The sequence below is a fragment of the Martelella limonii genome (genome assembly GCF_013344475.1).
Lineage (GTDB): Bacteria > Pseudomonadota > Alphaproteobacteria > Rhizobiales > Rhizobiaceae > Martelella > Martelella limonii.
This window is the reverse complement of record NZ_JABUOU010000008.1, coordinates 1-115343: the sequence shown is the minus strand read 5'-3', so window position 1 is coordinate 115343 and position 115343 is coordinate 1. Positions and strand designations below refer to the sequence as shown.

Here is a 115343-nt window from a genome sequence, read left to right as displayed (position 1 = left end):
ACGCTTCGCGATCCTGGATGCGGTGCAGCCTGACGCCATTCTGGCCGATCACGTCCCAGACATAGATGACCGAGACCACGCCGTCCTGATCGACAGCCGAGAAATAGCCCTTGAGGCTGAGGTCGGCCGCGGCATCATCCATGGCGACGATCGAGAGCCCCGCCGCCCGTGCGGTGTCGCCAAGACGGGCCGAAAGCGGCTGCAGCTTGTCTGACGGCGCTCCGATGATCGGCAGGAAGCGGATCGTGTCTGCGGCTGCGATCGATGCCGCCGGTGCCGCAGCGGGCGCCGTTGCCGCCTGCTGCGGGGGTGAAGCCGGAGCCTGGGGCGCCTGAACGGGCGGGGGAAGGGCGGCGGAGGGGGCGACCACGGCCGGTTGCGGCGGCTCGTAGGCCGGAGCGGCGGGCTGAAGGCCTGCAGCCTGCGCGCCGAATGTGCTCGGCGGACGACCGACGCCGGGCGTCGCGTCATAGGTGGTGCCGCTTGCCTGTGCTACCTGGTAGGACGCACCGCTGGCCTGGGCGACCTCATAGGTCTGGGCCGGTGCCGCCGCATAGGTCGGCTGGGCGATCCCTGACGGTGCTGCGAGTGACTGTCTGGAAACGGTCTCGGCAGGCGCGGCCGCAATCGGTGCCGGCGAAGCTGCAGGCGGCAGGGTGCCGACAGGCTCCGGAGGCCCGCTGTCGCCCATCATCGCGTCGAAACGTGTGCAGGCTGAAAGCAGTCCGGCCACGAGTAGAATGCTTGCTGCGCGCACCATTTCCCTCGCCCTTCCGTTGAAAATCCGGTCAATTTTCGGGAGAGGGCGAGGCAATGTCAAACGCCGACCGTGATCGTGCTTTATTTTGTGTAAAGCTCGAGACCAAGACGCGACAGCGGGCGCGGATCATCCTCGCCGGTCAGGTAGGTGCGCCCGAGCGTCATGGCGGTGCCGCTGTCGGAATCCATGATGATGATATGCACGAACAGCGACATCGAGGGCAGGATCGGATGCGGATTGCCGGTGTGGAACATCTGGTGCTCCATCCACGACGGCGCGAATCGGGCGCCGAGCGAATAGCCGCAGGCATTCAGCCGATGGCGCGACAGGCCGCGCGCATCCATGATCTCGGCATGCTTGTCGAACACCTCGCCGAAGGTGTGACCCGGCCTGAGGATTTCCTCGATCGCAGACAGCGTCGCGGTTGCCGCGCGAAACAGTGACTGGTGGCGGTCGCTTGGTTCGCCGACCAGAACCGTGCGCATGGCGGCCACGTGATAATGCGACCATACGCCCGCCCATTCGAGGGTCAGCTGGTCATTGGCATCGAGCTTGCGGCGGCCGGATTTCGAACGGCAAAGAAGTGCGCTCTCGCCCGAGCCGACGATGAAGTTGTTGGCCGGATAGTCGCCGCCGCCTGAAAGGACCGCGCCCTGCATGGTGGCAAGGATCTCGGCTTCGTCGGCGCCGGGGCGGATCAACGGCAATGCGGCCTCGAAGGCATCGTCGCAAAGCGTCGCCGCCTTTTCGATGCAGGCGATTTCCGCCGGCGACTTGATCAGCCGGAGATTGCTGACAAGGTAGGAGGCATCCTCGAGCTGGCCGAAAGAGCTCAGCTGGCTGTCGAGGAAGTGGGTCGACCGTCCGGTAATGCCGTGGGTGTCGTATTCGACGCCGATGCGGCAGCCGAGCAGGTCCATGTCGGAGAGCATGTCCTTCAGGTCGCGCGAGGGGTCGGTCTGGCCGCGATCCACCCAGATGCGGATTTCGGAGATATTGGATGTCTGGCGGGCCTGGCGGACATCGGCGGAGCGCGTCAACAGCGCCGTGCGCCCATCGGCGGTCACGACCAGGCATTGGAAGAACACGAAGCCGAACGTGTCATAGCCCGTCAGCCAGTACATGCTTTCCTGCGCGAACAGGAGCACGGCATCGAGCTTCTTCTCCGCCATCGCGGCCTTCAGCCGCGTCAATCGTTCCGCATATTCTTCAGCTTCAAAAGCGAGCGCCATGTCAGTCTCCCCCGGCGTGATCCCACGCCATGAAATGCTCAGATGATGGAAATGGCCGAAATCTGCCGGCCATAATCTGCGGCGCCGCGATGGGTGCCGCGACGATAGGAATAAAAACCTTCCTCGTCCTGATAGGTGCAGTGACGGATGATGTCGTGCTCTATCCCCGCCCGTTCAAGTCTCAGGCCGATGAATGACGGCAGGTCGAAAAAGGCATGGCCATCGGTCGGCGAGGGGCGAAAAAGCGCCCTGAATGTCGGATCGGCCGTGGTGAAGCGCTCGACGAATTCGGGGCCGACCTCATAGGCTTCCGGCCCGATCGTGGGGCCGAGCGCGGCGATGATCGCGCGCCTTTTCGCGCCGAGCGATACCATTTTCTCGACGGTCGCCTCGATCACGCCGCTGAAGGCGCCGCGCCAGCCGGCATGGGCTGCCGCGATGATCTCGTTTTCCGGGTCGGCAAACAGCAAGGGGCCGCAATCGGCGGTCAGCACGCCGAGCACGAGCCCGGGCGTCGCACTCGCCATGCCGTCGGCATGGGGACGCTCGCCCTCAGGCGGGGCGGAAACGGCAAGCGCGTCGGCGGAATGGCATTGATAGAGCGTGACGAGCTTGTCGGCCGGCTGGTCGAACCAGGCTGCGACGCGCGCCCGGTTTTCAGCGACAGCTCCGGGCTCGTCGGCAGAGCCGATGCCGCAGTTGAGGCTCTCGTAAAGGCCCGCAGAAACGCCGCCCTTGCGGGTGAAGAAGCCGTGACGGATATCGGTTCCGGCAAGCCTTTCCTCGAAAAGCGGGCTTTGCATCGGTGAAGGCGCATCGCGATCGGCGGTGTCAGGCATGCAATCCATCCAGTGTGTCGTGGCGCAAATGGTGGGGCGTCAGGCGATGGTTTGTCAATCCGTGCCGTCGAACGGGGGGAGTCTCACGGTGGGGGACGAGATGGCAAGCGCCTTGAAAAGATCGCCCATGTCGTCCGGCCCGTCGCCTGCAAGTCGGCGGGCCTGCGCGACGATCGCTTCCTGCGTGGCGCGATCTTTGCCGCGCCCGAGTGCCGAGGCGCGTGCGCCAAGCCCGAGGTCTGCCAGAAGGGCGCCTTGGGTCATGGCCGGGTGAATGTGGGCGCCTTCGAGGCGTGCCGCTTTGGCAAGCGCTTCGAAATCCACATGGCTCGTCAGGTCGGCTTCGCCCGGATGAGCAAGCGGCGGATCGAAGCGGTGATCACGCAGTGCCTGCAGCGTATCGCCAAAGCCGCTTTCAAGATGGCCATAGTCGATCACCAGCGCGCTGCCGCCTGCGCGCGCAAGCCGTGCGGCGATCTCCCGCATCAACCCCTCGCGCGCCGGCGCGTATTCGAAGATCGCTCCCTCCGGCGCGTGCTCGAAGCCTTTCGGCAGGGTATCGCCGTCGAGACGGGCAGGCGACAGGCAAAAGCCGAGCGCGCCGTCATCGTCAACCTGAACCGCGCGCTCGAAGAAATCCGCGCCCGATTTCACGAATTGCCGGATCGGCAGCGCGTCGAAGAGTTCGTTGGCGACAAACAGCGTGAAGCCGTCAGCTATGTCCTCCAGCCGGTCAACCCAGTGGATCAGTCGGACGTGGGCCTTGAGTGTTTCCTTCTGACGGGCGCGGAGGGCGGGGCTTGTCTCCAGCATGCAAACCGAAAGCCCATGATACATCTGCGGTGACAGGGCGGCGATGGTGCGCAGGCAATCCGCCATCATCGTGCCGCGTCCGGGGCCGCCTTCGATCAGCCGGGTCGCGGAGGGACTGCCATGGGCCTGCCAGGCGGTGATCAGGAAAACGCCGACAAGTTCGCCGAAGAGCTGGGAGATTTCCGGCGCTGTGGTGAAGTCGCCGTCCTTGCCCAGCGGGTCGCGCGTCAGGTAATAGCCGTGCTCGGGGTCGGCAAGGCAGAGCGAGAAATAGGTCGAGACCGGCATCGGGCCATCGGCCTCGATCATGGCCCTGATCTTGTTCAGCAGCGGCGTGGTCAAGGGCTCTGGCTCCGCTTTGCCATCCGCCCCGAATTCCAGATGCCCCAGAGGCCGATGGCAAGCATCGGCAATGACAGCACCATGCCCATGGTCACGAAGCCGCCAAACAGATAGCCGAGTTGCGGGTCGGGCTCGCGGAAGAACTCGACGAAGATCCGTGACAGCGCGTAGAGGCAGATGAAGATGCTTGCCGTCAGGCCGGGCCGTTTCAGCGTGCCGAAGAACTGTGTGATGATGAACAGGATAATGAGCGTCATCAGCCCCTCGAGACCCGCCTCGTAGAGCTGGCTCGGGTGACGCGGCAGGTCGCCTGCACCGGGAAACACCATCGCCCACGGCACGTCCGAGACCCGGCCCCACAATTCGCCGTTGACGAAGTTGGCGATGCGGCCGAAGAACAGCCCGATCGGCGCCACCGTTCCGATCAGGTCCAGCAGCGACCAGACCGGGATGTCGTGGCGTCTCGAAAAGATCACCATCGCGATGATCATGCCCATCAGTCCGCCATGGAACGACATGCCGCCGTCCTGGATGTAGAAAAGCGTCAGCGGATTGGCGATCAGGGTGCCCGTGGCATAAAACAGCATGTAGCCGAGCCGCCCGCCGACGACGATGCCGATCACCGACCAGGTGACGAAATCGTCGAGCCGGGCGATCTCCATCGGCCTTGTATTGCCCGGCCAGAGCCTTTCCCGCTTCAGAAGCTGGCGCGCATAGAGCCAGCCGAGCAGGATGCCGACCACATAGGCAAGGCCGTACCAGTGGACCGGAAGCGGGCCGAGATTCACGGCGACCGGATCGATCGCGGGGTAGGGAATGGCGGCAAGCCGGATATTGTCTGGCAGCAAGGCAAGGGTTCCTTTTTGATCGCGCCGGAAGATGGCGATATAATCCAGCCCGGTCAAGCTGGCGAAAGTGTGGGGCCTACGGCAGATATTGATGGCGCGGGCTTGCGGCATGGGCAAACCGGCACTACTTCAAGATAAATTGAGCCGGCACGGGCGCCGGCACGACCAAGGAGACAGCGACATGAGTTCCGGCACTACCCGCATCCTCGACGATCTGGCGAAGCTGATGACCGATGCGGCAGGCTCCGTGCAGAGCGCGGGCAAGGACCTGGAGACCGCGGTCAAGGCTCAGGTGGAACGCTGGCTGAACAGCATGGATGTCGTCAAGCGCGAGGAATTCGACGCCGTGCGCGACATGGCGATCCGGGCCCGCGATGAAAATGACGCGCTCAGGGCGCGCATCGAGGCGCTTGAGGCAAAGCACGCCGCCGGCGAATAAAGCGCCTCCCAGGCCACAAGAAAATCGGAATTTGAGAGCGGGCTGCCAGTGCAGCCCGCTTTTTCGTTTTCGGGAGGCAGGCGGGAACGGCTTGCGGAGCGGTTAAGACAAAATTCACCAAAAAAATTCCAACCTGTGGACATGCTGAAAAAACTGAGGTCGCAGAGTCAGTTAGGCGGTCCGACTGAATCATTTTGACAGGCTGCAAATGGGGCCGGAGGCGAAAGCTTCAGGTCTGGGGGCTGGCGCTGGCGAAAACGCATTATACACTGATTTTAATAGATGATTCGAAATGGAAGCTGGAGAGCCCCCAAGCATTCGCGCCAATCCGCAAAGCCGGAGGTGCGGCGGCTCTCGCGCTGAACAGGTGGTTTATGAGCCTTGGTTTGCTGGAAATCGAACGACTGAACAATCCGGTCGACATGATCGAATTCGTGGCTGCCACGAATGAGTGGACGTTCGAGCGTTCGGGCGAGGATGAAATCGCCATGACGGTGGGCGGCCGCTGGGCGGATTACCATGTGTCGTTTTCCTGGATGAGCCATTACGAGGCGCTGCATCTGGCCTGCGCCTTTGACCTGCGCGTGCCGGAACACCGCGTCAACGAGGTGCTCAAGCTTCTGTCGCGCGTCAATGCGCAGGTGCTGATGGGCCATTTCGACTTCTGGGCGCATGAGAATGTCGTGGTCTACCGCCAGTCGCTGCTTCTGGCAGGCGGGGCCGAGCCTACAAACCAGCAGGTCGAGGGCACGCTTTCGGGCGGGCTCGATGCCTGCGAGAACTATTTTCAGGCCTTCCAGTTCGTGGTCTGGTCCGGCATGTCCGCCGACGACGCGATGAAGGCCGTCCTGTTCGAGACCGTTGGAGAAGCCTGATATGAGCGCGCTTGCCGAGATCGATGGCCTGGTTCTTGTCGGCGCTGGAAACATGGGCGGCGCGATGCTGTCAGGCTGGGTCGCAGGCGGCCTCAGGCGCGAAGCGATCACCGTCATCGATCCCAATCCCGCCAACAGCATCAAGAACCTTCTCGACAGCAGCGGCATCCGCCATGTGGTCGCCGCCTCCGAGGCGATCAAGGCGAAGATCCTCGTCCTCGCCGTCAAGCCGCAGGTGATGTATGCCGTCCTCGAAACCGTCCGTCCGATGGTTGACGAGAACACGCTGGTCGTTTCGGTCGCAGCCGGCAAGACGCTCGCCTATTTCGAAGAGCGTCTCGGCCATGTGCCGACGGTGCGCACCATCCCCAATACGCCCGCGATGATCGGCCGCGGCATGATCGGCGCTTATGCCAATGAGCGGGTTGACGAGACCGGCCGGGCAACCGCCGATGCGCTGCTTGCAGCCGTCGGCGATGTCGAATGGGTCGAAAAGGAAGCCGATATCGATGCGGTGACCGCGGTTTCCGGCAGCGGTCCGGCCTATGTGTTCCATATGGTGGAAGTGATGGCGGAAGCCGGCCGCAAGCTCGGGCTCGATGCCGATCTTGCCATGCGGCTTGCACGCGGCACGGTGATCGGCGCCGGCGCGCTGCTTGATCGCTCCCCGGACGATGCGGGCGCGCTTCGCAAGAATGTCACGTCCCCCGGCGGGACAACGGCTGCGGCACTCGAGCATCTGATGGCGGAGGACGGCATTCAGCCGGTGTTCGACCGCGCTCTTGACGCCGCTTGCAAACGCTCCCGTGAACTTGCCGGTTAGGTGCCAAGATGAGTGACGAGATCAGCTTCGACGATTTCCTGAAGGTCGATATCCGCATCGGCACGATCATCGAGGTGGAAGACTTTCCCGAGGCCCGCAAGCCCGCCTACAAGTTGAAGATCGATTTCGGTCCCGAGATCGGCGTCAAGAAATCATCCGCCCAGATCACGGTGCATTACAAGCGGGAAAGCCTGCTTGGCCGTCAGGTCATGGCGGTTGTCAATTTTCCACCGCGCCAGATCGGTCCGGTTCGTTCCGAAGTGCTCACGCTCGGCTTTGCCGACGAAACCGGCGCCGTTGTGCTTGCCGGCATCGACAGGCACATCGAGAACGGCGCGCGCCTGCATTAGGCGCCCTTCGTGATGGAGGGCAATCTTGCTCTTCACATTCCGGATATTGTTCGCAGGCCCAGTGGCGAAGACGCCTGACGGTTCCGACATCATCTTGAGCGCAGCCGGGACTTTGCAGACTGTGGCAGTCTAGCGTCTTCCACGCGGGCCGGGCCTGCCGCCGCGCATCGGGCGGCCGCGTTTGGATTTGTGGAAGGAGCGGGTTGCGGCGGGCAGTTTCTTGCCGTTGCTCAGCATCTCGAAGCGCAGCGCGCCTGCAAGCGGGATCGCCTCCACGAGCTGGACCTCGACATCGTCGCCGAGCTGGTAGCCGAGCCCTGTCTTCTCGCCGACCAGCGCCTGGCGCACCTCGTCATGGACGAAATAATCGGACCCGAGCGTGGAGACCGGAATGAAGCCGTCCGCGCCATACTCCGGCAGCGCGATGAACAGGCCGGACCGGGTGACGCCCGCGACGCGACCGTCGAAGCTCTCGCCGATGCGGCCCGCAAGATGGTGCGCGACCAGCCGGTCGACGGTCTCGCGCTCGGCGGCCATGGCGCGGCGCTCGAAGGTCGAGATCTCGGCGGCGATGTCCTCGAGCTGGGCCTCTTCCTCAGCCGTCAGCCCGCCTTCGCCGAGATGGAGCGAGGCGACCAGCGCGCGGTGGACGATCAGGTCGGCATAGCGGCGGATCGGCGAGGTGAAATGGGCGTATTTCATCAGGTTCAGGCCAAAATGCCCGATATTTTCCGGTGAATAGACCGCCTGGCTCTGAGAGCGCAGCACCATCTGGTTGACGATATCCTTGTGCGGGCTGTCCTCGGCCTTCGACAGGATGCCGTTGAAGGAATTGGCGCGCAGATTGCCGCCCTTGGCAAGCGGGATCGAGAGCGTGGCCAGAAACTCGCGCAGCGTCTCCTGCTTGGCAAGCGAGGGGGCGTCGTGGGTGCGGTAGATCAGCGTCTGGCGCTTCTGCTCCAGCGTCTCGGCGGCGGCGACATTCGCCTGGATCATCATCTCCTCGATCAGCTTGTGGGCGTCGAGGCGAGGGGGCACGACCACCTTGTCGACCGTGCCGTCTTCCTTCAGCAGAATGCGGCGCTCCGGCATGTCGAGTTCGAGCGGCTGTCGGCGGTCGCGGCCGCGCTTCATCGCTTCATAAGCAGCCCAAAGCGGCTTCAGCACGGGTTCGAGCAGCGGGCCGGTCTTGTCGTCAGTCTTTCCGTCAATCGCGGCCTGGGCCTGCTGGTAGGAGAGCTTGGCGGCGCTCTTCATCATGATGCGGTGGAAGGTGTGGGAGGCCTTGCGGCCCTCCTTCGAGAACGCCATCCGCACGGCGAGCGCCGGCCGGTCCTCTCCCTCGCGCAGCGAGCAGAGATCGTTGGAAATCCGCTCGGGCAGCATCGGCACCACCCGGTCCGGGAAATAGACCGAATTGCCGCGCTTCAGCGCCTCGCGGTCGAGCGAGGATTTCGGGCGAACGTAATAGGAGACATCGGCGATCGCGACGGTGACAATCACGCCGCCTTCGTTCTCCGGACGCGTATCGGCTTCCGCATAGACAGCGTCGTCATGGTCCTTGGCATCCGCCGGATCGATGGTGACGAGCGGCAGGTCGCGCCAGTCCTCGCGGTGCGACATGGTGGCGGGCCTTGCGGCCTCGGCCTCGTCCATCACTTCCTTCGGGAAGATATGGGGAATGCCGTGGGCATGGATCGCGATCATCGATACGGCCTTCTCGGACGCCAGCGAGCCGACGACGGCAAGGACCGCGCCGCGCGGCTGGCCGTAGCGGCCGGAGCGCTGGACATCGACTTCCACGAGATCGCCGTCCTTGGCATCGGCAAGATCGACGAGATCGATCTCGTCGTCGCGCCTGTCGATCGGCATCAGCCGCGCCGAACCGTCGTCCAGCATCCGCACCACGCCAAGTGCTGCAAGCTTGCGCTTGTCGAGCACCTTGATGATGCGGGCGGTGTAAGCGGGGCCGGTCTCCGATTTCGAAGGGAAGATCTTTGCAAGGATGCGGTCGCCGAGGCCTGCCGTCGGTCCATTGCGCTTGCCGCTCTTGGCGCCACCCGACTGGCGCACGAGCACGGCGGGGGCCACCCCTTCGTGATCCGGCCATTCGGCAGGGCGCGCAATCAGCTCGCCATCCTTGTCGCGGGTGGTGATGTCGAGAACGGTCACAGGCGGCAGGGCGCCGGGGCGCATCAGGCTTTTGCGCTTCTTCTGCAGCAGGCCCTCGTTTTCGAGGTCGCGCAACAGCAATTTCAGCGCCACCCGGTCATCACCCTTGATCCCGAAGGCCTTGGCGATCTCGCGCTTGGAGGCCTGGTCCGGGTTCTCGCTGATGAAGGCGAGCAGCACGTCCCGCGGCGGCACAGCGCCATGGATGATGGTCTGGCCCGGAGTGATGGTCTGGCCGGTGGCGGCCTTCTGCTTTTCCGTCCGGCGGGGACGCGGTTTCTGGCTCAACTGTCGCTCTTTTCAGCCGCCTTCTTTGTCGAAGCGGTGGTTTTCTTGGTTGCGGCGGCCTTTTTCGGCGCAGCCTTCTTGGCAGGGGCTTTCTTGGCGGCAGCGGCCTTCTTGGCCGGCTTCTTGATGCCGGCCTTTTCGGCACGGGCGGCCAGAAGCGGGATCGCCTCTTCCATGGTGATCGATTGCGGGTCCTTGCCCTTCGGGATGGTGGCGTTGATCTTGCCCCATTTCACATAGGGGCCATAGCGACCTTCGTTTACAGAGACTTCGCCGCCTTCAGGATGGTCGCCAAGCGACTTCAGCGCGGCAGGCGCAGACCGCCCGCGACCGCCATTGGCCCGCTTGTCGGCGAGCACGGAGACAGCGCGGTTGACGCCGATCGAGAACACGTCTTCGATGCTCTCGACATTGGCATAGGTGCCGTCATGGAGCACGAACGGCCCGTAGCGGCCGAGGCCGGCGGTGATCACCTTGCCGTCTTCCGGATGCTGACCCACATCGCGCGGCAGGCCCAGGAGCTGAAGCGCCTTGTCGAGGTCGATATCCTCCGGCTTCCAGCCCTTCGGCAGCGAGGAACGCTTGGCCTCCTTGCCATCGCCGCGCTGGACATAAGGCCCGAAGCGGCCGGAGCGCAGGGTCACCGGCTCCTGCGTTTCGGGATCTGTGCCAAGCTCGCTCGGTTCATTCGGGTTGAGGCCGCCATTCTGGGCCTCCGCATCGCCGGAAAGCTGACGGGTGAAGCTGCAGTCCGGATAGTTCGAGCAGCCGACGAAGGCGCCGTATTTGCCGAGCTTCAGCGACAGCTGGCCGGTCCCGCAGACCTGGCACTGGCGCGGATCGCCGCCATCCTCGCGCTTGGGAAAGACCAGCGGCGCCAGCGCCTCGTTCAGCGCATCGAGCACGTTGGTGACGCGCAACTCCTTGGTGCCTTCGACCTGGGCGTGGAAATCATTCCAGAAGTCGCGCAGCACCTGCTTCCACTCGAGCGTGCCGTCGGAAATCTTGTCGAGCTTTTCCTCAAGCTCGGCCGTGAAGTCGTATTCGACATAGCGGTTGAAGAAATTCTCGAGGAAGGCCGTCACCAGCCGGCCCTTGGGCTCGGGCGTCAGCTTGCGGCTCTCGATCGTCACATATTCGCGGTCGCGCAGCGTTGCGAGCGTCGAGGCATAGGTCGACGGCCGGCCGATGCCGAGCTCTTCCAGCCGCTTGATCAGCGAGGCTTCCGAATAGCGCGGCGGCGGTTCGGTGAAGTGCTGGGTGGCGCGGATCTTGTCCTTGTCGACGGCCTCGCCCTGGTTGATCTCGGGCAGGCGGCCGTCATCCTCGTCCTCGTCGGACGGGGTCTTTTCCTCGCGGTTGTCGGCATAGGCGGCAAGGAACCCGTCGAACTTCACGACCGTGCCGACAGCGCGCAGGCCGGCGCTCTCGCCGCCCTTGGCAGCGGTGATTTCGGCGGTGGTGCGCTCCATTTCGGCAGACGCCATCTGACTTGCAATGCCGCGCTTCCAGACGAGGTCGTATAGACGGAACTGGTCGGCATCGAGGAACTTCTTCACCGATTGGGGCGTGCGGGTAAAGTCGGTCGGGCGGATCGCCTCATGGGCTTCCTGCGCGTTCTTGGCCTTCACCGAATAGTGGCGGGCGCTTTCGGGCAAGTAGCGCTTTCCGAACTGGTCGCCGATCGCATCGCGCGCAGCGGTGATGGCTTCCGGCGCCATCGAGACGCCGTCGGTACGCATATAGGTGATCAGACCGGCGGTCTCGCCGCCGATGTCGACGCCTTCGTAAAGCCGCTGCGCCACCTGCATGGTGCGCGAGGCGGAAAAGCCGAGGCGCGAGGAGGCGGCCTGCTGCAGGGTCGAGGTGGTGAAGGGCGGTCCCGGATTGCGCTTGACCGGCTTTGCCTCGACGCTTGCCACCGAATAGGTGGCGCCTTCGAGCAGGTCGCGGATGCGGAAGGCCTGTTCCTGGTTCTTTACCGAGTTCTTCTGGACGCGCTTGCCGTCGGCCTGCACCAGGCGCGCCTCGAAGCCATCGCCGCGCACGGTCTTCAGGTCGGCAACGATGTTCCAGTATTCTTCCGGAACGAAGCGTTCGATCTCGTTTTCGCGGTCGCAGACAAGTCTCAGCGCCACCGACTGGACGCGGCCGGCCGAGCGCGCGCCCGGCAGCTTGCGCCACAACACCGGCGACAGGTTGAAGCCGACGAGATAGTCGAGCGCGCGGCGGGCGAGATAGGCGTTGACGAGCGATTCATCGATATCGCGCGGGTTCGCCATGGCATCGAGCACGGATTTCTTGGTGATCGCGTTGAACACGACGCGCTTGACCGGCTTGTCCTTCAGAAGCTTCTTCTTGTTCAGGAGGTCGAGGACGTGCCACGAGATCGCTTCGCCTTCCCTGTCCGGGTCGGTCGCGAGGATCAGGCCGTCAGCATTCTTCATCGCGTCGGCGATATCCTTGACCCGCTTTGCCGAGGCGGTGTCAACTTTCCACGACATCGAGAAATCGTCATCGGGCAGGACCGAGCCGTCCTTGGCGGGCAGATCACGCACATGGCCGAACGAGGCGAGTACCTTGTAATCCTTGCCGAGATATTTGTTGATCGTCTTGGCTTTGGCGGGCGACTCTACAACAACAACGTCCATGTGTTCCGTTTCCTGGATCTGCATCGAATGTCCGTTCGATGCCCGCATCTTTGCGGCAAATTTTGGCTCGCGCGCTCGGCTCTCTCCTGCCGGAGGGGCCAGCGCTTGCGAGCGGGTCTGTCTTCATCGTCGGCTGAAACGCTCAGGCCCGTGCCCTGCTCTGCCAGCGCGCTTTGCATCCGCTTCTACCATATTCGCTGACAGATCAAGCGGAATGGCTGATTTCCGTCCATTTGGGCGGCTTTTCGGCATTTGGGCCTCGGCTTCCGAAATGGACAGCGATTGCCGCCGGGTCAAGCCCCGCGCTGATTTTTTGCCGATTTGCACGTCAATACAACCTAAGGCGAATGTTGCCTGACATTGCAATCTCAGGCAGGGACGTTATTGTCGATCAACATGGCAAATTCCGGGGTTTGACTGGTTCCGCGACGGCTGCAGGGGTGCGCGAATGTCCTCTTTTCTTCATGAAAACAAAAAGAATGGCAAGTTGACAGAGGACGAGATCATCTACATCCGTCAGATACTGGGGCAGTTGCGCAGGATTTCCGACAAGGACGGCGCGGAAATGCTCTGCTATCTGATCGATATGGCGTTCATCGAAGCGGGCGACGTCCAGGCGCGGATCGCCCGATCGGCCGATTGAGGCGTCAAGGCTTCAAATCATCGAGACTTTTCCGCCCGCATGCCTGACCAGTCGTCCGGCAAGGTCGAGTTCGAGCAGGATCATCTGCACCGCCGCTGCGTTCACACCGGTAAATCGGATCAGATCGTCGATCTCGCAGGGGCTCGGCCCGAGCGCCTGGGCAACCCGCACGCGGTCGTCGTCATCGGGCGCGGCGGCGGGCAGATCGTCGTCCTCATCCTCGTCCGCTCCCCCCTTGAACGGCAACTCCATGTCCGAGAGCGGCGAAAGCGCTTCCAGTACGTCTTCCGGGCTGCAGACGATCATTGCTCCCTGCTTGATCAGGCCATTCGTGCCCTGGGCGCGCGGATCCAGCGGCGAGCCCGGCACGGCGAGCACGAGACGGCCGGCCTCATTTGCAAGGCGCGCGGTGATCAGCGATCCGGAACGGTTTGCCGCCTCGATCACCACCACGGCAAGCGAACAGCCGGCGATCAGACGGTTGCGGCGGGGAAAGTCGCGGGCGCGCGGCTCCCAGCCATAGGGCATTTCGCTGATGGCGACGCCGCCTTCCTCGCAGATTTCACGGTAGAGCCCGATGTTTTCGGGAGGGTAGGGGCGGTCGAGCCCACCGGCAATGACGGCAAGCGTGCCATGAAACAGGCTGGCGCGGTGGGCGGCGGTATCGATCCCGCGCGCAAGGCCGGAGACGACGGTGTAGCCGGCGCCCGCCGCGGCATTTGCGATCATCGCGGTGAACTTGGCACCCGCGACTGAAGCATTGCGTGCGCCGACGATGCCAAGCGCGGGTCGGGTCGCCACATCGCCGCTCCCCGACATCGCAAGCAGTGGCGGCGCGCCGTCAATTGCCCTCAGCGCCGGGGGATAGTCCGGCTCTCCGATTGCCACGAACCGCCCCTTGTTGCGCAGAGCCGTCTCGATTTCGCCTTCGGCCTCTGCCACCGTCGCCACGCGAAAACGCTTGTCGGCGCCGCCGCGCACGGCAAGTTCCGGCAAGCGTTCAAGCGCCGCCTCGGCGCTGCCATAATGATTGATCAGTTCGCGGAAGGTAACGGGCCCGACATTGTCGCTGCGGATCAGCCGCAGCCAGGCGACGCGCTGGCTTTCAGAAAGGGTAATGCCGGACCGGCCGTTCAAAGGGGAGCTTCCGGTACGCGGGCGCGTCTCGCCCTGGCGCGGTCGTTCCCCGTTGTCGTCACCCCTTGTCTCCGATCCTGCTTTCGGTGCCTGAAATCAGGCGTTCGATATTGGTCTTGTGCCGCCACCAGGAGATGACCGTCAGAACGGCCATGACAAGTGAAACCTGCGGTAGGCCCATTATCCACAGAGCAACCGGAATGACAAGCGTCGCGATCAGCGCCGAAAGCGATGAATAGCGCGAGAGCCTCGCCATCAGCAGCCATACAAAGGCGAAGATCAGCACTGCGGCAGGTGCGACACCGAGGAGCACGCCGATATAGGTCGCCACACCCTTGCCGCCCTTGAAGCCGAGCCAGATCGGAAACAGATGGCCGATGAAGGCGGCCGCACCCGCAAGCAGGCCTGCCTGGCTGCCGTAAAGCGTCGAAGCGAGAATGACGGCGCAGGTGGCCTTCAGCGCATCGAGCAGAAGCGTCAGCGCTGCCAGGTGCCGCTTGCCGGTGCGCAGCACATTGGTGGCGCCGATATTGCCGGAGCCGATGCCGCGGATGTCGCCTAGGCCTGCGGCCTTGGTGATCAGGTAGCCGAACGGGATCGAGCCGAGAAGATAGCCGCCGACAAGCGCAATCACCGTCTCGGTCGCGGTCAGATCGAATGAGAACATGTCAGCCCCTTTTGCCTCAGTCTGCCAGATAGACGAGCTTGCCGCCAACATAGGTCCGAACGGCGCGGCCGGAAAAGCGTGCATTTTCGAACGGCGTGTTTTTCGAACGCGAGACCAGCCGGTCCGCCGTCACCACCCATGGCTCGTCGAGATCGATCAGGGTGATGTCGGCCCTGGCGCCGGGCGTCAGCGTGCCGGCTGGAAGATCAAAGATCTTCGCAGGCCGCGTCGACATCGCATCGATCAGCCGCATCAGCGGCACATCGGCGCTGTGATGCAGCCTGAGAGCTGCCGAGAGCATGGTTTCAAGGCCGATCGCGCCATCCTCGGCGTCGGAGAAGGGCAGGCGCTTGGTGTCGACATCCTGCGGGTCGTGCGACGACACGATGATGTCGATCAGGCCGTCCTTCAGGGCTTCGACCATCTTCAGCCGGTCTTCTTCCTGCCTCAGCGGCGGCGACAGCTTGAAGAAGGTGCGATATTCGCCAATGTCGTTTTCATTCAGCGTCAGATGGTTGATCGAAATGCCGCTGGAGACCGATGCCCCGCGCGACCGCGCCACACCAATCGCCTCGACCGATTCCGGAACCGAAATCAGGGCGGCGTGGTAACGGGCTCTCGTCAGCGTCGCGAGCCGGAGGTCGCGCTCGAGCGGGATCACCTCGGCCTCGCGCGGCGTGCCCGAAAGGCCGAGCCAGCTTGCAAACAGTCCCTCGTTCATCACGCCGGTCTCGGAGAGATAGCGGTCGCGCGGCTCAAGCGCCACCACGGCGTCAAACGAGCGGGCATAGGTCATGGCGCGCCGCAGCACGCGGTTGTCGGAAAGCGAGTAGCGGCCATTGGCGAAGGCAACCGCGCCTTGTGCCTTGAGCATGCCGACCTCGGTCATCTCGTCGCCCTTGAGACCCTTGGTGAGGGCTGCAGCGGGATAGACATTGACCACGGCGTTGTCGCGCGCCGTTTTCAGCACGAATTCCAGCAGCGCGACGTCATCAATCGGCGGATGGGTGTCCGGCATCATGATGAAGGAGGTGATGCCGCCGGCAGCTGCCGCAAGGCCTGCGGACTGGATGGTTTCGGTATGCTCCGCGCCGGGTTCGCCGACAAAGACATGGGCATCGACAAGGCCGGGGGTTGCAACCAGGCCGTTGCAATCAATGACCTCGGCGCCTTCCGGCGCGCCCTGATTTCGGGCATCGGCGCCGGCTGCAGAAATCCGCCCGTCTTCAACAATGATCGTGCCGGTTTCGTCGAGATTACGGGAGGGGTCGATGATCCGGGCGTTGTTCAGAACGAGCGGTCTCATGTGCGCGGCCCTCCGTTTTCAGACAGCATCAGGGTTTCCATCACCGCCATGCGCACGGCGACGCCCATCTCCACCTGCCGCTCGATCACGCTTTGCGGACCGTCCGCCACATCGGAGGCGATTTCCACGCCGCGGTTCATCGGGCCCGGATGCATCACCAGCGCATCGTCCTTGGCGGCCTTCAGCTTCTCGCGATCGAGGCCCCAGAAGTGGAAATATTCGCGGATCGACGGCACGAAGGCGCCGGACATGCGCTCGCGCTGGAGGCGGAGCATCATCACCACGTCGGCGCCTTTCAGCCCTTCCTCCATGGTGTCGCAGACCTCGACGCTCATGTCGCGGATGCCCGCCGGCAGAAGCGTTGCGGGACCGACGACGCGCACCCGTGCGCCCATCGTGTTGAGCAGGATGATGTTGGAGCGGGCGACGCGCGAATGCAGGATGTCGCCGCAGATCGCGACCACGATATTGTCGAGGCGGCCCTTGGCCTGGCGGATCGTCAGCGCATCGAGCAGCGCCTGTGTCGGGTGTTCATGCGCGCCGTCGCCGGCATTGATCACCGAGCAGGCAACCTTCTGCGACAGGAGTTCGGCTGCACCTGCGGAGGAATGGCGGATCACCAGCACGTCCGGATGCATCGCATTCAGCGTCATCGCCGTGTCGATCAGGGTCTCGCCCTTCTTGACGGAGGAATTGCCGACCGACATGTTCATCACATCCGCGCCGAGCCGCTTTCCGGCAAGCTCGAACGAGGCCTGGGTGCGGGTCGATGCCTCGAAAAACAGGTTGATCTGGGTAAGCCCGCGCAAAACGCTGTTCTTCTTTTCACGGGACCGGTTGAAGGCAATTGCCTCTTCGGCCTTGTCGAGAAGCGTTTCGATATCGACGGGAGAGAGCCCCTTGATGCCGATCAGGTGTCGGTGGGGAAAGAAGACCATGAAGCTTTCCTCCGGTCGTGCGGTCAGTCGGTGGAAGTTTAGCGGTCTATAATGGCTTGCCCGCCTCGCCGCAAGCTTTGACAGATGATATCGAAGCATGCCAACTGCCGGGAACCCGAAAACGGAAATCATGCCGATGGCCGAAGCCGACATCTACAAGACGCTGAACCAGCCGAGACCGTGGAGCAATCTCAATGCCTTCCAGTCCGATCCGCTGCTCGGCGACCTGACGCGCAATCTTGCCAGACCCTTGCGCGACGAGTTCGATGCGATCGGCCGATACGTCACCTCGCCGGATGCGCAGGAGCTGGCGATGATGGCCAACACCAGCCTGCCGCAGCTGAAGACCCACGGTCTGGCGGGCGAGCGGCTCGATGTTGTGTCTTTCCATCCGGCCTATCACGCGCTGATGCGCCGTTCGATGGCGGCGGGGCTGCACTCCTCGCTGTGGGAACCGCCGCGCGATGCCGATTCGAAGTCGAAGGCCCACAAGCTGCGCGCGGTCCGGATGTTCCTCTCCGCCCAGCTCGAATGCGGGCATCTGGAGCCGATGTCGTCGACCTCGGCAGCGCTCGCCGTCCTGTCGGCATCACCGCCGCTTCGGGCCGACTGGGCGCCGAAGATCCTCTCGCGCAAATACGACACCACCAACCGCGCCCAGAGCCAGAAGACCTCCGCCACCATCGGCCTTGCGATTGCGGAAAAGCAGGCAGGCAGCGACATGCGCGCGCTTGTCACCAAGGCGCAGCGCGTGAGCGAGGGCGTCTATCGGCTTTCGGGGCACAAATGGTTCGTGTCCGCGCCGATGAGCGATGCCTTCATCATGCTTGCCGATGTCGAGGGCAAACCGGGATGTTTCCTGGTGCCGCGGCTGCTTGATGAAGGCCGCAGCAATGCGCTGCGCTATCAGCGCCTGAAGGACAAGATCGGATTGAGATCGAACGCGGCGGTGGAAGTCGAATTTTCCGATGCGTTCGGCTTCCTCCTCGGACCGGCCGATGGCGGGCTCAGGACCATTCTCGACATGCTGACGCTGATGCGCCTCGACAGTGCGATCATTGCCTCCGGCATGATGCGGGCAGCCGTTGCCGAAGCCACCCATGCGACGCGTGGCCGGCGGGTCGGCGGCCGGTCTCTCGTGGTACAGCCCTTGATGATGCGGGTGCTAGCGGATCTGGCGCTCGATGTCGCCGCTGCCGGCGCGCTCTCCTTCCGGCTGGCCGACAGTTTCGACCGGGCCCGCGACAGCGGCGAGGAGGCGGCCTATGCGCGGGTGATGACCCCGGTTGCCAAATACTGGACCACGAAGATTGCGCCCGCCGTTGTGGCGGAGGCGATGGAGGCGATGGGCGGCAGCGGCTATATCGAGGATCGTCCGATTGCCCGTCACTACCGCGATGCGCCGGGCCTCGCGCTCAATGACGGTGCGGGCAACATGATGGCGCTCGACCTGCGCCGGGTGGTGGAACACGGCAGCGAATTGTTCGATGCGGTCTTCCAGGTGATCGCCCGGGATCTGGGACAGTCCGGCCCCAAGATCGTGGAACTGCTGCGCGCGGCGATGGCGCTTTGCAAGACCGATGAGAGCGCATCGCGCATCTTCATCGAGCAGATGGCGCTTGCAGCAGGTGCCGCGGAGCTCTACCGGCTCGGCGCGGGGCGCATCGCCGATGCCTTTCTCGAGACCCGGCTTGCGGCTGGCTGGCGCTCGACCTACGGCATGCTCGATACCCGCTTCGACCCGAGCTACATCGTGGAACTGCTGTTTCCCGAGATCGACTGACAGCGGATTGAACCCGGTCTGTTTTCGGGCACGGGCGGGCGAAACGGCGTGCAGCGCCATTCGAAAGAATGTCCGGCAAAAAGACAAAGAGGCCATGCCCCGGGGGGCACGGCCTCAATATCGCGAACAGCGCTGACGCGAGCACGCTCAAACGTGCGCCGCTTCCCCGAACGAATGCTGCCGTTCAGGCGCTTTCGCTGATCAGAATGCGGAACGGCGAGCGCGCTCGCGGTTGAGTTCAGCGCGCGACTTGCCCATGGCGCTCAGCGAAGCGTCGTCGAGGCGCATCAGGGCGTCGGCAACATAGCGCTCGGCCTGACGCTGGCGTGCATCGGTAAGGTTCTTGTAAGCGGTGCGGAAAAAGCCCATTTCAATTCTCCCTGTCTTAAATGCGTTCGCCGGACCGTCCGGCATCCGAAGCAGGCTGCCGAGGTGTTCGGCGCGCTTCGTCATCAACTGTCCCTGATATACGCCTTCGCTTACCGTTCAGGCAGGTGGGCAAGCTCATGGGAGCCATGCGTCTTTTGCATGCATGGCTTAAAATAGCCTAATCTCGAGGCACGGCGGTCCTGCGCGACCGCTGAAAAACGCCGTTCAGGCAATTCCGATCCGCGGCAGGATCGGCTATCGTCCGGCCGACAATCATCCGGTGGTATTCATGTTTCAATCCTTCGACGTATCCTCCCGCCCCGAACAGGCCGCACCCCGCTTTGCCGCGCTTCGCGCCCTGTTTCCCTCGCTCGGCATCAACGCCTTTCTGGTGCCGCGCACCGATGAATATCAGGGCGAATACGTGCCACCTTCGTCCGAACGGCTTGCCTTTCTCACTGGCTTTACGGGTTCAGCGGGCATTGCGCTGGTGATGGAGGAGCAGGCGATCGTGTTTGTCGATGGCCGCTATACCACCCAGCTTGCCGCCCAGACGGATCCTGCGCTCATGGAAGCAGGCGATCTCGTCAACGCGCCGCCGCCGGTCTGGCTTGGCGAGCATAAACCGGGCGGCATCAAGCTCGGCATCGATCCCTGGCTGCATACGCCGGCGGAAGTGGAAAGGCTGCGGACGGTCCTTTCTGGAATCGGGGGTGAACTCGTCATCCTTGGCGAAAATCCGGTCGACCGGATCTGGACCGGCCGGCCTTCGGAACCAGGCGCACCGGTCGCGGTGCAAAAGCTGGACCATGCCGGCGAGCCGGCGGCCGACAAGATCGCTGCCATTGCTAGGATGCTCGGGACCAAAAAGGCCGATGCGGTCCTGATCGCGGATTCCACCTCGGTCGCCTGGCTGTTCAACATACGCGGCAATGACATTGCGCACACGCCCGCGCCGCTGTCGCGCGCGATCGTGAAGGCGGACGGCACGGCGATCCTGTTTCTCGCGCAGGAAAAGGTGACAGGGGAGGCGGCTGAGCATCTGGCGCCGCTTGCCGAAATCCGTCCGCCGTCTGAGCTTGGCGAGGCGCTTGCCGCGATCGCGCGCGCAGGCGAGACGGTGCTGATCGACCGCGCTGCGGTGCCTTATGCGGTGGTCGAGATCGTGGAGGCGGCTGGCGGCAGCTGGCAGAATGCGCCAGATCCGGTGCCCCCTCAACGCGCCATCAAGAACGCGGCCGAGAAGAGCGGGACGCGGGCTGCTCATGTGCAGGATGGCGCCGCCATGGTATCCTTCCTTTCCTGGCTCGACAATCAGCCGGCTGGCAGCGTCAGCGAGATCGATGCCGCCAAGGCGCTCGAAGCGGCGCGGGCCGAAACCGGCCTGCGGATGCAGAACCCGCTGCGCGACATATCCTTCGACACGATCTCGGGCTCGGGCCCCAATGCCGCGATCATCCATTACCGGGTGACCAGCGAGACCGACCGCCATCTTCAGGCCGGCGAAATGTACCTGGTCGATTCCGGCGCGCAATATCAGAACGGAACGACCGACATTACCCGGACGCTGGCGATCGGCGCCGTCGACGAGACACAGAAAAAGTTCTTCACGCTGGTGCTGAAGGGCATGATCGCCATTTCGCGCGCCCGTTTCCCGGTCGGCACGCGCGGCATGGATCTCGATCCGCTGGCCCGGCTGGCGCTTTGGAATGCGGGGGTCGACTATGCCCATGGCACCGGCCACGGCGTCGGCTCCTATCTCTCCGTGCATGAGGGCCCGCAGCGGATTTCACGTCTCGGCTCGGCGGAGTTGAAGCCCGGCATGATCCTCTCCAACGAACCGGGCTATTATCGTCCCGGCGCCTTCGGCATCCGCATCGAGAACCTGGTTCTCGTCAAGGAGGCCCAGCCGATCGAGGGCGGCGAGATCCCCATGCTGTCCTTCGAGACGCTGACATGGTGCCCGATCGACCGGCGGCTGATCCTGCCTGCCTTGTTGAGCGAAGAGGAAATCGCATGGCTCGATCAGTATCACGCGCAGGTGCTTGAAAAGCTTCGGCCGCTCGTCACTGACGAGGACGAACGCGCCTGGCTTGAGGCTGCAACCCGGCCGCTCGCCTGAGCGGCTCAGGCGAGCACGACAAAGCGCATCAGCATCAGCACCGACCAGCCGATGGCGATCATGGGAAGAGGGGACGCGAAGCGCATGCCGAAAACCAGGGCAGCGGCCATCGCGACCCGGGTATCCCATCCGCCCGCATAAAAGGACGGTGCGACAAGCGTGGTCAGCACGGCCGCCGGAATGGCATTGAGCGCTGCCTCCACGCGCGGCGGAATATGGGAGACCACCGACAGAAGGATATAGCCGGCAATGCGCGTCAGGTAGGTCACGAGACCTGCAGCAAGGATCACCAGCACGATATGATCATCGGTAAAACTGCTCATGGCTGTTCTGCCTCGGCCGGCTTTTTCGGCGGAAGGGCTGCTGCCAGCAGGATTCCGGCGAGCGCACCGGCGCTCACATGCCAGGGCGAACCGATCGTGACATAGGCGATGATCGACGATACGGCGCTGATCGCGACCACCGGTATGTAATTGGCGCGGTGCCGGAAGCCGACGACGATGTTGAGGAAGTAGACCGGCAGCAGAACGTCCAGCCCCAGCGCTTCTGGATTGGCGATGAGGCCGCCGATCGTCGCGCCGACCAGCGTCATGGCGTTCCAGAGCAGATAGAAGCAGAGTGCGACGCCCATATACCAGGCGAAGGTGACGGGCGTTCCCCCGTCCTCGCGCTTCAGGGTTTCGGCGAATTGCGGATCCGTGAGGAAAAAGAACGACAGGAAGCGCTGCGGGGCGGAGAACCGCTTGAAGATCGGCGTCACCGCCGCAGAATAGAGGACGTGGCGGAAATTGACGGCGAGGATGGAGGCGACGATCATCCAGGCAGCGACATGCTGACCGAAGAGTTCGACGCCGACCAGCTGGCTGGCGCCGGCAAAGATCGAGAGGCTCATCAGCGATGCTTCCGCGATCGACTGACCCTGCGACACCGCCACGGCACCGAACAGCATGCCGAAGGGAGCCGCCGACAGGGCCGGGGCGAGGCCGGAGCGGATTCCCGCGAAGAAATGGCCCTGCTCTTTCAAAACGGAGGTCTCCCCTTGCCGGGACGGAAATCGATCGGCCGAGGGAGGGCCATATGGGTGCGCAACCTCAAGCGCGCTTTCGATGCCTTAGACGGTTATCGCGGCCATGACAAATCAGAACCATTGATGGATTGATCAACCGTGGCCGCGGCCTTCCAGAACCTGATCGCTGGTGATGATCTCGACGCCGGCCGTGCGCATTTCCTCGAATGCGGCCTTGACGCCGTCAGGATCGATACCGCGGCATCCATCCGCGATCAGCCGGATCCGCACGCCCGGCAGCATCGAAAGCGCATCGAGCGCGGAGAACTTGACGCAGTAGTCGGTTGCGAGACCCATGATATCAAGCGAGGTGGCCGACTGATGCTTCAGATAGGCATCGAGGCCGGTGACGGCGTGATGGTCGTTGTCGCGAAAGGCGGAATAGGAATCGACTTCCGGATCTTCGCCCTTGCGCTGCACGTAGTCGATCGAGGTGACGTTGAGGTTCGGGTGAAAATCGGCGTCGGGCGTGTTCTGGACGCAGTGATCCGGCCACATCACCTGCGGCTTGCCGTTGAGTGTGCCCATGTCGAAGGGTTGCTTGCCGGGATGGGAGGAGGCGAAGGAGCCATGGCCTTCGGGATGCCAATCCTGAGACGCGACGATCAGCCCATAGCCGCCGTTCTCGATCAGCCTGTTGGCGACCGGCACCACCGCATTGCCATCAGCAACGGCCAGATTGCCGCCAGGGCAGAAGCCGTTCTGGATATCGACCAACAACAGCGCTTTCATCGTTCACCTCTCATGCGTCTCGATCGGCCCTATCTGCCATGAAGCGTGCCTCAATTGGAAGCCGGGAGATAATATTCGACCGGCTTCGGGCGGCTGAAAAGATAGCCTTGCAGGCTTTCGCAGCCGTAGCGGCGCAGCCATTCTTCCTGTTCCTGGGTTTCCACGCCCTCTGCGACGATCATGAGGCCGAGATGGTGGGCTGTCGTGATGATCAGTTCCACGAGCGATGTATCGTTGCTGTCATGGGGGACGCCGGAGACGAAGGACTGATCGATCTTCAATTCGTCCAGCGGAAGCTGCTTGAGATAGATGAGCGCGGAATAACCCGTTCCGAAATCATCGATCGAAAGCCGCACATTGAGAGCACGAATGCCCATCAGCTGCGCCAGTGTCAGCTCGAAATTCGCGATCATCAGGCTCTCGGTCATTTCCAGCGTCAGATGCTCCGGCGAGAAGCTGTAACGTTGCAGGAGGTTCCCTAGCTGTTCCACGAAATCTTCCTGCAGAAACTGCTGTACCGACACGTTCACCGACAGATGAAGATCCGGATAGGCGTTGAGGAGCTTGCAGGCTTCCTCGAGCACCCATGCGCCGATCGGCACGATCAGGCCGGTGGTCTCTGCCACATCGATGAAATCGCCGGGACTGATGATGCCGCGTTCGGGATGGTCGAGCCGCAGCAGAACCTCAAAATGGCGTCCATCCGGGTTGAGGGTGATGATCGGTTGCAGGTAGATCCTGAAGCCGTTGGTCTGCAGTGCCCGCTCGATCGCCGTTTCCAGATCGAAGCGCGAGACCAGCTCATCCACCATCTCCTCATGGAACCAGCTGATGCTGCCGCGCCCCTTGGCCTTGGCATTGTGCATGGCAAGGTCCGCACGCCGCAATTCGTCATTGGCGCTTTCGGCATCGGGCCCGACCAGCACGGCGCCGACGCAGGTGCTGGGCGTGATGTGATGACTGTTGACGAAGGCTTTCTGAGACAGTTTCTCGTGCAGCGCGCCGAGCCTTGCGGAAGCCTTTTGCCAGGCATCGTTGCGATCGGTGCCGAGGTCGGTCAACAGCACCAGGAATTCATCGCTGGAAAGGCGCGCAGCAAAGCTTCCCCCCTCGATGCTGTTGCGCAGCCTCCGGCCCGTGGTGCGCAGGAGCGCATCACCGATATTGTGCCCGAAGATCGAATTCACGGCGGCGAAGTTGTCCAGGTCGAAGATGGCGAAGGCGATATATTGCTGAGATTGCTTCTGGGCGGTCAGTGATTCCAGGATCACATCCTGCGCCCGCGCGCGGTTTGCAAGCTTGGTCAGCGGATCGAAGAAGGCAAGGGTTTCGATGCGCTCCTCGCTGCGGCGCCGCTCGGTGACGTCGCGCCAGATGCTGATGGTGCCGAGCGGCTCACCGCGCGCGTTGATCACGGGTTTCTGCAGCATTTCGAACGTGTGGTTCTTGCCGCCCGGACTTGTCATCTCCGTCTGGATGACGCGCGTTTCGCGCCGCTTCGGGTCGGATGACGCCTCGTCGGGCAAGAGGCTGTCCGCTGCCGCCCCGAAAAGCTCCCGGTCGGTCTTGCCGACGATCATGTCCGGCGGAGTGCCGAGAAATTCCGCCGCTGCGTGGTTGCAGGCGGCAATCTGGCCATCGGGCCGCCTGAAATAGATCTGATCCGGTATGGCGTCCATCATGACGCGGAGCACGAGGTGCTGGCGGGCAAGCTCCCTGACGAGGCGGCGCCTGCGGAGCGAAATGAAAACAAGCAGCAGGATTGTCATCACAAGCAGGCCGAAAACCACCAGGAACGACATATGCTTGTTCATGGTGTCCAGTGTCCCCGGCGGCGCTTCCGCTTGCAGGCCCTCTGTCAGGCCGGCATCTTCGCCGGGCCTGGAGAGCAGTCTTTCTTCAACCACGGCCGAAATCAGTGCGGTCTCGTTGTCGTGGCTGATCGGCCAGGAGAAGACGCGCACCTCATGCACCTCGCCATTCTTGAGGCGATGGCGGAGCTCGAAGTAATTGTGCTCCATCAGTGCCGCCTGCCTCAGGTTCTGCAGGATTTGCGCCTGTTTCTGCGGATTGAAATCGGACACAGTCAGCGTCTGGAACTCTTCCCGCGTCCAGCCGTAGAGAGCTTCGGCAGCGTCATTCGATGCCAGAAATTCGCCCGTCTGAGGATCGATCGCATACATCGGCGTCGGACTTTGATCGATCGCAGGCGGAAATTCGAACGCCTTTTGACCAGCGTGGAGCTGTGCCACGGAAACGAGAATAAAAAACAATGCCATCGGAGCGAGGCAGCAAACATTCAGCCATGGTCTGAACGTTGAGTGAATAACAGCCTCCTGCTCATCCGTGTGTATGTAAATCGCCTTGGCGGGGACAACCTGTAGAAAATATGAGTATGCTACCCAACTAATTTAAAATTGTTAAATGAATGCGTAGTCAGGCGTCATCCATCTTAAAGATAGAGGTCTTGACTACCTTGTGTAGAGGGTGCTGATACACCCATAGGTATTTATTTTGCGTAAGCGAATTTCGACGTTAAGCCGGTTTGACGAAGCCGTCCAGAACGCGTTTGCGGCCCGCCTTGTCGAAATCGATCGTCAGCTTGTTGCCTTCGATGCCGGAAATGTTGCCATTTCCGAATTTCATGTGGAAGACGCGATCGCCGACATGAAAGGCCGAGCTTTGCTCGCCCGTGCTGCGCGCCACCAGTTCGCCCTCGATCGTCTGTCCGCGCGGACCGCTTTCGCCATAGCCGATCCGCTCCACCTGATGGCCGGAACGGGTGCCCCAATTGTCGCGGGTCGCGCTGGTGCGGTTGGTCTGCGCGCGTTTCCAGCCGGGCGTGGCATAGGTGTTTGAGAACGGCTCGGCGCGGTCGAAGCGCGACTGGCCGTAGCCGCCATAGGAGACCTCGGTTTCGCCGACCTCGACGTGATCCTCCGGAAGTTCATCCAGGAAACGCGACGGCATCGTCGACTGCCACAGGCCGTGAATGCGCCGGTTGGACACAAACCAGATATGGCAGTTGCGCTTGGCGCGGGTCAGGCCGACATAGGCAAGCCTGCGCTCTTCCTCCAGCCCGGCCCGGCCGCTCTCATCGAGCGCGCGCTGATGGGGAAACAGGCCTTCCTCCCAGCCCGGCAGGAACACGGTCTTGAACTCGAGCCCCTTGGCCGAGTGCAGAGTCATGATCGAGACGGCGTCCATCTCCTCGTTCTGGTCCACGTCCATCACCAGCGAAACATGCTCGAGGAAGCCCCGCATGCTCTCGAAGCCCTCCATGGAGCGGATCAGCTCCTTGAGGTTCTCAAGACGGCCCGGCGCCTCCGCTGACCTGTCGTTCTGCCACATTTCGGTATAGCCGCTCTCGTCGAGAATCTGCTCGGCAAGCTCGGTATGGGGCGTGGATTCGAGAAGCTCCTGCCAGCGCTCGAACTGGGTAACGACGTCGAACAGCGCCTTGCGGGGCTTCGGCTTCAACTCGTCGGTGTCGATCAGCTCGCGGGCTGCCGCCAGCATCGGAATGTCGCGGGCGCGGGCATAGTCGTGCACCTTGCGCACACTCGCATCGCCGAGGCCGCGCTTCGGCGTGTTGATGATCCGCTCGAGCGCCAGATCGTCGGCCGGCTGGCAGGTGAGCCGGAAAAACGCCATCGCATCGCGGATCTCGAGACGCTCGTAAAAGCGCGGACCGCCAATGACGCGGTAGTTGAGACCAAGCGTGACGAAGCGGTCTTCGAATTCGCGCATCTGGAACGAGGCGCGCACGAGGATCGCCATTTCGTTCAGCGCTTCGCCGCGCTTCTGATACTGCTCGATCTCCTCGCCGACCGCGCGCGCCTCTTCCTCGGAATCCCAGGCGGCATGCACCTGAACCTTCTCGTCATCCGGGTCGGCCCTTTCGGTGAACAGCGTCTTGCCGAGGCGTCCTTCATTATGGGCAATGAGATTGCCGGCAGCACCCAGAATATGGGCCGTCGAGCGGTAGTTGCGTTCGAGCCGGATCACCTTGGCGCCCCGGAAATCCTTTTCGAAGCGCAGGATGTTGTCGACCTCCGCGCCGCGCCAGCCATAGATCGACTGGTCGTCGTCGCCGACGCAGCAGAGATTGACGGCCTCGCCTTCCGGGCGCTGGGCAAGCAGGCGCAGCCACATGTACTGCGCGGTGTTGGTGTCCTGATACTCGTCGACGAGGATGTAGCGGAAGCGCTTGTGGTATTCCTTCAGGATATCCGGGTTCTTCTTGAAGAGTTCGATCGGATGGAGAAGAAGGTCGCCGAAATCGCAGGCATTCAGCGTCTTCAGCCGGTCCTGATAGGCCTGGTAGAGCTCGCGGCCCTTGCCATTGGCAAAGGCGCGCGCATCGCCCTCGGCAATGGTCTTCGGCGTCAGGCCCTTGTTCTTCCAGTTGTCGATCATGCCGGCAAACTGGCGCGCCGGCCAGCGCTTGTCGTCGAGACCTTCGGCCTGGATCAGCTGCTTGATCAGCCGCAGCACATCGTCGGTGTCGAGGATCGTGAAATCGGAGCGCAGGCCGGCCAGTTCGGCATGACGGCGCAGAAGCTTGACGCCGATCGAGTGGAAGGTGCCGAGCCAGGGCATGCCTTCGACGGCGCCGCCGACCAGAACGCCGATGCGCTCCTTCATTTCGCGCGCGGCCTTGTTGGTGAAGGTGACTGCGAGGATCTGGCTCGGATAGGCTCTGGCCGATGCGAGAATATGGGCAATGCGCGTCGTCAGAACCCGGGTCTTGCCGGTGCCTGCGCCGGCGAGAACCAGAAGCGGCCCCTCCGTCGTCTCCACCGCATCGCGCTGTTCGGGATTGAGGCCGGACAGATAGTCGGGCGCATCCGGCACGCGCCGCGCCGCCATGGCGCGCTGCGCGAGGCTGGAACGCACGGGCTTTGCCGGCTCGGCATCGTCTTCGTCGAAGAACGGTATATTATCTTCACCTTGAATCATGCGGCCAATCTAGTGGCTCGCATGGCAAAGGTGAAGGCGGCGCAGCAGATGAGAACAAAAAAAGCACATCGCCGGACCCGAATTCTGCCATGTCGATCCAACATTACAATTTTGTGAGGTTCGGTCTGCCGCCTTGCGATCATCGATCCGTTCAAGATACTTCAAAACTTACGTCCCCCGCTTTTCCGATCCGAGGTCATGAATGCGCTTTTACAAACAGCTTGCCGTCAGTCTGGGTGTTCTGGCAGTCGGAGCGGCGAGCTGGCTCTACTTTGCGCCCGGCGGCCGCGCGGTACTGTCCTCGGCCGGCATTCTTGAAAGCGCGGACAAGGCGGACGCTTCCGGTGGCAGGCGGGCCGGCGGCTTTGGCGGCAAGGGCGGCATCACGGTTGTGACCGCCCCGGCAAGGCTTGGCACAGTCAACGACCAGCTCACCGCGATCGGCAGCGGGGCAGCGCTCCAGTCGGTGACGCTCTTGCCGGAACAGGCCGGGACAATCCAGAATATCAATATTTCTTCCGGCGACACCGTCGAAAAGGGCGAGATCATTGCCGAGCTCGACGATCGCGAGCAGGTGCTGGCGCGCAATCTGGCAAGTGTTGCGCTTGAGAGCGCCACGCGGCAGGCCGAGGTGAACCGCAAGATCCAGTCTTCGATCTCCAATCTCGAAGTCTATAACGCGGAAATTGCTGAAAAATCGGCTGCGCTCGATCTCGAGACAGCCGAGCTTGATCTTGCCCGCCGCCAGATCGTCGCGCCAATTTCCGGCGTTGCCGGCATCGTCGCCGTCAATGTCGGCGACTACGTCACGACCGCGTCCGAGATCGTGACCATCGATGATCGCTCCGCGATCTTTGTCGATTTCTCCGTGCCTGAGCGTTTCGCAACGGCCGTCGCCAAGGGCGCACCTGTCGAGGCAAGCCTCGTTGCTGCCCCGCAGAAACGGTTCGAGGGCGTTGTCGAGGCCGTCGACAACCGCATCGATGCGGCAAGCCGCACCTTCACCGTGCGCGCGCGCATCGACAACGACAATGATGCGTTGCGCGCCGGGATGTCCTTCGAGGTGACCATGCGTTTTCCAGGCGAGGTCTTCCCTGCCGTCGATCCGCTGGCGATCCAGTGGGATTCCGACGGCGCCTTCGTCTGGAAGGTTGCGGACGGAAAGGCCGAGAAGCTGCGCGTCAGGGTCATCCAGCGCGATCCCGACCTGGTTCTGGTCGATGCCGAACTGGAAGAGGGCGAGCCGATCATCATCGAGGGCATCCAGCGCCTGCGCGAGGGCGCCGCCGTGAGCGAGCAGGGCGCCCCCGCCGGAGGCGCAGCATGAGCGATCCGCAGCAGGAGCCGGTGAAAGAAGCGGAAGAGATCGTCGCGGACGAGCGTGCCGAACACGGGTTTACCGCAATTTTCGTGCGCCGGCCGATCATGGCTCTGGTGTTCAACGCGCTGATCGTGGTTGCCGGCCTGGCGGCCTATTTCGGCGTGGAGGTGCGCGAACTGCCGGATGTCGACCAGCCTGTCATCACCGTCCGCACGACGTTTTCGGGTGCTTCCCCCGAAACCGTGGACCGCGAGGTGACGGACGTGATCGAGGGCGCGGTGGCGCGCGTCTCGGGGCTGAGTTCCATGTCGTCGAATTCGCAGACCGGCTCCAGCCGGGTTACCCTGGAATTCAACAAGGACACCGATATCAACGTCGCCTCGATGGATGTGCGCGACGCTGTCGGTCGCATTCAGGGGCAATTACCGGAGGATGCCGACGAGCCGCGCATCGTCAAGGCCGATTCCGATGCGCAGCCGATCCTGCGGCTTGCCATAACCTCGTCCGTGCTCGATATCGACGACCTTACCAAATATGTGTCGGACACGATCGAGGATCGCCTTGCTGCCGTGCCGGGCGTCGCAGATGTCGCCGTTTACGGCGAGCGCGACAAGATCTTCCGGATCGATATCAACCAGGCCGCTCTTGCAAGTCGTGGCCTGACGGTCGCCGATCTTGGAAACGCGCTTTCGGACATGTCGTGGGATGTCCCGGCGGGTGCGCTGACCAGCACCACCCAGGCGCTTGGCGTGCGCGCGACGGCGGACCTGACCACGCCGGAAGATTTCGCCGATCTCCTGATCTCCGACAATGTCCGTCTCGGCGACGTCGCGACGGTGGTGTTCGGGCCGGATACCGCGGCGACCGCGCTCAGATACAACGGCCAGCCGGGCATCGGCCTCGGCATCATCCGGCAGGCGAAGTCGAATACGCTGGATATCTCGCAAGGCGTGCGAAACGTTGTCGCGGAGATCGAGCCCAACCTTCCGGAAGGCACCACGATCAAAATTTCGAGCGATGACGCGGTGTTCATCTCGGGCTCGATCGACGAGGTGGTCCGTTCGCTGCTTCTGGCATCGCTGATCGTGGTCGCGATCATCTTCCTGTTCCTGCGCGACTGGCGCGCGACCATCATCCCGGCGATCACCCTGCCGGTGGCGCTGGTGGGGACAATGGCTGCGATCTATCTCGCGGGCTTTTCCATCAATATCCTGACCCTGCTTGCGATCGTGCTCGCCACCGGCATGGTGGTTGATGACGCGATCGTCGTGCTCGAGAACATCGTCCGCCTGCGCGCGCTCGGCATGGGGCCGCGCGCTGCCGCCGTGCTGGGCACGAAACAGGTGTTCTTCGCCGTGATCACCACCACGGCCACGCTTGCGGCCGTGTTCGTGCCCTTGTCCTTCCTGCCCGGTCAGGCCGGCGGGCTGTTCCGCGAATTCGGCTTCGTGCTGGCCTTCGCCGTGATGCTGTCCTCCTTCGTGGCGCTGACGCTCTGTCCGATGCTGGCCTCGCGCATTCTCGTTCAGCACAAGGAGGCCCGCGCCGGCCTTCTTACGCGCGCCGGAAACGGCTTCAACCGGTTTTATGCCCGCACGCTTTCCATGGCGCTTTCCGCGCCGCTGGTGGTTCTGTCCTTCGGTGCGCTGCTGATGTTCGGCGCCTATCTCGCCTATGCGAACATCACCTCGGAACTGCTCCCGAGCGAAGACCGGTCCATGCTGATGATGCGGGTATCGGCGCCGGAGGGCGTTAGTCTCGATTACACCCGCGACCGCATCCAGCAGGTCGAGGAAACACTCCAGCCGCTGATCGAAAGCGGTGAAATCGAGAGCGTGTTCTCGATCTCGGGCTTCGGCAGCAACACCAATAGCGGTTTCATGGTGATGACGCTGGCGCCCTGGGCGGAGCGCGAGCGTGTGCAGAGCGCCATCGCCAACGATGTCAACAGGGCCGCAGGCTCGATTCCGGCGGTGCGGGCCTTCGCCTTCCAGCCGAACTCGCTGAACATTCGCGGCGGCGGCAACGGCCTGAGCGTCGCCCTTGTCGGATCGACGCATGAGAAGCTGTCTGCTGCGGCCTCGGCGATCGTGGCCGCCATGGAGGCCGATCCGATGTTCGACGCGCCGAGGCTCAGCAATGATGCCTCACAGGCGCAGCTTTCCCTTTCGCTCGATCGCCGCCGTGCAAGCGATCTTGGCATCGATATCGCCGGGCTCTCGCAGGCGCTGAGAGCATTGCTCGAGGGCCGCTCCGTCGGAGAGGTGTTCATCGATGGCGAGGCCTATGATGTGCAGTTGCGCTCCGACACCCGAAAAGTCGACGATCCCACCGACCTTCAGAATATCTTCCTGAAAACCGGCGATGGCCGGATCGTGCCGCTCTCGACCATCGCCACGCTCGAGGAAAAGTCGATCGCGCCGACGCTCGAGCGCGAGAACCAGCTGGCTGCTGTGTCTCTCTCCTCGAGCCTCGCGCCCGGCGTGGCCCTGGGCGATGCCTATCAGCGGCTCCTGACGATCGCAGAGCCGCTGCTGCCGGAGGGCGCGCATGTCGAAGCGCAGGCGGAAGCCGCCGCGCTCGGCGAGAATGCTTCGGGCATGTCCATGGTGTTCGGCTTTGCGATCATCATCGTGTTTCTGGTGCTCGCCGCCCAGTTCGAAAGCGTTTGGAGTTCGCTGATCATTCTGGCGACGGTGCCCTTCGGTATCGGCTGCGCCGTGATTGCGATGCTGATCACCGGAACCACGCTCAACATCTATTCGCAGATCGGCCTTGTGCTTCTGATCGGCGTGATGGCGAAGAACGGCATTCTGATCGTCGAGTTCGCCAATCAGCTGCGCGACCGCGGGGAAGGGGTGCGCGACGCGATCGAGCATGCGACCTTGCTGCGTCTCCGGCCGGTGATGATGACCATGATATCAACCGTCCTTGGCGGCATTCCGCTGGTGATGGCCTCGGGGGCCGGCGCCGAGGCCCGTGTGGCGCTCGGCTGGGTGATCGTCGGCGGGCTCGGCCTTGCCACCATCATCACGCTCTACATCACGCCGGTCGCCTATCTGATTTTGGCGCGTTTTTCGAAGCCGAAAGCCGATGAGGAGCGCCGCCTCAATGCCGAGATGCGGGACGCGGGCCTTATCGGACATCACTGATACCGCGTTGCAACATTTCGTTGCGAACGGAATTCGACAGGCACAACTTGCGGAATCGTCCGCCATGCTATTGATATGGGTGAGACGGCCGCACCGGCCGTCCATTCCGACACCAAGGGGGAACACCATGATCAGGAACATCGCCATCGCGCTTACCGGAACGCTGCTTTTGGCAGGTTGCGCGTCTACCGGCGCTGACGACGTCGCACCGCAGGAAGTATCGGTCACCAATATCTCGGTATCCGATCCGGGCGCCTACATGGACAGCCAGGAGCAGGCCTTCCGTGACCAGTTGCAGGGCACGGGCGTCACGATCGTCCGTACGCCCAACTATATCGCTGTGGTCTTCCCGTCCGCGATCAGCTTCGAGACCGACAAGTCCACCATCGTTCCGGAATTCGGCCCGGCGCTCGACACCGTTGCCGCCCTGATGACCAAGTACAGCGCCACCAATGTCGACGTGAACGGCTACACCGATTCCACCGGTTCGGATGCCTATAACCTCAAGCTGTCTCAGGAACGCGCCAATGCCGTCGCCGGTGCTCTGATCCAGCGCGGCGTCAGCCCGCAGCGTCTGCTGCCCGTCGGTTACGGCAAGGCCAATCCGGTTGCGAGCAACGACACGGCTGACGGTCGCGCGCAGAACCGGCGCGTGGAACTGCGCATCGCACCGCCTGCCGCTGCCGGCACGACGGGCGCAGCTGTCATGGCGCCGCCACTGGCAAATTAATCCGATTACGCTATCTTTCAGAGCGTGTCCGCGTTTCCTTGAGGCGCCGGCACGCTCTGTTTGTTCGTGCTGTACTGTGTTCGCGCGGGCCGTGTGTCTGGCGCAAGGGGGCGCAAGAAAGCAGCAGACAAGCGTCATATGATTGCCGCAAATAAACGGCTTGAACGTAAACGAAGCTTTTCAATCCGAGGGACACAATGCTCAAGAAGATCACGATCGCGGCGGCAGGCTTTGCCTTCCTGGCCGGCTGCACGACCACCGACCCGTATTCGGGCCAGACCGTTTCCAACAACACCGGGACCGGCGTTCTCGCCGGTGGCGCGCTGGGCGCGCTTGCAGGTCTGGCCGTTGGCGGTGATGCCAAGGGCGCTGCGATCGGCGGCGCGCTGGGCGCGATCGCCGGCGGCGGTATCGGCGCCTACATGGACAATCAGGAACGCGAATTCCGCCAGGCACTGGCCGGAACGGGCGTTTCCGTGGTTCGCAACGGCGACATGCTGACCCTGATCATGCCGGGCAATGTAACCTTCCCGACCGACGGCTACTCCATCCTGCCGAATTTCTACAACACGCTGAACGCCGTTTCGACCGTGCTGCGCAAGTATGACCGCACCGCAGTCAACGTGAATGGCTATACCGACTCCACCGGTTCCGTCGAATACAATCAGCGTCTGTCGCAGGACCGTGCCAACAGCGTTGGCAATTACCTGGTTCAGAGCGGCGTCGCCGGCAGCCGCATCTCGGCCGTTGGTTTCGGTCCGTCCAACCCGATTGCTTCGAATAGCACGCCGGAAGGCCGTGCGCAGAACCGCCGCGTCGAAATCCAGATTTCCGCCGTCAAGATGTAGTGAAAAAGGCGGCCTTAGGGCCGCCTTCACCCGAAGGGTCGCCATGGTTTTCATGCGCGGCCCTTTTTTTCTGGGTCCGGTTTACCTGAGCTTGAGGTTCACCGGCGCCCGGCCATCGCTGCGGCCGGGAATGTAGATGTGGATCTTCGCCGCAGGCTCGATGGCGCGCGCGGCCCTTTCGCTCTGGCTTGCCAGAAGGCTCACCAGCTCGCGCGCCCTGTAGCGCCCCTGGAAGCGGGCATAGTCGGCGAGCTTCTGAGCTGCTTCATGCAGCGGGTTGCCGCGGCGATCGCCGGAGAGGGAAGAATGGCCTGACATCATTCCAAAACGCTGTTTCCTGGTCACGTTTATCCTCATACGCAAGACTCTCAAGGATTTACCGGTGGGTTGGAGCGCGCGTGACGGCGAGGTCGGTGGGTCGAACTTTCGCTGTTCTTGCTTTCCAAAACCTTACCCCGGAGGATAGGACGGAAACCTTTCAAAACCATTTACAGCAAAACGCCGGCCCATATTCTGGACCGGCGTTTCTGGATTTTTAAAGGGCGTGAGCGCCGTTTTGGAGCAGCGCTTACTGCAGGCTTGCCCAGCAGCTGACGCCGTTCTGCTTCAGCGCGCGGCAGGCGCGCACAGCCTCTTCCTGATCATCGAAGCCACCGAAGCGGGCGCGATACACTTCCTGGCCGCCGGTATTGTAGGCAAGCGCGAAAGGCTTGGAGGCGTCAAGTGCACCGCCGGCCTTGCTCTTGGTGCTGTTGAGCAGCGCCTGGGCCGCTTCGGGCGTTGCCGCCGTGCCGACCTGCACGACCCAGCCGCGGGCGGTGCGGATCGAGCCGGTCTTGATCGAGACGTCGGGTTCGGCTGCCTCGGCTGCCGGAATGATGGCGTTTCCGACAGTGTCGGCCACGTCGTCCGCCGTGTCGAGAATGTCTTCGACGCTCAGCGGATTGCCGCTTGCAGGCTCGATCCGTGCGCTGGGAACCGGAACATTGGCAATGAGCTCGGCCTGCGGGCCGGAGAGTACGGCCGGGGCTGCAGGGGCGACATCGTCATTGGCATAGGCCAGAGCCACGCCGCCGGCCTGGTTGGTCGGGCGGGCATAGGGGATCGGGCCGGTCTTCGGGAATACCATGGCGGCAGCGACGACAACGGGAGCGCCACTCGTCTTGGTGCGGGCAATCACGAAGTTCTTGCGGCCGTTGGAGGCCTTCGGGAGGTAGGTCGTGATCAGCCGAGTCGCCCATTTGTCGCGGCTTGCCGCAGTGGCGCCGCCCATGACGACGGCGACGATCGAACGATTGCCGGAAATGGCCGAGGTGGCGATGTTGAAGCCAGAAGCATTGGTATAGCCGGTCTTGATGCCGTCCACGCCCTGCACATTGCCGAGCAGGTGGTTGTGGTTGCCGATCGTCGACTTGCCGTATTTGAAGCTGCGGGTGCCGAAATATTTGTAGTACTGCGGAAAGTGCTGGCGCAGCGCAATGCCGAGACGGGCCTGGTCGCGCGCCGTGGTCTTCTGCCCCGTATTGGGCAGGCCGTGGGCGTTGCGATAGGTCGTGTTCGTCATGCCGAGCGAATGCGCCTTGTTCGTCATCATGGTGGTGAAATTGCTTTCCGAACCACCGAGGAATTCGCCGAGCGCGGTCGCAACATCGTTGGCCGAGCGGGTCACAAGCGCGTAGATCGCAGTCTCGACTGTCACCGATCCGCCGGCGGGAATGCCGAGCTTGGTCGGCGGCTCGGAGGCCGCGTTCTTGGAGAAGGGCACCTTGGAATTCAGCGTGATGCGACCATCGTCCAGCGCTTCAAACGTGAGGTAGAGCGTCATCATCTTCGTCAGCGAGGCAGGATAGCGCGGCGCATCGGGCGCCTCGCCATAAAGCACCTTGCCGGTGTTGACGTCGATCACGATTGCGGCGTCATTGCTATCGGCGCGCGCTGAGGACATGCCGGTCAGCAGAATCGTGAAGGCCGCGAAAAGGATCGCGGCCGCTGAAAACCGGCTCTTGGGGAATCGGCTTGATGCCTGTCTTTGCATAAGAAAAACTCTTGCGAATTCTGGCGGTTGTTGTTTGCTGGCGGTTCCGTGACCGGATGATACCGGGCAGGAAAGCACTTTGCTAGGCTGTTATCGAGTGTGCGCAAATCGGAGTTAATATCGCCTTAAGGTCCTGGCCCGAGGGCGCATTTAATTCAGAAATCATGCATAAATGCGCCGCTGCTTTCCAATGTCGGCCGGATCGGATATCACACCGCAAACAGGAGAGCGAGCATGCAAACCCCGCGCACCGGCGGCGACCGGATGGAACGGCGCCGTGAACCGGCCATCAATCTGCCGCCCGTCGTGATCGCAGCGCTCGGCGTGCTGTTCGCGATCTTCCTGCTTCAGGAGTTCTTGCTCGACTATCGCACCAATGTGACCGTCTGGCAGGAATTCGGTTTCGTACCGGCGCGCTACGTCCACAGCCTCGCGGACCAGAATTTCGGGTGGCTCTGGTCGCCCATCACCTATTCGCTGCTCCATGGCGGCTGGGCGCATATCGTGTTCAACAGCATCTGGCTTGCAATCTTCGGCGCACCCGTGGCGCGGCGCATCGGCGCGGTGCGCTTCCTCTTGCTATGGGTGCTGAGTGCCGCCGCGTCGGCCTTTTTCTTCGCGGCCACAGATTGGGGCGCTGCGACCGTGCTGATCGGCGCATCCGGCGTCGTTTCCGCCTATATGGGGTCGGCGTGCCGCTTCGTGTTTTCCGGCGGGCGGTTTCTGCCGCAGGCCCATCTCGGTCCGCGCCTTTCGATCGCCGCGGTATTTGCCGACCGCACCGCCCGGGCCTTCGTGCTGCTCTGGCTCGTCGGCAACCTGCTGATCGCGGCGGGCGTCAGCTTCATCGGTGTCAGCGCCGGCGAGATTGCGTGGCAGGCGCATGTCGGGGGTTTCCTGTTCGGCTTCCTTGTCTTTCCCCTGTTTGATGTCAGCAATCCGCGCGAACGCGTTTTCTGAACGGCTTTCTTGCAATCGCCTGAAACCTCATGCACCATTCGCCATTGCACTGCCTTTCAGGAGGAGGCAGGGCGCAGGCGTTGCAAACGAGGAGGTTTCGATGTCCATTACCGTCAGAATGATACTTGCCGAAAAGGGGCGGGCAGTCGTCACTGCCAAGGGTGATACGCCCATTTCGGAGATCGCCATGATCCTTCATCAGAACCGGATCGGCGCCGTGGTGATCGTTGGCAGCGATGACAGCATTGCCGGGATCTTCACCGAACGCGATCTCGTCGGCGCGATCGGCAAGCACGGGTCTGGATGTCTTTCCCATCCGGTTTCCAAGGAAATGACAGAAAACGTCTATCGCTGCGACGAGGGCGTCAGCGTCAACGAATTGATGCAGGTGATGACCAAGCGCCATTTCCGCCATGTCCCCGTTGAGGTCGATGGCAGGCTGGCCGGTATCATTTCGATCGGTGACGTTGTGAAATCCCGCATCCGCGAGGTCGAGCAGGAAGCCGAGCACATCAAGTCTTATATCGCCGGATAGGCGGCTCCGCCGGGCAGCGCAGGGAACCCCGCCGAAACAGGCGGGGATCAAGGCTTGCTGCGCCTTACTTGTCGGCGTAGACCTTCGCCGGATCGAAGGCGCGTTGATCGTCGATCACGCTCAGGACCGCTTTGCCGTCTGCGATTTTGGCCTGGCGGTAGAAGCAGGAGCGGCGGCCGGTGTGGCACGCGGCATCATGGCCGGACATGGTGACCTTCAGCAAAACCGCATCCTGATCGCAATCAGTCAGGATCGCGTCCACCTTCTGCAGGTTGCCGGAGGTTTCCCCCTTCTTCCACAGCGCCTTGCGCGAGCGGCTGTAATAATGGGCAAAGCCGGTCTCAAGCGTCAGCGCCAGTGCTTCCGCATTCATGTGGGCGAGCATCAGCACCTGGTTGTCACGGCTGTCGGTGACGACGGCGGTCACGAGGCCGTTTTCATCAAAGCGCGGGGTGAAGCTTCGGGATTCATCGAGCAGGGTCTTGTCCTGCGGTGGCTTTTCAAAATTGAGCATGGCCTTTTCCGTTTCTGGCAGGCTAGATAGAACGCAGAACCGGACTTGGCAAATCCGCGCCGCGCACTTGTCGCCGCGGTGGCGCGAACCCATCTTCGGTCAGAAGAATCATAAGCGTCGCAGGACGATTGATGGACGATATCTATTCCGCCCGGATACTGAAACACGCCGGCAATGTGACCCGGGTCGGTGTCCTTGACAATGCCAAAGCCTCGGCCTCCGCGCACTCGAAACTGTGCGGTTCGCGCCTGACGGTCCATCTCGATCTCGAGGATGGCAGGGTCAGTGATTTCTCTCATGAATTGAAAGCCTGCGCGCTCGGGCAGGCATCGTCTGCAATCATGGCCGAGGCCATCATAGGCGCGACGGCTGCAGAAATCCGCGATGCGCGCGAAAAGATGCGGGCGATGCTTAAGGACGGCGGAGACGGCCCCGATGGGCGGTTTTCCGAAATGCGCTGCCTGTTGCCGGTGAAGGACTATCCCGCCCGCCACGGCTCGGTGATGCTGACCTTCGAGGCAACCCTCAAGGCGCTTGATCAGCTGGAAGAGCGCGAAGCGCCGGAGGCTGCCGAGCGGCGCCCGGAGGCTGTCGAGCGGCGCAATGTGTAGCGGGCATTCGCGCAATTTTTCAGGCGCTTTCCCTAAAACGCCCGGCAGGCTCCTGGGGCTCGGGCTGATCCGGTTCTACCAGCTGACCTTTTCCAGCCTGATCGGGCAATCCTGCCGTCATTTGCCGACCTGCTCGGAATATGGCTATGAGGCGATCGCCCGGCACGGTCTGTGGTCGGGCGGATTTCTGACGCTGTTTCGCGTCGGGCGCTGCGGGCCGGGCGGAACCGCCGGTTTCGATCCGGTGCCAGAGGCGCTCGATCCCACCTGGCACTGGTACACGCCCTGGCGCTTCTACCGCGCAGGGCGCCGTCACGCCTGAAGGCGCGCGATCACCAGAAAGCCCGGCGTCGGTTCGCCGTTTTCAAACCTGACGTTGATGTCGGTGACTTCGAGCGTGGTAAAGCCCGCCTTCGCCAGCTGCGCCTCGATATAGGGGAGGCTGTGGCCGAAACGGTGATGCGGACCAACGCCGTAGCCGGCGCCCTTCAGCCGTTCTTCCGGCAATGTCTCCGACGAAAAGGCGAAGATGCCGCCCGGTTCCATGTTGGCGGCAGCGCCCGCAAAGAACCGGTCGAGCGTTCCGAGATAGGGCAGAACGTCCGCAGCGATGATGAGATCGAACGGCGTCTCGTCGGTCTCGTCGAGGAATTCCTCGGCTTCGGCAACGAACAGCGTGTCGTAAAGCCCTTTTTCATAGGCGATCTCGACCATGTTCTCGGAAATGTCGAGCCCGCTGATGTCATCGGCCATGTCGTTCAGCGCGTCGCCCGCAAGCCCGGTTCCGCAGCCGATGTCGAGCATGCGCATGAACGGACCGAGCGACAGCGACTGGAACCGCTGGCGGATCGTCATCGGCACGCAGTAGCCGAGCTGTTCGACCAGAATATCCTCGAAATCGTCGGCATGCTGGTCGAACAGGGTTTCGACATAGGCTTCGGGCGCCTTCAGCGGCGTGTCGCCAAAGCCTGTGGCGGCAAGGCGCACGGCCGCGCCTCCATGGTCATCGGGGTCAAGGGCCAGCACTTCGCGATAGGCCTCTGCGGCCTCTGCAAGCTTGCCGGATTTCTCAAGCGAGAGCGCGCGGTTATAGGCCTCTGCCAGTTTCTCTTCGTCGATCTTCTTTGCCATCAGCCTGCCTCATGAGTGTCAGCCCCCGCTCTATGCCGCAAGGGCCGGCGGCGCAACCGCCGATTTGTCAGGAAGCGCCCGCAGCAAGACGTTTGCGGGCGGCCGAAAGCTCGGGCGCGGTGTTGATATTGAAAAATGGATCACCCTCAGCATCGGTTTCAAAATCGGCAAACCGGTTTGGGTGACGGGCGATGAAGGCCATGAGTTTCCGCTCGCCGCTTTCGAGAAACAGGGCAAGGTCGTCTGTCAGGCAGAACGGCCATAGCGCAAACACCGGGTGGGCGCAGCCGTTCGAACGGGCGACGATGATTTCCTGCGGCGCCGGCATTTCGGCAAGCAAGCGGCTGACCAGATCCACCGGAAAGAATGGGGTATCGACGGCGATCGAGACCATGTGTGTGGCAGGAATGCCCCGGAAATGGCGAAGGCCTGCGAGGATTCCCGCAAGCGGGCCTTCATGCTGGTCGTTTCGGTCGGCAATCACCGGCGCGCCGGCGGCGATATCGGCGCTGTGGCGGCTGACGGCGACCGGCCGGGTCTGGTCGGCAAGCCGGGAGAGCGCATGATCGAGCAGCGTTTCCGCGCCGAAGGAGAGTTGTGCCTTGTCGCAGCCCATGCGTTGCGATTGACCGCCCGCAAGTATGGTCGCCGGAACCGTCTCCATCAATCGCGCAGGACCTCCTCTTCCGCACGGGCGAGGGGGCCGCTGCCCTGCGGACCGCCGGGCTGGGTGGTCTCGCTCAGCGGCGCAATGCCCCTCTGCCGCTCGCGGTAGAAGGAGTAAAGGCCCGCGACGACCACGATCGCCCCCCCGATCAGAACATTGATGCCGGGATAGGTCGAGAACATGAGCATGCCGAGGATCGCCGACCACAGCAAGCCGGTGTAGCGGAACGGCGCCACATAGGAGATATCGGCGCTACGCACCGCAAAGACGATGAACTGGTAGCCGATCAGCAGGAAGCCAGCGGCCAGGGTCAAGAGCCCCACGACCGGCCAGCGCATCAGGTCCCAGTCCTGTTCGATGGTGCCAAGCCCGGCGCCGCCGATGGTCAGCATGGTGGAGGTCGAAAGGGTGATGATGATCGCCGGGACGTCGGGGCGGATCGCCTTGGTCAGCAGATCGCGGGCCGTGGCGAACAGCATGGCGATCACCACATAGATCGCGCCGTCCTCGAACCCTTCCGGGCCCGGCTTGATGATGATCATGACGCCGATGAAGCCGGCGATGATCGCGCTCCAGCGCCGCCAGCCCACGGGCTCGCCCATGAACAGCGCCGCGCCGAGCGTCACCGCCAGCGGCAGGCATTGCAGGATCGCCGCCGCATTGGCGAGCGGCATGGCCTTCAGCGCCTCGAGATAGGCGACAGCGGCAATCAGCTCGCAGGTGCTGCGCGTCAGCACCCTTGGCTCGATGGCATCCCGGATGTTGGAAAACGCGCCGGCCCGCCAGGCGAGCGCAAGTGCGATCAACACGACGATCAGGCCACGGAAGAACATGATCTGGCCGACGCCGACCTCCTCGGTCAGAAGTTTCACGATCGCATCATTGACCGCGAAGCTCGCCATGCCGGCTATCATGAAAAGCGCGCCGGAAAGATTTGAGGAAATACGCATCATCCGCCCATATTTGATCAATCGTTCATATCGCCGAACGGAAGGCGGGGAAAGGGCAGGTTTGACCGACGGTAAAAATTCAGCCGCCGGTCATGCTCATGTGACGCGCGACGGCAATGCGGGCGGTCTTGTCGTCGAGCTCGAAATTATGCTCCTTCGGCTTGCGGGCAATGGCATTGTCGATCGCACGGTGGAGCGCGTCGTCATCGTCCGGATTGTCGCGCAGCACGGCGCGGAAATCGGCATTGTCGTCCTGGCCGAGGCACATGTAGAGCATGCCCGTGCAGGTAAGGCGCACCCGGTTGCAGCTGGCGCAGAAATTATGGCTGAGCGGCGTGATGAAGCCGAGCCGGCCGCCGGTTTCCGCAATCTGGACATAGCGCGCAGGGCCGCCGGTATCGAGCGGCAGATCGGTCAGCGTGAAACGGTCTTCGAGATCGCGCCTGACCTTCGACAGCGGCAGATATTGCGACGAGCGGTCGGTATCGACCTCGCCAAGCGGCATCGCCTCGATCAGGCTGATGTCCATGCCGTTTCCATGGGCAAACCGGATCAGGCCGTCGATTTCATGCTCGTTGAAACCGGCAAGCGCCACGGCGTTGATCTTCACCTTCAGGCCGGCGGTGCGGGCGGCGTCGAGCCCCGCCATCACCTTGTCGAAATCGCCCCAGCGGGTGATTTCGCGAAACTTGCCGGCATCGAGCGTGTCGAGCGAGACATTGATGCGGCGCATGCCGGCATCGTAAAGGTCTTGCGCAAAGCGGGTGAGCTGGGAGCCGTTGGTGGTGAGCGTCAACTCGTTCAGCGCGCCGTCATGGATGCGGCGGCCCAGCGCCTCGATCAGATGCATCACATTCTTGCGCATCAGCGGCTCGCCGCCGGTCAGCCTCAGCTTGCGGACGCCCTTGTCGATGAAGGCGTTGCAGAGCCGCTCGAGCTCTTCCAGCGTCAGAAGGTCGCGCTTGGGCAGAAAGGTCATGTTTTCCGCCATGCAGTAGGTGCAGCGGAAATCGCAGCGGTCGGTCACCGAAACACGCAGATAGGAGATCGCCCGGCCAAAGGGGTCGATCATCGGTGCAGGCTTTTCGCCGGTAATGTCGCTGATATGCCGGTTCACGGTAACTCTCCTTGGCGGCAAGATGTTCTTCTGCTTGGCAAGCGTCAAGTCAGATGCCAAACAAAGGTCCGTGAGGATGACAAGATGGAGCGGACCGTGATCGCCATACCGACCGAAATCAGGGTCTCGAAGGACCGCCGAACGCTGACCGTGACGTTTGATGATGACGCCCGATTCGCGCTGCCTGCCGAAATGCTGCGCGTTCTGTCGCCTTCGGCGGAGGTCAAGGGCCATGGGCCGGGCCAGGCGGTGACGGTTCCCGGCAAGCGCAATGTCGGGATCATGACGGTATCGCCTGCAGGCAATTACGCGATCCGTATCGGCTTTGACGACATGCATGACAGCGGCATCTATACCTGGACCTATCTGCGTGAGCTGGGCGAAGGCGGTGCTGCGATGTTTGCCGACTACGAGGCCGAGCTTGCGGCAAAGGGCATGACCCGCGACCGTGCCGAACGGCCGCGGTGAGCCCGGTTGGCGACCATGACGACGAGGACAGGACCCATGAAGACCATCGAAACGGTTGAGGCGTTGCGCGCCATTTACGGCGAGCCCAGCCAGGCGGCAATCGCCAAGGTTGCCGATCGTCTGACGCCCGCCTATCGCCGCTGGATCGAGGCATCGCCGTTTCTTGCGATCGCGACTGCGGGTGCGGACGGGCTTGATTGCTCGCCGCGCGGCGATGATGGTGCCGTGGTCCGGATCGCCGACGCACGGACCGTGATGCTGCCGGACTGGCGCGGCAACAACCGTGTCGACTCGCTCGAGAATATCGTTACCGATCCGCGCGTTGCGCTGATGTTTCTGGTGCCGGGATCCCGCAATGCGCTGCGCATCAACGGTTCGGCGGTCGTTGCCATAGATGAGGGGCTGCTCGAAAGCTTCGAGATGGATGGCAGGCATCCGCGCAGCGTGATCGTGGTGACGATCAGGGCGGTCTATTTCCAGTGCGCAAGGGCGCTGATGCGCTCAGGCCTCTGGAACCCCGACCGTTTCATCGACCCGGCATCACTGCCAAGTGCGGGTGAGATGACGAAACAGGCAGGCGCGGAAGATTTCGACGCGGAGCGCTACGACCGGGAATGGCCGGAACGCGCTCATCGCAGCATGTGGTGATCAGGTCTGTGATGCGCCGCGCCGCGCCTTTTTCCGCGATCCGCCGCCGAGCAGTTCGGCGATCCAGTTGAGCGACGGTATCTGCTCGCAGACCGTCAGAAGCGCGATCGTGATCGGCACGCCAAGGAAAGTGCCGAACAGGCCCCACATGAAGGTCCAGAAGAAGATCGAGAACACCACCACGAAGGGCGAGATCGACAGCGTCGAGCCGGAGACCATGGGCTCGACATAGTTTCCGATGATGAACTGAATCAGGTTGAGCGAGGCAAACAGCATCAGCGCGGTTTCCCAGTTTTCGAACTGGATCACGCCGTAAAGCGAGGGAAAGACGGTTGCGATCACCGAGCCGATGAAGGGAATGTAGTTGAGCGCAAAGGCGATCACGCCCCATTCGATCGGATAGTCGAGACCGGTGAGCGTGGCCGCGCCCCAGAACAGGAAGCCCGTGATCGCGCTCATCTCGGTTCTGACCAGCATGTAGCGGCCGAACTTGCGTGCGGTCTCGTGCGCGATCCGGAGCGCTGTCGACGCAAAACCCGGCTGGTTGATGACGTCGAGCTTCTTGCGCAGATGATCGACCTCGGTCAGGCCAAGCACCACATAGGCAAGCACCACCAGCCAGAAGCTCAGCGTCGTGCTCGCCTGTCCGGTGATCTGGCGGACCGTGCGCACCACGAGGCTGACATTGAAGACATCCGACAGCGAGCTTGCGATCGATATCCCTTTGTCTCCAAACCAGGTGACGGCGCCCTGATAGGCGGCCTGGAGCTGCCAGGCGGCCTCTACGAAGGAGGTCGCCACCCGGCTGAAGCCCCAGATCACCAGCGTCGCGAAGATCACGAACACGACGATCGTTGAAATCACGGTCAGGGCGAGCGCGAGGATTGACGGCATGAATTTCTGCAGCGCGTTCTTGATCGGCCAGGTGACCGCGATGATGAACAGCGCAAGTGCGACCGGTTTCAAAAAACCACCCGCCCAGCGGATCGCCAGCAGAAGCAGGATCACGAAGATCAGGGACGTGACGATGGTGACGCCGCGCCGAGAGCCGGCAGGTTCGGGCATTCAGGTCTCGCAAAGGTCTTGCTTGAGAGGAACTCGCCGAAAATGTATCGTCCCCGCCTGACATGCGCAAGCAGAACCGCGACCACCCGAGAGGACCGACATGAGCGAATTCATCGATGAGCCGGCGAGCCCCGAACAGGTACTTGCTTTCTGGTTCGAGGAACTGACGCCGAAGGACTGGTTCAACCCGGATGACGGACCGGCGCTCGATCGCACCATTCTCTACCGGTTCTTCGCCACCCACCGTGCGCTTGCCCGCGACGTGGATGCGCGCTGGCGGGCAACGCCCGACGCCCAGCTTGCCGCCGTGATCGTGCTCGACCAGTTTCCCCGGAACATCTACCGCGCCACGCCGCTTGCCTTTGCCACCGACAGGCTGGCGCTGAGGGCTGCGAAATTTGCCGTTGCAAGCGGCGCCGACAAGGCCGTTGCCGAAGACCGCCGCGCTTTCTTCTACATGCCGTTCGAGCATTCCGAGAAGCTGAAGGATCAAAACCGTTCCGTCGAACTTTTCGCAGCGCTCGGCAATGAGGAATATTCGCGCTTTGCCGAAAGCCATCGCGATGTGATCGCGCGGTTCGGACGCTTCCCGCATCGCAATGCCATCCTCAAGCGCCGCTCGACACCGGTCGAGAGGGACTACCTTTCCAGCCCGGACAATACCGGCTGGGGCCAGAAGTAAAGGTTTGTCCCGGCGCCATCAAATTGACGCGCTGGTCGGCAATGGCACCGATGGAAACAGGAAGGGCGACTTGATGGTGCGGAGTGTGGCTGGTTTATTCAGGGTTTTGTCGCTTGTCTTGGTGCTTGCATCCGGTGCTGTGGTGGCGCATGCCCAGTCGGCGGAAAGCCAGCTCGTGGATGCGGTCGCTCCGCTCGTTTCCGGGGAAAAGGCCGATGGTACGGCCTCTTCTGCCGATCCGGCCGCCGCTCAGCAGCAGGAAGCTGAGCCCGCGCCCCAGCCGATCTCCGATCCTTTCATCGAGGATGCGAAGGACCGCATCGACACCTTTGCCCGGCAGCTTGCAACCGTCAACGAGACGCTCGACGAAACGACGGGAAATGGCCCCGATCTCGGACAGCTGCAAACCACCGTCGACCAGCTTCAGACCGAGCTTTCCAAGGCCTCTCAGGAGATTTCCGACCGGCTGGCCCAGGTCCGTGCGCAGCTCGTGGAACTCGGCAGCGCGCCCGGCCCGAGCGAGGCGCCGGAACCGCCGGTGACCACCCAGGAGCGCAACCAGCTTCTTGCCCAGCGTTCGGAAATCAACGCGCTCTATGATCAGGCCCAGAAGCTCACCGACAGCGCCAACGCAACCTCGGCCGACATCAGCAGGCAGCGGCGTGAGCAGTTCACGGAAACGCTGTTTACCCATACGGATCTGGTCCAGCTGTTCTCGTCCGATTTCATCCAGCTCGTACGCAACGAGTTCACCGTCTTCAGGGTCTCCTATGGCGGCTGGTTGAACTATATCTGGCACACGAAACGCATCGCCTTTCTCGCAGCCCTTTTCCTGTCTCTGCTATCGGCGATCTTTTCCTACCGCCTGTCGAGGCGGATCCTCGAGCGCACCAACCTCGACCTGCAGGAACAGGAGCCAGACTATGTCGCGCGGCTTCTGGCGTGTTTCTGGAATACGACGATCCCGAGTCTGGCGCTGCTCGCCTTCCTGATAACCTCCTATGTGTTGTTCTTCACGCTCAACATCTTCCTGCCGGATGTGGAGCGCTTCGTGCGCGAGGCCTATATCTCGATCGCGATCGTGATTTTCGTGTTCCTGCTGTCGCGCAACGTGTTGACGCCCAACCGGCAGCAATGGCGGTTGATGCCGGTCAGCAATTCCGCCGCGCGCAACCTGACCTTTGCCTTCACGGCACTTGCGACGATCAACTGGGCGGACATTCTGCTCGGCGTCCTGAACGATACGCTTGACGCCGATCTGAAGCTGGAGGTCGCCAGCAGCCTGATTGCCTCCGTCTTGATCGGCAGCATCCTGATCGCGGTCTCGTTCATCCGGCCAAGGTCCCTGCTCGGCGCGTCCAAATCGAAGAAGCGCGCGATCAAGATGCTGTTTCCCTCGACGATCGCGGTGCTTACGCGTCTTGTCGGCGTGTTCATCGTGCTCGCCGCCGTGATCGGCTATGTCGCCCTTGCGCGCTTTGCCGCGCGGCAGGTGGTGCTGAGCGGCGCGGTTCTGATCACCATGTATATCGGCATGCTGCTTGGCCAGGCGGTGTCGCAGCCGGGCAGTTTCTCGCGCACGAGCTTTGGCAGGCGGTTCGGCTCCCGCTTCGGGATTTCGGGCGTGCGCAGCGATCAGATTTCGCTCCTTCTCGGGCTTTGGACCTATGCGGCAACCCTGATCGTCGGCATTCCGCTGATCCTCCTGTCATGGGGCGTCCGGTGGGAGGAGATGAAGCTGTGGGCCGGCCAGCATCTGACATCGATCACGATCGGTTCGATCTCGATATCGCTTGGCGGCATTATGATCGGCATTCTGCTGTTCATTGTCGGCTATCTGGGAACGCGCTGGTTCCAGGGCTGGTTCGATGACAATGTGCTGTTGCGCTCCCGCGCCGATGCCGGCGTCCGCAACTCGGTCAAGACCGGGATCAGCTATCTCGGGATCGCGATCGCAAGCTTGCTGGCGATCTCGGCGGCCGGTGTCAACCTGTCGAGCCTTGCACTCGTCGCTTCGGCGCTTTCCATCGGTATCGGCTTCGGGCTCCAGACCATCGTCTCCAACTTCGTCTCGGGCCTGATCCTGCTCGTGGAACGGCCCTTCAAGGTCGGAGACTGGATCGTCTCCGGCACCACCGAGGGCTTCGTCAAACGCATCTCGGTGCGCGCGACCGAAATCGAGACTTTCCAGCGCCAGTCGATCATCGTTCCGAATTCCGAACTCATCAACGCCTCAGTCGGCAACTGGATGCATCACAACCAGATGGGCCGGTCCGAGGTGACGGTGGGCGTTTCCTATGACAGCGATCCGCGCACTGTAATGGCCATCCTGATGGAGATCGGCACCACCCATCCGCTGGTGCTGCAGAACCCGGAGCCGATGGTGATCTTTCTGGGCTTCGGCGAATCGACGCTCGATTTCGAGCTGCGCGTCTACCTTGCCGATGTCTTCAACGGGATCGCGGTGCGCAACGATATCAGGGTGGCGATCTTCGAACGGTTCCGCGAGGAGGGCATCAGCATTCCCTATCCGCAGCGCGACCTCCACATCATTCCCCAGAAGGAACGTCAGGACGAACTGGCAAACACCGTCCGCAAGCATATGCGCAAGTCCAAGGTCGAGCCCGCAGAAACGGCCACGCCGATTGAAACGGCGACCGGCCCGGCCTATGACCACCCCGATGCCGGGAATGACGATGGCGGGGAACGCTGAAATCCAGGCGGTTTTCGTCAGGTCGCGGCCACATGCATGCATGTCGCAAACGGGCTGTTTTCGCCGCGATGGCCGATGCATAGTTGCAGTCAGAAAAGGCCCGTCGACAAGCATGTCAGTGTGCGGACAGTCCTCCCCCTTCCTGTCGAACCCTCGGGCGCGGTCCGGGCGAGGCAGCGAAGGGAATGGAGTCCTCGTCATCCCCTGATGCGCCGGAAGCGGGCGGCTCAGACACATTGCAAAGGCGGCAGGGATGACGACCAAAACAAGGGCACTGGTAATCGGCGGCGGCGTGGTCGGCGTATCGACGCTTTACCATCTGGCGAAGAAGGGCTGGTCGGACGCGGTTCTGATCGAGCGCAAGGAACTGACATCCGGCTCGACATGGCATGCCGCAGGTCTCTTGCCGCTCTTCAACATGAGCTATTCCGTCGGCCAGCTTCACAAATATTCGGTTGATCTCTACGGCGCGCTGGAAGCGGAGACCGGCCTCAATGTCGGCTTCTCGAAGGTCTCCAATATCCGTCTGGCAATGACGAAGGACCGGATGGATGAGTATCTTTATTATTCCGGCATCGCAGAAACCATCGGCGTCAACGTGAAATTCCTGACGCCGGAAGAGCTCAAGGAGGTTTGGCCTCTCTGCGAAACCGACGGCATTCTGGGCGCGATCCAGCATCCCGATGACGGCTATATCCAGCCCGCCGATCTCACCCAGGCGCTGGCCAAGGGCGCGCGCGACCGGGGTGCCAGGATCATGCGCAACACCACCGTCACGGCGCTTCACCAGAATCCGGACGGGACCTGGCATGTGGAGACGGACAAGGAGGTCTTCACCGCCGATCACGTGATCTCCTGCACCGGCAATTTTGCCCGCAAGACAGGCAAGATGGTCGGGATCAACATCCCGGTGATCCCGGTGGAGCACCAGTACATCGTCACCGAACCGCACCCGGCGATCCTCGAGCGCAAGAAGCAGGGGCTGCCGGAAATGGGCGTGCTGCGCGAATCCGACAGCGCCTGGTACATGCGCGAGGAAGCCGGCGGCCTGATCCTCGGCCCGTATGAGACCGGCGCGCCGGTCTGCTATGTCGATGGCCCCTCGGATGACAGCGAGTATGAGCTTTTCCAGGAAGAGCTCGACCGGCTGATGCCGCATATCGAGACCGCGTTTACCCGCGTACCCGCCTTCTCCGAAGTCGGCATCAAGAAGGTCTATAACGGCGCGATCGCCTATACGCCCGACGGCAACCCGATCGTGGGGCCTGCGCCGGGGCTCAAGAATTTCTGGCTGAACGAGGGCCACTCCTTCGGCATCACGGCCGCCGGCGGTGCCGGCTGGCAGCTTGCCGAATGGATCGTCGACGGGGAGCCGACCGTCGATCTGGCAGGGGTCGATCCCCGCCGCTTCGGCCCTTACGCCACCGAAGGCTACCTGATCGCCAAGAACGAGGAAGCCTATGCCAACGTCTTCACCATGCACTATCCGGATGAGGAGCGGGCCGCCGCCCGTCCGCTGAAGACCTCGCCGGTCTATTCCAGGCTGAAGGCGGCAGGCGGCGTGTTCGGCTCCGTCTATGGCTGGGAGCGGGCCAACTGGTATGCGCCCGAAGGCTATGCGCTCGACGAGAGCGAACTTGGCGTCGGTGCGGATGTGCTGACAAACCATAACCACGCAGCCCCGCTGGATGATGGTCGGATCGTGGAAAAGTGGTCGTTCCGCCGTTCGAACTATTTCGAGCATGTCGGCAATGAGGTGAAGCACGTTCATGAAAAAGTCGGCGTGCTCGACATGACGCCGTTTGCCAAGATGGAAGTCTCGGGCGTCGGCGCCCGCGCCTTCCTCGACAGCATCTTCGCCAATGCGATTCCGAAGAAGCGTGGCCGCATCGCGCTTTGTCATCTGCTCGGCCAGGAAGGCGGGGTGAGGGCGGAATTCACTTTGTACGAATGGGCGCCGGACCGCTTCTACCTGGTCTCCGGCGCTGGACTGGAAAACCACGACCACGACCTGTTGATGAAGCTTGCGCCGACCGATGGTTCGGTCACACTCAGGCCGCTGACCATGGAAATGGGCGTGCTGGTGCTCGCCGGGCCGAAATCGCGCGAGCTCCTGAAGAAGCTGACGCGCAGCTCGCTCGAAAATGCCGATTTCGGCTGGCTGACCGGTCAGCCGATCTCGATCGGGGCAGCCAGCTGCCATGCGCTGCGGGTGAATTTCGTCGGCGAACTCGGCTGGGAGCTGCATCACCCGATCGCGATGCAGACCTATATTTTCGACAGGCTGATGGAAGCTGGCGCCGAATTCGATATCAAGCCCTTCGGCATCCGCGCGATGAACGCAATGGCGCTCGAAAAATCCTACCGCGCGATGCAGCGCGAGATGTCGATCGAGTACACGGCTTACGAATCCGGTCTCGACCGCTTCATCAAGCCGGCCAAGGATTTCATCGGCAAGGAGGCGCTGCTGTCGAAGAAGGAGGCGGGGCTTTCCTCCGTGTTCTCGACGCTGATCGTCGAAGGCGTGACCGATTGCGATGCGCGCGGCTCCGAAGCGATCTTCGATGGCGACGGCAATCTCGCGGGCCGTGCCACCCAGGGCGGTTTCGGCTGGCGTATCGGAAAGTCGATTGCGCTTGCCATGCTGAAGCCGGAATACGCGGCAGCGGGCACGAAGCTGAAGATCAAGATCCTCGGCGAACTTTATGAAGCGACGGTCGTGGAGGAAAGCCCCTTCGATCCGGAGAACGAGGCTTTGAGGGCGTAAATTGCTTTGCACATTGCTGCCAAAATGCGGCAAATGGCATCATGAATCAGGAAAATACCGATAACTTGCCGAAAGTCCTTCGGCAATTGCAGCCCATCGTCCTTCTTGCAGCAGTGCTTCTGGTGGGCTCCAACGCCTTCATCCTCAGCCCGATCCTGTCGGATGTAGCGGGAGCTCTCGGGACCGATTCCTATCGGATCACCTGGGCGATTTCTGCATTTGGCGCCGCCACCGCTGTTTCTTCGCTCATGCTCGGCAGCCTCGTCGACAGGCTGCCGGCCAGCCGGGTGCTCGGCGGTGCCGCCCTGCTGCTGGCGCTTGCGCAGGTGCTCAGCAGCCTCAGCCAGCACTGGCTCTGGCTTTGCCTTTCACAGGCGGTGGCGGGCATAGCGGTTGGCGTGCTTCTGCCGGGCAGCTACGTGACTGCGGCGGCCTCGGCGCCGAAGGGGCGTGAAGCCGCCCGGCTCGGCCTCGTGCTCACGGGCTGGGCGCTGGCGCTGGTGCTGGCGGTGCCGCTTGCGGCTTTCATCAGCGACTGGCTTGGATGGCGCTTTGTCTATGTGTTGCTTTCCGGACTTTCGCTGTTTGTCGGTATCGGCCTCTTTGCAGCGCTGCCGCGAAGCCTGAGCACGGCAGCGGTCAGAACCCCGGTCTGGAGGGCCTTCCGTCTTCCGGGCGTCGCGCCCGTGGTCGCCGTGATCTTGATGTTCATGTCCGCGTTTTACGGCAGTTTTGCTTTTTTCGGGGAGGGCATGCGCGCTGCGTTTGGCCTTTCCACAAAAGGCGCAGGCGTGTTCGTCATGGCTTATGGGCTGGGATTCGGGCTGGCCGGGCTTGGCCTCAGCTTCGCCGCACCGCAAGTGAACCGCCGTTATCTCCTGACGGTGCTGGTGGCGATCGCCGCAAGCTATGCCTGCTGGCATTTTGCGCTGATGTCGCCTGTCAGTGCGTTTCTTGGCACGGCAATCTGGGGCGGTCTCAACCAGCTTGGACTGAATGCCCTTGTCGTTTCCCTTAACCGGAGGGCCGGAACGGCGCGCGGCGCGGTGATGGGGCTTAACGGCGCCGTGACCTATTCTGCCGTGTTTGCGGGCCCCATGCTCATGGGGCCGCTTTATGAAAGCGCAGGATTTGCAGGTGTTACCGGAATGGGCGCCGTGCTGGTGCTTTTCGCTGCCCTGATCGCGGCGAGAAGCCTTTGACGAAACGCCTGCAGCGCTTGGCGCGCATGGGCTCTCGCCGGATCGGTTAACGCATCGTCATCACTGCGTTCATGTTCTCTCAACCCTGCGAAAACGGGTTTTGATAACCATTTGCCCGCGTTGGAATTTCTTAACCGTCCTTGTTAAGGCGGCTGGTAACAACCTCGCCTATGATCGCCCTCAGACGAACGGAAAAGTTCGCACAATAAAACCGGTTTTCCGGGGACAGAGATAAGGGTGATCAGATGACGAATACGCAGGTCATGAGGGGGCAGGACGAAACGGTTCTTCGGATCGATCCGGCATATTTTCCGCAGAAATTCTCCTACGTCGCACGCGGCGCTTCCAGCGACAACCGCATCGCCGTCAAGCTCGACCAGCGCGGCGCAGTCGTTCGCCGCAACCTGCCTTCGAGCAACCTTCCGTTCTCGATCGCGCTTCCGGGCCGGGCCTTCAAGGGCGTTGCCGCTCGTGCCATAGCCCATGTCGATGGCGGCATCACGGTCACGCTGGAGCTCCACCATGCCGATCCGGAACTTTGCATTCCGCTTCTTGTCGCCCATGATCTTGAGGCAATTGTGGCGGACTGGCAGGAATGGGCAACGCTCTATGACATTCCGATGCTGATGGTCGAGGCCGATGGCGCTGCCCGCGCGGTCGATTTCCAGCCGCACCGCATCACCGCCGCCAATGACGAGATCGGTCCGCGCCGCCGCAAGGCCACCCGTCCCGTTCCGCGCCTGACGATGCGCATGGAAGATGCAACGCTCGGCGTGGCGTTGAAGGTCGCAGGCCGCGCAGTCGCGGCCTGAGGGTCGGACCCAGAAGGGTCAGCCGAGGAAGATTGCCGCGACCAGACCGGCAAAGATGACCATGCCGACATAGTGGTTCGACTTGAACAGTCTGAGACATTGCGCGCCGTTGCCGATATCGAGGACGGCAATCTGATAGAACAGCATGAGGCCGGCAATGACGAGCCCGGCATAGGCAGGCCAGCCAAGCCCCGCGAGGGAAAAGGCAAGCGCCATCAGCGCCAGCATCGCGGCGTAGAAAAAGATCAGCCAGGGCTTTGTCCTGTCCCCAAAAAGGCGCGCGGTGGAACGAACGCCGATGAGGGCGTCATCCTCCTTGTCCTGATGAGCATAGATCGTGTCATAGCCGATCGTCCACAGGATCGCGGCGAGATAGACCAGTACCGCCGGTCCCGAAAGCGCCCCGAAGACCGCCGCCCAGCCCATCAGTCCGCCCCACGAAAACGCAAGCCCCAGCACGAATTGCGGCCAGTCGGTAAACCGCTTGGCAAAGGGATATATCGCGACGACGAGAAGCGAGGCGATGCCGAGCAGGATCGTGAAGCCATTGAAGCACAGCAGCACCGCAAGTCCGGTGAGCGCCTGCAGCAGGATGAAGATCTTTGCCTGTTTCCGGCTTACCCTGCCGGATGGCAGCGGACGCGAGCGGGTCCGCGCCACCTGGTTATCGATGTCATGGTCGACAAGGTCGTTATAGGTGCAGCCGGCGCCGCGCATGACGATGGCGCCAAGCCAGAACAACAGGACATGCGCGACGAACTGGCCGGGCCGGAAGGCATTGGCATCCGCCGTCACCGCTGCGGCCATCGCCGCCGACCACAGGCAAGGCCAAAGCAGAAGCTGCCAGCCGATCGGGCGGTCCCAGCGGGCGAGCTGGGCATAGGGCCAGAGCCTCGGCGGCAGCAGCCGGTAAACGAAATTGTCGGACGGCGCGTCGGCCACGCGGCCATCATCACCGAAAATATTGCTCATCTGCTGCGTGCCTTGCGCCCAGGCCGGATCAGGAAAAGTCGACCGGCTCCATGGGCTTCCGGTTCGCTTCCGCGGCTTTCAGTTTGTCTTCCGCCTCGAACATATAACGGCGGTTATTGGGTGTGGCAAACTGGCTCTTGGAGAGCTGAATCTGGAAGATGAACATCTTGTCCCACTCGAACGCCATCTCGGAACCGGCCAGATAGAATTCCCACATCCGGAAGAACTGCTCGTCATAGAGCTTGATCGCCTCTTCCTTGCGCGCCACGAATCGCTCCCGCCAGGCGCGGAGCGTATAGGCGTAATGCATCGGCAGGATTTCGATGTCGCGGACCAGCAGACCCGCCTTCTCGATCGCCGGCAACACCTCGGACAGTGCAGGGATATATCCGCCGGGGAAGATGTACTTCTCGATGAACGGATTGTTGAAGCCGTGGGCGGCGACATCGCGCCCGATGGAGTGCAGCAGCATGACACCGTCATCATCAAGCAGCTCGAAACACTTCTCGAAGAAGTTCTGATAGCGCCCGATGCCGACATGTTCGAACATGCCGACGGAGACAATCCGGTCGAAGGGCTTGGCCTTCATCGTCCGGTAGTCCTGAAGCTGAAAGCGCACCTTGTCGGAAAGGCCGCGCTTATCCGCGCGGTTCGACGCGATCGAAAGCTGTTCGTGCGACAGCGTGATGCCGGTCATGTCGACGCCGGCCATCTCTGCAAGGTAGATGCTGAGCCCGCCCCAGCCGCAGCCGATTTCCAGAACGCGCTGGTTTTCCTCGAGCAGCAGCTTGCTGGCGATATGGCGCTTCTTGGCGAGCTGCGCCTCGTCGAGAGAGATACCCGCCGGCTCGAAATAGGCACAGGAATATTGCCAGTCTTCGTCCAGAAACAGGCTGAAGAGCGGTGGCGTCAGATCATAGTGATGGGAAACATTCTTGCGGTTGTTGTTGATCGGGAGCCGGGTCTGCAACTGGGCAAGGCCGGTACGCCAGAACAGCCTTGCCGCCATCAGCGGCGAGAAGACGATGTCCAGTGTATTGCGCCGCACCAAGGAGAGGAAATCATAGATATTGCCTTCCTCCATGATGAACCGGCCCTGCATATACATTTCGCCGAGTGCCAGTGGCGGGTCGCGTGCAATGAGCTTTTCTGCCTCTTCATCTGCAAAGCGGATGGCCACCCTGTCGCCGGTGCCATCACCGAACATCGTCACCTTTCCCGTTGCGTCCGTGAGCTTCAAAGTGCCGGTTTTAAAAATCTTATCAACAAGGTTGAACAGCATTGACGCCATAGCAATCCCCCGAATGCCTGCTTAAGTCACATATTATTTGACGCAGAATATTCAATCTGACGCAAGAAACAAGGCGGAGGAAAGCGCCGTGGCGTGGGGAAACTCGAGTGTCGATATGTTCACTTGCGAGAAGTCCCCGTTGTTGCAGCCTGGGATTGTGCTGGCGGCGGAATCGTTTCATATAAGGATTGATTCGCAAGCGTGGGTGCGGGTATAGCGATCTTCTTCGCTGATTTGGTTTCATCTGCGAGTTGGGTTGGCAGTGCATCCTGTTGGGGGGGGCAATGACAGGAAGTCTGATTAGAAGGTCCTACGCGCAGGTGTTTTCGAACCTTGGCGTGATCTGCAAGATCATGTGGTTATGGGGTGGAATACTGCTGATAGGCATGATCGCCTCAAGCTGGGTGCTCTATCGGCTTGGCATCCTGCCGGAATTGCTGACTACGGGAACAGCAAAGCTGCCCCAGAGTTGGGCGCCGGCTATCTTCGCCCTGTTCTTCGCAGCCGTAGTGCTGCAATTTTTCGCGGTCACCGTGATCTCCATCCAGTGGTTGCGGCTGGGCGTTTTGGATGAGAGGCCTGCAGGGATTTTCGCCAGTTTCGGGAACCGTGGCTGGCGCTTCATCTGGCGTTCCATTCTCTTTCTTTGGCTGATGACTCTTGTGATGATGCTGGTCTTCATGCCGCTTCTCATCGTTCTGGGGTTAATCGGGTCGCTGTCATCCAACGTGCTCGGCAACGTGCCGATGGTGTTGCTCGGAGCGGTTGGGTTGATCATCCTCATTGCCGCATGGATATGGGTATCCACGTTGATGCTGCGCCATGCTCTGGTCTTTCCCGCCGTCGCAGCCGACCGTGAGATGAGCTTCGCGCATGCACGCGCCATCAGCCGGGGTCGGGGGCGTGAACTTTTCCTGGCGGTTCTGGCGATTGCAGTCCCGCTGCTCGTGGTTCAGATCATCGTCACGGGGCTCGGCCAGACCGCGCTCTATCTGATGGCGAGAGAAGGCGCATATCTGGCCGCCGTCATAGCACTGTCGGTTACCAATGCGCTCGGCGTTTTGATCGGTGCGGTCGGATATTTCGGCTTTCTGAGCGTCCTCGCAATCTCCTACCGGCAATTCACCGATAAGACGTCCGAACGCGCCGAGCGAGGCAACTGAGCTCTCACTTCTTCCGCATGGCGTCCGCAAGCGCCGCGCCGAAAGCGCCCTGACCCTGCGGCTTGCCGCCGCGGTCATTGCCGCGCTCGCGCGGCCGGTCGTTGCGTGGGCTGCGCGATGGCGGCGGCGTGCCGTCGTCCTTCTTCATCGAAAGGCCGATGCGCTTGCGCTTCACGTCGACATCGACAACGCGCACCTTCACAACGTCGCCGGCCTTGACCACCTCGTGCGGGTCCCGGACGAACCGGTCGGCAAGCTGGGAAACGTGGACGAGACCGTCCTGGTGGACGCCGATATCGACGAAGGCGCCGAAGGCCGCCACATTTGTCACTGTGCCTTCGAGCGTCATGCCGGGTTTAAGGTCCGAGATCGCATCAATGCCATCGGCAAAGCTTGCCGTTTTGAACTCCGGACGCGGGTCGCGGCCGGGCTTTTCAAGCTCCGCCAGAATGTCACGCACGGTCGGCAGGCCGAAGCGCTCATCCACGAAGGCGCGGGGATCGACGGCCTTCAGGGCGGCGCTGTCGCCCATCAGTGTGCGCAGGTCACGTCCGCAGGCGGCAACGATCTTTTTGGCCACGCTATAGGCTTCCGGGTGCACGGCGGAGGCATCGAGCGGCTCGACGCCGTCGCGGATGCGCAGGAACCCGGCGCTCTGCTCGAAGGCGCGCGGCCCCAGGCGGGCAACCTTCAGCAGTTCCTTGCGGCTCCTGAAGGCACCGTTCTGGTCGCGGTGGACCACGATCGATTCGGCGATTGCAGGGCCGAGGCCTGACACGCGGGCGAGAAGCGGGGCGGAGGCCGTGTTGAGATCGACGCCGACGCCATTCACGGCATCTTCGACAACGGCATCAAGTGCGCGGGACAGCTTGATCTGGTCAACATCGTGCTGGTACTGGCCGACGCCGATCGACTTCGGTTCGATCTTCACCAGTTCGGCGAGCGGATCCTGCAGGCGGCGTGCGATCGAGACCGCGCCGCGCAGCGACACGTCGAGGCCCGGAAATTCCTTTGCGGCCGTTTCCGAGGCGGAATAGACCGAGGCCCCGGCCTCCGACACGATCACCTTCAGCGGCTTCGGCTCCGGTATCTCCTTCAGCACATCGGCCACCAGCTTCTCGGTCTCCCGGCTTGCCGTGCCATTCCCGATCGCGATCAGCGACACATTGTGGCGGGCGATCAGCGCCTTCAGCGCCGCAATCGATCCCTGAATGTCATTGCGCGGCTGGAACGGATAGATGGTGACGGTATCGAGCAGCTTGCCGGTGCCATCGACGGCGGCCACCTTGACGCCGGTGCGGATGCCTGGATCAAGGCCAAGCGTGACGCGCGAGCCTGCGGGCGCAGCCAGCAGCAGGTCCTTCAGATTGCGGGCGAACACGTTGATCGCCTCGTCCTCCGCGCGTTCGCGCATCTCGCGCATCAGGTCGAGCGAGAGCGAGGTGGAGAGCTTCACCCGCCAGCACCAGCCGGCAACCTGCATCAGAAATGCGTTCGCCTTGCCGGATGCGCCGATATCGAAGAACCGGGCAATCATCTGCTGGGCCGGCTTGACCGGCGATGGATCGTCGCGGTCGGCTTCGATCGCAACCGACAGCACTTCCTCGTTGAAGCCGCGCAGCATGGCGAGCACGCGGTGGCCCGGCGCTTTCGCAAAATCTTCCGCGTGGTCGAAATAGTCGGAGAACTTCTGGCCCGCTTCTTCCTTGCCCGCAACGACCCTGGCGTAGAGCTTGGCATTGTCGCGCATGTACTGGCGCAGCCGGCCCACCAGCGCGGCGTTTTCGGCAAATTCTTCCGAAAGGATATCGCGCGCGCCGTCGAGCGCTGCGCGGGTATCGGCGACCTTGTCGTTGACGAAGCCTGCGGCGAGCTTTTCCGGATCGGCGTTGCGATCCCTGAAGATTGCGTCGGCGAGCGGCTGGAGGCCGTTTTCGCGCGCGATCATTGCTCTTGTGCGGCGCTTGGGCTTGTAGGGAAGGTAGAGATCCTCGAGTTCGGATTTCGTGGTGACGGCGGCGATCTTTCCCGAAAGCTCATCCGTCATCTTGCCTTGGCTGGTGATCGATTCGACGATCGTGCTCCGTCGCGCTTCGAGTTCGCGCAGATAGCCGACCCGTTCGGCAAGGGTGCGCAACTGGCCGTCATCGAGCCCGCCGGTCGCTTCCTTGCGGTAGCGCGCGACGAAGGGCACGGTCGCGCCGTCATCCAGAAGCCTTAGCGCGGCATCCACCTGGTCGGGGCGGGCCTTGATTTCCTCTGCGACGATGCGGGCGATTTTTGCTGCGGGCATATGTTTCATTCCATCTTTGAAGGAGGAGCGAATTTAGGCGTTCATCGCGCCGAAACAATGGCTTTCCGAAGGGTAGGGGTGAGCGTCCACAATATTGCCCCTGATGTTAACGCATCCCGGCCTTGACCTTTTCCGCGCGCCTGCTTACCCAACCGCCAACAGGGTGACAAACGGAGCGGACCCATGAATGTCCTTCTGATCGGTTCTGGCGGGCGCGAGCATGCGCTGGCCTGGAAACTCGCGCAATCCCCCGAAATCGGCGATCTGTTTGCCGCGCCAGGCAATCCCGGCATCGCCCACCACGCGGTTTGCGTGGCGCTCGATGTAACAGACCATCAGGCGGTTGTTTCCTTCTGCAGGGAAAAGGCCATCGATCTGGTGGTGGTCGGACCCGAGGCGCCGCTGGTTGCAGGCATTGCCGACGATCTTCAGGCTGCAGGCCTCAAGGTGTTCGGCCCGACAAAGGCCGCGGCCCAGCTCGAAGGCTCCAAGGGTTTCACCAAGGACCTCTGCGCCCGTTACAAGATTCCGACCGGCGCCTATCAGCGCTTCGACAATGCCGAGGCCGCCAAGGCCTATGTGCATGAAATCGGCGCCCCGATCGTGATCAAGGCCGATGGCCTTGCCGCCGGCAAGGGCGTCACGGTCGCGCGCACCAATGACGAGGCGATCGCCGCCATCGAGGACTGCTTCTCCGGCACGTTCGGCGAAGCGGGCGCCGAAGTGGTGGTCGAGGAATTTCTGGTCGGCGAAGAGGCAAGCTTCTTCTGCCTCTCCGATGGCAAGAATGCGCTGGCGCTTGCGACCGCGCAGGATCACAAGGCCGTCGGCGACGGCGACACCGGGCCGAACACCGGTGGCATGGGCGCCTATTCGCCCGCTCCGGTCATGGATGCGGCGATGATCGAGCGCACGATGAAGGAGATCATCGAGCCGACGATCCGCGGCATGGCCGAAATGGGCCATCCTTTCCAGGGCGTGCTGTATGCCGGCCTGATGATCACATCGAAAGGCCCGGAGCTGATCGAGTACAATGCCCGCTTCGGCGATCCGGAATGCCAGGTCCTGATGATGCGGCTGAAGAGCGATCTCCTGCCGATCCTTGCCGCCTGCGCCGAAGGCCGCCTCGATGAGGTGACCGCGGAGTGGACAGATCAGACCGCGCTGACGGTTGTCGTGGCGACCAGGGGGTATCCGGGAGCATACAAGAAGGGCAGCGAAATCAAGGCATTGCCAGATGACGACCGGTTCGCCCATACCTTCCATGCCGGCACGGCGGTGAAGGACAGCAAGCTGATCGCCACCGGCGGCCGCGTGCTGAACGTCACGGCGCTTGGACCGAATGTGACGGAGGCGCAGACGCGCGCCTATGAGCTGATCGAAGATATCGACTGGCCGGAGGGCTTCTGCCGCCGCGATATCGGCTGGCGCGCTGTCGCCCGCGAAGAGGGCTGACGTCGGCCGCTGTTGACGTTTGCGGGCACAAGGTCCCGTACCTGACAGATCGCTTTGCCGCCGCCGGATCTCCGTCGGCGGCTTTACTATGCCCTTCGTCCTCAGGCCGGGATGATCAATGCCTGGGCGCGCGCCTTCAGAAGGTCTGCAATCCGTTCCGTCGTTTCCCGGTCAAGCCGCGTGACCGGGCCCGAAACCGCGATCGCGCCGCGCAAGACGCCATTCTGATCGAAGACGGGCGCCGCGATCGCTGCCACATCCGGATTGCGCTCGCCGCGTGAGGTCGCGTAACCCTTGCTGCGGACCGCATCCCATTCGGGATCGCGATTGCCATTGAAAGCCTGCAGCACCTTGCCGGAGGCGCCGAAGCCGATCGGCAGTTCGACGCCTTCCGCCACCGAATGGCGGATGGCCCGCGCGGGCTCGCTGCGATAGAGGCAGAGGCGGATATCCCCGCGCCGTACGTAGAAGGAGGCGGTTTCGCCTGTCTCTTCGGCAAGGCGTGCGAGTTCGGCCCTGATCCCGTCCCCAAGCGAAAATGATGCGCGATATTGTGCGCCAAGCCGCCAGACCGTGCTCGCCAGCCGGTAGTGGCCGTGCTCGTCACGTTCGACATATCCGAAGCGAATCAGAGAGTTGAGCAGTCTCAGGATGGTGCTCTTGTAGAGCCCTGTCTGTTTCGAAAGGGCGGCCAGCGTCAATGGCGAATCGGCCGTCGCGAAGCACTCGAGTATCAGAAGGGCCCGGTCCACGGCGTCGACGCCCTTGTGCTCTTCTGTCGGGTTCACGGCATTCCCCAATCCTCTGGACTGTCAAGTTTCGTTCTGTTATGATGAACGACGTTCTATTGAATAGAACGATAAGATATGATTGGCAAGCTTAAATTGACGAACACTCAACAAAAGACGTCACCCCTTTCCGGAATCAGGGTTCTGGATCTCACCAATGTGCTGGCGGGCCCGTTCTGCTGTCACCAGCTGGCCCACATGGGCGCAGAGGTGATCAAGGTCGAGAATGTGAAGGGTGGGGATCTGGCGCGCCAGCTCGGCGCCGATCCGGAGCTCAATGCTCGTAACATGGGCATCTCCTTCCTCGCCCAGAATGCCGGCAAGAAGTCGGTCACGCTCAATCTCAAGGACGAGACCGGCAAGGCGCTTCTGAAACAGCTGGTGGCAAGCGCCGACGTGCTGGTCGAAAACTATCGCCCCGGCGTGATGAAGCGGCTCGGCGTCGATTACGAGGTGCTGAAAGCCGTCAACCCGAACCTCGTCTATTGCGCGATATCCGGTTTCGGGCAGGAGGGGCCCTGGGTCCATCGTCCGGCCTATGACCAGATCATCCAGGGCAGTTCCGGCGTGATGTCGATTACCGGCGGCGCTGACAGTGCTCCGATGCGGGTGGGCTATCCGATCGCCGATACGATCGGCGGCATGACGGCGGCGTTTGCGATCGCAGCGGCGCTCAATGCGCCGGAGCGTGGCGCCTTTATCGATGTTTCGATGCTGGAATCGGTGATCGCGACCATGGGCTGGGCGGTTTCGAACTATCTGATCGGCGGCGTGGCGCCGACCGCGAACGGCAATGAGAACCTGACATCGGCCCCTTCAGGCACGTTTCAGGCCGAAGATGCACCCATCAATATTGCCGCCAACAAGGATGAGCAGTGGGAAGCGCTGGCGCGCCATATCGGCAGGCCGGAACTGATTGCCGATCCGCGCTATGCCACCCGCGAATTGCGCAAGACGAACCGTCTCACGCTGAAGGCCGAAATCGAAACCGTGCTGGTCACCCGGCCTGCGCGCGACTGGGCGCGTGAACTGAACCGGATCGGGGTGCCTGCAGGCGCGGTTCTTTCCGTTCCCGAAGTGCTCGCCCATCCGCAGATCACCGAACGGGGCCTGCTTGCGACTTTTGGCTTAGTGCCGGGGGTCGAAAGAGACATTACAGTCGTCAGAACCGGGTTCAAGGTCGATGGCAGCGCGCCTGCCGTTGATTCGCCGCCCCCTGAGCTCGGCCAGGACAATGAAGACATTTATCGTGGTCTCGGCCTCACCGGCCGGCAGGTCGCAGAATTGAAGGAAAGCGGGGTCATATGAGCGACGTTGCCGATTGGTGGACCACCGAAATCATCGACATGGCGCCCGGCCAGATCCGCATGCGCGGCAAGCCGATCGAGGAGCTCATCGGCAATGTCAGCTTTGCCCAGATGGTATGGCTGATGACGCGTGGCACGCTGCCTTCCAGAGCGGAAGCTGATCTCCTCGAGGCAGCGCTCGTTGCCGCCGTCGATCACGGTCCGCAGGCGCCCTCGATTGCTGCGGCCCGCATGGCGGTGACCTGCGGGCTTTCGCTCAATGGCGCGATGGCCAATGCCGTCAACATGCTGGACGACGTCCATGGCGGCGCGGGCGAACAGGCGCTGGAGCTTTACCGGGAGATCGATGCGCTGGCCGATGGCCGTGAAGAGCGGCTTGCGGGCGCTGTGGCCGAGGCGGTCGACGCCTTTCAGAAAGCGCGCGGCAAATATATTCCGGGCTTCGGGCACCGGTTCCACAAACCCGTCGATCCCCGCAGCCCGCGGCTGCTGGCGCTTGTCGACGAGGCCGCGGCAGCCGGCGTGGTGAGCGGCCGCTTCGCCGCGATCGGCCGCGCGCTCTCCGACCATCTTCAGGCACTGCGCGGCAAGCCCGTGCCCATGAACATCGATGGCGCAACGGCCGTGATTTATGGCGAGCTCGGCTTTCCGGCGCCGCTTGCGCGCGGGCTTTTCTGCCTGTCGCGCTCGGTTGGCGCGATGTCGCACGCCTATGAACAGATGCAGCAGGGAGGCCGCAACAAGGGCCCGACCCCGCCGCACTACCGGTGGACCTACAAGGGCCCCAATCCGATTTCCTGAAATGGTCAAAAGGGAGGACCATCATGACCAGACTACGTAACCTCTTGGCAGCATTGTCGCTCGGCCTTGCCGTCGCAAGCCCGGCCGCAGCCTTCGAGCCGAGTGCGACGGAATGCATCGCACCCGCAGCCCCCGGCGGCGGCTGGGACTTCACCTGCCGCCAGGTCGGCAAGGTGATGCAGGACCTGAAGCTGGTGCCCGGCACGATGCAGGTCATCAATCTCGTGGGCGGCTCGGGCGGCGTGGCCTTTGCCGAAGTCGTCACCAAGCGCGACAGTGACGAAGATCTGCTGGTCGCAGCCTCGTCCGCCACCGCCACCCGTCTGGCGCAGGGCGCATTCCCGGGCAACAACGCCGATCAGGTCCGCTGGGTCGGCTCGATCGGCGCCGATTACGGCATCATCGCCGTTGCCAAGGACTCGCCGATCAACACGCTTCCCGAGCTTCTCGACAAGATCAAGGCCGATCCGAAGAGCGTCGCGATCGCAGGCGGCTCCGCTGTCGGCGGCTGGGACCATCTGAAGGTGCTGATGGCCGCGAAGAAGGCGGGCGTTGCCGATGTCCGGCAGATCAAATACGTCGCCTTCGAGGGCGGCGGCGAGGCCGTGACGCAGCTTCTGGCTGGCTCGGTGCAGGCGTTTACCGGCGATGCTTCCGAAGCCAAGGGCTTCGTCGATTCCGGCGATATCAAGGTGATCGCGGTGCTCGCGCCCGAGCGCATGCCCGGCGACTTCGCGAACTTCCCGACCGCCAAGGAACAGGGTGTTGATGTAGTCGGCGCCAACTGGCGCGGTTTCTACGCCCCCGGCAAGATCAGCGACGAGGCCTATGACTACTGGGTGGACGCCGTTCAGCAGGTCTATGTCTCCGACGAATGGAAGCAGATCATGACCCAGAGCGGTCTGGCACCTCTGGACAAGAGCGGCCCGGAATTCCAGGCCTTCGTGATGGAATCCATCGCGGAGATCCAGGAATTGTCGCGCGAGATCGGCATTTTGAAGTAATATCGCCGACAGAGGCCGGCCGGTGGGGGAACCTGCCGGCCTTTTCATCCGGTTTCAAAGCGCGATCACACGCGTCTTGATGCATATGTGCCCTGGGGAGGCATTCCATGAGTGACCGTATTTTCGGCGGCTTCGGCATCGTCATTGCTGCCATCTATATCTGGCAGGCCTGGCTCACGCCCGAAAGCTTCATGAGCGATCCGATCGGACCGAAGACGTTTCCGATCATCGTTGGCGTCATCCTTGCCGTGGCGAGCCTCGTCATCGTGCTGATGCCGGACGCCGAGCCCGACTGGCCACAGGCAAAGTCGCTCGCGGAGATCGCCGTCTCGGCCTGTCTGCTGTTTGCCTACGCCTACTTCCTGCCTGTGCTTGGCTTCGTGATCGCCACGATGATTGCCGCGGGCTTCCTGTCCTGGCGGCTGGGCGCACCGGCGCTGAAGGCGGCGATTGCCGGCGTCTGCATTTCCGTCGGAATTTACGTCGTGTTCCATCTCGTGCTCGGTCTGCATCTGGCGACCGGGCCGCTTGGTATCTAGGGGGAAGCCATGCAGACGATTTCCGCACTTGCCGACGGCTTCGCCGTTGCGCTCACCTTCCAGAACATGGCGCTTGCCCTGCTGGGCTGCTTTCTCGGCACCATCATCGGCGCCTTGCCGGGTCTTGGGCCGTCGAATGGGGTAGCGATCCTGATCCCGCTTGCCTTCACGCTCGGCCTTCCTGCAACGCCGGCGCTCATCCTTTTGACCTCGATCTATTTCGGGGCGATGTATGGCGGGCGCATTTCCTCGATCCTGCTCAACATTCCCGGCGACGAGCCGGCGATGATGACGACGCTGGACGGCTATCCGATGGCCCAGCAGGGCCGCGCCGGAGAGGCGCTGGCGCTTTCGGGCATTGCGTCATTCGTCGGCTCGTTCTTCGCCATCTGCGGTCTTGCGGTGCTGGCGCCGCAGCTGGTCAAGGTCGCGCTGCTGTTCGGCCCCGCGGAATATTTCGCGCTCTATGTGCTTGCCTTTGCAACGCTTGGCGGGGTGACGAGCCGCAACCAGGCGAAGTCGGCGTTCGCTGCAGCGCTTGGTCTCGGAATCGCCATGATCGGCGTCGACCAGCAGACCGGTGTTCCGCGTCTGACCTTCGGCGAAATCCACCTTTATGACGGCATCGATTTCCTGGTGGCGATCGTTGGTCTCTTCGCGCTTTCGGAGGTGTTCACCTTCCTCGAGCACCGTGGCAGCGACGTCGACAAGGCCGAGAGCAAGGATGACAAGGTCAAGATCGGCCGCATCCTGCCGCAGTGGAAGATGTTGCGCTTCACCAGCGGATCCATGGCGCGCGGCACGGTGATCGGCTTTCTGGCGGGCGTGCTGCCGGGGGCGGGTGCCTCGCTCGGCTCGTTCCTCGCCTATGGCGCCGAACGCAGCCTGAAGAACGGCAAGAACACGTTCGGCAAGGGCGATCCGCGCGGTGTTGCAGCACCCGAGGCCGGAAACAATGCCGCTGCCGGCGGCGCGCTGGTGCCGATGCTTGCACTCGGCGTGCCGGGCTCCGGCACCACCGCTGTGCTGCTGGCGATGTTGCTGGCGCTCAACATTACGCCCGGCCCGCTGCTCTTTACCCAGAACCCCGACGTGGTGTGGGGCCTGATTGCGGCCCTGATGATCGGCAACGTCATGCTGCTGCTCCTCAACATCCCGATGGTAGGCCTGTTCGTGCGGCTTCTGCTGGTGCCGTCGCGCTACCTGATGCCGGCGGTGGCGATGATTTCCTTCGTCGGGATCTACGGCATTTCCGGTTCGGTCTTCGACCTGACGGTGATGATCCTGTTCGGTCTCGGCGGCTGGGCGCTGCGCAAGCTTGATGTGCCGCTGGTTCCGGTGATCATGGGCGTGCTTCTGGGCAACCAGATGGAGGTCAACCTGCGTCGCGCCATGACGATCTCCGACGGCGAATGGAGCACGCTCTTCGCATCGCCGCTGTCGATCGGGCTCTGGCTGGTGGCAATTGCGGGCTTTGCGCTGCCCATCGTTCTGAGCCGCATGAACCGCCGCATCGATCCCGCCAAGCTGCGCAGCGAGGAAGTGTCTGAAGGCGATTGATGTTGCGAAAAAGGCGGTGGCTGCCTGCATTGGCGGCCGCTCATGGTATTCAGGCCAATCCGGCACCCAGCCGGGTTGGCCTTTTGTTTTCAGCATGCCGTTTCCGCCGGTCTTCGAAAGGCAATTGCGCAGTTGAGGATGCGTCCGGCAAGACACGAAAGCTCGGACTTCCGTCTCGCCCACCACGAGGTCCGGCAAGCTTTCGATGGTTAAAGAGGCTTTAACCCATCGCTGTTAGCCTGACCGGCGAATCTGCCTGAACCGTTTGCGGTTCCTGGCGGATGTGTTGGTTTGAAGATTTGAAGGTATCGGGCAAATGGCTGCACGGGCAGAGCGTTTTGAACACAGAAGCGGCGGCGAGTTTTCGCTCATCTCATTTGTGCGGCGCTATGTTGCGGCCCTCTTCGGCTTCGCCCTGTTCGTGGCGCTTTGCCTTGCAATCGCGGCCATGGCGACTTGGAATGTCGATGATCCGAGCGCGCTTCACGCGACCGGAAGGCTTCCCACCAATATTCTCGGTTATACCGGCGCCGATTTTGCCGACATCGTGATGCAGGCCTTTGGTCTTGCGAGCGTTTTCGCGCTGCTCCCGATGCTTGCCTGGTCGCTTTCGATGATGGCCGGGCGACGCATCTACCGCAAACCCTCCCGTATCATCGCCTGGGCCGGTGCGGCGATCCTGACGGCAGCCGTTCTCGGCTGCGTGCCGCCGCCGCCGACCTGGCCGCTGCCGAACGGTCTCGGCGGGGTGTCCGGCGATATCATCCTGCGCTTTCCAGCGCTCTTCATCGGTGAATATCCGTCGGGTCTGGCCGCCATGATCGTCGGCGGCATCTTCGGCCTGCCCGCGCTCTTCCTCCAGCTTTATGCCGCTGGACTGATCTTCCGCCAGCCTCGGTTCGTTCCTGAAAAGCCTTCCTCGAAGCGCAGGGCCAGCGAGCCGGGCGCGCCTTCCGTCGCCGACCTTTCCGAGGAGCGTGAAGGCTTCTTCTCCTTCGCTCCGGTGGTCGGCCATCTGGCGCATGTCTGGTATCTGTCACGGGCCCGGTTCAACAAGATCTTCGGCCGCCGCCGCAGGGACGATTCGCTGGAATTCGACGAACCCTACGATTTCAACGAGGACAGCTTCGATCGTCTCGATGACGAGGCACCTGCCTATCCGTCCTTCCGCCGCAGCGGCGAGCCCAGCCTCGTCGATCCGGACCGTCCGCGCGAACAGGGTTACAGGCCTGCCGATCCGCCGCCGTTCGACTATGGCGCAGGCGATGATTACGACGACGAGGACAGCCTGCCGGAGGGCGTGCTGAGCGCCGACTTCGAACAGAGAGAGACTGTCGCTGCGGGACGTCGCGGCGCGCAGCGCGGCCGCGTGGTCGCAACACCCGCCGAACCGCCGCGTCCCGCCAATGCCGGCAATATGCGCCGGGGTGGCGCACCGCACGCGCAGCGCGGCTTCGAACTGCCGTCGGTGGCGCTGCTTGCCGAGCCCAAGGGCCTTGGCCGCGACCGGGCGCTTTCGAGCGACGTGCTGGAGGAAAATGCCCGTACGCTTGAAAAGGTGCTCGAAGATTTCGGCGTCAAGGGCGAGATCATCCATGTCCGTCCCGGCCCGGTGGTCACGCTATACGAACTGGAGCCCGCTCCGGGCATCAAGTCCTCGCGCGTGATCGGCCTTGCCGACGATATCGCCCGCTCGATGGCGGCGATCTCCGCTCGCGTGGCTGTCATTCCCGGCCGCAATGCGATCGGCATCGAGCTGCCGAACCCGAACCGGGAGACCGTGTTCCTGCGCGAACTCGTCGCCAGCCAGGATTTCCAGAATTCCAAGGCGAAGCTTGCCATGGCGCTCGGCAAGACCATCGGCGGCGAACCGGTGACGGCCGACCTTGCCAAGATGCCGCATCTGCTGATTGCCGGCACCACCGGTTCGGGCAAGTCCGTTGCCGTCAACACCATGATCCTGTCGTTGCTCTACCGCCTGTCGCCGGAACAGTGCCGCCTGATCATGATCGACCCGAAAATGCTCGAACTCTCCGTCTATGACGGCATTCCGCACCTGCTTTCGCCGGTCGTGACCGATCCGAAGAAGGCTGTCGTCGCGCTGAAATGGACCGTGCGGGAGATGGAAGAACGCTACAAGAACATGGCAAAGCTCGGCGTGCGCAACATCGACGGCTTCAACAGCCGCGTGGCGCAGGCCGGCGAGAAGGGCGAAACCCTGTCGCGCACCGTGCAGACCGGCTTCGACCGCGAGACCGGCGAGGCGGTTTACGAGACCGAGGAATTCGATCTCGCGCCGATGCCCTATATCGTCGTGATCATCGACGAGATGGCCGACCTGATGATGGTCGCCGGCAAGGATATCGAAGGCGCTGTCCAGCGGCTGGCGCAGATGGCGCGCGCGGCGGGTATCCACGTCATCATGGCGACCCAGCGCCCCTCGGTTGACGTCATCACCGGCACGATCAAGGCAAACTTCCCGACGCGCATTTCCTTCCAGGTGACATCGAAGATCGACAGCCGCACCATTTTGGGAGAGCAGGGGGCCGAGCAGCTTCTCGGCCAGGGCGATATGCTGCACATGGCCGGGGGCGGGCGCATCCAGCGCGTCCACGGGCCGTTCGTCTCCGATCCGGAAGTCGAAGAAATCGTCGCCTACCTCAAGACCCAGGGCACGCCGGACTACCTCGATGCGATCACCGCCGATGACGATGAAGATGGCGATGGTGGCTATGACGGCGAGGGCGGCGGCTCGGGCAACCTTGCCAAGTCCGACGACCCTTATGACCAGGCGGTTGCAGTCGTTCTGCGCGATGGCAAGGCCTCGACCTCTTACGTCCAGCGCCGCCTCGGCATCGGCTACAACCGCGCGGCGAGCCTGATCGAGCGGATGGAGCAGGAAGGCATCATCGGACCGGCGAACCATGCCGGAAAACGCGAAATACTCGTGCCGACCGAACAGGACATCATTGAAGGGCCGCGCTGACGCCCCATCTTTGTCCTCAAACAAAGCCTGTCGGTTGGCCGCGAAAACGCCGCGTTGCCGGCTCAACCGGGCCGCAATCAGTTTTCAGGATCGCATCATGAGCAAAACAAAAAACACTTCATCCAAGATCCAGGGTCGCCGCCGTTTTCTCGGTGGTCTCGTCGCAACATCGGCGCTGCTGCTGGCCGTTCCCGCAATGGCGGAATTGCTGCCGAGCGCCGGCAATGTTCCCTTGCCGACAAAACGTGACGGCTCGCTGCCGGTTCAGCAGGTGGCGACGGCGTCTGCTGCCAGTGCGGCGCAGCGCGTTGCCGACCATTTCTCCTCGGTCAAATCGATGACCGGCGAGTTCATGCAGTTTGGTCCGCGCGGAGAACAGTCCGGCGGCAAGTTCTATCTCGAACGTCCGGGCAAGCTGCGCTTCGACTATGACGCGCCATCGACGCTGAAGGTGATCGCCGACGGACGCAATGTCGCGGTCGGCAACGGAAGTCTCGACACCTGGGATTTTTATCCGCTGTCGCGCACGCCGCTGTCGCTTCTGCTGGCCGACAAGATCGACCTTCAGCACCGCATGGTGCGCGACGTGCGCGAGCAGAACGGCCTGACGGTGATCGTGCTCGGCGACAAGACGGTCTTCGGCGATCAGGTGATCACGCTGATGTTCGACAGCAAGACCTTCGAATTGCGCCAGTGGACGATCACCGATGCGCAGGGCAAGGACACGACGGTGATCCTGTCGAACGTCAAGACCGGCGTGCAGTTCGCCCGCTCGGTGTTCCGCATCCCCTATGACCAGATCATGGCGAGCCCGGGCAGCGACAACTGACGCCGCTCTTCCGGGGCCAGGGCGAATCGCCTATTGCTGATCCCCCGATCAGCAAGGAAGGCCTATCCCGTGAAACTGACGACATGGAACATCAATTCGGTGCGCCTCAGGCTTCCGATCGTGGAGCACTTTCTGAAGGCGTACGCCCCGGATATTCTCTGTCTTCAGGAGATCAAGTGCCTGAACGACCAGTTTCCCTACAAGCCGCTGCGGGCGCTTGGTTACGAGCATATCGCGGTGCATGGCCAGAAGGGCTATCACGGGGTGGCGATCATCTCGCGCATCCCGCTCGGCGAAGGGTTCTCGACCGACTACTGCGCCATGGGCGACACACGCCATATTTCGGCGGTGATCGACGCCGGCGGCCGCAAGATCCGCTTGCACAATTTCTATGTGCCGGCCGGCGGTGACGAGCCCGATCCCGAGATCAATCCGAAATTCCGCCACAAGCTCGACTTCCTGGAAGAGATGAAGGTGTTGAAGGCCGATCAGGGCGACGGCATCGGCTCGATCCTGGTGGGCGACCTCAACATTGCGCCCATGGAAAACGACGTCTGGTCGCACAAGCAACTCCTGAAAGTCGTCAGCCACACGCCCGTCGAGACCGAAGGCATGATGGATCTGATCGAGAAGGGCGGCTGGGTGGACCTGATGCGCCACGTCACGCCCGCAGACGAAAAGCTCTATACGTGGTGGAGCTACCGCGCCAAGGACTGGCAGGCCGCCAATCGCGGCCGCCGTCTGGACCATATCTGGACCTCGCCCGATCTCGTGCCGGCGTTCGAGCGCTTCGATATCCTCACCGAAGCCCGCGGTTGGGAAAAGCCATCCGACCACGTGCCGGTAACGGCGCATTTTTCGCTTTGATCGTCAGCCCTTCGGCGGCAGCTCTCTGACGGCCCCCTGAAGCAGGATGCCGAGCACTACGGCATTGAGGATGTGCCAGAGGAAATGCGTGCCGAGGCCTGCCGTCAGCGCGCAGGCGGACTGGTCGAGGCTGCGGAATGTCAGCGACATGATGAAGATGGCGGTCGCCGCCGCGAAATAGCGCCAAACGGGATGCTCGCGCCAGAGCGTGATGACCGTACCAAGCGCCATGGCGATGAGGGCAGGGGCATATTGCAGCGAGCCATTGAGCGGCGCTGCGCCTTCGCGGGAGACGAGCCCGACGAGATAGGCGATCAGCGCAAAGCCCATGATGGTCGCAATCATGTAGCCGATCACATCAAAGGTCCTGTCGCCCGCTGCGCGGACGAACAGAAGCAGGATGTAGAGGAAGAAGAACAGCCAGATGGGGATGACGTCGAGCGCCGCGGACAGCGGCGTTGCGAGCGTATGGAACAGGAATGAGCCGATGCCGATGAGGGCGACGAGGGCGATGACCGTGAGTTCGAGGGGGCCTCTCTGCGCGCGCCGCCATGCTTGCGGCCAGGCGAGCGCTGCGGCGATGATGAAGGCGATATTGGTCAATGCGTTGATCGGCTCGGCCCAGAAGCCGGCGGCCGTGCGTTCGCAGTAAATGTCGATATAGGGGGCAGGGTCCATCAGCGTCACCGGTTTGTTCAACGCATTCTAGCGCGAACCTGCCTTACCGGGCCAGAGCATACACTGCCGTCAGCGTGGCTTTGCCCAGCTCAGTATTCGCCCTCATCGCCACCGGCCTTCGATTCGTCTTCGGCAACCGGTATCGCATAAGAGCCGGTAAGCCAGCGCGACAGATCAAGCTCGCGGCAGCGGGAACTGCAGAAGGGATAGTTCTCCCGCGTCGAGGGCCGTCCGCATTCGGGGCAGTCGCGGGGTTTGCGCAAAGGTTCGACGCTGGCTTTCTTGGTCTCGCTCATGTCCATGCTCTCTGAACGTCATAGCCGCGCCCGGAAAGCAGGTGCGCGGTCTCATAAAGCGGCAGCCCGACCACGGCGGAATGCGAGCCGACGAGCTGACTGATGAAGGCAGCTGCCATGCCCTGGATGGCATATCCGCCGGCCTTTCCATGCCAATCGCCGGAGGCGAGATAGGCCGAGATTTCGTGGCGCGACAGATGCTTGAAGGTGACGCGGCTTTCGATCACGCGGGCCTTGTGGCCATCCTCGCCGACCGGATGCACGCAGAGCCCGGTATAGACCCGGTGTCCGCGCCCGGAAAGAAGCGCGAGGCAGGCTTGAGCCTCATCTTCGCGTTCCGCCTTCGGCAGGACCCTGCGGCCCACCGCAACCACCGTATCGGCGGCGATGACGAGCGCGCCATGCCATGCCGCATCCGCGCCGAGCGCGGCACAGACGGCTTCCGCCTTCTTGCGGGCAAGCCTTTCGGCAAGCTGCCGCGGCGTCTCCCTGGCAAGCGCGGTCTCGTCGATATCGGCGGGATGAATGCGGTCCGGCTTGATGCCGATCTGCGCCAGCAGCTCGACCCTTCGGGGAGAGGCCGATGCCAGCACGAGTTTGGGATTGTTCGCGGTCAAGCCAGTGCCTTGAGCTTCTTACTTGAAGCGGTAGGTGATCCGACCCTTGGTGAGATCGTACGGGGTCATTTCGACCAGAACCTTGTCGCCAGCGAGAACGCGGATGCGGTTCTTGCGCATGCGGCCGGCGGTATGGGCGATGATTTCGTGCTCGTTTTCGAGTTTGACCCGGAAGGTCGCGTTCGGCAGAAGCTCGACGACGACGCCCGGAAACTCAAGTACTTCTTCTTTTGCCATGTATGTCGTTTTCTTCTCTTTGCTGCGTTGCCGGATTGCCGGTCAAACGCCACGACCCCGCGGGGGCCAAATGCCGGCGGGGAGGTGCCAGTTTCAATGGGTTGCAGCCTTGTCGCAGCGGGTTGATGCGCGCGGGGCTGCGGGATTTGCGGCGGAACCTACACAATAGTTCAACGTTTGTGAACCGGCTTTGGGTCCGTGACCGCTTTTTGTTCCGGGGGAGGCCGGCGTTCAGCCGCGCCAGTAGAGCACGCAGAACAGTGTGAACAGACGCCTCGCGGTGTCGAAGTCCATTTCTATCTTGCCTTTCAGCCTGTCCTGCAGGGTCTGCGAGCCTTCATTGTGGACACCGCGGCGGCCCATGTCGATCGCCTCGATCTTGGAGGGGGAGGCGGATTTGATCGCTTCGTAATAGCTGTCGCAGATCATGAAATAGTCTTTCACGATGCGGCGGAACGGTGTCAGCGACAGGATGTGAGTCGCGACCTTTTCGCCGCCTTCGAGCGTGATGTCGAAGACGAGCCGCTTTTCCATGATCGAGAGCGTCAGCTTGTAGGGGCCGCCGGTGTGGCCTGCCGGCTTGAAGTGGTTTTCCTCCAGAAGATCGAAGATCGCAACCGCGCGTTCGTGCTCGACATCGGGCGAAGCCCGGCCGATGCTCTCGTCGAGTTCGACATCGCTCAGCCTGAATTCGCCCTCGCTCATCTCTATTCCTTGCGGTTGAGGCGGATGGAAACCGATCGCCCGTGGGCGGATAGTCCCTCGCATTCTGCAAGCTCGATGGCTGCTGGCGCAAGAGCATTCAGCTGTTCGGGACCAAGTCTGAGGATAGACGTGCGTTTCATGAAGTCCAGTACCGAAAGGCCGGAAGAAAAGCGCGCCGAACGGGCGGTGGGCAGAACATGGTTCGAACCGCCGACATAATCGCCGATCGCCTCCGGCGTATGGTGGCCGACGAAGATCGCGCCGGCATTGCGCACAAGCGGTATCAGCGCGTCGGGATCGTCGACCGCAAGCTCCAGATGCTCCGGCGCGATCCGGTTGGAAATCGGCATGGCGGCTGCAAGATCCGGCACGGTGATGATCGCGCCGAAGTCGCGCCAGCTCGCGCCCGCAATCTCGGCACGGGGAAGCGTCTTCAGCTGCCGTTCGACCGCCTCTTCCACCGCCTTGCCGAGATCGGCACTGGTGGTGATCAGGATCGCCTGCGCGCCCGTGTCATGCTCGGCCTGGGCCAGAAGGTCGGCTGCAATCCAGTCGGGATTGTTGTCGCCATCGGCAATCACCAGCACTTCGGAGGGGCCGGCGATCATGTCGATGCCGACCGTGCCGAACACCGCGCGCTTGGCGGCTGCGACATAGGCATTGCCGGGGCCGACGATCTTCGAGACCGGCGCAATGCTCTCGGTGCCAAAGGCAAGGGCTGCCACGGCCTGCGCGCCGCCTATCCGGTAGATCTCGCTGACGCCTGCAATCTTGGCAGCGGCAAGCACGGCCGGGTTGACCGCGCCCTTCATGGCGGGCACGACCATGACGATGCGCTCCACGCCCGCAACGCTTGCCGGAACGGCGTTCATCAGCACCGAGCTTGGATAGCTTGCGGTTCCGCCGGGAACATAAAGGCCGACGGCTTCGACCGCCGTCCAGCGATGGCCAAGCCCGACGCCGATCGCGTCCTCGTAGAAATCATCCTTCGGCAATTGACGCGCGTGGTGGCTGCGGATGCGCTTTTCGGCAAGCTCCAGCGCCTCGATCACCTTCCGATCGACCGCTGCATAGGCGGCGTCGATCTCGTCTGCGCCGACGCGCATCGGCGTCACCGCAAAATCGATGCTGTCAAAACGGGCGGAATAATCGGCAAGGGCTGCGTCGCCTTCAGCCCTGACGCGGGCGAGGATCGCCTCCACCACGTCACCGACATCCTTCGACACCTCGCGCTTCATGGATAGCAGGGCGCGAAAGCCGCTCTCGAAATCATCATCCGCCGCGTTGAGCCAGATCGCCATAAGTGCCTCGGTATTCGATATTGAAAAGGATCAGCGGGGGTGGTGAGGGCGGCCGCGGGCTTCCCAGCTTCCGGAAAGGTCGCTCATCAGCGCCTCGATGCATTCGACATCGGCCACGATCTCGCCGCCGCCCGAAAGCGCAAGCACGATCGAGCCTTCCGGGCCTTCGCCCGACTTTTCGAACTGAACGGAGAGAAGATTGTTGACGGCGTCGCGGGCGTCGCGCTCAAGCCCGATGCTGCGCACTGCCGTGACCCGCTTGAACACGAGCGCTGCGCGCCGGCGCTCCGGCTTCTTGAAGAAGCCGCGCTTCTTTTCCCAGACGAAACGGTTGGTGAGGAGCTGGAGCTGACCTGCGACCCTGGAAAAGGTGACATCCACCGACAGGAAGACGGCGTCCTGCATGTGCGCGGAAATCACGGCGAGGTCTTCCTCGTCGAGCGCCATCAGCTTCAGTGGGTCGGTCGTCATGCGCATGTTCCCGGCGGTTGGTGTTTTCCCCGAGATAGGGCCAAGGGCAGGCTTTCGCAACCGCTGAAGCCCGCCCTTGTCTGGTTTATCGGCGTCAGTCCGAAATACGTTCGATTTCAGCACCGCAATTGGTGAGCTTCTCTTCGAGATTCTCGAAACCGCGGTCGAGATGATAGACGCGCGAGACATTGGTTTCGCCCTTGGCTGCAAGACCGGCGATCACCAGCGACACCGAGGCGCGCAGATCGGTTGCCATCACCGGCGCGCCGTGCAGTTCGCGTACGCCGCGGATCGTGGCCGTCTGGCCGGAAAGCGCGATGTCGGCGCCGAGGCGGGCGAGTTCCTGAACATGCATGAACCGGTTTTCGAAAATCGTTTCGACAATGCGCGACGTGCCCTTCGCCCGCGTCATCAGGCCCATGAACTGCGCCTGCAGATCGGTAGGGAAGCCCGGATAGGGTTCGGTGGTGATGTCGACCGGGCGGATGTCGTCGCCGTGGCCGACGATATGGATGCCGGTTTCTGTGGTGGTGATCTCCGCGCCAGCGGCCGAGATTGCGGCCAACGCTGCGGTTAGCAGGCTCGCATCGGTATTTTCAAGCGTGACTTCGCCGCCCGTCATGGCAACGGCCATGGCATAGGTACCGGTTTCGATGCGGTCCGGCAGAACGGCGTGGCGTGCGCCCGAAAGCGATGTGACGCCCTCGATCGTGATCATCGACGTGCCTTCGCCCTCGATCTTCGCACCCATGGCCTTGAGGCAGCGGGCGAGATCGACGATTTCCGGTTCGCGCGCAGCGTTTTCCAGAACGGTGGTGCCCTTGGCAAGCGTTGCCGCCATCATCAGCGTGTGGGTGGCGCCGACCGAGACTTTCGGGAATACGTAGCGGCCGCCGGCAAGCCCGCCAGACGGGGCCTTCGCCTCGACATAGCCGGCCTCGATCTCGATTTCGGCGCCCATGGCCTTCAGGCCTTCGATGAAGAGATCGACGGGACGCGTGCCGATGGCGCAGCCGCCGGGCAGCGAAACGCGGGCAATGCCCTCGCGCGCCAGCAGCGGACCGATGACCCAGAACGACGCCCGCATCTTGCGCACCAGTTCATAGGATGCGGTGGTGTCGGTGATCGTGGGGCAGCTGAAATGAATTGTGCGGGCGTAGCCATCGCCCTGGCGCTCGCGCCGGCCCTTGACCGAGATGTCAACGCCGTGGCTGCCGAGGATGCGCATCAGCGATTCGACGTCGGCCAGATGCGGCACGTTTTCAAGCGTCAGCGTATCGCTGGTCAAAAGCGAGGCGATCATCAGAGGCAGGGCAGCGTTCTTTGCGCCTGAGATGGGGATGACACCCTTGAGCGGGTTCCCGCCGACGACTCTGATTCTATCCATGTGAAACAATTCCGGGCAGGCCCGGCCTCTCCTTGAAGCTGATGGGGCGTCGCTTTAGACGAAGCGGCCCCTATGATCAATTGCATTGGTTGAGAAGTCGTTTCCGACGACCGCCGTTTCAATGCGTATATAGGCCAATGCACAAGGAATGGTGAAAAATGGCAGGGGCAAGGCTGGCAAAGCTGCATTGTCGATGCCGGCGCAAAGCAAGCACGATGCCGGCCTCACTCCTGATCTGACGCCTTGTCAGTGGATGCGGGCAGGCCGTCGGTCTCGTCGGCGGCGCCCTTGCGGCGGGCGCGGGTCTGCTGCTTGCGCCGCATCAGGTTTTCCCTCAGCTTTTGTGCCGCGCGGGCCTTGCGTTCTTCTGCGGCGCGTTCGGCCGCTGTCATGGAAGGTTTGTCGTTCATGTCGGTTCCGGCAAAACTGTCGGTATGCGAAAGTTTTCTTGAGAAGCGTCTTGCACTCGAAGTCGAGCTATGGCAATAGGCCGCTTGCCTGCACCGGACAACGGTGACTGGCACGTTCCGGTCCACCGGAAACGGGCTGCTATAGCTCAGGGGTAGAGCACTCCCTTGGTAAGGGAGAGGCCGAGAGTTCAAATCTCTCTAGCAGCACCATTCATCTCCAGCGTTCCACATCTGCACAGATAACGCCCTGCGCTTCGGCTCATATGGTCCCATCTTCAAGATGCGCTTTCCTGGGCGTCCTGTTGCCTGCGCGCGCAGGCGCCTCTCTGCATCCGCCTGTCCGCAAGGCATTTTTCCATGCGATTTTTCAGCCCTGCGTTTTTTGCATAGGGGGGATGCTGAAACGGGTCTATCTGCCGTCGCATGAACCGATTATATCCCGGTTCAAGACGAGTTGATGAGCGTCGATCAAGACGCAGACGAACGAAGGAAGACGAACATGGGTGTCGCACGCACTTTCAACAACTGGATGAAGTATCGCCAGACCGTTGCCGAGCTTGACCGGATGTCGACCCGTGAATTGTCCGACCTCGGCATCAGCCGCCAGGATATTCGTCGGGTTGCCCGCAAGGCCGCATTCTGACCGATTGAAATCAGGAATTCGCAGGGCATTCTCCTCCTCCTCCCAAATGCCCTCCGATAGGTCGGTGATCCTCCTCCTCCTCCCAAATCACCGGCCAACCAAAATGACGCTCACCGGATCCTCCTCCCCCGGTGAGCGTTATTTTTTTGTGCTGATGGCGCTTCTCCTCGCTTGCTGCCGTACCGGTTTCATTCGCTTTTTCCCAGCCTTGCATTCAATGCATAGGACTTCTGCTTTTGCCTACCTGCCAGGCATCGGCCGAAAGGCCTATATCTCGAAGTGTCGAAAGACAGGGATGCGCCGCAACGATTGCGACGCCGAAAACCTTCAAACGAAGGGAGATTGATATGAGCATGGCACGTAGCTTCAACAGCTGGATGAAATACCGTCAGACCGTCAGCGAGCTCAATCGCATGAACAGCCGCGAGCTGGCCGATCTCGGTATCAACCGCGAAGATATCCGCCAGGTTGCCCGCAAGGCAGTCAAGTAAGCGGACGCGGACATGACCGCCCTATGAGGCGGTGACATTTTCCAAACGGCCCTCTGCCCACCTCCCGGGCAGGGGGCTTTTTTTTGCATTGAGCAGGCTGCTTTTCTGTCAACCGTACCGAAATTTAAAAATTTAGCGTCTTGCCCCGATCCTCAATGTCGCGTAACAAGCCACTATCGAATTTGTTTGTTAAGTTACGTCGGCGCGCGAGCGCACAGAACGATCTTCCTATCAAAGTCGAGCACTGCATGATGTACATCATGTGATCTTTGAACGCACGATTTGAAAGGAAATCGTTATGAGCGTCGGAACAGTAAAATTCTTCAATTCCACCAAGGGTTATGGCTTCATCGAACCGGAAGATGGCGGCAAGGACGTTTTCGTTCACATTTCCGCTGTTGAGCGCTCGGGCATGACCACGCTTGCTGAAGGCCAGAAGGTCAACTTCGAAGTTGTCGCCGATCGCCGCACCGGCAAGAGCGCCGCTGAAAACCTCAGCGCCGCCTGATTGGCGAAAGCCTTAGGCTGACATTTGAAACCCTCCGGAGCATCCGCTTCGGAGGGTTTTTCTTTGCTCCGTGAGGCCCGCCTGACCCGGTTGCCGGCTTCACAGCGGTCACGCCGGGTAAAGAGGGGGAGGGCGACCCCTAAAGATCGCCCCGTTCCAATCACTGCGTGTTTCCGACGTCCGTTGCCGTCTCGTAGCCTTCCATCTTGATCGTCTTGACGTCGGCTGCATCGAGATCCTGCGCCGTCAGATCGACATAGCGGATGCTGCTGCTGTCATAGGTCCGGAAGTAGAAGCGCTGGTTTTCCAGGTCGCTCGCCGTCGTCCACTGGGTGTAGTCCTGATGGACCTGGCCATCGGCATCGGTTTCCCGGATCGATCCCTTCGGAATGTCGAAATTGTTCAGGATGTGGAACGCCTGGAACACTTCGTCCTCGCTGGTGGCACCCTTGTCGACGCCGGTCTGGAACAGTGCCGCCCGCACGAAGCGCGAGGTGGAGGTGAAATCGCCCGGAACGCCCAGCATGCCGGTGCCCTCGCCAAAACCCGTCACCGTGACATCGCCAAGCTCTTTGGGCGGCACGTTGTCGTAGGAGAGGTTGACGTAGTTCTTCAGGTTGAGCATGTGCCAGTCGAAGGGCGGATTGTTGGTGATGACGCCGAGCTTGTTGTCGTGGATGTTGAGCTCGCCATCGACATATTCGACGACGATCGTCTTGCCGGTCACATCGGTGATTACGTAGTGAACCGGAAGGACGATGCCGAACTGCTCGAACACCACCGGAGCGACAGTGATGTCGGCAAGGGCCGCGCGGGCTTCTTCGACATTTGCGAAATTGTCGAGAATGTAGGAGCCAAGCTCCCACGGCGCGAGCGTGCTTGACTGTGCTTCAGCGGTGTAAGGCTGGAAGCCTGCCGACTGGCTGAAATAGAAGATGCCGATCGACAGCCCCTTTTCATTGAAACCGTCGACCATCAGGGGCAGGCCGGTGGCATTGGCGCCAACGCTTGCATATTTGGCTTTCCAGCTGATGCCCGGCTTGCCATCCGGCGTGCTGCCGACGCGCGCGAAATTGCGCGGCGAAACGATCACGTCCGACTGGAGGTCGACGCCGAACTCCATCGTGCGCGCACGCACTACAGAGCCATCCTTGGCGGTGAGCGTTATGCCTGTGCAGGCCTCGGCCGCAGGCGTCAGCATCGCGACGGATGCGAGAGCGGCAGCAGTCAATCGAATGCCCTTGGAAATTAGCGTGGTCTTCATCGTCTTCTCCGGTTGTGCGGTCTGTAACAGGGCGGCCGGGCCTGTGGAATTCACACGGCGGCGCGACACGCAGACAACAAGAGCGCTATCAGCTTTTGCGATGTCAGTCTTGACGAACGAAGATCGAGAACGGAAAAAGGTAAGGGTTTGTCTCGGGAATAGTCATTTTAAAACAATGGCTTCTCTGCGCGCGCTTTGCGCGCGCAGTATCTGGTGTTACCAGAAAAAGTCTGAGAGCCGATGGCGCGCGGTCCGGGACCGCGCGCGGGAAGATGGCCTAGCGCACCAGGAGAACCGGGATCCTGCAGGCACGAAGAACGGATGTCGTCGTCGATCCGATCACGAGCGCGCGGATGCGGGAATGACCATAGGCGCCCATCACCAGCAGGTCCGCCTGTTCTTCGGCGGCGACCTCCTCGATCACCTTCTCGGCGTGGCCCGGCCGGTTGACGAGCTTCGCCTTGATATGGCTTGCCTCCAACCTGCGGACAGCCTCTCTGGCCTTGCCGGAAAGCGTATCTCCTTCCTTCGAGACGGCCAGAAGCGTGACTTCGGTCTTGTCGAGGATCGGGCTTGTGGTGACGCGCTCTACCGCCTTGTCGGCGCTTGCGCCGCCATCATAGGCGATCAGCACCTTGTGGATCGGCCTGAAGGCGCGCGCGGCCACGAAGACCGGGCATTTGGCGGTGCGCACCGCGCGTTCGAGGTTCGAGCCCAGATGCCCGGAGGCAAAATCCGCACCCTCGCCACGTTTGCCGATGACGATGAGGCGCGAGGCCGTGCCGACATCCTCGATTGCCTCGACGAAATCGCCGTTGCGCATCTTGGTCGTGACAGCGGTGACGCCATCTTCCGAAAGCCGCGCCACGGCGGCTTCCAGGAGCAGGCGTCCGCGCTTTTGCGAGAGTTTTGCGTTCTGCGCATCCGCTTCGGCGAGCTCTTCGAGAAGGGACGTGCGGGCGCCAAGGCCGATCGAGCCGGAGAGATTGGCCTCCGACTGGCGGTCGCGCGTGCGGCCCAGAACATGGACGAGTTCAACGGCGATGCCGAGTTGACCCGCAATCCAGGCCGCATGGTCGCACACGCTTTCGGCATAGGTGGAGCCATCGATAAAGGCTGTCAGCTTTTCCATTTTCGTCTCCTCCTTCAATGGCCCTGTTTCATGAATACTTCGAGGGCATCGGGCTTGTCGTGAACCGCGAGCCGGTCAACGATCGTGGCGCTCGCCTCGTTCAGACCGACGACGTCCACCTCGGCCCCTTCACGGCGGAATTTCATCACCACCATGTCGAGCGCGGCAACGCTGGAGATATCCCAGATATGGGCACGGGTCAGGTCGATGACGACCTTTTCCAGCACTTCGCGGAAATCGAAGGCGGCGTTGAAATCCTCGACCGAGGCGAAGAACAGCTGACCCTCGACATGGTAGGTCCGGGTGTTGCCATCCTCAGACAGCGAGGAGCGAACGCCGAAGAACTGCGCGATTTTCCAGGCAAAGAAGATACCGGACAGCAGCACGCCGACCAGCACGCCGATGGCGAGATTATGCGTGGCGACCACCACTGCGACCACCGCGACCATCACGATCGAGGAGGAGCGCGGATGCTCCTTCAGATTCCTGATCGACGACCAGGAGAAGGTGCCGATCGAAACCATGATCATCACGGCAACCAGTGCCGGCATGGGGATCTGGCGCACCCACTGGTCAAGCACGACCACGAGAAGCAGCAGCACGATGCCGGCGATGAAGGTGGACAGACGACCGCGGCCGCCGGATTTGATGTTGATCATCGACTGGCCGATCATGGCGCAGCCCGCCATGCCGCCGATGAAGCCGGTGCAGAAATTGGCGATGCCCTGGCCCGCGCATTCCTGGTTGCGGTTGGAGCGGGTATCAGTCAGGTCGTCGATCAGCTGCGCCGTCATCAGGCTTTCGAGCAGACCGACAACGGCGACCGCCAGCGAATAGGGCAGGATGATCAGCAGCGTGTCGAGCGTGAACGGCACCATCGGCAGGTGGAAGAAAGGGAAACTGTCCGGCAGCTCGCCCATGTCACCGACATTGCGGACATCGAGGCCGAGGAGGACGGTGATGATGGTGATCAGCACGATCGCGACCAGCGGCGAGGGCACGGCCTTGGTAAAGCGCGGCAGAATGTAGATGATTGCCAGCGCTGCTGCGACCAGAACATAGGTCATCGGCGTGACGTCGATGAGTTCGGGAAGCTGGGCCATGAAGATCAGGATCGCCAGCGCATTGACGAAGCCCGTCATCACCGAGCGCGAGACGAAGCGCATCAGCGCGCCGAGCTTCAATATGCCGAAAATCACCTGGATGACACCGGCGAGCACGGTGGCGGCGAGCAGATATTCAAGCCCGTAGCTGGCCACCAGCGGCGTCATCAGCACGGCGGTTGCCGCCGTTGCCGCCGAGATCATGCCCGGACGGCCGCCGACGAAGGCGATGATCACCGCGATCGAGAACGAGGCGAACAGGCCGACCTTTGGGTCGACGCCGGCGATGATGGAAAAGGCGATGGCTTCCGGAATGAGCGCCATCGCCACGACGAGACCGGAGAGAATATCGGCGCGGGGCGTGCCGAACCACTCGCGGCGGTACTGGGTAAGCGAAAATGACATGTGTGATCCCTGAAATTCTGTTTGCGGCACGGCAAGGGCCGCACCGTGGGAGGAAACAGGTTTTCAATGGTTATCCGGCGGATCGGCGGCCGGAAGAGCCACCCGGATTTTCACCGGGTCCGTGGTTCAATGCCTTGTCAATAACCGTGCACGCCCTGAAGGGCAAGGTTCAGAGGGCAAATTATGGCCAAAAAGCGCCATTGCGGCGCGCTGCCGCCTTGATCGCCGCGCGTCGCGGGAACCAATGCCGCCAACCATCCGTTGAAACAGGCGTAGCGTATTCCTGTATCCGGAGTGAAGATCATGGCCTCACGTGCATTGTGGAAAGGGCAGATGCGGCTTTCGCTGGTGTCGATCGCCGTCGAGTTGCATTCCGCCACCAGTCGCAGTTCGAGCGTTTCCTTCCGGCAGATCCACCAGCCGAGCGGAAAACGGGTGCGCTACGAAAAGGTCGTCGAAGGCATCGGCCCGGTCGATGCGGATGACATTGTGAAGGGCTACGAGCAGAACGGCGAATATATCCTGATCGACCCCGAAGAGGTGGATGCGATCAAGCTCGAGACCAAGCGGACCTTCGAACTGGTGCAGTTCGTCGGCTCCTGCGAGATCCCGCCGATCTATTACGACAAGCCCTATTATATCGTGCCGGCCGATGATCTGGCGGAAGAGGCCTACCGTGTGATCCGCGACGCGCTCCGGCGTTCGGAAAAGACTGCACTCGGGCAGCTGACAATGCGCGGCAAGGAATATCTCGCCGCCGTGCGCCCCTGCGGCGACGGGTTGCTTCTGGAGACGCTGCATTACGCCGACGAGATCCGCAATGCAGATCCGCTGTTTTCGTCGATCGAGGACGAGGCGAGCGACGATGATCTGCTCGACGTTGCGACCTCGCTGATCGAGCGCAAGACCGCACCCTTCAAGGCCGAGCATTTCCACGACCATTACCGCGAGGCGCTGACCGAGCTTCTGAAGGCCAAGCAGAAGAACAGGAAGACGCCGCGGGCCCGTGCCGACGAGAAGGACCGTGACGCCGGTTCCGGAGACAATGTCGTGGATCTGATGAGCGCGCTGAAGAAGAGCCTGGACGGCACGAAAAAGAGCGGCAGCGGAGCCAAGCGCCCGGCTTCGAAGTCCTCTGCCGCCAAGTCCCCCGCCAAATCAACGAGCCGCAAGAAGGCCTCGTGACATGGCCGACAAGCTTGCCGACTACGAGACCAAGCGCGACTTCTCGCAGACGACGGAGCCGAAGCGCGGCCGCAGGCGCAGGAGCAAGGCCGGCAAGCTCACATTCGTGGTGCAGAAGCACGCCGCCCGCAGGCTTCATTACGATTTTCGGCTGGAATGGGACGGGGTGCTTTTGAGCTGGGCCGTCACCCGCGGCCCGAGCGATGATCCCGGCGAAAAGCGGCTTGCCGTGCGGACCGAGGATCACCCGCTCGACTACGCCGATTTCGAGGGCACGATCCCCAAGGGCCAGTATGGCGGCGGCACGGTGATGGTGTGGGACACCGGAAGCTGGGAGCCGCTGCACGACCCGGAGGAGGGGCTTAGGGCGGGCAAGCTGCATTTCCGCTTGCACGGCGCGCGGATGCAGGGCGGCTTTGCGCTGGTGCGCATGCGCGGCCGCGAAAAGCGCGAGAACTGGCTCTTGATCAAGGAACGCGATGAGCAGGCGAGCGATGAACCTGACCGGCTGACCGACACCTATCAGCTGAGCGCCGCCACCGGCCGCAGCTTCGAGGAAATCGAGGCCGGTCACCATGTCTGGAAGCGCAAGACGAAAAAGCCCGGCGAAAAGCCCGAGGCGGCGAAGGCGGAGAAGAAGACCGCGCGCCCGAAATTCCCCGCCTTCCGCAAGCCGCAGCTTGCCACGCTCTATGATGAAGCGCCGGAGGGGGTGGACTGGATCCACGAGACCAAGTTCGACGGCTATCGCTGTATCGCCGCCATCAGCGAGGGTGCTGCCAAACTCTACACCCGCTCCGGTAAGGACTGGACGGAACGCTATGGCGCGCTTGCCGATGCCTTCGAAGCGCTTGGCGATGAAAGCCTGCTGATCGACGGCGAGATCATGGCGGCGAATGTGAAGAAGGGCGCGTCGGCCTTCTCCGCGCTGCAGTTGGCGTTGAAGTCGGGCGGGGAACTGGTGTTCTATGCCTTCGACATTCTGGAGCGTGGCGGCAAGTCGCTGACCGCCCTGCCGCTCAGCGAACGCAAGCAGCAGTTGGAAGAGGCGCTGTCGCCGCTCGATCTCGACGCCGGGCCGGTGCGGCTTTCCACCTATGTCGAAGGCGATGGCGGCGATATCCTCGAAAAAATCTGCGCTGCCGGCGGCGAGGGGATCGTCTCCAAGAAGGCGGATGCGCCCTATCGCCATGCCCGCACCAGCGCCTGGCGCAAGATCAAATGCACAAGGCGGCAGGAATTCGTGATCGGCGGCTATTCGCCGTCAGACAAGAAGGGCCGCCCCTTCGCCTCGCTGCTCGTCGGCCAGTACGACGATGCGGGCGTGTTCTGCTATCGCGGCCGGGTTGGCACGGGGTTCAACGAGGCGGTGCTCGATGATCTCGGCGCCCGCCTGCAGAAGCTCGCCCGCAAGACCACGCCCTTTGCCGAGGTGCCGGGCGAGATCGCCCGCGATGCGCGGTGGGTGACGCCGAAGCTTGCGGCGGAAATCGATTTTGCCGAGTTCACCGCCGACGGCCATATCCGCCACGGCGCGTTTCTCGGCCTGCGCGACGACAAGGAGGCGGGCGCGGTGCGTCAGGAAAAACCGAAAAAGACCGGCGACGAGACCATTGCCGGCATCGCAATCACCCATCCGGAGCGTCAGCTTTTCGGCAAGGCGGGCATCACCAAAGCGGATGTCGCCCGCCATTATGCGCTGGTCGGCAAGCGGATGCTGGAGATTGCCGGCAAGCGGCCGGTGTCGCTCTACCGCTGCCCCTCCGGCATCGATGGCGAGAGCTTCTTCCAGAAACATGCCGGCAAGGGCTTCCCGGACGAGATGACCCGCATCGACATCGAGGAAAAGGACGGCGACACCGGCGAATATCTCTATGTCGCAAGCCCGGCAGCCTTCGTCGCCGCCGCCCAGATGGGCACGATCGAGTTTCACGGCTGGGGTGCCAGCGCCGACCGGATCGAGGCGCCCGACCGGCTGATCTTCGACCTCGACCCGGATGAGGGCCTCGGCTTTGCCGAAACGAAAAAGGCCGCCTTCGAGATGCGCGATGTGCTGGAGGAGATCGGCCTTCTCTCCACCGCCATGGTCACCGGCGGCAAGGGCATCCATGTCATCGTGCCGCTGAAGCGGACGGTGAGCTGGGAGACGCTGAAGGCCTTCGCCAGGACCTTCGCCCACATGCTGGCGGAAGAAGCCCCCGACCGCTACATCGCCACCATGTCGAAGGCCAAGCGCCGAAACCGCATCTTCATCGACTGGCTCCGCAACGAACGCGGCGCCACCGCCATCCTCCCCTATTCGCTGCGCGCCCGCCCGAACGCCCCCGTGGCAACGCCGGTGACCTGGGAGGAGCTCAAGGCCCTGAAGAGCGCTTCGGGCTTTACGATCGGGGATATGGAGGCGCGGCTGAAGGCCAAGGACCCGGCGCTGGCGGTGAAGCCGCAGACGCTGGGAAAGGCGGTGATTGGGCGGCTGGAGAAGCGGGTGGGGTGAGGCGGTGGCGAGAGAGGGGCCGTGAGCTTACTGAGACTCTAACGTCTCTGGCATTTCGATGTGGTAGCCTCACTACCTAGTTGTAGATCCTAGAGTGAATTTGTAGTCGAGTTTTAACCGAAATAAAACCGCATTAGTTAAATCTTTTTCGAAAAGGAGGAACAAATGGATTTCTTCGAATACAGAAAATATTCGACAAAAAGGTGGAATGGCTACTTTAAATTATTATCGCGATCAGGTTCTCGCCTTCAATCACCTGAAGGGTGTGTAACGCTTTTCCCAACCCATATTGTCTTTATGAATTTTGGAGATCAGTACGGAATGGAGTTGATTGGCGCTAGCAGATCCCCGCGAGAACTTCAACCAAGAATCGCCAAATATGAAGAAATTCATATGTATTTTGATATATTCAAAGGTAGAGTTGAAGGAGGGTCCACTATTTCAATTGAAGGTAAGGATGTTCCATATTTAGATGGATTCGTAAGTTTTTCAAATATTCTTTTCTGTCAAGGAAAAGACTTTGATTCTGCAAAAAATAGATTCGGATTTATATCAGAATATGGGACTATTTTAAATCGAACCGGTGGTGAAGGATCTCACTTTCACTTTAATTCTAGTTCTCAGAATTTGTTAATTGAAAATTGTGGAATTCTTAATCATCACGATGGCCTTTTTCGTGGGAAGAACATATTGCTTCTTGGGATCCACGGAAAGTCCATCAACTCCAACCAGCTCGAAAAATTCTTTCATAACCTCTTGGGTGTTGATGAAAGATGCCAGCCCGTGGAGAATGGTGCGAAATCCGCCACGGTTCGTGGGGTTGCTACGGTAAAACGAGATAGTGTGGCGATCTTCGAAAGCTCGATGCTTCAGAATGTTGCACTTTCGGGCGGGCTGCGTGAAACAACCATCGACGAATATCTGGCCACGCATCCAAATATTCTGGAAGGACTATTCAACTCGGCGAGAGTTATACACAATGCCGCCTTGGAATGGATTGAGCATGATGGGGGCATCGATGAGAAATCAATCAAGCCGGACGCTTTTATTTTGCGGCGAGACGGTTATTTCGATATCGCTGATTTCAAGCTGGCTGCTATCGATAAGAAGAGCTTAACTAGAGGAAAGCGTTCGCGTCGCAGATTTATAGATTACGTGAATGAGGGGCTTTCTCAGCTGGCTAACTATCAGAGTTATTTTGGCTTTGATAAAAATAAAGAATATGCCTGGGAAAAATACAACATAAAGGTAGATAATCCGAAAAAAATTTTGATTGTAGGGAGTATGGAGAATTCGAACCCAGAAGAAATACATCAAGCCCTGCGCGCCTACGATTCAAGCTACTCAATAATTGACTATGATGCCATCGCAATAGGTCACCAAGCTTCCGTTGGTTGGGGCCTGATATAGGAATTTATTAGATAATTGATTCTTAGGCATTTTTGCCTGTAACACTTGGCCGGTTCCACAAGCAAAGAGAATGCGGTATCTGCGGGTTTAAACGCTCTAAAAGGCCGTTGATCTGGGCCAAGTAAAAAACAAGCTAGCAACAGATTCGGAAGTTAAATGTCCGGCTTCTGCGCATCCTAGTCGTGTGCTTGATACGTGGCGAACGTCCGCTCTCCACCCGTCATAAAACTTCGCTAGAAGCGCAACGGACGGCAGCTTTCAGGACAAGGTCGAGAGAAGGCGAACGACCAAACTGGAGGCGCCAAACGGCTCATCTCCCCACCCCTCACCCCCCAAGCGCCGCCCCCACCAGCGCCTTGGCATCCGCGCTGTCCCACTCCGCCGGTCCGTTCAGCGAGCCCAGCAGGCAGCCATTGCCGTCCACCAGCACCGTTGACGGCAGGCCGAAGGCGAGGCCCTGTTTCTTCAGGGTGTTGAAGGTTGCCATGGTCTCGTCGCGGTAGAAGGCGAGGTTGGTGATGTCGGTTTCCTTGAGGAAGGTGAGCGGCTTGTCGTCGCTGTCGCCGCCGCTGTCGAGGTTGATCGCGACGACTTCGAAATTGTCGCCGCCCATGTCGGCTTCCAGCCGGTCGAGCGCCGGCATTTCCTCGCGGCAGGGAATGCACCATGTGGCCCAGAGGTTGATCAGCGCCGTCTTGCCGGAAAGGTCGGCAAGCGTCGTCTCGCCGTCGGCATCGCGGAAGGTGAGGGCGGAGAGCTTTTTCGGTTCGTCGGCGGGAATGAAGGCTGCGACCTCGCCCCTGGCGAAGGGCTTCAGCCGTTCTGCGGTCTCCGTGGCGGCCTTGCACGCGCCCGCAATCTCGCCCGCACCATTGCCAGAAACGGCGTTTTTCACGTATACCGCCACGGCGCCGGCAATCAGGCCAGCGGCAAGCGCGATTACAAACAGTTTGGCGGAGACCGGGCTCTTGCGGCTCTTCTTCGTCATTTCACTCTCCAGATAGGCACTTCATGGCTTCCGACAACTCGAACAAGATGTGGGGCGGGCGTTTCTCCTCCGGCCCGGACGCGATCATGGAGGAAATTAATGCCTCCATCGATTTCGACAAGGCGCTTTACAACGAGGATATCGACGGCTCGATCGCGCACGCGACCATGCTTGCCGCCAAAGCGATCATTTCGGAAGAGGACAAGCGGTCAATTATCGACGGGCTCACAACAATTCGTCGTGAGATCGAGGCGGGCGACTTCACCTTCTCGCGCCAGCTCGAGGATATTCACATGAATATCGAAAGCCGGCTGCGCGAGCTGATCGGCCCCGCCGCCGGACGTCTGCACACCGCCCGCTCGCGCAACGACCAGGTCGCGCTCGATTTCCGTCTCTGGGTGAAGAAGGAGCTTGCCCGCACCGAGGAAGCGCTGTCGCGGCTGATCGGCGTGTTTCTGACGCGGGCGGAAGAGCATGCCGGCACGGTGATGCCGGGCTTTACCCATCTGCAGACCGCCCAGCCCGTGACCTTCGGCCATCACTGCATGGCCTATGTCGAAATGTTCGGCCGCGACCGCTCGCGCGTCCGCGATGCCATCGAGCGCCTCGACGAAAGCCCGATCGGCGCGGCCGCGCTCGCAGGCACCGGCTTTGCCATCGACCGCCACATGACGGCAGAAGCGCTCGGCTTTTCCGGCGGGCCGACGCGCAATTCGATCGATACGGTCTCCGACCGCGATTTCGCGCTGGAATTCCTCTCGATCGCCTCGATCTGCGGCACGCATCTGTCGCGGCTGGCGGAAGAGATCGTGATCTGGTCGACGCCGCAGTTCAATTTCGTGCGGCTGTCGGATAGTTTTTCGACCGGCTCGTCGATCATGCCGCAGAAGAAGAACCCGGATGCCGCCGAACTGGTGCGCGCCAAGACCGGCCGCATCAACGGCTCGCTGGTGGCGCTGCTGACCGTGATGAAGGGCCTGCCGCTCGCCTATTCCAAGGACATGCAGGAAGACAAGGAGCAGGTCTTCGACGCCGCCCGCAGCCTGGATCTGGCGATTGCCGCGATGACCGGCATGATCGGCGACCTGACGGTCAATGTGGCCTCGATGAAGGCTGCCGCCGGCTCCGGCTTTTCCACCGCGACGGATCTCGCCGACTGGCTGGTGCGCGAGGCGGGCCTGCCGTTCCGCGACGCCCACCACGCAACGGGCGCCGCCGTGGCGCTCGCCGAGAAGAAGGGCTGCGATCTTGCCGAACTGTCGCTCGAAGAGCTTCAGGGCATCAACGCCCAGATCACCGCAGGAATTTTCGACGTGTTGACGGTCGAAGCCTCGGTCGCCAGCCGCAAGAGCTTCGGCGGCACGGCCCCGGACGAGGTGAAAAAGCAGATCGCCTGGTGGCGCGAGCGGGTCTGAGGTCCTTCTGACAAGGTCCGGTCCCGGCTCGGGTCGGTGATCATGCGCCATGTGTTGGCATGACGGGGACATCGCGATGTCGCCTGGACCCTCGGGTCAAGCCCGAGGGTGACACGGAGCGTGGGAGGGGCACCGCACGCCCGCTCCATCGCTGTCAGGACAGGATTGACAAGCCTGTCGACCGGGCGTTTCATTCAAGGCAGCAAGCGAGGCACCGCCATGGCTGACAATGTCACGAATGAATTGCTGCTCGAGCATCTGAAGGCGATCCAGTCGCGCATGACCAATCTCGAACATGGTCAGGCCGAGATAAAGACAACTTTGATCGGCATGCAGCAGCATATGCTCGGCTTCATGACGCAAACGACCGCTCATGAGAGTGCGATCGCGAACATTCACGCCCGTCTGGAGCGGATCGAAAGACGGCTGGAAATCTCCGACAAGGTGTGACACGCCGAAAACGGGGGTGCACAAAGCGATCCTGATCGGCTATCAGGTTTGCCTGAGGGTGCGCAGCACCCGCTTGCTGTTCGGGGCTCCTGATGAAGAAGACTGTGACGATTGCCGTTCTTGCGCTGATGGCGCTTTCGCTTGGCGCTTGCGGAAGGCGCGGGCCGCTGGAAGTGCCGCCGCCGACGCCGAAACAGCAGGCGCGCGCCGCCAGTGCCCAGGCCGCCGGCGGTGAGGCCGAGCCGACGATCCAGCTAGCCCCCAACGACAAGCCGATCATCTTCGATGGTTCCGGCGACAATGTCATCAATGCCGGGCCGGATGCCGCCGTCGATGGCGAGCCCTTCCTCCTCGATCCACTGCTTAACTGACGCAGGCCAGACGTGAACCATTTCGAATATCGTGACGGCGTGCTCCATGCCGAAGGCGTTTCCATAGAGGCGATCGCGGCTGCCGTGGGCACGCCGTTCTATTGCTATTCCACCGCCACCTTCACCCGCCATTACAAGGTGTTCGCGGAAGCCTTTGCGGGGACGGATTCTCTGGTCTGCTACGCGGTCAAGGCCAACTCCAACCAGGCCGTCCTGAAGACGCTCGCCAATCTCGGCGCCGGTATGGATGTGGTCTCGGAAGGCGAGTTGCGCCGTGCGCTCGCCGCCGGCGTGCCGGCAGAGCGGATCGTCTTTTCCGGCGTCGGCAAGACCGTGCGCGAGATCGACTTCGCGCTTGAGGCCGGCATCTACTGCTTCAACGTCGAATCGGAACCGGAACTTGAGGTGCTGAACGCCCGGGCGATGAAAAAGGGCGTGACGGCGCCGGTCTCCTTCCGCATCAATCCGGATGTCGATGCCAAGACCCATGCCAAGATCTCGACCGGCAAGAAGGAAAACAAGTTCGGCATCGCCTTTGCCCGCGCCCATGATGTCTATGCCCATGCGGCGAGCCTTCCCGGCATTCGCGTCACCGGCATCGACATGCATATCGGCAGCCAGATCACCGAGCTTTCGCCGTTCCGCGATGCCTTCCGGCTGATGCGGCAGCTTGTGACGGAACTGCGCGCCGCAGGCCACGCGATCGACCATGTCGATGTCGGCGGCGGGCTCGGCATTCCCTATCAGTTCGACAACAATCCGCCGCCGGAGCCGCTCGCCTATGCCAGCATCATCCGCGAGGAACTGTCGGGCCTCGATTGCCGGATTGTCGCGGAGCCGGGACGGATGATCGCGGGCAATGCCGGTATCTTCGTCACCGAAGTCATCTATGTGAAGGATGCGGATGCCAGAAGCTTCGTCATCGTCGATGGCGCGATGAACGATCTCATTCGCCCGACGCTTTACGATGCCTATCACGAGATTCGCCCCGTGGCGCTGAAGCCTGCTGCGGATCGCATGACGGCCGATGTCGTGGGTCCCGTCTGCGAGACCGGGGATTATCTGGCGCTTGCGCGCGAGATGGCGCGGCCCGAACCCGGTGATCTGCTGGCGGTCTCGACGGCGGGCGCCTACGGCGCGGTGCAGGCCGGCACCTACAACACCAGGCTTCTGGTGCCGGAGGTGCTGGTCGATGGCGACCGCTTCCATGTGGTGCGCCCGCGCGGCAGCTATGAAGAGCTGATCGGCCTCGATTCGGTTCCCGACTGGCTCTAAGCCAGACGCGGCAATATCGCCCGGGATTTTGCCGCTTGACCTCGCTATCGACACAAAGCGTGCTATCCTGATCCGATCACGCCGTGCGACGACAGGGGCTCATGACCGCCGATACCGATAGAGCTGAACCAGGCAGGACTGCAGCGGATGACGCGTTGACGCGCCGCATTCGCAGCAAGCGGCGGCTCACGCAATTCAACCTGTTGATAGAGGAGCTGGCGCCGCGCCTTTTGTGGCCGGGGCTGATTGTCGCGCTTTATCTCGCGCTGTCCTGGCTCGGCGTTTTCCTGCTCATGCCGTTTGCCGCGCGCATTGTGCTTCTGGCGGGTCTCGTGGCCGGGTTCCTGGTCAGCCTCTGGCCGCTGCGGCGCGTCCGTTTCCCTTCCGTACACGCTGCCGAACGCCGTCTTGAGGCGCATAACGCGCTTTCCCATCAGGCCATTTCCGTGCGGCTCGACCGCCCGGCGCATGAGACGCCGGAGGCGATGGCGCTGTGGCAGGCGCATCAAAGCCGCATGGCCGAGAAGCTGCGCGCGATCGACAGCGGCCTGCCGAAGCCAGACCTCGCAGCCCTCGATCCCTATGCCCTGCGCGCCATTCCGGTGCTGTTGCTGTTCGTTGCCTGGCTTTATGCCGGTCCCGACAGATCGGCGCGGCTTGCCGATGCGTTTCAGCCGCCTGCAGGCGAGGGAGAGACTGCGGTGGCGCTACGCTTCGACGCCTGGATATCGCCGCCTGCCTATACCCGCAAGGCGCCGGTCTATCTTCAGGCAGAGGGCGGCGAAGCCGTGACGGGCATTCCGGCGGGATCCGTTCTGACCGTCAGGCTTTCCGGACGCGGCGCCGACCAGCCGGTCACCTTCACGCCGGAGGGGGGCGATGCGGAACAGGCCGCGGCTTCGCAAGACGACGGTGCGCTTGCCAAGAGCGCCAGCTTCACGCTCTCGTCCGGCGGCCGGCTTGAGGCGGCGGGCCGCAGCTGGGATATCGCGGTCGACGCCGATCAGCCGCCGGTGATTGCCTTCAAGGGGACGCCGAAGGCCGCGGCGAACGGCGCGCTGGAAATCGAATATACCGTGACGGATGACTACGGCGTCAGCCGCCTCCATGCCGAGATCGGGCCGGCGGGCGAGGGGCAGGAGGGCGCCAAGCCGGTCTATCCGCTGCCGGAATTTCCGCTCAACATGCCGGCGCGCTCCTCGAAGGATCACTCCGCGCTCACCAGCCGGAACCTGACAGAGCATCCGCTTTCCGGCACGCCCGTGACCATTACGCTCATTGCAGAGGACGCGGCGGGGCAGACCGGCCGTACGCCTGCGCTCGAAATGGTGCTCCCGGCCAAGGCGTTTCGCAACCTTCTGGCGGGATCGGTCGCCGAGCAGCGCCAGATCTTTTCCCTCGACACCCGGCGCATGCCGGAAGCGCTGCAATATAGCCATGCCATCACGCTCCGGCCGGAAGAAACGATCCCCGACCTTTCCCAGTTCCTGCTGATCAAGTCGGCCCAGACCCGAATGTCCCTCGCGCATGACGAGGAGAGCTTTCGCGATACGGCCGACTACATGTGGGATATCGCGACCGGCATAGAGGATGGCGCATTGTCGGATGCGGAGCGGCGGCTCAGGGATGCGCAGGATGCGCTGAGTGAGGCGCTGCAGAACGGCGCGTCGGAGGCGGAGATTGCGCGGCTGATGCAGGAGCTGCGCGAGGCGATGCAGCAGTTCATGTCCGAGATGGCAGAGCGCATGCAGCCCTCCGATCAGCAGCCCGGCAATCAGCAGACGCTGCGCCAGCGCGATCTCGACAATCTGATGAACCAGCTCGAGAACCTCGCCCGTTCCGGCGACCGGGATGCCGCCCAGCAGCTTCTGTCGGAGCTGCAACGGATGATGAACAACCTGCAGCCTCCATCCCAGACGGCGGGCCAGCAGGGGGGTCAGCAGAATTCGGAGATGCGCCAGCAGGTCGACAAGCTTGGCGAATTGATCCAGGAGCAGCAACGGCTGATGAACGAGACATTCGATCTCGACCAGCAATTGCGTGACCGCGAGCGCTGGGGTGATCCACAGCCGATGCCAGGCATGCCCGAGGAGAGCGGCGAGAAACAGCCGCGCGACATGACGGCGGACGAACTGCGCGAAGCGCTGAAACAGCTCCAGCAACAGCAGAAGTCGCTTTCAGAACAGCTTTCCGAATTGCAGGAGAAGCTTTCAGAGCTCGGCATGCCGCCCGCGGAAGGCTTCGACCAGGCCGGCGAGGCCATGGATGGCGCGGCCGAATCGCTGGGTGAGGGCCAAGGCTCGAGCGCGGTTGAAGGGCAGGGCAAGGCGCTTCAGGCGCTGCGGGATGGCGCGCAGCAGATGATGAACGCGATGATGGCAGGGCAGGGGCAGCAAGGCCAGCAGGGGCAGGGCCCGGGCGGCCAGCAGGGCTTCGGCAATCAGGCAGGCCGCGATCCGCTCGGCCGCAATCAGGGCGCAGATGGCCTCGACTTCGGAGACAATGTGGACGTGCCCGACGAGATCACCGTCCAGCGCGCCCGCGAGATTCTCGACGCCATCCGCGAGCGCCTTAACGAGGATGCGCCGCTTCCCTCCGAGCCGCCCTATCTGGAACGGCTTCTGGAGCCCCAGTCCCAGAACTGATTTGTCCTGTGCTGAGCCTTTAAAATGGCGGTCCGGATGGCCACCTTAAGTGAGGACGCACGCATTGTTGCGTTCTCAAGAAGGAGTATTCGTCATGACCAAGAGATTCGAAAACAAGACCATCATTGTCACCGGCGGCGCGTCGGGAATCGGCGAAGCCTGCGTCCACCTTCTGGCGCGGGAAGGGGCCAATGTCGTCGTTGCCGATCTCAATGAGGATCATGCGCAAAAGGTCGTGAAAGATGTCGAAAAGTCCGGCGGCAATGCCAAGGCCTTTGCGCTCGATGTCGGCGATTCGAAAGCGGTAGAAGCAATGGTGCAGTTTGCTGTCGATAGCTATGGCGGGCTTTACGGCGCGATCAACAATGCCGGCATCGGCGGACCGTCCGCCCCGATCGGCGACTACGACATCGAGGCCTGGCACAAGGTTCTGGCCGTGGACCTGCATGCAGTGTTCTATTGCATGAAGTATGAGCTTGCCGCGATCGAGGCCTCGGGCGGCGGCGCGATCGTCAACATGTCGTCAATTCTCGGGACGAATGGCTTGCCGACTGCACCGGCCTATGTCGCGTCGAAGCATGCGGTGGTGGGTATGACGAAGTCTGCGGCGCTCGAATATTCCAAGCGTGGCATCCGCATCAATGCGGTCGGCCCCGGCTTCATCCGCACGCCGCTCCTTGATGCGAACATGGAGCCCGATGCGATCGAGGCTCTGGTCGCCCTGCATCCCATCGGTCGGCTCGGCACGTCTGAAGAGGTCGCGGCGCTGACGGCATTCCTGCTGTCGGAAGAGGCGTCCTTCATCACCGGCAGCTATCACCTGGTTGATGGCGGCTACGCCGCGCAGTAACGGATGGCCGGCCTCGCCGACTGGCTTTGACAGCCTGCATTCGTCCCCGGAACCGGAATGCGTCCGGTTTCGATCTCGGTCTGAAAGGGAAAACTGAGGACGGAGGCGCCGCGAGGGCTTTCAATCCGTGCATTCTTCAAAAACACTCTTGCAAAGCGCGCGTCATCCCCGTAAATGGGCGCCATGCCTGATGCCGGTGCGCGGAATACCGCCTGTCGCCGGCGATGGGTAAAGGGGTATAGCTCAGTTGGTAGAGCGGCGGTCTCCAAAACCGCAGGTCGGGGGTTCGAGCCCCTCTGCCCCTGCCAGTTCAGCGGATCGGCGGCGCAAATCGGTCGCCGGTAGGCAGGATACGAAACAAAAGTACGTTTTTCTCTTGTGTCAACGAAAAACAGTGCTATGTAGTGAAAAACAGACTCGCGGTGCGTGGAGCTGGATCTTCCGCTTTACGTGCCGTAAAGGCGTGGGCAGTTTATGGCATCTAAAACCAATCCATTCACGTTTCTGCAGCAAGTGCGCGCTGAGACGGCCAAGGTAGTTTGGCCATCGCGGCGCGAAACTGTCATTTCGACGCTGATGGTCATCGTCATGGTGGTGATCGCGTCGTTCTTCTTTTTTGCTGCAGACCAGTTGATGAGCTTGTTGATGAATTTCATCCTCAACCTCGGCGCCTGATCGAGAGGGGTGAAGCAAGATGGCAATGCGTTGGTATATCGTTCACGCCTATTCCAACTTCGAAAAGAAGGTGGCTGAAGCGATCGAGGAAAAGGCCCGACAGAAGGGTCTCGACCAGTATTTCGACCGCATTCTCGTTCCGACCGAAAAGGTTGTCGAGGTGCGTCGCGGCCGCAAGGTCGATTCGGAGCGCAAGTTCTTCCCCGGCTATGTTCTGGTCAGGGCTGAGCTGAATGATGAGGTGTTCCACCTGATCAAGAATACGCCCCGGGTTACCGGTTTTCTGGGAAGTGATCAGAAGCCTGTTCCGATTCCGGATTCGGAAGCCGAGCATATCCTCGGTCAGGTTCAGGAAGGCGTCGAGCGTCCGAAGGCCACCGTGTCCTTCGAGATCGGCGAAAATGTCCGGGTGTCCGACGGTCCGTTCGCATCGTTCAACGGTGTGGTTCAGGACGTCGATGAAGAGCGCGCCCGCCTGAAGGTCGAAGTTTCGATCTTCGGTCGCGCAACCCCGGTCGAGCTGGAATACGCTCAGGTCGAAAAAGTTTAAAGATTTGCCCTTCGGGGCATTTTCGCGTGGGAGAACGGGCGCTCAAGCCTGCGCTCAGAAAGTTCGCACCACGCAACCGCAGCCGCCGGCATTGCCGGCATGATGGATCGGTCATCCGGTCCGAATTTGGAAAGGCAGAGAAATGGCTAAGAAAGTTGCAGGCCAGCTCAAGCTGCAGGTCCCGGCAGGTTCGGCAAATCCGTCCCCGCCGATCGGTCCCGCACTTGGTCAGCGTGGCATTAACATCATGGAATTCTGCAAGGCGTTCAACGCGGCTTCGCAGGAAATGGAAAAGGGTATGCCGATCCCGGTGATCATTACCTATTTCCAGGACAAGTCCTTCACCTTCGTGATGAAACAGCCGCCGGTCTCCTACTTCCTCAAGAAGGAAGCGAAGATCAAGTCCGGTTCGAAGACCCCGGGCAAGGCATCGGCTGGTTCGATCAGCGCTGAACAGGTTCGCAAGATTGCGGAAGCCAAGATGAGCGATCTGAACGCCGCCGATATCGAAGGCGCAATGCGCATGGTCGAGGGCTCTGCCCGCGCCATGGGCCTCGAAGTGACGGGTTGATTGCCATGACCAAGATTGCAAAGCGTATTCAGAAGACCCGCGAAGGCGTCGACGTCAACAAGCTGTACGGCCTGTCCGAAGCGGTCAAGATGGTCAAGGAACGCGCCACGGCGAAGTTCGACGAAACCATCGAAGTTGCGATGAACCTCGGCGTTGATCCGCGTCATGCAGACCAGATGGTCCGCGGCGTCGTCAACCTGCCGAACGGCACTGGCCGTACCGTCCGCGTTGCTGTTTTCGCCCGTGGCGCCAAGGCTGATGAAGCCAAGGAAGCCGGCGCGGACATCGTTGGCGCGGAAGACCTGGTCGAGACCGTCCAGTCCGGCAAGATCGATTTCGATCGCTGCATTGCCACGCCGGACATGATGCCGCTCGTCGGCCGTCTCGGCAAGGTTCTCGGCCCGCGCGGCATGATGCCGAACCCGAAAGTCGGAACCGTCACGATGGACGTCAAGGCAGCTGTTGAAGCTTCCAAGGGCGGCGCCGTCGAGTTCCGCGTCGAGAAGGCCGGTATCGTTCACGCCGGCATCGGCAAGGCTTCGTTCGAAGCTTCGGCTCTGGAAGAAAACATCCGTGCTTTCGCCGACGCCGTCGTCAAGGCAAAGCCGGCCGGCGCCAAGGGCAACTACGTCAAGCGCGTTGCGCTGTCCTCGACGATGGGCCCGGGCGTCAAGATCGACTTCTCGTCGGTCAACGCTTAAGTTCTAGAATTTCCGGAAGTCGCTTCCGGCAAATGTTTTCCGGGCCCCAGGGCCCGGGAAAATCCGGGGTAAAACCCGGTTTCCTGTCCGAGATTGCAGGTGGGCAACCTTAATCATTTTGCCTGCATGAGACGGGTGAGACCAATTTTTCCGTGGGTGTCGATCACCCCTTGCGGACTGATTTGGTTCGAACCTGGTGTGCCTAGGCGCTTGAGAAATCGCGCGCCGATGGGGGCAGGATCCTCGAGCGTCGCTTGGGATCTTGGAAATCAAGACCCATGCGGCAAAGGCAAACCGGCAGATCCGGAAATGGATCTGTCAACTGGAGATAGGCAGTGGAAAGAGCGGAAAAACGCGAATTCGTCACGGAACTGAACGAAGTCTTCAAGGCTTCGGGCTCGGTTGTCGTGGCCCACTATGCCGGTGTCACCGTTGCGCAGATGAACGCATTCCGTTCAAAGATGCGTGAAGCGGGCGGCACTGTCAAAGTCGCGAAGAACCGCCTGGCCAAGATTGCCCTTCAGGGTACGGAGTCCGAGGGAATGGCTGACCTGTTCAAGGGTCAGACGCTCATCGCTTATTGCGATGACCCGGTGACGGCTCCGAAGGTCTGCATGGATTTCGCCAAGGGCAACGACAAGCTCGTTGTCATCGGCGGCGCCATGGGGGCAACCGTGCTCGACGCCGATGGTGTGAAGTCGCTTGCGACCATGCCTTCGCTGGACGAGCTGCGTGCGAAGCTTGTGGGTATGATTCAGACCCCGGCGACCCGAATCGCAACGATTGCTTCTGCACCCGCAAGCCAGCTTGCGCGCGTGCTCAACGCCTATGCCACGAAGGACGAGGCCGCTTGAGCGGTTTTTCGCTGTTTATAAAAATTTCGAACCAGTTCGAACCAAACACTGAAGGAAGATGAACATGGCTGATCTCGCCAAAATCGTAGAAGAACTCTCTGAGCTGACGGTTCTCGAAGCCGCTGAGCTTTCCAAGATGCTCGAAGAAAAGTGGGGCGTTTCCGCCGCTGCACCCGTAGCCGTTGCTGCTGCCGGTGGCGCTGGCGTCGCTGCTGAAGCCGTTGAAGAAAAGACCGAATTCGACGTCATCCTCGCTGATGCCGGCGGCAACAAGATCGGCGTCATCAAGGAAGTCCGCGCGATCACCGGTCTCGGCCTCAAGGAAGCCAAGGACCTCGTCGAAGGCGCTCCGAAGCCGGTCAAGGAAGCCGTTTCCAAGGCTGAAGCTGAAGAACTCAAGGGCAAGCTGGAAGCAGCTGGCGCCAAGGTTGAGCTCAAGTAAGCTTTGCTTTTCAGTTTCGCGGGCGGGTTCTTCCTGCCCGCGAGACGACAACTGATCTGAAGCCATTACCCAAAGTCCCCTTCGGGCCTTTGGGTAATGGGTTCTCAAGAAGACCCTTAAATGATGACGGAGCCAATTGGCCATCGGTGACCGTCTGTTGCAGGCCCGGATGCAGATTGACAAGGAGCTACCTGAATGGCTCAGACCCTTTCCTTCAATGGTCGCAGGCGCGTACGCAAGTTCTTCGGTAAGATCCCGGAAGTCGCGGAGATGCCGAACCTGATCGAGGTTCAGAAGGCCTCATACGATCAGTTCCTCATGGTTGACGAGCCCAAGGGCGGACGTCCCGATGAGGGGCTGCAGGCGGTGTTCAAATCCGTCTTCCCGATGACCGACTTTTCCGGCGCCTCGATGCTCGAATTCGTGTCCTACGAATTCGAACAGCCGAAGTTCGACGTCGAGGAATGCCGCCAGCGCGACCTCACCTATGCAGCGCCGCTGAAGGTGAAACTGCGCCTGATCGTGTTCGATATCGACGAAGATACCGGCGCCAAGTCGATCAAGGACATCAAGGAACAGTCCGTCTACATGGGCGACATGCCGCTGATGACCAACAACGCGACCTTCGTCGTGAATGGCACCGAGCGCGTCATCGTTTCGCAGATGCACCGTTCGCCGGGCGTGTTCTTCGACCATGACAAGGGCAAGAGCCACTCTTCCGGCAAGCTGCTCTTTGCTGCCCGCGTGATCCCCTACCGCGGTTCCTGGCTCGACATCGAGTTCGACGCCAAGGATATCGTCCATGCCCGTATCGACCGCCGCCGCAAGATCCCGGCGACGTCGCTGCTGATGGCCCTTGGCATGGATACCGAGGAAATCCTCGAAACCTTCTACGACAAGGCGACCTATGAACGCGATGGCGATGGCTGGAAGGTTCCCTTCTCGCCGGAGCGCCTGCGCGGCCAGAAGGTTGTTTCCAACCTGATCGACGCCGATAGCGGCGAAGTCGTGGTCGAGGCCGGCAAGAAGCTGACCCCGCGCATGCTGAAGAAGCTGTCTGAAGGCGGCGTCAAGGCACTGAAGGTAACCGACGAAGAGCTTTACGGCACCTTCCTCGCCGAAGACATCGTCAACATGGAAACCGGCGAGATCTATCTCGAGGCCGGCGAAGAGATCGACGAGAAGAACCTCGCCGGCATCAACGATCAGGGTATCGATGAGCTTGCGATCCTCAACATCGACCACGTCAATGTTGGCGCCTATATCCGCAACACGCTTGTTGCAGACAAGAATGAGAACCGTCAGGACGCCCTGTTCGATATCTACCGCGTCATGCGTCCGGGTGAGCCGCCGACCATGGATTCGGCCGAAGCCATGTTCAACTCGCTGTTCTTCGACAGCGAGCGCTATGATCTGTCGGCTGTTGGCCGCGTGAAGATGAACATGCGTCTCGATCTCGACGCCGAAGACACCGTCCGCGTTCTGCGCAAGGAAGACATCCTGGCCGTCGTCAAGACGCTGGTGGACCTGCGCGACGGCAAGGGCGAGATCGACGACATCGACAACCTCGGTAACCGCCGTGTTCGTTCGGTCGGCGAGCTGATGGAAAACCAGTATCGTCTGGGTCTCCTGCGCATGGAGCGCGCGATCAAGGAACGTATGTCCTCGATCGAGATCGACACCGTGATGCCGCAGGACCTGATCAACGCCAAGCCGGCGGCTGCCGCCGTGCGCGAGTTCTTCGGCTCCTCGCAGCTGTCGCAGTTCATGGACCAGATCAACCCGCTGTCGGAAATCACCCACAAGCGCCGTCTTTCGGCTCTTGGCCCGGGCGGTCTGACGCGCGAACGCGCGGGCTTCGAAGTCCGCGACGTGCATCCGACCCATTATGGCCGTATCTGCCCGATCGAGACGCCGGAAGGCCCGAACATCGGTCTGATCAACTCGCTCGCAACCTTTGCCCGCGTCAACAAGTACGGCTTCATCGAAAGCCCGTACCGCAAGATCTCCGAGGACGGCAAGCTCACCGACGAGGTGATCTATCTGTCGGCGATGGAAGAGGCGAAGTACTACATCGCCCAGGCCAATTCGGTGATGAACGATGACGGTACCTTCGTCGAAGAGTTCGTCGTCTGCCGTCATGCCGGCGAAGTGATGCTGGCACCGCGTGAAAACATCAACCTGATGGACGTTTCGCCGAAGCAGCTCGTTTCGGTCGCAGCCGCCCTCATTCCGTTCCTGGAAAACGACGACGCCAACCGCGCTCTCATGGGCTCGAACATGCAGCGTCAGGCCGTGCCGCTTCTGCGCGCCGAAGCCCCGTTCGTCGGAACCGGCATGGAGCCGATCGTTGCCCGTGACAGTGGCGCTGCGATTGCCGCCAAGCGCGGTGGCGTGGTCGACCAGGTCGACGCGACCCGTATCGTTATCCGCGCCACGGAAGACCTCGATGCCTCCAAGTCCGGCGTCGATATCTACCGTCTGATGAAGTTCCAGCGTTCGAACCAGAACACCTGCGTCAACCAGCGTCCGCTGGTCCGCGTCGGCGACGTTCTGAACAAGGGCGACATCATTGCCGACGGTCCGTCGACCGACCTTGGCGACCTGGCGCTCGGCCGCAACGCGCTCGTCGCGTTCATGCCGTGGAACGGCTACAACTACGAGGACTCGATCCTGCTTTCCGAGCGGATCGTTTCGGATGACGTCTTCACCTCGATCCATCTGGAAGAATTCGAGGTCATGGCCCGCGACACCAAGCTCGGTCCGGAAGAAATCACCCGCGACATTCCGAACGTATCGGAAGAAGCGCTGAAGAACCTCGATGAAGCCGGCATCGTCTATATCGGTGCGGAAGTGCATCCGGGCGACATTCTCGTCGGCAAGATCACGCCGAAGGGCGAAAGCCCGATGACGCCGGAAGAAAAGCTTCTGCGCGCAATCTTCGGCGAGAAGGCTTCGGACGTTCGCGATACCTCGATGCGCATGCCGCCCGGCACCTTCGGTACCGTCGTGGAAGTCCGCGTCTTCAACCGCCACGGCGTTGAAAAGGACGAGCGCGCGATGGCGATCGAGCGCGAGGAAATCGAACGCCTCGCAAAGGACCGCGATGACGAACAGGCGATCCTCGATCGCAACGTCTACTCGCGTCTTTCCGACATGCTGCGCGGCCAGACGTCGATCGCCGGCCCGAAGGGCTTCAAGAAGGGCGTCGTGCTCTCCGACGAAGTGATCTCGGCCTATCCGCGTTCGCAGTGGTGGATGTTTGCCGTTGAAAGCGAAGAGGTTCAGGCTGAGCTTGAAGCGCTTCGCGGCCAGTATGACGAATCCAAGAACCGCCTTGAGCAGCGCTTCATGGACAAGGTCGAAAAGGTCCAGCGCGGCGATGAAATGCCTCCGGGCGTGATGAAGATGGTCAAGGTCTTCGTGGCTGTGAAGCGCAAGATCCAGCCCGGCGACAAGATGGCCGGCCGCCACGGCAACAAGGGTGTGGTCTCCCGCATCCTGCCCGCCGAAGACATGCCGTTCCTCGAAGACGGAACCCATGTCGACGTCGTGCTGAACCCGCTTGGCGTTCCGAGCCGCATGAATGTCGGCCAGATTCTGGAAACGCATCTGGCCTGGGGTTGTGCCGGCATGGGCAAGCGCATCGGCGAGATGCTCGAAGCCTACAAGGAAACCAACGACATCGGCCCGCTGAAGGAAACGCTGACCGAGGTCTATGCTTCCGAGGCCCGCAACGAGGTCGAGTACTTCGATGACGATGGTCTGGTGCGTCTCGCCGAAGAGGCAAAGCGCGGCGTTTCGATCGCCACGCCGGTCTTCGACGGTGCCCATGAGGGCGACGTGTCCGAGATGCTGGAGCGCGCAGGCTTTGATCCGTCGGGTCAGTCGGTCCTCTATGACGGCCGTACCGGCGAGCAGTTCGACCGCAAGGTCACGGTCGGCTACATGTACATGATCAAGCTCAACCACCTGGTTGACGACAAGATCCATGCACGCTCGATCGGTCCGTACTCGCTCGTGACCCAGCAGCCGCTGGGTGGCAAGGCGCAGTTCGGCGGCCAGCGCTTCGGCGAAATGGAGGTCTGGGCGCTCGAGGCTTACGGCGCCGCCTACACGCTGCAGGAAATGCTGACCGTGAAGTCGGATGACGTTGCCGGCCGTACCAAGGTCTATGAAGCCATCGTCCGTGGCGATGATACGTTTGAGGCCGGTATTCCGGAGAGTTTCAACGTTCTCGTCAAGGAAATGCGCTCGCTCGGCCTTTCGGTGGAGCTCGAAAACTCCGCCGAGGAGCCGCAGGGCGAAGCCGAGCTTCCCGACGCTGCGGAATAGGATTGAAAGCCGACGCGCCTGCCGGATGGTGGGCGCGTCGCCGATGCTCGAGGCCTGCAGTCAGGCCGGGAGTGTCAGTTTCGCCGCATTTTGCGGCCATTACCGTTTTTCAGGGCAGTTCGTCCGTTCCCGGGGTTTGACCGGATCGACTGCCAACAAGGGCGATGCCGCCCAGTCAAGGAGACAGGCATGAACCAAGAGGTCATGAATCTTTTCAATCCGCAGGCGCCGGCGCAGGTCTTCGATTCGATCCGGATCTCGATCGCCAGCCCGGAGAAGATCCTTTCCTGGTCTTATGGCGAAATCAAGAAGCCGGAAACCATCAACTACCGCACCTTCAAGCCGGAGCGCGACGGCCTTTTCTGCTCGCGCATCTTCGGCCCGATGAAGGATTACGAGTGCCTGTGCGGCAAGTACAAGCGCATGAAATACAAGGGTATTATCTGCGAAAAGTGCGGCGTGGAAGTCACGCTGTCGCGCGTTCGCCGTGAGCGCATGGGCCATATCGAGCTCGCCGCCCCCGTTGCCCATATCTGGTTCCTGAAGTCGCTGCCGAGCCGCATTTCCACGCTGCTCGACATGACGCTGAAGGATGTAGAGCGCGTGCTCTACTTCGAAAACTACATCGTCACCGAACCCGGCCTCACCGACCTGAAGGAGAACCAGCTCCTTTCGGAAGAAGAATACATGATGGCCATCGACGAGTTCGGTGAGGACCAGTTCACCGCCAATATCGGCGCTGAAGCGATCTACGAGATGCTTGCCAGCATGGATCTCGAGAAGATCGCCGGCGACCTGCGCGCGGAACTGGCCGACACCACGTCGGACCTGAAGCAGAAGAAGCTGATGAAGCGTCTCAAGATCGTTGAGAACTTCCTCGATTCCGGCAACCGTCCGGAATGGATGATCATGAAGGTCGTTCCGGTGATCCCGCCGGATCTGCGCCCGCTCGTGCCGCTCGACGGCGGCCGGTTCGCGACCTCGGACCTCAACGACCTCTATCGCCGCGTCATCAACCGGAACAACCGTCTGAAGCGGCTGATCGAGCTGCGCGCACCGGGCATCATCATCCGCAACGAAAAGCGGATGCTGCAGGAATCGGTCGATGCGCTGTTTGACAACGGCCGTCGCGGCCGGGTCATCACCGGCGCCAACAAGCGTCCGCTGAAGTCGATCTCCGACATGCTCAAGGGCAAGCAGGGCCGGTTCCGTCAGAACCTGCTCGGCAAGCGCGTCGACTATTCCGGCCGTTCGGTCATCGTGACCGGTCCGGAACTGAAGCTGCATCAGTGCGGCCTGCCGAAGAAGATGGCGCTCGAACTGTTCAAGCCGTTCATCTACGCCCGTCTCGACGCCAAGGGTTACTCCTCGACCGTCAAGCAGGCGAAGAAGCTGGTTGAGAAGGAACGTCCGGAAGTCTGGGATATCCTCGACGAGGTTATCCGCGAGCATCCGGTTCTCCTGAACCGTGCTCCGACGCTGCACCGTCTTGGAATCCAGGCGTTTGAACCGATCCTCGTCGAAGGCAAGGCGATCCAGCTTCATCCGCTGGTCTGCACGGCCTTCAACGCCGACTTCGATGGCGACCAGATGGCCGTTCACATTCCGCTGTCGCTCGAAGCGCAGCTGGAAGCGCGCGTCCTGATGATGTCGACCAACAACATCCTGCACCCGGCCAATGGTCTGCCGATCATCGTGCCGTCGCAGGACATGGTGCTGGGCCTCTACTACCTGTCGATCATGAACGACAAGGAACCGGGCGAGGGCATGGTGTTTGCCGATATGGGCGAGCTGCATCATGCGCTGGAAAACAAGGTCGTCACGCTGCACTCCAAGATCAAGGGCCGGTTCAAGACCGTGGACGAGGACGGCAATGTCGTCTCCAAGATCCACGACACCACCCCTGGCCGCATGATCATCGGCGAACTGCTGCCGAAGAACGTCAACGTGCCGTTCGATACCTGCAATCAGGAAATGACCAAGAAGAACATCTCCAAGATGATCGACACGGTCTACCGCCATTGCGGCCAGAAGGACACGGTGATCTTCTGCGACCGGATCATGCAGCTCGGCTTCAGCCACGCCTGCAAGGCCGGCATTTCGTTCGGCAAGGACGACATGGTCATTCCGGATGCCAAGCACACGATCGTCGCCGAGACCGAAGCGCTGGTGAAGGAATACGAGCAGCAGTACAATGACGGCCTGATCACTCAGGGCGAAAAGTACAACAAGGTCGTCGACGCCTGGGGCAAGGCCACCGAGAAGGTGACCGAAGAGATGATGGCCCGCATTCGCGCGGTCGAATTCGATCCGGAAACCGGCCGCCAGAAGCAGATGAACTCGATCTATATGATGAGCCATTCAGGCGCGCGTGGTTCGGTGAACCAGATGCGTCAGTTGGGCGGCATGCGCGGCCTGATGGCCAAGCCCTCGGGCGAGATCATCGAGACGCCGATCATCTCGAACTTCAAGGAAGGCCTGACCGTGAACGAGTACTTCAACTCGTCGCACGGCGCCCGTAAGGGTCTGGCCGATACCGCCCTGAAGACCGCGAACTCGGGTTATCTGACCCGCCGTCTGGTCGACGTTGCGCAGGATTGCATCGTCAACACAGCCGATTGCGGCACCGACAAGGGCCTGACCATGACCGCCATCGTCGATGCCGGTCAGGTCGTGGCATCGATCGGCCAGCGCGTTCTCGGCCGTGCCGCACTTGTTGACATCGAAGATCCGACCACAGGCGAGCTGATCGTAGAGGGCGGTCGTCAGATCAACGAGGCCGACGTCATCAAGATCGAGGCTGCGGGCATCCAGTCGGTGCAGATTCGCTCGGCTCTGACCTGCGAAGTCCAGACGGGCGTTTGCCAGGTCTGCTATGGTCGCGACCTCGCCCGTGGTACGCCGGTCAACCTCGGCGAGGCTGTCGGCGTTATCGCTGCCCAGTCGATCGGCGAGCCCGGCACGCAGCTGACCATGCGTACCTTCCATCTTGGCGGTACGGCGAACGTGGTTGACCAGTCGTTCCTGGAATCCTCCTATGAGGGCACTGTGCGCATCAAGAACCGTAATGTTCTGCGCAATTCCGATGGCGTTCTGGTGGCTATGGGCCGCAACATGGCGGTTCAGATTCTCGACCAGCGCGGCCAGGAACGGTCTTCGCAGAAGGTTGCCTACGGTTCGAAGCTGTTCATCGACGATGGCGATACCGTCAAGCGCGGTCAGCGTCTCGCCGAGTGGGACCCCTATACCCGCCCGATGATGACGGAAATCGCCGGTACGGTTGATTTCGAGGATCTTGTCGAAGGTCTCTCGGTTACCGAAACAACGGATGAAGCAACCGGCTTCACCAAGCGTTCGGTTATCGACTGGCGCTCGACGCCCCGCGGCTCCGATCTGAAGCCATCCATCGTCATCAAGGGCGAAGATGGTGAAATCCTGAAGCTGCCGCGTGGCACCGAAGCCCGTCTGCCGCTGTCCGTCGACGCGATCCTCTCGGTCGAGCCGGGCCAGAAGGTCAGCCAGGGTGACGTGCTTGCACGTTCGCCGCTGGAAAGCGCCAAGACCAAGGACATTACCGGTGGTCTGCCGCGCGTTGCGGAACTGTTCGAAGCCCGCCGTCCGAAGGACCATGCCGTGATCGCCGAGATCGACGGTACGATCCGCTTCGGCCGCGACTACAAGAACAAGCGCCGCATCCAGATCGAGCCTGCGGAAGACGGTGTCGAACCGGTGGAATACCTCATTCCGAAGTCGAAGCCGTTCCATCTTCAGGACGGCGACTACATCGAAAAGGGCGACTACATCCTCGACGGCAATCCTGCTCCCCACGACATCCTTGCGATCAAGGGCGTCGAGGCGCTGGCCTCCTACCTCGTCAACGAGATCCAGGAAGTCTATCGTCTGCAGGGCGTTGTCATCAACGACAAGCACATCGAGGTGATCGTTCGCCAGATGCTGCAGAAGATCGAGATCACCTCTTCGGGCGACAGCGGCTATATCTCCGGCGATATTGTCGAGGCGATTGCCTTCGACAATCTCAATGAGGAGCTGGTTGCACAGGGCAAGCGTCCTGCCGAAGGCGAGCCGGTTCTGCTCGGCATCACCAAGGCTTCGCTGCAGACGCCGTCGTTCTTCTCGGCCGCTTCGTTCCAGGAGACCACCAAGGTCCTTACGGAAGCTGCGATTGCCGGCAAGGTCGATACGCTGCAGGGTCTGAAGGAAAACATCATCGTCGGCCGTCTGATCCCGGCCGGTACGGGTCGCGCCATGTCCCAGGTACGCCGCATTGCGTCGACCCGCGACGACCTCATCATCGACGCCCGCCGCAAGGCTTCCGGCGCCGACGATGCGACGCCGATGCTGTCCTCGATGAACCAGGAGCCGCAGCCGGGCGAATAACCCCACGTTGCTGAACTATCTGAAGGCCCGGTGCGCGCGCACCGGGCCTTTTTTCGTCTTCGCTTGATCGTACGGCTGGCCCATTTTTGGTACTGATGAAATTCGGCTTTGAGAATGCGTCCCTCCGGGCCTAACATTTTGACCGCCGCGCTCCCCGCTTTGAAAAGATGAACAGGGGATGCGGGGCAGCGCTGAATGGAGGGACAAAACATGAGCGTGAACTTGAAGAAACTGGGCCTTGGCGGACGTGTCGCAGCTTGCGCGATCGCGGCATCGATGATGTTTGCGTCAGTGGCCGAGGCATGCACCGGCATTACGATGGTGGCGAAGGATGGCACTGTTGTTCGCGGACGCACCATGGAATTCGGCATCGACATCAAGTCGAACGTCATCGTTGTACCGCGCAATTTCGATCGCGTCGGCACGGCGCCGGATGGGGCGAGCGGCAAGAGCTGGAAGACGAAATATGCAAGCGTGGGCGCCAATGCGCTCGACCTGCCAGTCATCATCGATGGCCTTAATGAAAAGGGGCTTTCCGCCGGCATCTTCTATTTCATGGATTATGCGGACTACCAGCCGTATACCGATGCTGACGCAGCGAACACGATTGCGCCCTGGGAAGTGGTTTCCTACATTCTCGACAATTTCGCGACCGTCGAGGAAGCGCGCGCAGGGATCGAGGACGTCGTTGTCCCAGCCGTTGTGTTCAAGCAGTGGAACATGGTCATGCCGGTCCATTACGTCGTGACCGATCCGAGCGGCGCCACGCTGGTGATCGAATATGTCGATGGCAAGCTGACGCTCCACGACAATCCGATCGGCACGGTTACCAACCAGCCCGCATTCGACTGGCACCTGACCAATCTCAACAACTACATCAACCTCGATCTCTGGAATGTCGAACCGAAGACGATCGGCAAGCTGAAGGTACCCGGTCTCGGCGAGGGCACCGGGCTTCTGGGTCTGCCGGGCGACTTCACGCCGCCATCGCGCTTCGTGCGCGCCGCGATCTATTCCAATGGCGAGTTCGACAGTACCGACGGGCCTGATGCCACGTTCGAGCTGTTCCACATCCTCAACAATTTCGACATTCCCCGCGGCGTTGTCAGGACCGGCAGGGAAAAGGATGACCACGGCAATATCATCGCCGACTATACCCAGTGGACGAGCGGCAACGACACCAAGTCGAAGACCTTCTACATCCGCACATATGACGATTCCGCCATCCGCAAGATCTCTCTGGACGACCAGGACCTCGACGCGAAGGCGGTCAAGACCTTCATGCTGGATAGCGAGCAGGAATATTTCCCGCTCGGCGATGCACAGTAAGGTCCATTCGCACTGAACCGGTTGAGCCGGCTCCCAGGGGGCCGGCTCTTCTTAATATTGACGCCAGTCGGGTCTATTCGCCATCGCCGAGCTTGACGATCGCGACCTCGCCCTCAAGGGCGGTCTGATAGGCCGATGCGTGCGGCTCTTCGTCGGGAATCTCGGTGATCATCCCGATCTGGTCAAGGTCGGCTTCCGCATAGCCCTCATTCGCGAGCGCATTGAGCGTGTTGCGCACGGCGGTGTCCTCATCGGGGGCGGCGATCAGCACGTGAACTTCGGTGTCTCCGTTCCACTCGTGATAGACCTTGCCGGTGATGATGAAGACCATGCGCTCGCCGTCGCTGGTGTAGCCGGGTATGGCAATCATGATGCTCTCCTGTCGCGTCCTTTGCCCCTTGTTTCATATCGCGCCGCCGATTGAAAGCGCCACTGTCGCGGGTTGACCCGGGCCCACGTCCGCATTATCTGACGGGCAATCGCAAATCTGATCGGAATGGCAGGACGATGAATTCTCACCGCACAGCAAAAACCACCTGTTTTGCTCCACGGGAGACATCTGCTCATGCCTATCACGCTTTCCGCTCTGACCTTCATCACGCCTGACGGCCAGCTTCTCTTCGACAATCTGAGTGCGGTCTTCGGACCCGAACGCACCGGTCTCGTCGGTCGCAACGGCGCCGGCAAATCGACCCTTCTGCGGCTGATAGCAGGCAAGCTGCGACCGACCTCCGGCAGCATCCACGTATCCGGCAGGCTTGGCATCTTCGACCAGGTGGTGCGCCCAGCGCCGGGCGAGACGATCGCCGGGTTGTTCGGCATCGAGGCAATGCTTGCTGCGATCGCGCGGGCGGAGCAGGGGCTTGCCAACGCCGAGGACCTTGCCGAGATCGACTGGGCGGTGGAGGAGCGGGCCCTGAGGGCGCTGGCCGCGACCGGGCTTTCGGCCGGGCTCGATACCCCGCTTGAACGCCTTTCCGGCGGAGAGACGACGCGGGCGCGGCTCGCCCGGCTGATCTTCGATGCGCCCGGTTTCATCCTCCTCGACGAGCCGTCCAATAATCTCGACAGGGAGGGCAGGGCGGCGCTCGGGCAATTCCTCGCAAGCTGGCGCGGCGGCGCTCTTGTCGTCAGCCATGACAGGACGCTGCTCGAGGGGATGGATGCGATTGCGGCGCTCTCCGGTCGGGGTCTCAGGCGCTATGGCGGCAATTACAGCTTCTACGAGGCGGAGCGCCGGGCCGAGCAGGGCGTTCTGGCGCACGATCTGCAGCATGCCGAGAAGGTGGCCAGCGAGGCTCGCCAGGACGCGCGCAGGCGCGCTGAACGCCAGGCGCGCCATGATGCCTCCGGCCGGAGGTTGCGCGACAGCGGCAGCCTCTCGAAGATGAAGCTCGACAGCATGAAGGAGCACGCCGAAGCCTCGGATGGCCGCAATCAGCAACTCTCGGACCGGCAGGCAAGAGCGGCTTCTGAGGCGCTTGATGCGGTCAGGAAGAGGGTGGAGATCGAAATGCCATTCTCGGTGCAGCTGTCGCCCTCAGGGTTGCAGCGGCAACGCCGGGTGGCAAGGGCCGATGCGCTCTCGGCGGGATATCCCCCGGCGCCGCTTCTGTTTTCAGACCTCTCGTTCGAGATCGTCGGTCCGGAGCGGACCGCGGTTGATGGACAGAACGGCGCGGGAAAATCGACCTTGATTGCCATATTGACGGGCAGGCACGAAGCGGTTTCCGGCTCGGCCGAGATCTATGTTTCATGGGCGCTGTTTGATCAGGCGTTGTCGCTTCTCGATCCGCAAGCGAGCGTCCGCGACAATTTTCGGCGGCTGAACCCGGCCGAGGACGAAAACGGCGCGCGGGCGGCACTCGCCCGGTTCCGCTTCCGCGCCGACGAGGCCTTGCGCAGGGTCGCCGACCTGAGCGGCGGCGAGCGTTTGCGTGCCGGCCTCGCAGTGGCGATCGGCGGCAAGAGCCCGGTCGAACTGCTGATCCTCGACGAGCCGACCAACCATCTCGATCTCGAGAGCCTTCAGGCGCTGGAACAGGGATTGAATGCCTATGACGGCGCGCTGCTCGTCGTCAGCCATGATGGGTCCTTCCTCGAAAGAATCGGGATCACAAGGAGAATCGGGCTCGGCCGCAGGGGCGGAATCGCCTGAGTCATTTTATTGCGCGTCAGGCGTCCGTCCTTGCCAAAACTTGCCGGACGTCATGGAACCGCCGTAAAACCGGGGCCTTCCGGGCGTTTTGGTAAAGAAATTACCGCCATCAGGCTTGACGATGTCGGGTGAAGCGAGTATGTCGGCGCCAACGGAACCCATGTGAGGTCTGGCCGTTCGGGAAGCCAAATGTCCCGGAGTTCACCTCAGACTAGGTTCTCATACAGCACGTTGAAGATCAAAATGCTGCACGCATGACGCGGCAAAATGCCCGTGTCCTCTGCTTTAAGGTCCATCCGCCGGAAAGGCGGCTTGGGCCGTGCTTGTGCGCATATAGCGCTTGACGTGCTTCTTTTCGCCGGCGACGGTATAAAAAATGCCCCAGAAGGGCGATGAGACACGAACTCAAGGGATGGTTGAATGCCTACCGTAAACCAATTGATCCGCAAGCCGCGTCAGCCCCAGGTGAAGCGGAATAAGGTTCCCGCTCTGGAGCAGAACCCGCAGAAGCGCGGCGTTTGCACCCGCGTCTACACCACGACGCCGAAGAAGCCGAACTCGGCGCTTCGTAAGGTTGCCAAGATCCGTCTGACCAATGGCTTCGAAGTCATCGGCTACATTCCGGGTGAAGGCCACAACCTGCAGGAACACTCCGTCGTCATGATCCGTGGCGGCCGCGTAAAGGACTTGCCGGGCGTTCGCTACCACATCATCCGTGGTGTGCTCGATACCCAGGGCGTCAAGAATCGTAAGCAGCGTCGTTCGAAGTACGGTGCAAAGCGTCCGAAGTAATTCGGTTTTCATTTTTTTGGCGCTGCGCGAGGTTCTCCGCGTTCTAAGTGCCGCAACTGTTGAGAGACAAAAGACATGTCACGACGCCACAGTGCAGAAAAGCGCGAGATCAATCCGGACCCCAAGTTCGGCGATCTCGTTGTCACCAAGTTCATGAATGCCGTCATGCTGCACGGCAAGAAGTCGGTCGCAGAATCGATCGTCTACGGTGCGCTCGACGCCGTCGAAGGCAAGATGAAGCAGAACCCGGTTGAGGTTTTCCATCAGGCTCTCGACAACGTTGCTCCGCATGTCGAAGTTCGTTCCCGCCGCGTTGGTGGTGCGACCTACCAGGTTCCGGTCGATGTCCGTCCGGAGCGCCGTCAGGCGCTGGCGATCCGCTGGATGATCGCAGCTGCGCGCAAGCGCAACGAAACCACCATGATCGAGCGCCTGTCGGGCGAGCTCATGGATGCTGCGAACAACCGTGGTTCGGCCGTCAAGAAGCGTGAAGACACGCACAAGATGGCTGATGCCAACCGCGCATTCTCGCATTACCGCTGGTAATTAGAACACCGAGGAAGGCCTGCTATCATGGCTCGCGAATATAATATCGAAGACTACCGCAATTTCGGGATCATGGCGCATATCGACGCTGGCAAGACCACGACGACCGAGCGCATCCTGTTCTACACCGGTAAGTCGCACAAGATCGGCGAAGTGCACGACGGCGCTGCCACCATGGACTGGATGGAGCAGGAGCAGGAGCGTGGCATCACGATCACCTCTGCTGCCACCACGACCTTCTGGCAGGGGCGCGACGGCAAGAAGCGCCGCTTCAACATCATCGACACCCCCGGCCACGTTGACTTCACCATCGAAGTCGAGCGTTCGCTGCGCGTTCTCGACGGTGCTGTCGCCCTTCTCGACGCCAATGCCGGCGTTGAGCCGCAGACGGAAACCGTCTGGCGTCAGGCCGACAAGTACAACGTTCCGCGGATGATCTTCTGCAACAAGATGGACAAGATCGGCGCCGACTTCTATCGCTCGGTATCCATGGTCAAGTCCCGTCTCGGCGCGACCCCGGTTGTCATTCAGCTGCCTATCGGCGCTGAAAACGACTTTGCCGGCGTGATCGACCTGATCGAGATGAAGGCACTGGTCTGGGACGGCGAGCATCTCGGCGCCCAGTGGGAAGTCACCGACATCCCGGCCGACATGAAGGACAAGGCTGAAGAATACCGCGAGCTGATGATCGAAACGATCGTCGATATCGACGAGGAAGCCATGGAAGCTTACCTCGAAGGCAACATGCCCGATAACGACAAGATCCGCGAACTCATCCGCAAGGGTACGATCAACGTCGAGTTCTTCCCGATGCTCTGCGGTTCGGCCTTCAAGAACAAGGGCGTTCAGCCGCTTCTCGACGCTGTTGTGGACTTCCTGCCGTCGCCGGTCGAAATTCCCGCGATCAAGGGCATCGACGTCAAGACCGAAGCTGAGATCGCGCGTAAGGCAGACGATGCCGAGCCGCTCTCCATGCTCGCGTTCAAGATCATGAACGACCCCTTCGTCGGCTCGCTGACGTTCTGCCGCGTCTATTCCGGCACGATCGAAAAGGGTTCGGGCGTTCTGAACACGGTCAAGGAGAAGCGCGAGCGCGTCGGCCGCATGCTGCAGATGCACTCTAACTCGCGTTCGGACATCGACGTGGCTTATGCCGGCGACATCGTTGCGCTTGCTGGGCTCAAGGAAACCACCACCGGTGACACGCTCTGCGATCCGCTGAAGCCTGTTATCCTGGAGCGGATGGAATTCCCCGAGCCGGTTATCCGGATCGCGATCGAGCCGAAGACCAAGGCCGACCAGGAAAAGATGGGTCTCGCCCTCAACCGTCTGGCTGCCGAGGATCCGTCCTTCCGCGTTGCCACCGACGAAGAGTCCGGCCAGACCATCATCGCCGGCATGGGCGAGCTTCACCTCGACATCATCGTTGACCGCATGCGTCGCGAGTTCAAGGTTGAAGCCAATGTGGGCGCACCGCAGGTGGCTTACCGCGAAACGATCACGGCTCAGCACGAAGAAGACTACACCCACAAGAAGCAGTCGGGTGGTTCGGGTCAGTTCGCGCGCGTCAAGATCATTTTCGAACCCAATCCGGATGGCGAGGATTTCGTATTCGAATCCAAGATCGTCGGCGGTACTGTTCCGAAGGAATATATTCCTGGCGTTCAGAAGGGTATCGAAAGCGTTCTGTCCTCCGGTCCGCTGGCTGGCTTCCCGATGCTCGGCATCAAGGCCACGCTCGTTGACGGTGCATACCATGACGTCGACTCGTCGGTTCTCGCCTTCGAAATCGCCGCGCGCGCCTGCTTCCGTGAAGCAGCCCGCAAGGCCGGTGCTCAGCTTCTCGAGCCGATCATGAAGGTTGAAGTTGTGACGCCTGAGGACTACGTCGGCGATGTCATCGGCGACCTGAACTCGCGTCGCGGTCAGATCCAGGGCCAGGAGCCGCGCGGCAACGCGTCGGTCATCGAAGCCCAGGTTCCGCTGGCCAACATGTTCAAGTATGTCGATACGCTGCGCTCCATGTCGCAGGGCCGCGCCCAGTATTCGATGGTCTTTGACCACAATGCGCCGGTGCCTTCGAATGTCGCACAGGAAATTCAGGCTAAGTACTCCGGTCAGAAGTGACCGGGGCACACCCGTAACGAAAAAGATAGTGACCCCGTCGCGGGTTCGACAGGAATAGGAGCCTAAAATGGCAAAAGCAAAGTTTGAGCGGAGCAAACCGCACGTAAACATCGGCACGATCGGCCACGTTGACCATGGCAAGACGTCGCTGACGGCTGCGATCACGAAGTTCTTCGGCGAGTTCCGCGCCTACG

Annotated in this window: 101 protein-coding genes, 2 tRNA genes and 1 other annotated feature (1 of these 104 running past the window's edge); of the genes, 60 read left to right on the top strand and 43 right to left on the bottom strand. The window is 61.8% G+C overall.

All coding sequences use genetic code 11. The annotated features are described in order from the left end of the window. From HPQ62_RS15965 to lgt, 5 genes are all read right to left on the bottom strand, one after another. Positions 1–760 carry the 5' portion of a hypothetical protein gene (locus HPQ62_RS15965; protein ID WP_174803570.1) on the bottom strand. 119 nt of this gene lie to the left of the window's left edge, so 760 of the gene's 879 nt are visible here — the first part of the coding sequence; it begins with the start codon at positions 758–760; the stop codon falls past the left edge of the window. An 80-nt stretch (positions 761–840) separates the two neighbouring features. Next, positions 841–1992, bottom strand: coding sequence for a M24 family metallopeptidase (locus HPQ62_RS15960; RefSeq protein ID WP_174803569.1), 1152 nt, complete (start codon positions 1990–1992; stop codon positions 841–843). A gap of 38 nt (positions 1993–2030) precedes the next feature. Then, entirely contained in the window at positions 2031–2831 is an 801-nt protein-coding gene (gene pgeF / locus HPQ62_RS15955; protein ID WP_174803568.1) for a peptidoglycan editing factor PgeF, read from the bottom strand. 54 nt (positions 2832–2885) lie between these two features. Beyond that, entirely contained in the window at positions 2886–3986 is a 1101-nt protein-coding gene (locus HPQ62_RS15950) for a class I SAM-dependent methyltransferase (protein ID WP_174803567.1), read from the bottom strand. Further along, positions 3983–4834: a prolipoprotein diacylglyceryl transferase gene (lgt, locus tag HPQ62_RS15945; RefSeq protein WP_244629732.1), complete on the bottom strand. Its 852-nt coding sequence runs from the start codon at positions 4832–4834 to the stop codon at positions 3983–3985. The genes HPQ62_RS15950 and lgt overlap by 4 nt, the downstream gene beginning before the upstream one ends. Positions 4835–5015: 181 nt before the next feature. Between lgt and HPQ62_RS15940 the strand changes: the two genes are divergently transcribed. From HPQ62_RS15940 to HPQ62_RS15925, 4 genes are all read left to right on the top strand, one after another. Continuing rightward, positions 5016–5273 (top strand): accessory factor UbiK family protein, encoded by a 258-nt coding sequence (locus HPQ62_RS15940; protein WP_174803565.1) that lies wholly within the window; start codon positions 5016–5018, stop codon positions 5271–5273. A gap of 374 nt (positions 5274–5647) precedes the next feature. Continuing rightward, complete coding sequence (locus tag HPQ62_RS15935) at positions 5648–6148, top strand: type III secretion system chaperone family protein (protein ID WP_174803564.1); 501 nt, start codon at positions 5648–5650, stop codon at positions 6146–6148. A gap of 1 nt (position 6149) precedes the next feature. Further along, complete coding sequence (proC, locus tag HPQ62_RS15930; protein WP_174803563.1) at positions 6150–6971, top strand: pyrroline-5-carboxylate reductase; 822 nt, start codon at positions 6150–6152, stop codon at positions 6969–6971. Between the two features lie 8 nt (positions 6972–6979). Continuing rightward, positions 6980–7321, top strand: a complete 342-nt coding sequence (locus tag HPQ62_RS15925) for a tRNA-binding protein (RefSeq protein ID WP_174803562.1) — start codon at positions 6980–6982, stop codon at positions 7319–7321. 129 nt (positions 7322–7450) lie between these two features. On the opposite strand, the gene rnr is transcribed toward HPQ62_RS15925, so the two are convergent. Together rnr and topA are read right to left on the bottom strand one after the other, a co-directional pair. Then, positions 7451–9781, bottom strand: a complete 2331-nt coding sequence (gene rnr, locus HPQ62_RS15920) for a ribonuclease R (protein WP_244629731.1) — start codon at positions 9779–9781, stop codon at positions 7451–7453. Continuing rightward, positions 9778–12432: a type I DNA topoisomerase gene (topA, locus tag HPQ62_RS15915; RefSeq protein WP_174803561.1), complete on the bottom strand. Its 2655-nt coding sequence runs from the start codon at positions 12430–12432 to the stop codon at positions 9778–9780. Before topA ends, rnr begins: the two co-directional genes overlap by 4 nt. Before the next feature lie 448 nt (positions 12433–12880). Here topA and HPQ62_RS15910 point away from each other — a divergent pair, with 448 nt between their 5' ends. Further along, a complete protein-coding gene (locus HPQ62_RS15910) occupies positions 12881–13075 on the top strand; it encodes a hypothetical protein (RefSeq protein ID WP_174803560.1) in 195 nt (64 codons plus the stop codon). 12 nt (positions 13076–13087) lie between these two features. Here the strand turns inward: HPQ62_RS15910 and dprA are convergent, their stop codons facing one another. From dprA to HPQ62_RS15890, 4 genes are read right to left on the bottom strand one after another with little or no spacing between them, the layout of a single operon-like run. Further along, positions 13088–14212 carry a DNA-processing protein DprA gene (dprA, locus tag HPQ62_RS15905; RefSeq protein WP_174803559.1) on the bottom strand — a complete coding sequence of 375 codons (1125 nt, stop codon included), beginning with the start codon at positions 14210–14212 and terminating at the stop codon, positions 13088–13090. Between the two features lie 58 nt (positions 14213–14270). Further along, complete coding sequence (plsY, locus tag HPQ62_RS15900; RefSeq protein WP_174803558.1) at positions 14271–14879, bottom strand: glycerol-3-phosphate 1-O-acyltransferase PlsY; 609 nt, start codon at positions 14877–14879, stop codon at positions 14271–14273. A 16-nt stretch (positions 14880–14895) separates the two neighbouring features. Then, positions 14896–16185, bottom strand: coding sequence for a dihydroorotase (locus tag HPQ62_RS15895; RefSeq protein WP_174803557.1), 1290 nt, complete (start codon positions 16183–16185; stop codon positions 14896–14898). Then, positions 16182–17123 carry an aspartate carbamoyltransferase catalytic subunit gene (locus HPQ62_RS15890; RefSeq protein ID WP_174803556.1) on the bottom strand — a complete coding sequence of 314 codons (942 nt, stop codon included), beginning with the start codon at positions 17121–17123 and terminating at the stop codon, positions 16182–16184. The genes HPQ62_RS15895 and HPQ62_RS15890 overlap by 4 nt, the downstream gene beginning before the upstream one ends. Positions 17124–17259: 136 nt before the next feature. On the opposite strand from HPQ62_RS15890, the gene HPQ62_RS15885 reads away from it, so the two are divergent. Next, a complete protein-coding gene (locus HPQ62_RS15885) occupies positions 17260–18906 on the top strand; it encodes an acyl-CoA dehydrogenase family protein (protein ID WP_425312637.1) in 1647 nt (548 codons plus the stop codon). A gap of 201 nt (positions 18907–19107) precedes the next feature. Here HPQ62_RS15885 and HPQ62_RS15880 read toward each other — a convergent pair whose 3' ends face one another. Continuing rightward, a complete protein-coding gene (locus tag HPQ62_RS15880) occupies positions 19108–19359 on the bottom strand; it encodes a hypothetical protein (RefSeq protein WP_206678098.1) in 252 nt (83 codons plus the stop codon). A gap of 205 nt (positions 19360–19564) precedes the next feature. Between HPQ62_RS15880 and HPQ62_RS15875 the strand changes: the two genes are divergently transcribed. Further along, positions 19565–21397: an aminopeptidase P family protein gene (locus tag HPQ62_RS15875; RefSeq protein WP_174803554.1), complete on the top strand. Its 1833-nt coding sequence runs from the start codon at positions 19565–19567 to the stop codon at positions 21395–21397. A 5-nt stretch (positions 21398–21402) separates the two neighbouring features. On the opposite strand, the gene HPQ62_RS15870 is transcribed toward HPQ62_RS15875, so the two are convergent. From HPQ62_RS15870 to HPQ62_RS15850, 5 genes are all read right to left on the bottom strand, one after another. Continuing rightward, on the bottom strand, positions 21403–21720 hold the full coding sequence (locus HPQ62_RS15870; RefSeq protein WP_174803553.1) for an AzlD family protein: 318 nt from the start codon (positions 21718–21720) through the stop codon (positions 21403–21405). Beyond that, entirely contained in the window at positions 21717–22421 is a 705-nt protein-coding gene (locus tag HPQ62_RS15865; protein ID WP_244629730.1) for an AzlC family ABC transporter permease, read from the bottom strand. Before HPQ62_RS15865 ends, HPQ62_RS15870 begins: the two co-directional genes overlap by 4 nt. Positions 22422–22556: 135 nt before the next feature. Beyond that, positions 22557–23195, bottom strand: a complete 639-nt coding sequence (gene pncA, locus HPQ62_RS15860) for a bifunctional nicotinamidase/pyrazinamidase (protein WP_174803552.1) — start codon at positions 23193–23195, stop codon at positions 22557–22559. Between the two features lie 50 nt (positions 23196–23245). Then, the gene (locus tag HPQ62_RS15855; RefSeq protein WP_174803551.1) at positions 23246–25474 is read right to left on the bottom strand and encodes a sensor domain-containing protein; all 2229 of its coding nucleotides are present in this window, start codon (positions 25472–25474) and stop codon (positions 23246–23248) included. Between the two features lie 256 nt (positions 25475–25730). Next, positions 25731–28157 (bottom strand): ATP-dependent helicase, encoded by a 2427-nt coding sequence (locus HPQ62_RS15850; RefSeq protein WP_174803550.1) that lies wholly within the window; start codon positions 28155–28157, stop codon positions 25731–25733. 202 nt (positions 28158–28359) lie between these two features. Between HPQ62_RS15850 and HPQ62_RS15845 the strand changes: the two genes are divergently transcribed. The 4 genes from HPQ62_RS15845 to HPQ62_RS15830 all read left to right on the top strand — a co-directional run bounded on the left by HPQ62_RS15845 (position 28360) and on the right by HPQ62_RS15830 (position 34208). Further along, the gene (locus HPQ62_RS15845) at positions 28360–29484 is read left to right on the top strand and encodes an efflux RND transporter periplasmic adaptor subunit (RefSeq protein WP_174803549.1); all 1125 of its coding nucleotides are present in this window, start codon (positions 28360–28362) and stop codon (positions 29482–29484) included. After that, positions 29481–32630, top strand: coding sequence for an efflux RND transporter permease subunit (locus HPQ62_RS15840; RefSeq protein ID WP_194246363.1), 3150 nt, complete (start codon positions 29481–29483; stop codon positions 32628–32630). Before HPQ62_RS15845 ends, HPQ62_RS15840 begins: the two co-directional genes overlap by 4 nt. A gap of 127 nt (positions 32631–32757) precedes the next feature. After that, complete coding sequence (locus HPQ62_RS15835; RefSeq protein WP_174803548.1) at positions 32758–33360, top strand: YiaD family glycine zipper/OmpA-like lipoprotein; 603 nt, start codon at positions 32758–32760, stop codon at positions 33358–33360. A gap of 197 nt (positions 33361–33557) precedes the next feature. Then, entirely contained in the window at positions 33558–34208 is a 651-nt protein-coding gene (locus tag HPQ62_RS15830) for a YiaD family glycine zipper/OmpA-like lipoprotein (RefSeq protein WP_174803547.1), read from the top strand. A gap of 81 nt (positions 34209–34289) precedes the next feature. Here HPQ62_RS15830 and HPQ62_RS15825 read toward each other — a convergent pair whose 3' ends face one another. Together HPQ62_RS15825 and HPQ62_RS15820 are read right to left on the bottom strand one after the other, a co-directional pair. Continuing rightward, positions 34290–34529, bottom strand: a complete 240-nt coding sequence (locus HPQ62_RS15825; RefSeq protein ID WP_174803546.1) for a hypothetical protein — start codon at positions 34527–34529, stop codon at positions 34290–34292. 247 nt (positions 34530–34776) lie between these two features. Continuing rightward, positions 34777–36243 (bottom strand): D-alanyl-D-alanine carboxypeptidase, encoded by a 1467-nt coding sequence (locus HPQ62_RS15820; RefSeq protein ID WP_174803545.1) that lies wholly within the window; start codon positions 36241–36243, stop codon positions 34777–34779. A gap of 234 nt (positions 36244–36477) precedes the next feature. Between HPQ62_RS15820 and HPQ62_RS15815 the strand changes: the two genes are divergently transcribed. Both HPQ62_RS15815 and HPQ62_RS15810 read left to right on the top strand, forming a co-directional pair. Beyond that, on the top strand, positions 36478–37203 hold the full coding sequence (locus HPQ62_RS15815) for a rhomboid family intramembrane serine protease (RefSeq protein ID WP_174803544.1): 726 nt from the start codon (positions 36478–36480) through the stop codon (positions 37201–37203). Positions 37204–37303: 100 nt separating this feature from the next. Further along, positions 37304–37738 carry a CBS domain-containing protein gene (locus HPQ62_RS15810; protein WP_174803543.1) on the top strand — a complete coding sequence of 145 codons (435 nt, stop codon included), beginning with the start codon at positions 37304–37306 and terminating at the stop codon, positions 37736–37738. Positions 37739–37802: 64 nt separating this feature from the next. Here HPQ62_RS15810 and hisI read toward each other — a convergent pair whose 3' ends face one another. After that, the gene (gene hisI, locus HPQ62_RS15805; protein ID WP_174803542.1) at positions 37803–38252 is read right to left on the bottom strand and encodes a phosphoribosyl-AMP cyclohydrolase; all 450 of its coding nucleotides are present in this window, start codon (positions 38250–38252) and stop codon (positions 37803–37805) included. Positions 38253–38383: 131 nt separating this feature from the next. On the opposite strand from hisI, the gene HPQ62_RS15800 reads away from it, so the two are divergent. Both HPQ62_RS15800 and yidD read left to right on the top strand, forming a co-directional pair. Continuing rightward, positions 38384–38863 carry an iron-sulfur cluster assembly scaffold protein gene (locus tag HPQ62_RS15800; protein WP_174803541.1) on the top strand — a complete coding sequence of 160 codons (480 nt, stop codon included), beginning with the start codon at positions 38384–38386 and terminating at the stop codon, positions 38861–38863. Beyond that, on the top strand, positions 38856–39185 hold the full coding sequence (yidD, locus tag HPQ62_RS15795) for a membrane protein insertion efficiency factor YidD (RefSeq protein ID WP_174803540.1): 330 nt from the start codon (positions 38856–38858) through the stop codon (positions 39183–39185). Before HPQ62_RS15800 ends, yidD begins: the two co-directional genes overlap by 8 nt. Here yidD and HPQ62_RS15790 read toward each other — a convergent pair. The 4 genes from HPQ62_RS15790 to moaA form a co-directional block, all read right to left on the bottom strand. Continuing rightward, positions 39176–39994, bottom strand: a complete 819-nt coding sequence (locus HPQ62_RS15790; RefSeq protein WP_174803539.1) for a class I SAM-dependent methyltransferase — start codon at positions 39992–39994, stop codon at positions 39176–39178. The two genes, yidD and HPQ62_RS15790, sit on opposite strands and share 10 nt — an antisense overlap. 67 nt (positions 39995–40061) lie before the next feature. Beyond that, positions 40062–40658, bottom strand: a complete 597-nt coding sequence (gene mobA / locus HPQ62_RS15785; RefSeq protein WP_244629743.1) for a molybdenum cofactor guanylyltransferase MobA — start codon at positions 40656–40658, stop codon at positions 40062–40064. Beyond that, positions 40658–41611: a DMT family transporter gene (locus tag HPQ62_RS15780; RefSeq protein ID WP_244629729.1), complete on the bottom strand. Its 954-nt coding sequence runs from the start codon at positions 41609–41611 to the stop codon at positions 40658–40660. The genes mobA and HPQ62_RS15780 overlap by 1 nt, the downstream gene beginning before the upstream one ends. 79 nt (positions 41612–41690) lie before the next feature. After that, positions 41691–42683, bottom strand: a complete 993-nt coding sequence (gene moaA / locus HPQ62_RS15775; protein ID WP_174803653.1) for a GTP 3',8-cyclase MoaA — start codon at positions 42681–42683, stop codon at positions 41691–41693. Positions 42684–42812: 129 nt separating this feature from the next. Here moaA and HPQ62_RS15770 point away from each other — a divergent pair, with 129 nt between their 5' ends. After that, positions 42813–43196 (top strand): gamma-butyrobetaine hydroxylase family protein, encoded by a 384-nt coding sequence (locus tag HPQ62_RS15770; RefSeq protein ID WP_174803536.1) that lies wholly within the window; start codon positions 42813–42815, stop codon positions 43194–43196. Positions 43197–43232: 36 nt separating this feature from the next. Next, complete coding sequence (locus HPQ62_RS15765; RefSeq protein WP_174803535.1) at positions 43233–43844, top strand: pyridoxamine 5'-phosphate oxidase family protein; 612 nt, start codon at positions 43233–43235, stop codon at positions 43842–43844. On the opposite strand, the gene HPQ62_RS15760 is transcribed toward HPQ62_RS15765, so the two are convergent. Next, positions 43845–44909 carry an AI-2E family transporter gene (locus HPQ62_RS15760; RefSeq protein ID WP_174803534.1) on the bottom strand — a complete coding sequence of 355 codons (1065 nt, stop codon included), beginning with the start codon at positions 44907–44909 and terminating at the stop codon, positions 43845–43847. A gap of 100 nt (positions 44910–45009) precedes the next feature. Here HPQ62_RS15760 and HPQ62_RS15755 point away from each other — a divergent pair, with 100 nt between their 5' ends. The 5 genes from HPQ62_RS15755 (at position 45010) to HPQ62_RS15735 (ending at position 53085) form a co-directional block, all read left to right on the top strand. Next, on the top strand, positions 45010–45591 hold the full coding sequence (locus tag HPQ62_RS15755; RefSeq protein WP_174803533.1) for a DUF924 family protein: 582 nt from the start codon (positions 45010–45012) through the stop codon (positions 45589–45591). A gap of 121 nt (positions 45592–45712) precedes the next feature. After that, a complete protein-coding gene (locus HPQ62_RS15750) occupies positions 45713–48304 on the top strand; it encodes a mechanosensitive ion channel domain-containing protein (protein ID WP_342343725.1) in 2592 nt (863 codons plus the stop codon). 253 nt (positions 48305–48557) lie between these two features. Further along, complete coding sequence (locus HPQ62_RS15745; RefSeq protein ID WP_174803531.1) at positions 48558–51071, top strand: GcvT family protein; 2514 nt, start codon at positions 48558–48560, stop codon at positions 51069–51071. A gap of 65 nt (positions 51072–51136) precedes the next feature. Further along, entirely contained in the window at positions 51137–52273 is a 1137-nt protein-coding gene (locus HPQ62_RS15740; protein ID WP_206678095.1) for an MFS transporter, read from the top strand. A 245-nt stretch (positions 52274–52518) separates the two neighbouring features. After that, a complete protein-coding gene (locus tag HPQ62_RS15735; protein WP_174803529.1) occupies positions 52519–53085 on the top strand; it encodes a DUF6101 family protein in 567 nt (188 codons plus the stop codon). An 18-nt stretch (positions 53086–53103) separates the two neighbouring features. Here HPQ62_RS15735 and ubiA read toward each other — a convergent pair whose 3' ends face one another. Further along, a complete protein-coding gene (gene ubiA / locus HPQ62_RS15730; protein WP_174803528.1) occupies positions 53104–54057 on the bottom strand; it encodes a 4-hydroxybenzoate octaprenyltransferase in 954 nt (317 codons plus the stop codon). A 28-nt stretch (positions 54058–54085) separates the two neighbouring features. Continuing rightward, the gene (locus tag HPQ62_RS15725; RefSeq protein WP_174803527.1) at positions 54086–55348 is read right to left on the bottom strand and encodes a cyclopropane fatty acid synthase; all 1263 of its coding nucleotides are present in this window, start codon (positions 55346–55348) and stop codon (positions 54086–54088) included. A gap of 284 nt (positions 55349–55632) precedes the next feature. On the opposite strand from HPQ62_RS15725, the gene HPQ62_RS15720 reads away from it, so the two are divergent. Continuing rightward, positions 55633–56511: a hypothetical protein gene (locus HPQ62_RS15720; RefSeq protein WP_174803526.1), complete on the top strand. Its 879-nt coding sequence runs from the start codon at positions 55633–55635 to the stop codon at positions 56509–56511. Between the two features lie 4 nt (positions 56512–56515). Here the strand turns inward: HPQ62_RS15720 and HPQ62_RS15715 are convergent, their stop codons facing one another. Further along, entirely contained in the window at positions 56516–58804 is a 2289-nt protein-coding gene (locus HPQ62_RS15715) for a Tex family protein (protein WP_174803525.1), read from the bottom strand. Between the two features lie 183 nt (positions 58805–58987). On the opposite strand from HPQ62_RS15715, the gene purD reads away from it, so the two are divergent. Beyond that, positions 58988–60259 (top strand): phosphoribosylamine--glycine ligase, encoded by a 1272-nt coding sequence (gene purD / locus HPQ62_RS15710; RefSeq protein WP_174803524.1) that lies wholly within the window; start codon positions 58988–58990, stop codon positions 60257–60259. Between the two features lie 101 nt (positions 60260–60360). On the opposite strand, the gene HPQ62_RS15705 is transcribed toward purD, so the two are convergent. Beyond that, positions 60361–61047, bottom strand: coding sequence for an IclR family transcriptional regulator domain-containing protein (locus tag HPQ62_RS15705; protein ID WP_174803523.1), 687 nt, complete (start codon positions 61045–61047; stop codon positions 60361–60363). Positions 61048–61143: 96 nt separating this feature from the next. Here HPQ62_RS15705 and HPQ62_RS15700 point away from each other — a divergent pair, with 96 nt between their 5' ends. From HPQ62_RS15700 to xth, 8 genes are all read left to right on the top strand, one after another. Then, complete coding sequence (locus tag HPQ62_RS15700) at positions 61144–62355, top strand: CaiB/BaiF CoA transferase family protein (protein ID WP_244629728.1); 1212 nt, start codon at positions 61144–61146, stop codon at positions 62353–62355. Continuing rightward, a complete protein-coding gene (locus HPQ62_RS15695; RefSeq protein WP_174803521.1) occupies positions 62352–63155 on the top strand; it encodes a citryl-CoA lyase in 804 nt (267 codons plus the stop codon). Before HPQ62_RS15700 ends, HPQ62_RS15695 begins: the two co-directional genes overlap by 4 nt. 23 nt (positions 63156–63178) lie before the next feature. Beyond that, a complete protein-coding gene (locus HPQ62_RS15690; protein WP_174803520.1) occupies positions 63179–64159 on the top strand; it encodes a Bug family tripartite tricarboxylate transporter substrate binding protein in 981 nt (326 codons plus the stop codon). A 107-nt stretch (positions 64160–64266) separates the two neighbouring features. Further along, positions 64267–64698, top strand: a complete 432-nt coding sequence (locus tag HPQ62_RS15685) for a tripartite tricarboxylate transporter TctB family protein (protein ID WP_174803519.1) — start codon at positions 64267–64269, stop codon at positions 64696–64698. Between the two features lie 9 nt (positions 64699–64707). After that, on the top strand, positions 64708–66258 hold the full coding sequence (locus tag HPQ62_RS15680) for a tripartite tricarboxylate transporter permease (RefSeq protein ID WP_174803518.1): 1551 nt from the start codon (positions 64708–64710) through the stop codon (positions 66256–66258). Between the two features lie 316 nt (positions 66259–66574). Further along, positions 66575–69244, top strand: coding sequence for an FtsK/SpoIIIE family DNA translocase (locus tag HPQ62_RS15675; RefSeq protein ID WP_174803517.1), 2670 nt, complete (start codon positions 66575–66577; stop codon positions 69242–69244). A 97-nt stretch (positions 69245–69341) separates the two neighbouring features. Continuing rightward, positions 69342–70073, top strand: coding sequence for an outer membrane lipoprotein carrier protein LolA (locus tag HPQ62_RS15670; protein WP_244629727.1), 732 nt, complete (start codon positions 69342–69344; stop codon positions 70071–70073). A gap of 69 nt (positions 70074–70142) precedes the next feature. Further along, positions 70143–70940, top strand: coding sequence for an exodeoxyribonuclease III (gene xth, locus HPQ62_RS15665; RefSeq protein ID WP_342343722.1), 798 nt, complete (start codon positions 70143–70145; stop codon positions 70938–70940). Between the two features lie 3 nt (positions 70941–70943). On the opposite strand, the gene HPQ62_RS15660 is transcribed toward xth, so the two are convergent. The 9 genes from HPQ62_RS15660 to HPQ62_RS15620 form a co-directional block, all read right to left on the bottom strand. Then, complete coding sequence (locus HPQ62_RS15660) at positions 70944–71618, bottom strand: ceramidase domain-containing protein (RefSeq protein ID WP_174803516.1); 675 nt, start codon at positions 71616–71618, stop codon at positions 70944–70946. Positions 71619–71707: 89 nt separating this feature from the next. Beyond that, positions 71708–71914, bottom strand: coding sequence for a DNA gyrase inhibitor YacG (gene yacG / locus HPQ62_RS15655; RefSeq protein ID WP_174803515.1), 207 nt, complete (start codon positions 71912–71914; stop codon positions 71708–71710). Continuing rightward, on the bottom strand, positions 71911–72531 hold the full coding sequence (locus HPQ62_RS15650; protein ID WP_174803514.1) for a Maf family nucleotide pyrophosphatase: 621 nt from the start codon (positions 72529–72531) through the stop codon (positions 71911–71913). The genes yacG and HPQ62_RS15650 overlap by 4 nt, the downstream gene beginning before the upstream one ends. 18 nt (positions 72532–72549) lie before the next feature. Beyond that, on the bottom strand, positions 72550–72768 hold the full coding sequence (gene infA / locus HPQ62_RS15645; RefSeq protein WP_018067566.1) for a translation initiation factor IF-1: 219 nt from the start codon (positions 72766–72768) through the stop codon (positions 72550–72552). Positions 72769–72999: 231 nt separating this feature from the next. Continuing rightward, positions 73000–73473 (bottom strand): UPF0262 family protein, encoded by a 474-nt coding sequence (locus HPQ62_RS15640; RefSeq protein WP_174803513.1) that lies wholly within the window; start codon positions 73471–73473, stop codon positions 73000–73002. Between the two features lie 2 nt (positions 73474–73475). Then, positions 73476–74774 carry a histidinol dehydrogenase gene (hisD, locus tag HPQ62_RS15635; protein WP_174803512.1) on the bottom strand — a complete coding sequence of 433 codons (1299 nt, stop codon included), beginning with the start codon at positions 74772–74774 and terminating at the stop codon, positions 73476–73478. A gap of 30 nt (positions 74775–74804) precedes the next feature. Beyond that, positions 74805–75245: a DUF2948 family protein gene (locus HPQ62_RS15630; RefSeq protein WP_174803511.1), complete on the bottom strand. Its 441-nt coding sequence runs from the start codon at positions 75243–75245 to the stop codon at positions 74805–74807. Between the two features lie 94 nt (positions 75246–75339). After that, complete coding sequence (murA, locus tag HPQ62_RS15625; RefSeq protein WP_174803510.1) at positions 75340–76632, bottom strand: UDP-N-acetylglucosamine 1-carboxyvinyltransferase; 1293 nt, start codon at positions 76630–76632, stop codon at positions 75340–75342. A gap of 224 nt (positions 76633–76856) precedes the next feature. Beyond that, positions 76857–77042, bottom strand: a complete 186-nt coding sequence (locus tag HPQ62_RS15620) for a hypothetical protein (protein WP_174803509.1) — start codon at positions 77040–77042, stop codon at positions 76857–76859. 135 nt (positions 77043–77177) lie between these two features. Here HPQ62_RS15620 and HPQ62_RS15615 point away from each other — a divergent pair. From HPQ62_RS15615 to HPQ62_RS15600, 4 genes are all read left to right on the top strand, one after another. Next, positions 77178–77252: transfer RNA gene (locus HPQ62_RS15615), tRNA-Thr, on the top strand. 289 nt (positions 77253–77541) lie between these two features. Then, entirely contained in the window at positions 77542–77685 is a 144-nt protein-coding gene (locus HPQ62_RS15610) for a DUF1127 domain-containing protein (RefSeq protein ID WP_174803508.1), read from the top strand. Positions 77686–78032: 347 nt separating this feature from the next. Then, a complete protein-coding gene (locus HPQ62_RS15605) occupies positions 78033–78176 on the top strand; it encodes a DUF1127 domain-containing protein (protein WP_174803507.1) in 144 nt (47 codons plus the stop codon). 298 nt (positions 78177–78474) lie between these two features. Then, a complete protein-coding gene (locus HPQ62_RS15600; protein ID WP_024707768.1) occupies positions 78475–78684 on the top strand; it encodes a cold-shock protein in 210 nt (69 codons plus the stop codon). Positions 78685–78844: 160 nt separating this feature from the next. On the opposite strand, the gene HPQ62_RS15595 is transcribed toward HPQ62_RS15600, so the two are convergent. The 3 genes from HPQ62_RS15595 to HPQ62_RS15585 all read right to left on the bottom strand — a co-directional run bounded on the left by HPQ62_RS15595 (position 78845) and on the right by HPQ62_RS15585 (position 82588). Next, positions 78845–79948, bottom strand: a complete 1104-nt coding sequence (locus tag HPQ62_RS15595) for a linear amide C-N hydrolase (protein WP_174803506.1) — start codon at positions 79946–79948, stop codon at positions 78845–78847. 277 nt (positions 79949–80225) lie between these two features. Continuing rightward, a complete protein-coding gene (locus HPQ62_RS15590) occupies positions 80226–81080 on the bottom strand; it encodes a universal stress protein (protein WP_174803505.1) in 855 nt (284 codons plus the stop codon). A gap of 14 nt (positions 81081–81094) precedes the next feature. Continuing rightward, complete coding sequence (locus tag HPQ62_RS15585; protein ID WP_174803504.1) at positions 81095–82588, bottom strand: SulP family inorganic anion transporter; 1494 nt, start codon at positions 82586–82588, stop codon at positions 81095–81097. 68 nt (positions 82589–82656) lie between these two features. Continuing rightward, positions 82657–82712 (bottom strand) — a sequence feature (sul1 is cis-regulatory element that is thought to sense ions involved in sulfur or methionine metabolism; They are found in Alphaproteobacteria). A 179-nt stretch (positions 82713–82891) separates the two neighbouring features. Between HPQ62_RS15585 and ku the strand changes: the two genes are divergently transcribed. The 3 genes from ku (at position 82892) to HPQ62_RS15570 (ending at position 87677) form a co-directional block, all read left to right on the top strand. Then, positions 82892–83773: a non-homologous end joining protein Ku gene (ku, locus tag HPQ62_RS15580; RefSeq protein WP_174803503.1), complete on the top strand. Its 882-nt coding sequence runs from the start codon at positions 82892–82894 to the stop codon at positions 83771–83773. A 1-nt stretch (position 83774) separates the two neighbouring features. After that, positions 83775–86267, top strand: a complete 2493-nt coding sequence (ligD, locus tag HPQ62_RS15575; RefSeq protein ID WP_174803502.1) for a DNA ligase D — start codon at positions 83775–83777, stop codon at positions 86265–86267. A gap of 165 nt (positions 86268–86432) precedes the next feature. Further along, positions 86433–87677, top strand: coding sequence for a Shedu anti-phage system protein SduA domain-containing protein (locus HPQ62_RS15570; RefSeq protein WP_174803501.1), 1245 nt, complete (start codon positions 86433–86435; stop codon positions 87675–87677). A gap of 325 nt (positions 87678–88002) precedes the next feature. On the opposite strand, the gene tlpA is transcribed toward HPQ62_RS15570, so the two are convergent. Beyond that, positions 88003–88665, bottom strand: a complete 663-nt coding sequence (tlpA, locus tag HPQ62_RS15565) for a thiol:disulfide interchange protein TlpA (RefSeq protein WP_174803500.1) — start codon at positions 88663–88665, stop codon at positions 88003–88005. 23 nt (positions 88666–88688) lie between these two features. Between tlpA and argH the strand changes: the two genes are divergently transcribed. The 16 genes from argH (at position 88689) to HPQ62_RS15485 (ending at position 109526) form a co-directional block, all read left to right on the top strand. Continuing rightward, entirely contained in the window at positions 88689–90080 is a 1392-nt protein-coding gene (argH, locus tag HPQ62_RS15560) for an argininosuccinate lyase (protein WP_174803499.1), read from the top strand. 219 nt (positions 90081–90299) lie between these two features. Beyond that, positions 90300–90530, top strand: coding sequence for a hypothetical protein (locus tag HPQ62_RS15555; protein WP_174803498.1), 231 nt, complete (start codon positions 90300–90302; stop codon positions 90528–90530). Positions 90531–90622: 92 nt separating this feature from the next. Next, positions 90623–90901: an LPS translocon maturation chaperone LptM gene (gene lptM / locus HPQ62_RS15550; RefSeq protein WP_174803497.1), complete on the top strand. Its 279-nt coding sequence runs from the start codon at positions 90623–90625 to the stop codon at positions 90899–90901. A gap of 12 nt (positions 90902–90913) precedes the next feature. Next, positions 90914–92176 carry a diaminopimelate decarboxylase gene (lysA, locus tag HPQ62_RS15545; protein ID WP_174803496.1) on the top strand — a complete coding sequence of 421 codons (1263 nt, stop codon included), beginning with the start codon at positions 90914–90916 and terminating at the stop codon, positions 92174–92176. A 101-nt stretch (positions 92177–92277) separates the two neighbouring features. Beyond that, positions 92278–94821, top strand: a complete 2544-nt coding sequence (locus HPQ62_RS15540; RefSeq protein WP_174803495.1) for a TIGR02302 family protein — start codon at positions 92278–92280, stop codon at positions 94819–94821. 94 nt (positions 94822–94915) lie between these two features. Further along, a complete protein-coding gene (locus HPQ62_RS15535) occupies positions 94916–95671 on the top strand; it encodes an SDR family NAD(P)-dependent oxidoreductase (protein WP_174803494.1) in 756 nt (251 codons plus the stop codon). Between the two features lie 232 nt (positions 95672–95903). Continuing rightward, a tRNA-Trp gene (locus tag HPQ62_RS15530) sits at positions 95904–95979 on the top strand. A gap of 166 nt (positions 95980–96145) precedes the next feature. Next, positions 96146–96346 (top strand): preprotein translocase subunit SecE, encoded by a 201-nt coding sequence (secE, locus tag HPQ62_RS15525; RefSeq protein ID WP_174803493.1) that lies wholly within the window; start codon positions 96146–96148, stop codon positions 96344–96346. A gap of 19 nt (positions 96347–96365) precedes the next feature. Continuing rightward, the gene (gene nusG / locus HPQ62_RS15520; RefSeq protein WP_174803492.1) at positions 96366–96896 is read left to right on the top strand and encodes a transcription termination/antitermination protein NusG; all 531 of its coding nucleotides are present in this window, start codon (positions 96366–96368) and stop codon (positions 96894–96896) included. Positions 96897–97038: 142 nt separating this feature from the next. Next, on the top strand, positions 97039–97467 hold the full coding sequence (gene rplK, locus HPQ62_RS15515) for a 50S ribosomal protein L11 (protein ID WP_174803491.1): 429 nt from the start codon (positions 97039–97041) through the stop codon (positions 97465–97467). 5 nt (positions 97468–97472) lie between these two features. Then, positions 97473–98168 carry a 50S ribosomal protein L1 gene (gene rplA, locus HPQ62_RS15510; RefSeq protein WP_174803490.1) on the top strand — a complete coding sequence of 232 codons (696 nt, stop codon included), beginning with the start codon at positions 97473–97475 and terminating at the stop codon, positions 98166–98168. A 335-nt stretch (positions 98169–98503) separates the two neighbouring features. After that, positions 98504–99022 (top strand): 50S ribosomal protein L10, encoded by a 519-nt coding sequence (gene rplJ / locus HPQ62_RS15505; RefSeq protein ID WP_174803489.1) that lies wholly within the window; start codon positions 98504–98506, stop codon positions 99020–99022. A 64-nt stretch (positions 99023–99086) separates the two neighbouring features. Further along, a complete protein-coding gene (gene rplL, locus HPQ62_RS15500; protein ID WP_174803488.1) occupies positions 99087–99464 on the top strand; it encodes a 50S ribosomal protein L7/L12 in 378 nt (125 codons plus the stop codon). A gap of 195 nt (positions 99465–99659) precedes the next feature. After that, entirely contained in the window at positions 99660–103799 is a 4140-nt protein-coding gene (gene rpoB / locus HPQ62_RS15495; protein ID WP_174803487.1) for a DNA-directed RNA polymerase subunit beta, read from the top strand. A 189-nt stretch (positions 103800–103988) separates the two neighbouring features. Continuing rightward, positions 103989–108197, top strand: coding sequence for a DNA-directed RNA polymerase subunit beta' (gene rpoC, locus HPQ62_RS15490; RefSeq protein ID WP_174803486.1), 4209 nt, complete (start codon positions 103989–103991; stop codon positions 108195–108197). Between the two features lie 210 nt (positions 108198–108407). Further along, the gene (locus tag HPQ62_RS15485) at positions 108408–109526 is read left to right on the top strand and encodes a linear amide C-N hydrolase (protein WP_174803485.1); all 1119 of its coding nucleotides are present in this window, start codon (positions 108408–108410) and stop codon (positions 109524–109526) included. 73 nt (positions 109527–109599) lie between these two features. On the opposite strand, the gene HPQ62_RS15480 is transcribed toward HPQ62_RS15485, so the two are convergent. Beyond that, entirely contained in the window at positions 109600–109896 is a 297-nt protein-coding gene (locus HPQ62_RS15480; protein WP_174803484.1) for a transcriptional regulator, read from the bottom strand. Between the two features lie 195 nt (positions 109897–110091). Here HPQ62_RS15480 and HPQ62_RS15475 point away from each other — a divergent pair, with 195 nt between their 5' ends. From HPQ62_RS15475 to HPQ62_RS15455, 5 genes are all read left to right on the top strand, one after another. Beyond that, positions 110092–111684: an ABC-F family ATP-binding cassette domain-containing protein gene (locus tag HPQ62_RS15475; RefSeq protein WP_174803483.1), complete on the top strand. Its 1593-nt coding sequence runs from the start codon at positions 110092–110094 to the stop codon at positions 111682–111684. Between the two features lie 420 nt (positions 111685–112104). Then, positions 112105–112476, top strand: a complete 372-nt coding sequence (gene rpsL, locus HPQ62_RS15470; protein WP_018065617.1) for a 30S ribosomal protein S12 — start codon at positions 112105–112107, stop codon at positions 112474–112476. A 75-nt stretch (positions 112477–112551) separates the two neighbouring features. Beyond that, on the top strand, positions 112552–113022 hold the full coding sequence (gene rpsG / locus HPQ62_RS15465) for a 30S ribosomal protein S7 (RefSeq protein ID WP_174803482.1): 471 nt from the start codon (positions 112552–112554) through the stop codon (positions 113020–113022). 27 nt (positions 113023–113049) lie between these two features. After that, positions 113050–115149, top strand: coding sequence for an elongation factor G (gene fusA, locus HPQ62_RS15460; RefSeq protein ID WP_174803481.1), 2100 nt, complete (start codon positions 113050–113052; stop codon positions 115147–115149). 67 nt (positions 115150–115216) lie between these two features. Further along, a partial coding sequence (locus tag HPQ62_RS15455; protein WP_244629740.1) for a GTP-binding protein occupies positions 115217–115343 on the top strand: 127 nt, incomplete at its 3' end.

Excerpts from the sequence above, each read along its gene's own strand:
- HPQ62_RS15960 (WP_174803569.1), bottom strand. The coding sequence starts at position 1,992 with ATGGCGCTCGCTTTTGAAGCTGAAGAATATGCGGAACGATTGACGCGG.
- pgeF (WP_174803568.1), bottom strand. The coding sequence starts at position 2,831 with ATGCCTGACACCGCCGATCGCGATGCGCCTTCACCGATGCAAAGCCCG.
- HPQ62_RS15940 (WP_174803565.1), top strand. The coding sequence starts at position 5,016 with ATGAGTTCCGGCACTACCCGCATCCTCGACGATCTGGCGAAGCTGATG.
- HPQ62_RS15935 (WP_174803564.1), top strand. The coding sequence starts at position 5,648 with ATGAGCCTTGGTTTGCTGGAAATCGAACGACTGAACAATCCGGTCGAC.
- proC (WP_174803563.1), top strand. The coding sequence starts at position 6,150 with ATGAGCGCGCTTGCCGAGATCGATGGCCTGGTTCTTGTCGGCGCTGGA.
- HPQ62_RS15925 (WP_174803562.1), top strand. The coding sequence starts at position 6,980 with ATGAGTGACGAGATCAGCTTCGACGATTTCCTGAAGGTCGATATCCGC.
- topA (WP_174803561.1), bottom strand. The coding sequence starts at position 12,432 with ATGGACGTTGTTGTTGTAGAGTCGCCCGCCAAAGCCAAGACGATCAAC.
- HPQ62_RS15910 (WP_174803560.1), top strand. The coding sequence starts at position 12,881 with ATGTCCTCTTTTCTTCATGAAAACAAAAAGAATGGCAAGTTGACAGAG.
- plsY (WP_174803558.1), bottom strand. The coding sequence starts at position 14,879 with ATGTTCTCATTCGATCTGACCGCGACCGAGACGGTGATTGCGCTTGTC.
- HPQ62_RS15895 (WP_174803557.1), bottom strand. The coding sequence starts at position 16,185 with ATGAGACCGCTCGTTCTGAACAACGCCCGGATCATCGACCCCTCCCGT.
- HPQ62_RS15890 (WP_174803556.1), bottom strand. The coding sequence starts at position 17,123 with ATGGTCTTCTTTCCCCACCGACACCTGATCGGCATCAAGGGGCTCTCT.
- HPQ62_RS15885 (WP_425312637.1), top strand. The coding sequence starts at position 17,260 with ATGGCCGAAGCCGACATCTACAAGACGCTGAACCAGCCGAGACCGTGG.
- HPQ62_RS15880 (WP_206678098.1), bottom strand. The coding sequence starts at position 19,359 with ATGACGAAGCGCGCCGAACACCTCGGCAGCCTGCTTCGGATGCCGGAC.
- HPQ62_RS15875 (WP_174803554.1), top strand. The coding sequence starts at position 19,565 with ATGTTTCAATCCTTCGACGTATCCTCCCGCCCCGAACAGGCCGCACCC.
- HPQ62_RS15870 (WP_174803553.1), bottom strand. The coding sequence starts at position 21,720 with ATGAGCAGTTTTACCGATGATCATATCGTGCTGGTGATCCTTGCTGCA.
- pncA (WP_174803552.1), bottom strand. The coding sequence starts at position 23,195 with ATGAAAGCGCTGTTGTTGGTCGATATCCAGAACGGCTTCTGCCCTGGC.
- HPQ62_RS15855 (WP_174803551.1), bottom strand. The coding sequence starts at position 25,474 with ATGGCATTGTTTTTTATTCTCGTTTCCGTGGCACAGCTCCACGCTGGT.
- HPQ62_RS15850 (WP_174803550.1), bottom strand. The coding sequence starts at position 28,157 with ATGATTCAAGGTGAAGATAATATACCGTTCTTCGACGAAGACGATGCC.
- HPQ62_RS15845 (WP_174803549.1), top strand. The coding sequence starts at position 28,360 with ATGCGCTTTTACAAACAGCTTGCCGTCAGTCTGGGTGTTCTGGCAGTC.
- HPQ62_RS15840 (WP_194246363.1), top strand. The coding sequence starts at position 29,481 with ATGAGCGATCCGCAGCAGGAGCCGGTGAAAGAAGCGGAAGAGATCGTC.
- HPQ62_RS15835 (WP_174803548.1), top strand. The coding sequence starts at position 32,758 with ATGATCAGGAACATCGCCATCGCGCTTACCGGAACGCTGCTTTTGGCA.
- HPQ62_RS15830 (WP_174803547.1), top strand. The coding sequence starts at position 33,558 with ATGCTCAAGAAGATCACGATCGCGGCGGCAGGCTTTGCCTTCCTGGCC.
- HPQ62_RS15825 (WP_174803546.1), bottom strand. The coding sequence starts at position 34,529 with ATGATGTCAGGCCATTCTTCCCTCTCCGGCGATCGCCGCGGCAACCCG.
- HPQ62_RS15820 (WP_174803545.1), bottom strand. The coding sequence starts at position 36,243 with ATGCAAAGACAGGCATCAAGCCGATTCCCCAAGAGCCGGTTTTCAGCG.
- HPQ62_RS15815 (WP_174803544.1), top strand. The coding sequence starts at position 36,478 with ATGCAAACCCCGCGCACCGGCGGCGACCGGATGGAACGGCGCCGTGAA.
- HPQ62_RS15810 (WP_174803543.1), top strand. The coding sequence starts at position 37,304 with ATGTCCATTACCGTCAGAATGATACTTGCCGAAAAGGGGCGGGCAGTC.
- hisI (WP_174803542.1), bottom strand. The coding sequence starts at position 38,252 with ATGCTCAATTTTGAAAAGCCACCGCAGGACAAGACCCTGCTCGATGAA.
- HPQ62_RS15800 (WP_174803541.1), top strand. The coding sequence starts at position 38,384 with ATGGACGATATCTATTCCGCCCGGATACTGAAACACGCCGGCAATGTG.
- yidD (WP_174803540.1), top strand. The coding sequence starts at position 38,856 with ATGTGTAGCGGGCATTCGCGCAATTTTTCAGGCGCTTTCCCTAAAACG.
- HPQ62_RS15790 (WP_174803539.1), bottom strand. The coding sequence starts at position 39,994 with ATGGCAAAGAAGATCGACGAAGAGAAACTGGCAGAGGCCTATAACCGC.
- mobA (WP_244629743.1), bottom strand. The coding sequence starts at position 40,658 with ATGGAGACGGTTCCGGCGACCATACTTGCGGGCGGTCAATCGCAACGC.
- HPQ62_RS15780 (WP_244629729.1), bottom strand. The coding sequence starts at position 41,611 with ATGCGTATTTCCTCAAATCTTTCCGGCGCGCTTTTCATGATAGCCGGC.
- moaA (WP_174803653.1), bottom strand. The coding sequence starts at position 42,683 with ATGATCGACCCCTTTGGCCGGGCGATCTCCTATCTGCGTGTTTCGGTG.
- HPQ62_RS15770 (WP_174803536.1), top strand. The coding sequence starts at position 42,813 with ATGGAGCGGACCGTGATCGCCATACCGACCGAAATCAGGGTCTCGAAG.
- HPQ62_RS15765 (WP_174803535.1), top strand. The coding sequence starts at position 43,233 with ATGAAGACCATCGAAACGGTTGAGGCGTTGCGCGCCATTTACGGCGAG.
- HPQ62_RS15760 (WP_174803534.1), bottom strand. The coding sequence starts at position 44,909 with ATGCCCGAACCTGCCGGCTCTCGGCGCGGCGTCACCATCGTCACGTCC.
- HPQ62_RS15755 (WP_174803533.1), top strand. The coding sequence starts at position 45,010 with ATGAGCGAATTCATCGATGAGCCGGCGAGCCCCGAACAGGTACTTGCT.
- HPQ62_RS15745 (WP_174803531.1), top strand. The coding sequence starts at position 48,558 with ATGACGACCAAAACAAGGGCACTGGTAATCGGCGGCGGCGTGGTCGGC.
- HPQ62_RS15735 (WP_174803529.1), top strand. The coding sequence starts at position 52,519 with ATGACGAATACGCAGGTCATGAGGGGGCAGGACGAAACGGTTCTTCGG.
- ubiA (WP_174803528.1), bottom strand. The coding sequence starts at position 54,057 with ATGAGCAATATTTTCGGTGATGATGGCCGCGTGGCCGACGCGCCGTCC.
- HPQ62_RS15725 (WP_174803527.1), bottom strand. The coding sequence starts at position 55,348 with ATGGCGTCAATGCTGTTCAACCTTGTTGATAAGATTTTTAAAACCGGC.
- HPQ62_RS15720 (WP_174803526.1), top strand. The coding sequence starts at position 55,633 with ATGACAGGAAGTCTGATTAGAAGGTCCTACGCGCAGGTGTTTTCGAAC.
- HPQ62_RS15715 (WP_174803525.1), bottom strand. The coding sequence starts at position 58,804 with ATGCCCGCAGCAAAAATCGCCCGCATCGTCGCAGAGGAAATCAAGGCC.
- purD (WP_174803524.1), top strand. The coding sequence starts at position 58,988 with ATGAATGTCCTTCTGATCGGTTCTGGCGGGCGCGAGCATGCGCTGGCC.
- HPQ62_RS15695 (WP_174803521.1), top strand. The coding sequence starts at position 62,352 with ATGAGCGACGTTGCCGATTGGTGGACCACCGAAATCATCGACATGGCG.
- HPQ62_RS15690 (WP_174803520.1), top strand. The coding sequence starts at position 63,179 with ATGACCAGACTACGTAACCTCTTGGCAGCATTGTCGCTCGGCCTTGCC.
- HPQ62_RS15685 (WP_174803519.1), top strand. The coding sequence starts at position 64,267 with ATGAGTGACCGTATTTTCGGCGGCTTCGGCATCGTCATTGCTGCCATC.
- HPQ62_RS15680 (WP_174803518.1), top strand. The coding sequence starts at position 64,708 with ATGCAGACGATTTCCGCACTTGCCGACGGCTTCGCCGTTGCGCTCACC.
- HPQ62_RS15675 (WP_174803517.1), top strand. The coding sequence starts at position 66,575 with ATGGCTGCACGGGCAGAGCGTTTTGAACACAGAAGCGGCGGCGAGTTT.
- HPQ62_RS15670 (WP_244629727.1), top strand. The coding sequence starts at position 69,342 with ATGAGCAAAACAAAAAACACTTCATCCAAGATCCAGGGTCGCCGCCGT.
- HPQ62_RS15660 (WP_174803516.1), bottom strand. The coding sequence starts at position 71,618 with ATGGACCCTGCCCCCTATATCGACATTTACTGCGAACGCACGGCCGCC.
- yacG (WP_174803515.1), bottom strand. The coding sequence starts at position 71,914 with ATGAGCGAGACCAAGAAAGCCAGCGTCGAACCTTTGCGCAAACCCCGC.
- infA (WP_018067566.1), bottom strand. The coding sequence starts at position 72,768 with ATGGCAAAAGAAGAAGTACTTGAGTTTCCGGGCGTCGTCGTCGAGCTT.
- HPQ62_RS15640 (WP_174803513.1), bottom strand. The coding sequence starts at position 73,473 with ATGAGCGAGGGCGAATTCAGGCTGAGCGATGTCGAACTCGACGAGAGC.
- hisD (WP_174803512.1), bottom strand. The coding sequence starts at position 74,774 with ATGGCGATCTGGCTCAACGCGGCGGATGATGATTTCGAGAGCGGCTTT.
- HPQ62_RS15630 (WP_174803511.1), bottom strand. The coding sequence starts at position 75,245 with ATGACGACCGACCCACTGAAGCTGATGGCGCTCGACGAGGAAGACCTC.
- murA (WP_174803510.1), bottom strand. The coding sequence starts at position 76,632 with ATGGATAGAATCAGAGTCGTCGGCGGGAACCCGCTCAAGGGTGTCATC.
- HPQ62_RS15620 (WP_174803509.1), bottom strand. The coding sequence starts at position 77,042 with ATGAACGACAAACCTTCCATGACAGCGGCCGAACGCGCCGCAGAAGAA.
- HPQ62_RS15610 (WP_174803508.1), top strand. The coding sequence starts at position 77,542 with ATGGGTGTCGCACGCACTTTCAACAACTGGATGAAGTATCGCCAGACC.
- HPQ62_RS15605 (WP_174803507.1), top strand. The coding sequence starts at position 78,033 with ATGAGCATGGCACGTAGCTTCAACAGCTGGATGAAATACCGTCAGACC.
- HPQ62_RS15600 (WP_024707768.1), top strand. The coding sequence starts at position 78,475 with ATGAGCGTCGGAACAGTAAAATTCTTCAATTCCACCAAGGGTTATGGC.
- HPQ62_RS15595 (WP_174803506.1), bottom strand. The coding sequence starts at position 79,948 with ATGAAGACCACGCTAATTTCCAAGGGCATTCGATTGACTGCTGCCGCT.
- HPQ62_RS15590 (WP_174803505.1), bottom strand. The coding sequence starts at position 81,080 with ATGGAAAAGCTGACAGCCTTTATCGATGGCTCCACCTATGCCGAAAGC.
- HPQ62_RS15585 (WP_174803504.1), bottom strand. The coding sequence starts at position 82,588 with ATGTCATTTTCGCTTACCCAGTACCGCCGCGAGTGGTTCGGCACGCCC.
- ku (WP_174803503.1), top strand. The coding sequence starts at position 82,892 with ATGGCCTCACGTGCATTGTGGAAAGGGCAGATGCGGCTTTCGCTGGTG.
- ligD (WP_174803502.1), top strand. The coding sequence starts at position 83,775 with ATGGCCGACAAGCTTGCCGACTACGAGACCAAGCGCGACTTCTCGCAG.
- HPQ62_RS15570 (WP_174803501.1), top strand. The coding sequence starts at position 86,433 with ATGGATTTCTTCGAATACAGAAAATATTCGACAAAAAGGTGGAATGGC.
- tlpA (WP_174803500.1), bottom strand. The coding sequence starts at position 88,665 with ATGACGAAGAAGAGCCGCAAGAGCCCGGTCTCCGCCAAACTGTTTGTA.
- argH (WP_174803499.1), top strand. The coding sequence starts at position 88,689 with ATGGCTTCCGACAACTCGAACAAGATGTGGGGCGGGCGTTTCTCCTCC.
- HPQ62_RS15555 (WP_174803498.1), top strand. The coding sequence starts at position 90,300 with ATGGCTGACAATGTCACGAATGAATTGCTGCTCGAGCATCTGAAGGCG.
- lptM (WP_174803497.1), top strand. The coding sequence starts at position 90,623 with ATGAAGAAGACTGTGACGATTGCCGTTCTTGCGCTGATGGCGCTTTCG.
- HPQ62_RS15540 (WP_174803495.1), top strand. The coding sequence starts at position 92,278 with ATGACCGCCGATACCGATAGAGCTGAACCAGGCAGGACTGCAGCGGAT.
- HPQ62_RS15535 (WP_174803494.1), top strand. The coding sequence starts at position 94,916 with ATGACCAAGAGATTCGAAAACAAGACCATCATTGTCACCGGCGGCGCG.
- secE (WP_174803493.1), top strand. The coding sequence starts at position 96,146 with ATGGCATCTAAAACCAATCCATTCACGTTTCTGCAGCAAGTGCGCGCT.
- nusG (WP_174803492.1), top strand. The coding sequence starts at position 96,366 with ATGGCAATGCGTTGGTATATCGTTCACGCCTATTCCAACTTCGAAAAG.
- rplK (WP_174803491.1), top strand. The coding sequence starts at position 97,039 with ATGGCTAAGAAAGTTGCAGGCCAGCTCAAGCTGCAGGTCCCGGCAGGT.
- rplA (WP_174803490.1), top strand. The coding sequence starts at position 97,473 with ATGACCAAGATTGCAAAGCGTATTCAGAAGACCCGCGAAGGCGTCGAC.
- rplL (WP_174803488.1), top strand. The coding sequence starts at position 99,087 with ATGGCTGATCTCGCCAAAATCGTAGAAGAACTCTCTGAGCTGACGGTT.
- rpoB (WP_174803487.1), top strand. The coding sequence starts at position 99,660 with ATGGCTCAGACCCTTTCCTTCAATGGTCGCAGGCGCGTACGCAAGTTC.
- rpoC (WP_174803486.1), top strand. The coding sequence starts at position 103,989 with ATGAACCAAGAGGTCATGAATCTTTTCAATCCGCAGGCGCCGGCGCAG.
- HPQ62_RS15485 (WP_174803485.1), top strand. The coding sequence starts at position 108,408 with ATGAGCGTGAACTTGAAGAAACTGGGCCTTGGCGGACGTGTCGCAGCT.
- HPQ62_RS15480 (WP_174803484.1), bottom strand. The coding sequence starts at position 109,896 with ATGATTGCCATACCCGGCTACACCAGCGACGGCGAGCGCATGGTCTTC.
- HPQ62_RS15475 (WP_174803483.1), top strand. The coding sequence starts at position 110,092 with ATGCCTATCACGCTTTCCGCTCTGACCTTCATCACGCCTGACGGCCAG.
- rpsL (WP_018065617.1), top strand. The coding sequence starts at position 112,105 with ATGCCTACCGTAAACCAATTGATCCGCAAGCCGCGTCAGCCCCAGGTG.
- rpsG (WP_174803482.1), top strand. The coding sequence starts at position 112,552 with ATGTCACGACGCCACAGTGCAGAAAAGCGCGAGATCAATCCGGACCCC.
- fusA (WP_174803481.1), top strand. The coding sequence starts at position 113,050 with ATGGCTCGCGAATATAATATCGAAGACTACCGCAATTTCGGGATCATG.